The organism is Micromonospora sp. NPDC050276 (assembly GCF_044459545.1).
In the GTDB taxonomy this organism is placed as follows: Bacteria; Actinomycetota; Actinomycetes; order Mycobacteriales; family Micromonosporaceae; genus Micromonospora.
On record NZ_JBITJA010000003.1, the window covers coordinates 56095 to 170301 of the forward strand.

General features: G+C 72.0%; 104 protein-coding genes, 3 tRNA genes and 1 pseudogene (2 of these 108 cut by a window edge). 61 read left to right on the forward strand and 47 right to left on the reverse strand.

Features of this window, described 5'->3' with window-relative positions; genetic code table 11:
• From ACIBF8_RS06330 to ACIBF8_RS06350, 5 genes are all read left to right on the forward strand, one after another.
• Positions 1-766 carry the final stretch of an EAL domain-containing protein gene (locus ACIBF8_RS06330; RefSeq protein ID WP_396781315.1) on the forward strand. The gene continues 2021 nt to the left of window position 1, outside the view, so 766 of the gene's 2787 nt are visible here — the last part of the coding sequence; its start codon lies off the left edge, out of view; its stop codon occupies positions 764-766.
• Between the two features lie 145 nt (positions 767-911).
• Complete coding sequence (gatC, locus tag ACIBF8_RS06335) at positions 912-1217, forward strand: Asp-tRNA(Asn)/Glu-tRNA(Gln) amidotransferase subunit GatC (RefSeq protein WP_030337175.1); 306 nt, start codon at positions 912-914, stop codon at positions 1215-1217.
• Positions 1218-1293: 76 nt separating this feature from the next.
• Positions 1294-2772 (forward strand): Asp-tRNA(Asn)/Glu-tRNA(Gln) amidotransferase subunit GatA, encoded by a 1479-nt coding sequence (gatA, locus tag ACIBF8_RS06340; RefSeq protein ID WP_396781316.1) that lies wholly within the window; start codon positions 1294-1296, stop codon positions 2770-2772.
• Between the two features lie 13 nt (positions 2773-2785).
• On the forward strand, positions 2786-4285 hold the full coding sequence (gatB, locus tag ACIBF8_RS06345; protein ID WP_396781317.1) for an Asp-tRNA(Asn)/Glu-tRNA(Gln) amidotransferase subunit GatB: 1500 nt from the start codon (positions 2786-2788) through the stop codon (positions 4283-4285).
• Positions 4286-4392: 107 nt separating this feature from the next.
• Positions 4393-6750: a transketolase-like TK C-terminal-containing protein gene (locus tag ACIBF8_RS06350; protein ID WP_396781318.1), complete on the forward strand. Its 2358-nt coding sequence runs from the start codon at positions 4393-4395 to the stop codon at positions 6748-6750.
• Positions 6751-6792: 42 nt separating this feature from the next.
• On the opposite strand, the gene ACIBF8_RS06355 is transcribed toward ACIBF8_RS06350, so the two are convergent.
• The 3 genes from ACIBF8_RS06355 to ACIBF8_RS06365 form a co-directional block, all read right to left on the reverse strand.
• Positions 6793-8397 (reverse strand): metallophosphoesterase, encoded by a 1605-nt coding sequence (locus tag ACIBF8_RS06355; RefSeq protein WP_396781319.1) that lies wholly within the window; start codon positions 8395-8397, stop codon positions 6793-6795.
• Positions 8398-8457: 60 nt separating this feature from the next.
• Positions 8458-9630, reverse strand: a complete 1173-nt coding sequence (locus ACIBF8_RS06360) for a PQQ-dependent sugar dehydrogenase (protein ID WP_396781320.1) — start codon at positions 9628-9630, stop codon at positions 8458-8460.
• 92 nt (positions 9631-9722) lie between these two features.
• A complete protein-coding gene (locus tag ACIBF8_RS06365) occupies positions 9723-11540 on the reverse strand; it encodes a SpoIIE family protein phosphatase (protein WP_396781321.1) in 1818 nt (605 codons plus the stop codon).
• Positions 11541-11726: 186 nt separating this feature from the next.
• Between ACIBF8_RS06365 and ACIBF8_RS06370 the strand changes: the two genes are divergently transcribed.
• The gene (locus tag ACIBF8_RS06370) at positions 11727-12653 is read left to right on the forward strand and encodes a 2-hydroxyacid dehydrogenase (protein ID WP_396781322.1); all 927 of its coding nucleotides are present in this window, start codon (positions 11727-11729) and stop codon (positions 12651-12653) included.
• Here ACIBF8_RS06370 and ACIBF8_RS06375 read toward each other — a convergent pair.
• Positions 12647-13039, reverse strand: coding sequence for a PH domain-containing protein (locus tag ACIBF8_RS06375; RefSeq protein ID WP_396781323.1), 393 nt, complete (start codon positions 13037-13039; stop codon positions 12647-12649). The two genes, ACIBF8_RS06370 and ACIBF8_RS06375, sit on opposite strands and share 7 nt — an antisense overlap.
• Before the next feature lie 217 nt (positions 13040-13256).
• Here ACIBF8_RS06375 and ACIBF8_RS06380 point away from each other — a divergent pair, with 217 nt between their 5' ends.
• Positions 13257-15635, forward strand: a complete 2379-nt coding sequence (locus ACIBF8_RS06380; RefSeq protein ID WP_396781324.1) for an EAL domain-containing protein — start codon at positions 13257-13259, stop codon at positions 15633-15635.
• Between the two features lie 6 nt (positions 15636-15641).
• On the opposite strand, the gene ACIBF8_RS06385 is transcribed toward ACIBF8_RS06380, so the two are convergent.
• A complete protein-coding gene (locus tag ACIBF8_RS06385) occupies positions 15642-16661 on the reverse strand; it encodes a LacI family DNA-binding transcriptional regulator (protein ID WP_396781325.1) in 1020 nt (339 codons plus the stop codon).
• A gap of 90 nt (positions 16662-16751) precedes the next feature.
• On the opposite strand from ACIBF8_RS06385, the gene ACIBF8_RS06390 reads away from it, so the two are divergent.
• Positions 16752-19217: a glycoside hydrolase family 2 protein gene (locus ACIBF8_RS06390; RefSeq protein WP_396781326.1), complete on the forward strand. Its 2466-nt coding sequence runs from the start codon at positions 16752-16754 to the stop codon at positions 19215-19217.
• Positions 19218-19339: 122 nt separating this feature from the next.
• Here ACIBF8_RS06390 and ACIBF8_RS06395 read toward each other — a convergent pair whose 3' ends face one another.
• From ACIBF8_RS06395 to ACIBF8_RS06420, 6 genes are read right to left on the reverse strand one after another with little or no spacing between them, the layout of a single operon-like run.
• Entirely contained in the window at positions 19340-20083 is a 744-nt protein-coding gene (locus tag ACIBF8_RS06395) for a copper homeostasis protein CutC (protein ID WP_396781327.1), read from the reverse strand.
• A gap of 55 nt (positions 20084-20138) precedes the next feature.
• Positions 20139-21098: an asparaginase gene (locus tag ACIBF8_RS06400; RefSeq protein ID WP_396781328.1), complete on the reverse strand. Its 960-nt coding sequence runs from the start codon at positions 21096-21098 to the stop codon at positions 20139-20141.
• Complete coding sequence (locus tag ACIBF8_RS06405; protein ID WP_396781329.1) at positions 21095-21964, reverse strand: amino acid ABC transporter permease; 870 nt, start codon at positions 21962-21964, stop codon at positions 21095-21097. The genes ACIBF8_RS06400 and ACIBF8_RS06405 overlap by 4 nt, the downstream gene beginning before the upstream one ends.
• Entirely contained in the window at positions 21961-22605 is a 645-nt protein-coding gene (locus ACIBF8_RS06410) for an amino acid ABC transporter permease (protein WP_396781330.1), read from the reverse strand. The genes ACIBF8_RS06405 and ACIBF8_RS06410 overlap by 4 nt, the downstream gene beginning before the upstream one ends.
• Before the next feature lie 16 nt (positions 22606-22621).
• Positions 22622-23590, reverse strand: coding sequence for a glutamate ABC transporter substrate-binding protein (locus ACIBF8_RS06415; RefSeq protein WP_396781331.1), 969 nt, complete (start codon positions 23588-23590; stop codon positions 22622-22624).
• A 19-nt stretch (positions 23591-23609) separates the two neighbouring features.
• Entirely contained in the window at positions 23610-24338 is a 729-nt protein-coding gene (locus tag ACIBF8_RS06420) for an amino acid ABC transporter ATP-binding protein (protein ID WP_396781752.1), read from the reverse strand.
• Positions 24339-24500: 162 nt separating this feature from the next.
• On the opposite strand from ACIBF8_RS06420, the gene ACIBF8_RS06425 reads away from it, so the two are divergent.
• Positions 24501-25679: an ROK family transcriptional regulator gene (locus tag ACIBF8_RS06425; protein WP_396781333.1), complete on the forward strand. Its 1179-nt coding sequence runs from the start codon at positions 24501-24503 to the stop codon at positions 25677-25679.
• Positions 25680-26032: 353 nt separating this feature from the next.
• Here the strand turns inward: ACIBF8_RS06425 and ACIBF8_RS06430 are convergent, their stop codons facing one another.
• The 7 genes from ACIBF8_RS06430 to ACIBF8_RS06460 form a co-directional block, all read right to left on the reverse strand.
• On the reverse strand, positions 26033-26860 hold the full coding sequence (locus tag ACIBF8_RS06430) for a hypothetical protein (protein WP_396781334.1): 828 nt from the start codon (positions 26858-26860) through the stop codon (positions 26033-26035).
• A gap of 404 nt (positions 26861-27264) precedes the next feature.
• Entirely contained in the window at positions 27265-27528 is a 264-nt protein-coding gene (locus tag ACIBF8_RS06435; RefSeq protein ID WP_396781335.1) for a hypothetical protein, read from the reverse strand.
• Between the two features lie 91 nt (positions 27529-27619).
• Positions 27620-28051 carry a hypothetical protein gene (locus ACIBF8_RS06440; RefSeq protein ID WP_396781336.1) on the reverse strand — a complete coding sequence of 144 codons (432 nt, stop codon included), beginning with the start codon at positions 28049-28051 and terminating at the stop codon, positions 27620-27622.
• Positions 27999-28709 (reverse strand): hypothetical protein, encoded by a 711-nt coding sequence (locus tag ACIBF8_RS06445; RefSeq protein WP_396781337.1) that lies wholly within the window; start codon positions 28707-28709, stop codon positions 27999-28001. Before ACIBF8_RS06445 ends, ACIBF8_RS06440 begins: the two co-directional genes overlap by 53 nt.
• Entirely contained in the window at positions 28706-28966 is a 261-nt protein-coding gene (locus ACIBF8_RS06450) for a hypothetical protein (protein WP_396781338.1), read from the reverse strand. Before ACIBF8_RS06450 ends, ACIBF8_RS06445 begins: the two co-directional genes overlap by 4 nt.
• 89 nt (positions 28967-29055) lie before the next feature.
• Entirely contained in the window at positions 29056-29250 is a 195-nt protein-coding gene (locus ACIBF8_RS06455; RefSeq protein ID WP_396781340.1) for a DUF397 domain-containing protein, read from the reverse strand.
• Positions 29243-30127 carry a helix-turn-helix domain-containing protein gene (locus ACIBF8_RS06460; protein WP_396781341.1) on the reverse strand — a complete coding sequence of 295 codons (885 nt, stop codon included), beginning with the start codon at positions 30125-30127 and terminating at the stop codon, positions 29243-29245. Before ACIBF8_RS06460 ends, ACIBF8_RS06455 begins: the two co-directional genes overlap by 8 nt.
• Positions 30128-30333: 206 nt before the next feature.
• Between ACIBF8_RS06460 and ACIBF8_RS06465 the strand changes: the two genes are divergently transcribed.
• The 3 genes from ACIBF8_RS06465 to ACIBF8_RS06475 are packed head-to-tail and all read left to right on the forward strand — an operon-like array spanning position 30334 to position 32896.
• A complete protein-coding gene (locus ACIBF8_RS06465) occupies positions 30334-30627 on the forward strand; it encodes a DivIVA domain-containing protein (RefSeq protein WP_396781342.1) in 294 nt (97 codons plus the stop codon).
• Positions 30624-30875 (forward strand): hypothetical protein, encoded by a 252-nt coding sequence (locus ACIBF8_RS06470; protein WP_396781343.1) that lies wholly within the window; start codon positions 30624-30626, stop codon positions 30873-30875. The genes ACIBF8_RS06465 and ACIBF8_RS06470 overlap by 4 nt, the downstream gene beginning before the upstream one ends.
• A gap of 38 nt (positions 30876-30913) precedes the next feature.
• Entirely contained in the window at positions 30914-32896 is a 1983-nt protein-coding gene (locus tag ACIBF8_RS06475) for a hypothetical protein (protein WP_396781344.1), read from the forward strand.
• 39 nt (positions 32897-32935) lie between these two features.
• On the opposite strand, the gene ilvD is transcribed toward ACIBF8_RS06475, so the two are convergent.
• On the reverse strand, positions 32936-34783 hold the full coding sequence (gene ilvD, locus ACIBF8_RS06480; RefSeq protein WP_396781345.1) for a dihydroxy-acid dehydratase: 1848 nt from the start codon (positions 34781-34783) through the stop codon (positions 32936-32938).
• 127 nt (positions 34784-34910) lie between these two features.
• Here ilvD and ACIBF8_RS06485 point away from each other — a divergent pair, with 127 nt between their 5' ends.
• The 5 genes from ACIBF8_RS06485 (at position 34911) to serA (ending at position 43013) form a co-directional block, all read left to right on the forward strand.
• Entirely contained in the window at positions 34911-37265 is a 2355-nt protein-coding gene (locus ACIBF8_RS06485) for a putative bifunctional diguanylate cyclase/phosphodiesterase (RefSeq protein ID WP_396781753.1), read from the forward strand.
• A 188-nt stretch (positions 37266-37453) separates the two neighbouring features.
• Positions 37454-39334 carry an acetolactate synthase large subunit gene (locus tag ACIBF8_RS06490; RefSeq protein WP_396781346.1) on the forward strand — a complete coding sequence of 627 codons (1881 nt, stop codon included), beginning with the start codon at positions 37454-37456 and terminating at the stop codon, positions 39332-39334.
• Positions 39335-39392: 58 nt separating this feature from the next.
• On the forward strand, positions 39393-39908 hold the full coding sequence (gene ilvN, locus ACIBF8_RS06495; protein ID WP_088946549.1) for an acetolactate synthase small subunit: 516 nt from the start codon (positions 39393-39395) through the stop codon (positions 39906-39908).
• Positions 39909-40002: 94 nt separating this feature from the next.
• A complete protein-coding gene (gene ilvC / locus ACIBF8_RS06500; protein ID WP_396781347.1) occupies positions 40003-41016 on the forward strand; it encodes a ketol-acid reductoisomerase in 1014 nt (337 codons plus the stop codon).
• Between the two features lie 398 nt (positions 41017-41414).
• Complete coding sequence (gene serA, locus ACIBF8_RS06505) at positions 41415-43013, forward strand: phosphoglycerate dehydrogenase (RefSeq protein WP_396781348.1); 1599 nt, start codon at positions 41415-41417, stop codon at positions 43011-43013.
• A gap of 73 nt (positions 43014-43086) precedes the next feature.
• On the opposite strand, the gene ACIBF8_RS06510 is transcribed toward serA, so the two are convergent.
• Both ACIBF8_RS06510 and ACIBF8_RS06515 read right to left on the reverse strand, forming a co-directional pair.
• Positions 43087-43443 (reverse strand): hypothetical protein, encoded by a 357-nt coding sequence (locus tag ACIBF8_RS06510; RefSeq protein WP_396781349.1) that lies wholly within the window; start codon positions 43441-43443, stop codon positions 43087-43089.
• 410 nt (positions 43444-43853) lie between these two features.
• Positions 43854-44696 (reverse strand): FAD:protein FMN transferase, encoded by an 843-nt coding sequence (locus tag ACIBF8_RS06515; protein WP_396781350.1) that lies wholly within the window; start codon positions 44694-44696, stop codon positions 43854-43856.
• A gap of 229 nt (positions 44697-44925) precedes the next feature.
• Here ACIBF8_RS06515 and ACIBF8_RS06520 point away from each other — a divergent pair, with 229 nt between their 5' ends.
• A complete protein-coding gene (locus tag ACIBF8_RS06520; protein WP_396781351.1) occupies positions 44926-45957 on the forward strand; it encodes a 3-isopropylmalate dehydrogenase in 1032 nt (343 codons plus the stop codon).
• A gap of 162 nt (positions 45958-46119) precedes the next feature.
• The gene (locus ACIBF8_RS06525) at positions 46120-47217 is read left to right on the forward strand and encodes a branched-chain amino acid aminotransferase (protein WP_396781352.1); all 1098 of its coding nucleotides are present in this window, start codon (positions 46120-46122) and stop codon (positions 47215-47217) included.
• Positions 47218-47319: 102 nt separating this feature from the next.
• Here ACIBF8_RS06525 and ACIBF8_RS06530 read toward each other — a convergent pair whose 3' ends face one another.
• From ACIBF8_RS06530 to ACIBF8_RS06545, 4 genes and pseudogenes are all read right to left on the reverse strand, one after another.
• Positions 47320-48090 carry a tyrosine-protein phosphatase gene (locus tag ACIBF8_RS06530; protein WP_396781353.1) on the reverse strand — a complete coding sequence of 257 codons (771 nt, stop codon included), beginning with the start codon at positions 48088-48090 and terminating at the stop codon, positions 47320-47322.
• Between the two features lie 55 nt (positions 48091-48145).
• A complete protein-coding gene (locus ACIBF8_RS06535; RefSeq protein WP_396781354.1) occupies positions 48146-48604 on the reverse strand; it encodes a PRC-barrel domain containing protein in 459 nt (152 codons plus the stop codon).
• 162 nt (positions 48605-48766) lie between these two features.
• Entirely contained in the window at positions 48767-49297 is a 531-nt protein-coding gene (locus ACIBF8_RS06540; protein WP_396781355.1) for a carboxymuconolactone decarboxylase family protein, read from the reverse strand.
• A 26-nt stretch (positions 49298-49323) separates the two neighbouring features.
• Positions 49324-49569 (reverse strand): annotated as a pseudogene (locus ACIBF8_RS06545) (redoxin domain-containing protein); the annotation flags it as partial.
• A gap of 315 nt (positions 49570-49884) precedes the next feature.
• On the opposite strand from ACIBF8_RS06545, the gene cimA reads away from it, so the two are divergent.
• Positions 49885-51468, forward strand: coding sequence for a citramalate synthase (cimA, locus tag ACIBF8_RS06550; RefSeq protein ID WP_396781356.1), 1584 nt, complete (start codon positions 49885-49887; stop codon positions 51466-51468).
• A 179-nt stretch (positions 51469-51647) separates the two neighbouring features.
• On the opposite strand, the gene ACIBF8_RS06555 is transcribed toward cimA, so the two are convergent.
• Complete coding sequence (locus ACIBF8_RS06555) at positions 51648-52631, reverse strand: endonuclease/exonuclease/phosphatase family protein (protein WP_396781755.1); 984 nt, start codon at positions 52629-52631, stop codon at positions 51648-51650.
• A 339-nt stretch (positions 52632-52970) separates the two neighbouring features.
• Between ACIBF8_RS06555 and ACIBF8_RS06560 the strand changes: the two genes are divergently transcribed.
• From ACIBF8_RS06560 to arfB, 7 genes are all read left to right on the forward strand, one after another.
• Positions 52971-53480 carry a hypothetical protein gene (locus tag ACIBF8_RS06560; protein WP_396781357.1) on the forward strand — a complete coding sequence of 170 codons (510 nt, stop codon included), beginning with the start codon at positions 52971-52973 and terminating at the stop codon, positions 53478-53480.
• 406 nt (positions 53481-53886) lie between these two features.
• A complete protein-coding gene (locus ACIBF8_RS06565) occupies positions 53887-54936 on the forward strand; it encodes an AAA family ATPase (RefSeq protein ID WP_396781358.1) in 1050 nt (349 codons plus the stop codon).
• Positions 54933-55955: a DUF58 domain-containing protein gene (locus tag ACIBF8_RS06570; protein ID WP_396781359.1), complete on the forward strand. Its 1023-nt coding sequence runs from the start codon at positions 54933-54935 to the stop codon at positions 55953-55955. Before ACIBF8_RS06565 ends, ACIBF8_RS06570 begins: the two co-directional genes overlap by 4 nt.
• Positions 55952-56911 carry a VWA domain-containing protein gene (locus tag ACIBF8_RS06575; RefSeq protein WP_396781360.1) on the forward strand — a complete coding sequence of 320 codons (960 nt, stop codon included), beginning with the start codon at positions 55952-55954 and terminating at the stop codon, positions 56909-56911. Before ACIBF8_RS06570 ends, ACIBF8_RS06575 begins: the two co-directional genes overlap by 4 nt.
• Before the next feature lie 38 nt (positions 56912-56949).
• Positions 56950-57807, forward strand: coding sequence for a S1C family serine protease (locus ACIBF8_RS06580; RefSeq protein WP_396781361.1), 858 nt, complete (start codon positions 56950-56952; stop codon positions 57805-57807).
• 98 nt (positions 57808-57905) lie between these two features.
• On the forward strand, positions 57906-58202 hold the full coding sequence (locus ACIBF8_RS06585) for a hypothetical protein (protein WP_396781362.1): 297 nt from the start codon (positions 57906-57908) through the stop codon (positions 58200-58202).
• A 34-nt stretch (positions 58203-58236) separates the two neighbouring features.
• The gene (arfB, locus tag ACIBF8_RS06590; RefSeq protein ID WP_396781363.1) at positions 58237-58662 is read left to right on the forward strand and encodes an alternative ribosome rescue aminoacyl-tRNA hydrolase ArfB; all 426 of its coding nucleotides are present in this window, start codon (positions 58237-58239) and stop codon (positions 58660-58662) included.
• Between the two features lie 81 nt (positions 58663-58743).
• Here arfB and ACIBF8_RS06595 read toward each other — a convergent pair whose 3' ends face one another.
• Complete coding sequence (locus tag ACIBF8_RS06595; RefSeq protein WP_396781364.1) at positions 58744-59610, reverse strand: 3-methyladenine DNA glycosylase; 867 nt, start codon at positions 59608-59610, stop codon at positions 58744-58746.
• A gap of 35 nt (positions 59611-59645) precedes the next feature.
• Positions 59646-61088 (reverse strand): hypothetical protein, encoded by a 1443-nt coding sequence (locus ACIBF8_RS06600; RefSeq protein WP_396781365.1) that lies wholly within the window; start codon positions 61086-61088, stop codon positions 59646-59648.
• A 175-nt stretch (positions 61089-61263) separates the two neighbouring features.
• Between ACIBF8_RS06600 and ACIBF8_RS06605 the strand changes: the two genes are divergently transcribed.
• The 4 genes from ACIBF8_RS06605 (at position 61264) to ACIBF8_RS06620 (ending at position 62807) form a co-directional block, all read left to right on the forward strand.
• On the forward strand, positions 61264-62067 hold the full coding sequence (locus ACIBF8_RS06605) for a fumarylacetoacetate hydrolase family protein (protein WP_282262034.1): 804 nt from the start codon (positions 61264-61266) through the stop codon (positions 62065-62067).
• Positions 62068-62175: 108 nt separating this feature from the next.
• A tRNA-Gln gene (locus tag ACIBF8_RS06610) sits at positions 62176-62247 on the forward strand.
• A gap of 133 nt (positions 62248-62380) precedes the next feature.
• Positions 62381-62453: transfer RNA gene (locus ACIBF8_RS06615), tRNA-Glu, on the forward strand.
• Between the two features lie 281 nt (positions 62454-62734).
• A tRNA-Glu gene (locus tag ACIBF8_RS06620) sits at positions 62735-62807 on the forward strand.
• Positions 62808-62983: 176 nt separating this feature from the next.
• Here the strand turns inward: ACIBF8_RS06620 and ACIBF8_RS06625 are convergent.
• Positions 62984-63670, reverse strand: coding sequence for an IclR family transcriptional regulator (locus ACIBF8_RS06625; protein WP_007456408.1), 687 nt, complete (start codon positions 63668-63670; stop codon positions 62984-62986).
• A 49-nt stretch (positions 63671-63719) separates the two neighbouring features.
• On the opposite strand from ACIBF8_RS06625, the gene leuC reads away from it, so the two are divergent.
• The 4 genes from leuC to ACIBF8_RS06645 all read left to right on the forward strand — a co-directional run bounded on the left by leuC (position 63720) and on the right by ACIBF8_RS06645 (position 68687).
• Positions 63720-65165 (forward strand): 3-isopropylmalate dehydratase large subunit, encoded by a 1446-nt coding sequence (gene leuC, locus ACIBF8_RS06630; protein ID WP_396781366.1) that lies wholly within the window; start codon positions 63720-63722, stop codon positions 65163-65165.
• 14 nt (positions 65166-65179) lie between these two features.
• Positions 65180-65767 (forward strand): 3-isopropylmalate dehydratase small subunit, encoded by a 588-nt coding sequence (leuD, locus tag ACIBF8_RS06635; RefSeq protein WP_396781367.1) that lies wholly within the window; start codon positions 65180-65182, stop codon positions 65765-65767.
• 172 nt (positions 65768-65939) lie between these two features.
• Positions 65940-66623, forward strand: a complete 684-nt coding sequence (locus ACIBF8_RS06640) for an HU family DNA-binding protein (RefSeq protein WP_396781368.1) — start codon at positions 65940-65942, stop codon at positions 66621-66623.
• 141 nt (positions 66624-66764) lie between these two features.
• Positions 66765-68687 carry an endonuclease/exonuclease/phosphatase family protein gene (locus ACIBF8_RS06645; protein ID WP_396781369.1) on the forward strand — a complete coding sequence of 641 codons (1923 nt, stop codon included), beginning with the start codon at positions 66765-66767 and terminating at the stop codon, positions 68685-68687.
• A 64-nt stretch (positions 68688-68751) separates the two neighbouring features.
• On the opposite strand, the gene ACIBF8_RS06650 is transcribed toward ACIBF8_RS06645, so the two are convergent.
• From ACIBF8_RS06650 to cofC, 5 genes are all read right to left on the reverse strand, one after another.
• A complete protein-coding gene (locus tag ACIBF8_RS06650; protein ID WP_396781370.1) occupies positions 68752-69630 on the reverse strand; it encodes an NUDIX domain-containing protein in 879 nt (292 codons plus the stop codon).
• Entirely contained in the window at positions 69618-71138 is a 1521-nt protein-coding gene (locus ACIBF8_RS06655) for a CHAD domain-containing protein (protein WP_396781371.1), read from the reverse strand. Before ACIBF8_RS06655 ends, ACIBF8_RS06650 begins: the two co-directional genes overlap by 13 nt.
• Positions 71139-71162: 24 nt before the next feature.
• Positions 71163-73523 carry an RNA degradosome polyphosphate kinase gene (locus ACIBF8_RS06660; RefSeq protein ID WP_396781372.1) on the reverse strand — a complete coding sequence of 787 codons (2361 nt, stop codon included), beginning with the start codon at positions 73521-73523 and terminating at the stop codon, positions 71163-71165.
• A 54-nt stretch (positions 73524-73577) separates the two neighbouring features.
• Complete coding sequence (locus ACIBF8_RS06665; RefSeq protein ID WP_130408074.1) at positions 73578-73775, reverse strand: cold-shock protein; 198 nt, start codon at positions 73773-73775, stop codon at positions 73578-73580.
• A 73-nt stretch (positions 73776-73848) separates the two neighbouring features.
• Entirely contained in the window at positions 73849-74493 is a 645-nt protein-coding gene (gene cofC, locus ACIBF8_RS06670) for a 2-phospho-L-lactate guanylyltransferase (protein WP_396781373.1), read from the reverse strand.
• Between the two features lie 128 nt (positions 74494-74621).
• Between cofC and ACIBF8_RS06675 the strand changes: the two genes are divergently transcribed.
• The 5 genes from ACIBF8_RS06675 (at position 74622) to ACIBF8_RS06695 (ending at position 79501) form a co-directional block, all read left to right on the forward strand.
• On the forward strand, positions 74622-75359 hold the full coding sequence (locus tag ACIBF8_RS06675) for a lysophospholipid acyltransferase family protein (protein ID WP_396781374.1): 738 nt from the start codon (positions 74622-74624) through the stop codon (positions 75357-75359).
• The gene (locus tag ACIBF8_RS06680; RefSeq protein ID WP_396781375.1) at positions 75356-76363 is read left to right on the forward strand and encodes an NAD(P)H-dependent glycerol-3-phosphate dehydrogenase; all 1008 of its coding nucleotides are present in this window, start codon (positions 75356-75358) and stop codon (positions 76361-76363) included. The genes ACIBF8_RS06675 and ACIBF8_RS06680 overlap by 4 nt, the downstream gene beginning before the upstream one ends.
• Before the next feature lie 8 nt (positions 76364-76371).
• Entirely contained in the window at positions 76372-77490 is a 1119-nt protein-coding gene (locus tag ACIBF8_RS06685; protein ID WP_396781376.1) for a cystathionine gamma-lyase, read from the forward strand.
• Complete coding sequence (locus ACIBF8_RS06690; RefSeq protein ID WP_396781756.1) at positions 77487-78284, forward strand: putative protein N(5)-glutamine methyltransferase; 798 nt, start codon at positions 77487-77489, stop codon at positions 78282-78284. The genes ACIBF8_RS06685 and ACIBF8_RS06690 overlap by 4 nt, the downstream gene beginning before the upstream one ends.
• Before the next feature lie 167 nt (positions 78285-78451).
• On the forward strand, positions 78452-79501 hold the full coding sequence (locus ACIBF8_RS06695; RefSeq protein WP_396781377.1) for an ROK family protein: 1050 nt from the start codon (positions 78452-78454) through the stop codon (positions 79499-79501).
• 42 nt (positions 79502-79543) lie between these two features.
• Here ACIBF8_RS06695 and ACIBF8_RS06700 read toward each other — a convergent pair whose 3' ends face one another.
• Together ACIBF8_RS06700 and ACIBF8_RS06705 are read right to left on the reverse strand one after the other, a co-directional pair.
• Positions 79544-79744 carry a DUF397 domain-containing protein gene (locus ACIBF8_RS06700; RefSeq protein ID WP_396781378.1) on the reverse strand — a complete coding sequence of 67 codons (201 nt, stop codon included), beginning with the start codon at positions 79742-79744 and terminating at the stop codon, positions 79544-79546.
• A 5-nt stretch (positions 79745-79749) separates the two neighbouring features.
• Complete coding sequence (locus ACIBF8_RS06705; protein WP_396781379.1) at positions 79750-80595, reverse strand: helix-turn-helix domain-containing protein; 846 nt, start codon at positions 80593-80595, stop codon at positions 79750-79752.
• Positions 80596-80873: 278 nt separating this feature from the next.
• Between ACIBF8_RS06705 and ACIBF8_RS06710 the strand changes: the two genes are divergently transcribed.
• Both ACIBF8_RS06710 and ACIBF8_RS06715 read left to right on the forward strand, forming a co-directional pair.
• A complete protein-coding gene (locus tag ACIBF8_RS06710) occupies positions 80874-81092 on the forward strand; it encodes a hypothetical protein (RefSeq protein WP_396781380.1) in 219 nt (72 codons plus the stop codon).
• A 183-nt stretch (positions 81093-81275) separates the two neighbouring features.
• The gene (locus tag ACIBF8_RS06715) at positions 81276-82376 is read left to right on the forward strand and encodes a D-alanine--D-alanine ligase family protein (protein WP_396781381.1); all 1101 of its coding nucleotides are present in this window, start codon (positions 81276-81278) and stop codon (positions 82374-82376) included.
• Positions 82377-82434: 58 nt separating this feature from the next.
• On the opposite strand, the gene ACIBF8_RS06720 is transcribed toward ACIBF8_RS06715, so the two are convergent.
• Positions 82435-83118 carry a DUF3515 family protein gene (locus ACIBF8_RS06720; protein WP_396781382.1) on the reverse strand — a complete coding sequence of 228 codons (684 nt, stop codon included), beginning with the start codon at positions 83116-83118 and terminating at the stop codon, positions 82435-82437.
• Positions 83119-83127: 9 nt separating this feature from the next.
• The gene (locus ACIBF8_RS06725) at positions 83128-83361 is read right to left on the reverse strand and encodes an Lrp/AsnC ligand binding domain-containing protein (protein WP_030487446.1); all 234 of its coding nucleotides are present in this window, start codon (positions 83359-83361) and stop codon (positions 83128-83130) included.
• A gap of 96 nt (positions 83362-83457) precedes the next feature.
• On the opposite strand from ACIBF8_RS06725, the gene ACIBF8_RS06730 reads away from it, so the two are divergent.
• Complete coding sequence (locus ACIBF8_RS06730) at positions 83458-84447, forward strand: thiamine-phosphate kinase (RefSeq protein WP_396781384.1); 990 nt, start codon at positions 83458-83460, stop codon at positions 84445-84447.
• Between the two features lie 29 nt (positions 84448-84476).
• Positions 84477-84938, forward strand: coding sequence for a GNAT family N-acetyltransferase (locus tag ACIBF8_RS06735; protein WP_396781385.1), 462 nt, complete (start codon positions 84477-84479; stop codon positions 84936-84938).
• Between the two features lie 123 nt (positions 84939-85061).
• Here ACIBF8_RS06735 and rpmB read toward each other — a convergent pair whose 3' ends face one another.
• Positions 85062-85253 carry a 50S ribosomal protein L28 gene (gene rpmB / locus ACIBF8_RS06740; RefSeq protein WP_007456456.1) on the reverse strand — a complete coding sequence of 64 codons (192 nt, stop codon included), beginning with the start codon at positions 85251-85253 and terminating at the stop codon, positions 85062-85064.
• Between the two features lie 287 nt (positions 85254-85540).
• Here rpmB and ACIBF8_RS06745 point away from each other — a divergent pair, with 287 nt between their 5' ends.
• Together ACIBF8_RS06745 and recG are read left to right on the forward strand one after the other, a co-directional pair.
• A complete protein-coding gene (locus tag ACIBF8_RS06745) occupies positions 85541-87154 on the forward strand; it encodes a DAK2 domain-containing protein (protein ID WP_396781386.1) in 1614 nt (537 codons plus the stop codon).
• Positions 87151-89349 (forward strand): ATP-dependent DNA helicase RecG, encoded by a 2199-nt coding sequence (recG, locus tag ACIBF8_RS06750; RefSeq protein WP_396781387.1) that lies wholly within the window; start codon positions 87151-87153, stop codon positions 89347-89349. The genes ACIBF8_RS06745 and recG overlap by 4 nt, the downstream gene beginning before the upstream one ends.
• A gap of 232 nt (positions 89350-89581) precedes the next feature.
• Here recG and ACIBF8_RS06755 read toward each other — a convergent pair whose 3' ends face one another.
• A complete protein-coding gene (locus ACIBF8_RS06755; protein ID WP_396781388.1) occupies positions 89582-90775 on the reverse strand; it encodes an LPXTG cell wall anchor domain-containing protein in 1194 nt (397 codons plus the stop codon).
• 398 nt (positions 90776-91173) lie between these two features.
• Here ACIBF8_RS06755 and rsmD point away from each other — a divergent pair, with 398 nt between their 5' ends.
• The 9 genes from rsmD to ACIBF8_RS06800 all read left to right on the forward strand — a co-directional run bounded on the left by rsmD (position 91174) and on the right by ACIBF8_RS06800 (position 99162).
• Positions 91174-91737: a 16S rRNA (guanine(966)-N(2))-methyltransferase RsmD gene (gene rsmD, locus ACIBF8_RS06760; RefSeq protein WP_396781389.1), complete on the forward strand. Its 564-nt coding sequence runs from the start codon at positions 91174-91176 to the stop codon at positions 91735-91737.
• Positions 91734-92216, forward strand: coding sequence for a pantetheine-phosphate adenylyltransferase (gene coaD / locus ACIBF8_RS06765; RefSeq protein WP_030335289.1), 483 nt, complete (start codon positions 91734-91736; stop codon positions 92214-92216). The genes rsmD and coaD overlap by 4 nt, the downstream gene beginning before the upstream one ends.
• 287 nt (positions 92217-92503) lie before the next feature.
• On the forward strand, positions 92504-93001 hold the full coding sequence (locus ACIBF8_RS06770; protein ID WP_030335287.1) for a hypothetical protein: 498 nt from the start codon (positions 92504-92506) through the stop codon (positions 92999-93001).
• Between the two features lie 109 nt (positions 93002-93110).
• Positions 93111-93674, forward strand: coding sequence for a DUF177 domain-containing protein (locus ACIBF8_RS06775; protein ID WP_110562455.1), 564 nt, complete (start codon positions 93111-93113; stop codon positions 93672-93674).
• A gap of 5 nt (positions 93675-93679) precedes the next feature.
• Positions 93680-93853 (forward strand): 50S ribosomal protein L32, encoded by a 174-nt coding sequence (rpmF, locus tag ACIBF8_RS06780; RefSeq protein ID WP_030335284.1) that lies wholly within the window; start codon positions 93680-93682, stop codon positions 93851-93853.
• A 114-nt stretch (positions 93854-93967) separates the two neighbouring features.
• On the forward strand, positions 93968-94951 hold the full coding sequence (locus ACIBF8_RS06785; protein WP_396781390.1) for a phosphate acyltransferase PlsX: 984 nt from the start codon (positions 93968-93970) through the stop codon (positions 94949-94951).
• Positions 94948-95871, forward strand: a complete 924-nt coding sequence (gene rnc, locus ACIBF8_RS06790) for a ribonuclease III (protein ID WP_396781391.1) — start codon at positions 94948-94950, stop codon at positions 95869-95871. The genes ACIBF8_RS06785 and rnc overlap by 4 nt, the downstream gene beginning before the upstream one ends.
• Positions 95864-96721, forward strand: a complete 858-nt coding sequence (mutM, locus tag ACIBF8_RS06795; protein WP_396781392.1) for a bifunctional DNA-formamidopyrimidine glycosylase/DNA-(apurinic or apyrimidinic site) lyase — start codon at positions 95864-95866, stop codon at positions 96719-96721. The genes rnc and mutM overlap by 8 nt, the downstream gene beginning before the upstream one ends.
• A gap of 221 nt (positions 96722-96942) precedes the next feature.
• A complete protein-coding gene (locus ACIBF8_RS06800) occupies positions 96943-99162 on the forward strand; it encodes an MMPL family transporter (protein WP_396781393.1) in 2220 nt (739 codons plus the stop codon).
• Positions 99163-99214: 52 nt separating this feature from the next.
• Here the strand turns inward: ACIBF8_RS06800 and ACIBF8_RS06805 are convergent, their stop codons facing one another.
• Both ACIBF8_RS06805 and ACIBF8_RS06810 read right to left on the reverse strand, forming a co-directional pair.
• Complete coding sequence (locus tag ACIBF8_RS06805) at positions 99215-100057, reverse strand: endo alpha-1,4 polygalactosaminidase (protein ID WP_396781394.1); 843 nt, start codon at positions 100055-100057, stop codon at positions 99215-99217.
• Between the two features lie 117 nt (positions 100058-100174).
• Positions 100175-101320: a CAP domain-containing protein gene (locus ACIBF8_RS06810; protein WP_396781395.1), complete on the reverse strand. Its 1146-nt coding sequence runs from the start codon at positions 101318-101320 to the stop codon at positions 100175-100177.
• A gap of 393 nt (positions 101321-101713) precedes the next feature.
• Between ACIBF8_RS06810 and ACIBF8_RS06815 the strand changes: the two genes are divergently transcribed.
• The 3 genes from ACIBF8_RS06815 to ACIBF8_RS06825 all read left to right on the forward strand — a co-directional run bounded on the left by ACIBF8_RS06815 (position 101714) and on the right by ACIBF8_RS06825 (position 106491).
• On the forward strand, positions 101714-101908 hold the full coding sequence (locus ACIBF8_RS06815) for a hypothetical protein (RefSeq protein ID WP_007456482.1): 195 nt from the start codon (positions 101714-101716) through the stop codon (positions 101906-101908).
• Positions 101909-102256: 348 nt separating this feature from the next.
• Entirely contained in the window at positions 102257-105871 is a 3615-nt protein-coding gene (smc, locus tag ACIBF8_RS06820) for a chromosome segregation protein SMC (protein WP_396781396.1), read from the forward strand.
• The gene (locus ACIBF8_RS06825; protein ID WP_396781397.1) at positions 105871-106491 is read left to right on the forward strand and encodes an HAD family hydrolase; all 621 of its coding nucleotides are present in this window, start codon (positions 105871-105873) and stop codon (positions 106489-106491) included. The genes smc and ACIBF8_RS06825 overlap by 1 nt, the downstream gene beginning before the upstream one ends.
• A gap of 7 nt (positions 106492-106498) precedes the next feature.
• On the opposite strand, the gene ACIBF8_RS06830 is transcribed toward ACIBF8_RS06825, so the two are convergent.
• The 5 genes from ACIBF8_RS06830 to ACIBF8_RS06850 form a co-directional block, all read right to left on the reverse strand.
• Positions 106499-107029, reverse strand: coding sequence for a DinB family protein (locus tag ACIBF8_RS06830; RefSeq protein ID WP_396781398.1), 531 nt, complete (start codon positions 107027-107029; stop codon positions 106499-106501).
• Between the two features lie 45 nt (positions 107030-107074).
• A complete protein-coding gene (locus ACIBF8_RS06835; RefSeq protein ID WP_396781399.1) occupies positions 107075-107569 on the reverse strand; it encodes a universal stress protein in 495 nt (164 codons plus the stop codon).
• 9 nt (positions 107570-107578) lie between these two features.
• Complete coding sequence (locus ACIBF8_RS06840; RefSeq protein ID WP_396781400.1) at positions 107579-109198, reverse strand: MDR family MFS transporter; 1620 nt, start codon at positions 109196-109198, stop codon at positions 107579-107581.
• A 146-nt stretch (positions 109199-109344) separates the two neighbouring features.
• On the reverse strand, positions 109345-109785 hold the full coding sequence (locus ACIBF8_RS06845) for a MarR family winged helix-turn-helix transcriptional regulator (protein WP_396781401.1): 441 nt from the start codon (positions 109783-109785) through the stop codon (positions 109345-109347).
• Positions 109786-109795: 10 nt separating this feature from the next.
• Positions 109796-111523 (reverse strand): alkaline phosphatase D family protein, encoded by a 1728-nt coding sequence (locus ACIBF8_RS06850; RefSeq protein ID WP_396781402.1) that lies wholly within the window; start codon positions 111521-111523, stop codon positions 109796-109798.
• A 116-nt stretch (positions 111524-111639) separates the two neighbouring features.
• On the opposite strand from ACIBF8_RS06850, the gene ftsY reads away from it, so the two are divergent.
• The 3 genes from ftsY to ACIBF8_RS06865 all read left to right on the forward strand — a co-directional run.
• Positions 111640-112821 carry a signal recognition particle-docking protein FtsY gene (ftsY, locus tag ACIBF8_RS06855; protein WP_396781403.1) on the forward strand — a complete coding sequence of 394 codons (1182 nt, stop codon included), beginning with the start codon at positions 111640-111642 and terminating at the stop codon, positions 112819-112821.
• A gap of 6 nt (positions 112822-112827) precedes the next feature.
• Positions 112828-113691, forward strand: coding sequence for a phosphotransferase (locus tag ACIBF8_RS06860; RefSeq protein WP_396781404.1), 864 nt, complete (start codon positions 112828-112830; stop codon positions 113689-113691).
• Between the two features lie 274 nt (positions 113692-113965).
• On the forward strand, positions 113966-114207 hold the 5' portion of the coding sequence (locus ACIBF8_RS06865) for an ammonium transporter (RefSeq protein WP_396781406.1). Its footprint extends 1171 nt past the window's final position; only the first 242 of its 1413 coding nucleotides appear in the window; its start codon is at positions 113966-113968; its stop codon lies beyond the right edge, outside the window.

Sequence of the window (114207 nt, forward strand, 5' to 3'; positions counted from 1 at the left end):
GTACTACCAGCCGCAGATCGCCATCGCGACCGGCGAGGTGGTCGGTGTCGAGGCCCTGCTGCGATGGCGGCATCCCCGGCGGGGCATGGTCGACCCGGAGGAACTCATCCGGGTCGCCGAGCAGAGCGCGGTGATGCGACTGCTCACCCGCCGGGTCGTCGACGACGTGGTGGAGCAGCTCGCCAAGTGGTCGGCGGCCGGCATCGTCCTGCGCGCGGCACTCAACGTGAGCGTGCGCGACCTGCACACCGGCGAGATCGCCGACCAGATCGCCGACCGGCTGGCCCGTTCCGGGGTGCCGGCCGAGCGGCTACAGGTGGAGATCACCGAAGGCGCGTTGATGGCCGACCCGCGTCGGGTGCTGGCCACCATCTCCCGGCTGCACCGGATCGGGGTGGCCATCGCGCTGGACGACTTCGGCACCGGCTACTCATCTCTCCAGCACCTGCGCCGGTTGCCGCTGTCCGAGGTGAAGGTGGACCGGTCGTTCGTCCTCGGGATGGCCGACGACGCCGACGACGCGGCGATCGTCCGGTCGATGATCGAGCTGGCCGGCGCTCTGGGGTTGCGGGTGGTCGCCGAGGGGGTCGAGGACGAACGCACCTGGCGGATGCTGCACGCGGCCGGCTGCGATGCCGCTCAGGGCTGGTTCTACGCCCGGCCGATGCCGGCCGAGGAGTTGGTCACCTGGCTGGCCCGGTACCGCCCGGTCCGTCCGACCGGCGGGCACCCGCAGCCTGACGTCGCCCGCCGGCCCACCCGCTGACCCCGCACGAGGGCCGGCGGAGGGGGAGTCGGGGACGCGGCACCGAAGCGGAACAATAGACTCGCTCCGGTCACCGCGCGTCACGCTCCACCCGCCGCGCGGCCGGCACATCGCCCGACCAGCAGGAATTCAGAAGGGGGCACGGATGGCCGCCATCTCCCGCGAGGAGGTCGCGCACCTGGCGCGCCTGTCGCGGCTCGCCGTCACCGAGGAGGAGCTGGACATGTTCGCCGGCCAGCTCGACGTGATCCTCCAGGCGGTCGCCCAGGTCGGCGAGGTCGCCGCCGCGGACATCCCGCCGACCTCGCACTCGGTGCCGCTGACCAACATCTTCCGCGAGGACGTCGTCACGCCGTGCCTCACCCCGGAGGAAGCGCTGTCGGGCGCGCCCGACGCCGAGGACCAGCGGTTCCGCGTACCGCGGATCCTGAGCGAGGATGTGGCCTCATGAGCGAGCGGCAGCGAGCGAATCAGCAGTGCAGCGCCGTGGTGCCTCATGGCGTCGCGAAGCGAAGCGGAGTGACGGCATGAGCAGCGATCTCATCAGAATGACCGCGACGGAGATCGCGTCCCTGGTCGCCGGGGGTGAAACCTCGGCCGTCGAGGTGACCCAGGCGCACCTGGACCGGATCGCCGCGGTCGACGACCGGGTGCACGCGTTCCTGCACGTCGACACCGAGGGCGCGCTCGCCGCGGCCCGCGCGGTGGACGAGCGCCGGGCCGCCGGCGAGGAGCTCGGCCCGCTCGCGGGTGTGCCGGTCGCGGTCAAGGACGTGCTCGCCACCCGGGGCGTGCCGACCACCGTGGGGTCGAAGATCCTGGAGGGCTGGCGCCCGCCGTACGACGCGACGATCGTGCAGCGCCTGCGGGACGCCGGCACGGTGATGCTCGGCAAGACCAACATGGACGAGTTCGCGATGGGCTCCTCCACCGAATACTCGGCGTACGGCCCGACGCACAACCCGTGGGACCTCAGCCGGATCCCCGGTGGCTCGGGTGGTGGCAGCGCCGCCGCGCTGGCCGCGTACGAGGCGCCGCTGGCGATCGGCTCGGACACCGGCGGCTCGATCCGCCAGCCCGGCGCGGTCACCGGCACGGTGGGTGCCAAGCCCACCTACGGCGGCACCTCCCGGTACGGGCTGGTGGCCTTCTCCTCGTCGCTCGACACCCCCGGCCCGTGTGCCCGTACGGTGCTCGACGCGGCCCTGCTGCACCAGGTGATCGGTGGGCACGACCCGCGTGACTCCACCTCGATCCCGCAGCCGGTGCCGGACGTGGTGGCGGCGGCGAAGCTCGGTGCGACCGGTGACCTGACCGGTGTGCGGCTCGGCATCGTGAGCGAGTTCGTCGGCGAGGGCGCCGAGCCGGGCGTGATGGCCGCGTTCCGCGAGTCGGTGGACGCCCTCGCGAAGCTGGGTGCGGAGATCGTCGAGGTGTCCTGCCCGACGTTCGCGTACGCGCTGCCGGCGTACTACCTGATCGCCCCGAGCGAGTGCTCCTCCAACCTGGCCCGGTTCGACGGCGTCCGGTTCGGCCTGCGGGTCGGCGACGACGGCAACCGGTCGCTGGAGGAGGTCATGTCGCTGACCCGGGAGGCCGGCTTCGGTCCGGAGGTCAAGCGCCGCATCATGATCGGCACGTACGCGCTGTCGTCGGGTTACTACGACGCGTACTACGGGCAGGCGCAGAAGGTCCGGACGCTGATCACCCGGGACTTCACCGCCGCGTTCGAGCGGGTCGACGCGCTGATCTCGCCGACCACTCCGTCGGTGGCGTTCCCGATGGGCGCGCGGACCGCCGACCCGTACCAGATGTACCTGGCCGACCTGTACACGATCCCGACCAACCTGTACGGCGGGCCGGGCATCTCGGTGCCCTGCGGGCTCTCCGAGGGGCTGCCGGTCGGTCTGCAGGTGATGGCCCCGACGATGGCCGACGACCGGATGTACCGGGTCGCCGCCGCGTTGGAGTCCGCCGTCGGCACGTTCACTCCACCGGCACTGTGAGGCAGGAGCCCCGATGACCACGACACTGCCCGCGTACGACGAGGTCGTTGCGCGCTTCGAACCGGTGATCGGCCTGGAGACCCACGTCGAGCTGGGCACGAACACCAAGATGTTCTGTGGTTGCCCGACCGACTTCGGCGGCGAGCCGAACACCCGGGTGTGCCCGGTGTGCCTGGGTCTGCCCGGTTCGCTGCCGGTGGCCAACAAGGCGGCCATCGAGGCGATCATCCGGATCGGCCTGGCGTTGAACTGCTCGATCGCCGAGTGGTGCCGGTTCGCCCGGAAGAACTACTTCTACCCGGACATGCCGAAGAACTTCCAGATCAGCCAGTACGACGAGCCGATCTGCGTCGACGGGTACCTGGACGTCGAGGTGGGCGGCGAGACGGTACGGATCGAGATCGAGCGGGTGCACCTCGAGGAGGACACCGGCAAGACGCTGCACGTCGGCGGTGCCACCGGCCGCATCCACGGTGCGACGGAGTCGCTGGTCGACTACAACCGGGCCGGCATCCCGCTGGTCGAGATCGTGACGAAGCCGATCACGGGCACCGGCGCGCTCGCCCCCGACGTGGCCCGGGCGTACGTCGCCGAGCTGCGGGACGTGATCCGCACCCTCGGCGTCTCCGACGTGCGGATGGAGGAGGGTTCGCTGCGCTGCGACGTGAACACCTCGCTCAACCTGCCCGGTCAGGAGTGGGGCACCCGCACCGAGACCAAGAACGTCAACTCGCTGCGGTCGGTGGAGCGGGCGGTCCGCTCGGAGATGCTGCGGCAGGCGTCGGTGTTGGACGCGGGGGGCCGGATCACCCAGGAGACCCGGCACTTCCACGAGGACACCGGCGACACCACCCCGGGGCGCTCGAAGGAGACGGCGACCGACTACCGGTACTTCCCGGAGCCGGATCTGGTGCCGATCGCCCCGGACCCGGCCTGGGTCGCCGAGCTGAAGGCCGCCCTGCCGGAGCTGCCCCGGGTGCACCGGCGTCGGCTGCAGCAGCAGTGGGGCCTGTCCGACCTGGACATGCAGTCGGTGCTGAACGCCGGTGCGGTCGAGCTGATCGAGGCCACCGTGGCCGCCGGGACCACCCCGGCCGCAGCCCGTAAGTGGTGGCTGGGTGAGCTGTCCCGCCGGGCCAACGAGAGCGGCGTGGAGCTGGCCGAGATCGGCGCCACCCCCGCCCAGGTCGCCGAGCTGCAGGGGCTGGTCGATGCCGGCAAGCTCAACGACAAGATGGCCCGCACGGTGTTGGAGGGCGTGGTCGACGGCCAGGGTTCGCCCACCGAGATCATGACCAATCGGGGCCTGGAGGTCGTGTCGGACACCGGTGCGCTCACCGCGGCCGTGGACGAGGCGATCGCCGCGAACCCCGGCATCGCCGACAAGATCCGCAGTGGCAAGGTCGCGGCGGTCGGTGCGCTGGTCGGCGCGGTCATGAAGTCCACCCGGGGCCAGGCCGACGCGAAGACCCTGCGGGAGCTGATCCTGGAGCGCCTCGGCGTCCAGGGCTGACCCCGAACGGCAACGGACGGGCCGGCGCACTCTGCTCCGGCCCGTTCGCCGTGTAGACCGCACACCCCTTGCGAGGGCGTCAACGGCGACGCCTGGATGGAGCCACCGTGACCCAGCACGACCTCGATGTCCTCGACGAGATCCAGCGGCGGGTGCTCTGGCTCGCCACCCGGATCGTGGACGCCGCCAACCACGACCGGGCCACCGGCGACGGTGTGAAGGTCGGCGGCCACCAGGCGTCCAGCGCGTCCCTGGTCACGGCGATGACCGCGCTCTGGTTCGCGCACCTCGATGCCGAGGACCGGGTCGCCGTGAAGCCGCACGCGTCCCCGGTCTTCCACGCCATCCAGTACCTGCTCGGCAACCTGGACCGCTCCTACCTGCCCCGGCTGCGGGCCCGGGGCGGTCTCCAGTCGTACCCGTCGCGCACCAAGGACCCGGACGAGGTGGACTTCTCCACCGGTTCGGTCGGCCTGGGCGCGGCGGCGCCGCTGTTCGCCGCCGCCACCCGGCGGTACGTCGACGCGCACTTCGGGGCCCGACCGCACTCCCGGTTCGTGGCGCTGATCGGCGACGCCGAGCTGGACGAGGGCAACATCTGGGAGGCGGTGGCCGACCCGGCGACCACCGGGCTGGGCAACGTCATGTGGCTGGTCGACTTCAACCGCCAGTCGCTCGACCGGGTGGTCCCCGGCATCCGGATCAACCAGTGGCGCGGTCAGTTCGAGGCGGCCGGCTGGCACGTCGTGGAGGTCAAGTACGGTCGGCGGCTCGCCGAGGCGTACGCCCGGCCGGGCGGCGAGGCGTTGCGCGACTGGATCGACGCGATGCCCAACGAGCAGTACCAGTCGCTGTTCGGGCTGGCCGGGCCGGCGCTGCGCAAGCAGTTCCTGGACGGCGCGCCGGCTGCGGTGGGTGCCTTCGTGGACGGCATCGACGACGAGGACCTGGGCCCGCTCGTGACCGACCTGGGTGGGCACGACCTTCAGGCGATGCTGGACGCCTACGCCCAGTGCGACGCGGTCACCGACCGGCCCAGCGTCGTCTTCGCGTACACCGTGAAGGGTTGGGGGTTGCCCATCGCCGGCAATCCGCGCAACCATTCCGCGCTGCTCAGCTCGGAGCAGGTCGACGCGCTGCGGGCCGCGCAGGGGTTGACCACCGAGACCGAGTGGGACCGCCTCGACCCGGCGTCACCCGCCGGGATCCAGGCCGGCGCCCGCCGGGAGGCGCTGTCCCGCGCGCCGCGCGAGCGTGCGCTCGGGGTCACCGTTCCGGAGAGCACGGGAGTACGCGCCAACAAGCCGATCTCCACCCAGGAGGTCTTCGGTCGGGTGCTGGTGGACCTGGCGCGGGACCGGGAGGTGGGCCGCTACCTGGTCACCACCGCCCCGGACGTGGCCACCTCCACCAACCTCGCCGGGTTCATCAACAAGACCGGCGTGTTCGCCCCCACCGAGCAGCGATCCTGGACCGAGGACCGGATGCTGCGCTGGACCGAGAGCCCCGCTGGGCAGCACATCGAGCTGGGCATCTCGGAGATGAACCTGTTCCTGCTGCTCGGCCAGCTCGGGCTCTCCTGGGACCTGTCCGGGCAGCCGCTGCTGCCGGTGGGCACGGTCTACGACCCGTTCGTGCTGCGGGGCCTCGACGCGTTCCTGTACGGCACGTACTCCGGCTCCCGGTTCGTGGTGGCCGGCACCCCGTCCGGCATCACCCTCGCCCCGGAGGGCGGCGCCCACCAGTCCACCATCACCGCGTCGGTCGGCCTGGAACTGCCCGGGGTGACCTTCATCGAGCCGGCGTACGCGGCCACCCTCGACTGGCTGCTCTGCGACGCGCTCGGACAGATCGCCGGTGGGTCGGCCCCGGCCGCGACCGCCGCACCCGCCGAGGACGGCGCGTACTACTTCCGGTTGAGCACCCGCCCGCTGGACCAGGCGCCGTTCGAGGCGGCCCGGGCGCGGCTCGGCGACGCGGTGCTGCGTCGACAGGTGGTCGCCGGGGCGTACCGGCTGATCGACGCGCACCAGGCGTACCCGCACCTGGTCGACGCCCCGGTGGTGCAGCTGGCCGCCTCCGGCGCGGTGCTGCCCGAGGTGCTGACCGCCGCGGCGGAGCTGGCCGACGAGGGCATCGCCGCGCACGTGGTGGACGTGACCTCGCTGGACCGGCTCTACCGGGCCTGGCAGCGCACCCTGCGCCAGGGCGTACGCACGGCCACGGTGCCGAGTGTGCCGGGCGCGCTGCGGTCCGCGTTCGCCGACCGGGTGCCGGTGGTGACCGTGCACGACGCCGCGTCACACGCGATGGCCTGGCTCGGTTCGGCGGTCGGCGCGCCGGCGGTGCCGCTCGGGGTGGACGAGTTCGGCCAGTCCGGCAGCGTCTCCGAGCTGTACGAACTGCACGACCTGCTGCCCGGCAGCATCGTCAACGCCGCCCTGGCCGCCATCGCCCTGCGCTGACCCGTCGACGCCCACCGGTCGCCGCCGGGCGTCGGCCTGGGCTCAACCGGTCGGCGTGGGCGTGGGCGTGGCGGGGACACCGTCGGTCGGCGTGGGTGTGGGTGTGGCGGGGACGCCGGCGGTCGGGTTCTCCACCAGGCGTCGTTCCAGGTTGACCTGGGCCTGCCCGGTCCCACCGACGGTGATGGTGTCGTACGCCTGGAGCATCTTCTGCTGGTCGAAGTAGAGCACGCTCATCGACAGCGGGGTCGGCTTCTCGCCCTCCAGGCCGCGCAGCCCGGCGCCCCCGGTGGAGCCCTCCACCATCAGCGTGGTGGGCTGCTGCCCGGCTGCCTGCGGCAGCTTGGAGACCTGCCGGTCGTGGGTGTGCCCGGCCAGCACCAGCGGGCAGGTGCCGGCGAGCGGCCCGGCCGACGCCGGGTCGTGCACGAGAGCGATGTTGACCGGTCGCGGTGAGCTGCGGACCGTCGCGGCGAGCTGGTTGCCGGCCCCGATCACCTGGTCGGCCACCTGCTGGGTCAACCCGCTGCCGGCGGGGGAGGTGTTCTTGTCCGGGGTGAAACGCGGGTCGCCGATGCCGGCGATGGTCAGCCCGGCGACCGTCGTGGTCGTGTTGTTCAACACGATCGCGTTCGGCTGGCGGGCCACCGCGGCGGCGGTCTTGCCGGAGTCGTGGTTGCCCCGGATGAAGACGTACGGCTTCTTCAGCAGGCCGATCGAGGCGACGAAGGACGCCTCCGGCTCGCTGCCCCAGTCGGTGATGTCCCCGGTGTCGATCACCACGTCGATGCCGAACTGCTCCACGACCGTCCGGATCAACTGCCAGCCGGTCGGGTTGAGGTGCATGTCGGAGACGTGCAGCACCCGGGTGGTGCCCGGGGTCGGCTCCAACAGCGGAAGCGCCGAGACGGTGGTGTAGAGCTGGCTGACGTTGCCGACCAGGCGCTGCAACTGTTCCGCGTACTTGGTGTAGTCGTTGGCGATCCGGCGGGCGTCACCGACGATGGCCGGCGCGTTGACCAGCAGCCCCTCGTAGCGTGGCTCCTCGATGGCCTGCGGCCGGAGGGTCGCCGCCGCCGTGCCGAGGCTGCCGGCGGTGACCAGCAGCGCCAGCCCACCCGCCCAGGCGGTACGCCGGACGTTGCGGAAGATCAGCCCGGCCAGGACCAGGGTGACCAGCACCGACGCGCCGAGGGTACGCAGGCCGAGGCGCATCACCCCGGAGCGGACGTCCTCCACGGCGCTCTGGCTGGCCCGGCTGATGCTGGCCGGGTCGTCGATCAGCGCTTCGGTGCGCCCCTGGTCGAGCGCGCCCAGCCGGACGGTGAGGTGGGTCGGCCCGTCGTGGCTGTCGAGCAGCAGCGCGCCGAGCGGCGGGATGTCGACGGTGGTGCCGCCGTCCCGGGCGGGGGAGATGCTGAGGTTGGCCCGGAACGGGCCGATGTCGGTGCTCACCTGGCCACCGGCCAGCACCCCGAGCACCGCCCCGGCCAGGGCCACGGCGAGGACGGCGATGATCAGCCCGAGGCGGCGCAGCGGACCGGCGGCAGCGCCCCGCCAAGGCGATGGGCGCGGCCGGTCGTCGCCGGTCACCGGGTCGTCCCGGTCATCGGCGTCGTCCGGCCGCTCGTCGTGTTGCCCGTCCATGCTGAAAGTCTGACCTGCCCATCGGAAGATCTTGGCAAACCTGAACTGATGGTGACGAAGTCAGCTGCGCCCGCCGTCACCGCCCGCGAAGACCACCCGCAGCAGCCGGTCGTCGTCGCCGGCCGGGTTGCCCCGCCCGTCGTGGTTGGAGGTGCTCACCCAGAGTGACCCGTCCGGTGCGGCGGCCACCGCGCGCAGCCGGCCGTACCGGTTGGTGAGCAGCTCACTGGGCTGACCGAGCAGCGTACCGGTGTCGGTCAGCTCCATCACCCAGAGGCGCTTGCCGCGCAGGCAGCCGGTGGCCAGCAGCCGGTCCACGGCGGCCAGACCGGAGCAGGACGCGTCCGACGTCCCCCACTGCGTGATCGGGTCGGTGAACCGCTTGTCGTCGGCCTTCCCCTCGACCTCCGGCCAGCCGTAGTTGCCGCCCTTGGTGATCTGGTTGATCTCGTCCCAGGTGTTCTGGCCGAACTCGACGGCGTACATCCGCTTCGCGGCGTCCCAGGCGAAACCCTGCACGTTGCGGTGCCCCACCGACCAGACCGGGGAGTTGGGGTACGGGTTGCCGGCCGCGGGCTTGCCGTCCGGGGTGATCCGGAGGATCTTGCCGCCGAGGCTCTTCACGTCCTGCGAGTTGGGACGCTCGCCGGCGTCGCCCGTGCTGACGTAGAGCTGCCCGTCCGGGCCGAAGCCCAGCCCACCGCCGTTGTGCACATTGGCCTTGGGGATGCCGGTGAGGATCGGGGTGGGCTGCCCGCCGAGTTGCAGCCGGGCGACCCGGTTGTCCTGCTCGGTGGTGTAGTAGACGAACACCGTCCGGTCGCGGGCGTAGGCGGGGGAGACAGCGATGCCGAGCAGCCCGCCCTCGCCGGCCGCGGCCACGTCGGGGATGGTCTGCACCGGGCGGACCCGCAGCCCGTCCGGCCCGGACTCGGGCCCGACCTGCAGGATCCGGCCGTTGTCCCGTTCGGTGACCAGCGCCCCGCCGTCCGGCAGGAAGGCGATGGCCCAGGGCACCCGCAAACCCTTGGCGAGCACGGTCGCCACCGCCTGCTGGCCGGCGCCGCCGGGGCCCGCCGACGCGGACGGGGTGGGCAGGTTGGGTGGCTCGCCGGCCGGGTCGGGCTCCGGCTCGCCGAAGCTGCAACCGGCGGTGAACAGCAGCGCCGCGCAGGACGCCGCGAGGGCCACCCGGAGGCGGCGGATGCGAGGGTACGGGGGACGGGCGCTCACCCGGCCCAGGGTAGCCCGCCGCGCGGCCCGACCGGGCACGTCGACATCCAACGGGTACCGGTGACCCCGCTCGCCGGTCCCCGCAAGGCCGCTCACCGGGCCCGTACGGCCAGCAGTGCGGTGTCGTCCTCGCGGTGCCGGATCGAGGCGAGCAGCAGGTCGCACAGCTCGTCGAGGGGCAGCGTGTCGGTGCCGGCCAACCGACCCATCAGCTCGGCCAACCCTTCGTCGATGGAGCGGTCCCGCCGTTCGATGAGCCCGTCGGTGTAGAGCAACAGGGTGTCGCCGGTGGCCAGGCGGGTCGACTGGCTGCTCCGCGGCGACGGACGGGCCAGGCCGAGCAGCGGCTCCGGCGTCGCCGCGAGGGCCTCGACCGCCCCGCCCACCCGGACCACCAGGGCCGGCGGGTGCCCGGCGTTGGACCAGGTCACCTCGTGCACACCGGCGTGCTGCGGACAGATCCGGACCAGCGTCGCGGTGGCGGCGATCGGCAGCCGCAGGCCACGAATGGCGCCATCCAGGTCGCTCAGCAGTGACCCGACCGCGTCCGGCCGGCCGAAGGCGTTGCCCCGCACCAGGTTGCGCAGCTGACCCATGGTCGCCGCGGCCTCGATGTCGTGCCCGGCCACGTCCCCGATCGCCGCGATCACGTCGCCGTCGGGCTGCACGAAGGCGTCGTACCAGTCACCGCCCACCTCCACCCGGTCGGCCGCCGGCTGGTAACGGGCGGCCAGCTCCAGCTCCGCCACCACCGGCAGTCGGGGCAGCATGCTGTGTTGCAGCACCTCGGCGACGTGCCGCTGCTCGCCGTACATCGAGCTGTTGCCGACGGCCTGGCCGGCCCGGCGGCCGATGTCGACCGCGGTGAGCAGGTCCCGGTCGTCGAACTGCTGACGTTGGCCGCCGTTGACCAGCGTGATCGCCCCCAGCACCGTGCCGCCGACACCCCGTACCGGCACGCTCAGGTAGGAGGCGATGCCCAGCCGACTGGCGATGGAGGCCATCTCGGGGAGGGTGGTGCCTCGCGTCACGTCGGCCAGGGAGGCCACGCTGCCGAGCCGGGGCTGGCCGGTCCGGAGCACCGCCCGGATGATCGACTCGGGGCTCAGCCCGGTGCGCAGCAGCTCACCGAAGCGGTCGACGTCCGCCGCGCGGGCCGGATCCCGGTGCACCGAGACCACCTCGCGGGGCAGCCCGGTCGGCCCGATCAGGGTGAGCAGGCACCAGTCGGCGAGCAGCGGCACCATGGTGGCGGCGAGCCGGCGCAGCGCGGTGCCCACGTCCAGCGTGCCGGCCAGCGTCTCGCTCACCCCGGCCAGCAACTCCAGCCGCTCGTGCGCCTGCACGACCCGCCGCCGTGCCTCCTGCGCGCCGTCCAGCGCGATCCGCAGCCGCAGCTCTGACGAGCAGGCGGCGGCCAGGTCGGCCAGGGTTCGCAGCTGCGCGGCCGTCCAGGCGCGGGGCTTGTTGTCGATGGCGCAGAGCGAGCCGAGCACCCGGCCGGAGAGGTCGGTCAGCGGCATCCCGGCGTACGCGACCACACCCAGGTCGTCGATGGCCAGGTTGTCGCGCACGCGGGGGTAGAGCCGGGCGTCCGGCAGCACCATCGGGACCTCGATGTCCACGACGTGCTGACAGAACGAGTGGCTCAGCGGGGTCTGCCGGCGCTCCGACCAGGGTGCCGGCAATCCGACCGCGCCCGGAAAGAACTGCCGGTCGGCGGAGACCAGCGAGACCAGTGCGACCGGCACGTCCAACAGGTCGCTGACCAGCCGGGCGAACCGGTCGAACGCCTCGTCCGGGGCGGCGTCGAGCCCGGTGTCGGCGAGCGCGCCCAACCGCGCCGGGTCGCCGAGCACCGAAGGTGGCGCGATCGAACGCCGGGCGGAGGCGGGGGAGCCGTTGGTCATCGAGCACCTGTCTGCCGGGGTGGAGGCGGACCGGCCCTCCGACCTTTCGTTATACCTCGTCCAGGCCGGGGTCGAACATTCGCGTGCTGAGTCTCGCCCGCCCCGGTCCCGCGCACCATCCCCCGGGACGCCGGTTCGCCGCCGTGCCCGCACCGATCCCGGTGGCGGGGACTATCGTCGGCGGACGTGAAGGTATGGATTCCGCACCAGGCCGGCCTGAACCTCCTGGGCGAGCTGCCCCCGGACGTGACCGTGGAGGTCTTCGAGCACACCGACCGGATGCCGTCCGAACCGGCCGACGTCCGCGTCTGGGTGCCGCCGTTCCTGGGTGGCTCGGACGCGACGGCGGTGCTGGGTGAGCTGCCCGACCTCGCGGTGGTGCAGTTGCTCTCCGCCGGGGCGGACGCCTGGGCCGGCCGGACACCGCCGACCGTCACGCTCTGCGATGCCCGGGGCGTACACGATCCCGCCACCGCCGAGTGGGTCGTCACCGCGATCCTCACCCAGCTGCGGGCGTTCCCGGCGTTCGTCCGCGCGCAGGCCGAGCGGCGCTGGGCGTACGCGGACCACACCCCGACCGACGAGCTGACCGGCAAGCGGGTGCTCATCGTCGGCGCCGGTTCGATCGGTTCCGCGGTCCGCGACCGGCTCGCCCCCTTCGACGTGAGCTTCACCCTGGTCGCCAGGACGGCCCGCCCCGAGCAGGGGGTGCACGCCGTCGAGGAGCTGCCCCGGCTGCTGCCCCACGCGGACGTGGTGGTGGTGCTGGTGCCGCTCACCGACCAGACCCGTGGCCTGATCGACAAGGCGTTCCTGGCCGCGATGCCGGACGGGGCGCTGCTGGTCAACGCCGCCCGAGGGCCGGTGGCGCACACCGACGCGCTGGTGGCCGAGCTGGGCACCGGTCGGATCTCGGCGGCGTTGGACGTCACCGACCCGGAGCCGCTGCCCGCCGACTCCCCACTCTGGGCGATGCCGAACGTGCTGCTCACCCCGCATGTGGGCGGGTCGGTGCGCGGCCTGCTGCCGCGGGCCTACCGACTGGTCGGCGATCAGGTACGCCGGTTCGCCGCCGGGCAGCCGCTGATCAACACGGTGGTCGACGGCTACTGACCGGGTGCGTCCGCCGCGCCCTGGGGCAACGTCTGGCCGGTGGCCGCGACCAGCCGGGGCAGGTCTGTTCCCCGGACGGCCGGCAGGGCGACCTGCTGGCCGTCGTCGAGCCGGGCGATCGCCCGTCCGCGCTGGTCGGTGGTCAGCTCCAGGATCTGGTCCCAGCCGATCCGGCGCTGCCCGGCCAGCGCCCGAAGGCGCAGCTCCCGCGCGTCGGCTTCGGTGCCGGCCCGCCAGGCCCAGACCGCGACGGCGAGCGGGACGATCAGCACCGGGAGGAGGTAGGCCCGGGCGCTGGCCAGCGGCAGAGCGCCGACGAAGGCGATGGTCGCGGCCACCAGGATGGCTTGGTTGTACCGGAAGCGGACCGTGTCGGGCTTACTCACCCCCCGATGATCCCACTGCCGCCCGGTCCGGTTCGCGGCGGGCGGTGCCAGAAGTCCCTGGTGGGCCGTACAGTGACACGGGTCGTTGTCTTCTCTGAGTGACCGGCAAGTAACCAATCTGGCTGTCCATCGTTGCCAATCGTGGGTAGCGGACCCGCAACGTCCGTTGTCCCGCACCGCCGCACCGCCCCCGTGCCCCCTCACGAAGGCGACCGCCGTGCTCCTCGCGTACCCGTTCCGCGTCCTCGTCCCCCGCCGTGCGGCACCGGAGGCCGCCACGTCCCTGGCGGTGGCGCTGCTCCTCCTCGCCGCCACCGCCGATCTGGCCCCGACCCCGGTGGTGATCGCGCTGTCTGCCGGCGCCGGTGCCACGCTCGCCGGGCTGCGACTCTCCCGACTGGCCACCCGGCACCGCACCGATCCGACCCCGCGCGCGGCGGGCGTGCTGCTCGACGCGGCGGTGGTGCTGGCCGGTCTCACCGCCGTCGTGCTGCCGCTGGCCGACCTCGGGCACACCCTCGCCGTACTGGTCGGGTCGTTGGTCGTGGCGGCCCTCGCGGTGGCCGGTCTGTACCGGCTCCCCGGTCGCGCCCGGCCGGCAGCCGGGCTGCGACTGCGCTGGCTGGTCGAGTCGACCGGTCCGGCCGTCGGGCTGGCCCTCGCCGGTTGGCTGCTGCTGCCCCGGGACGGCCTGCCGGCCCCGGGACGGCTGGTCGCCGCGTTGATGCTCGGCGGGCTGGGCATGGCCGCGCTGGACGCGTTCGCGGGGCCACGGCGGCGCTCGGGTGCGGCGGTCTGCCGGGGCGGCGTCCTGCTCACCCTGGGTGGGCTGGTGCTGCTGGCCACCCTGCCGTCCGCACCGGGCGGGCGGGTGGCCCTGCTGGCCGTCCCCCCGCTGGTGTTCGGAATGCTGCTCGTCGCGGTCGGTGCGGCGGATGCCGCGGCCGACCCGGAGCCAGCGGAGCCGGTCGCTCCGGCCTGGCCCCGGTCGGTGCTTCCCGCGGCGGTGCTGCTGCTGGCGTCCGGTCTGCACCTGGGGGCCGGCCGCGCACCCGACCGGACGAGCGTGCTGCTGGCCCTGGCGGCGGTGCCGCCCCTGGTGCTGCGCGAGCTGCTACGCGGCGGTGACACGTCCACGTCCGTTCGGCGGGCCGCTCATCGCCGGCCGACCGGCAGCGCGGTCCGGCACCGCCGGGCGGCGCCGGCACGCTGGCTGGGCACGCCGCAACCGGCACCGACCGAGCGGGCCTCCCCCGGCGACGGGGAGGGCGCGCCCACCGCGATCGGGGTCGACTCGCCCTGGTCGCCCGATGACAATCCCGCGTGGTCGGCGCTCGGTCGGCGGCCGGGTGCGGGAAGCGGCACCCCCGGCGACCGGGCCGCGCTGCTGGACGCCCTCGCCGCGATCGGCGACGTTCCGGCGCCGGCCGGCGCGCTGCTGCTGGTGGACCTGCACGGCACCGACGGGCTCGGCCCGACGGCCCGGGAGGACGTGCTGGCCGAGGCGGTGCACCGGGCGCGCGCGGTCATCGCCCCCGACGATCTGGTCACCGGCTGCACGGGCACCGGCTTCGCGGTGGTCACCGCCGCCGGCCCCGTGCTGGCGTACGCGCTGGGCACCCGGCTGTTGAACGCGCTCGGTCCGCCCTACCGGCTGGCCGGCGCGTTGCTGCGGGTGCAGACCAGCATCGGGTTGGCCGAGGTGAGCGGCGCCGGGCCGGCGGACGTGCTCCGGCAGGCCGAGTTGGCCCGACGGCGGGCCGTGCAGCTGGGCCGGGACCGGGTGGAGTGGTACGACGCGTTCCTGGAGGAACAGCTGGTGCGCCGGCTCGACCTGGAACGCGAGCTGCCCGGCGCGGTGGCGCGCGGCGAGCTGGATCTCGTCTACCAGCCGGTGGTCGACCTGGCCGACGGGCAGCCGGTGGGCGCGGAGGCGCTGCTGCGCTGGCGCAGCCCAGTGCTCGGCACCGTGCTTCCGGCCGAGCTGCTGCCGGTCGCCGAGGACCTGGACCTGGTCGGCGAGTTGGAGTGGTGGGTGCTGGACCGGGCCTGCCGGCAGTTGTCCGACTGGTCGGTCGGCGTCCGGGAGCTGTGGATGGCGGTCAACGTCACGACCCGGGAGCTGACCACCCCCGACTTCGTCCAGCGGGCCGCCGCCGTGCTGGCGGCGTACGGGGTGCCGCCGGAGCGGCTGGTGGTGGAGGTGAGCGAGCCGAGGGTCGCCGGTGACCTGCCGACCGTGGTGGCTCGGCTGGCCGGGCTCCGGTCGCTGGGCGTACGCACCGCGCTGGACGACTTCCGGGCCGAGCACGCCTCGCTGGCCCAGCTTCGCCGGCTGCCGATCGACCTGCTCAAGGTGGGTCCGGAGTTGGTGGGCGCACGGCCGGACGGGCAACCGTCACTGATCGACGTGGTGGTCAACGTCGGCGAGCGGCTGGGCGTCGAGATCGTCGCCGAGGAGTTGGAGTCGTCGACCCAGGTCGAGGGGGCACGCCGGGGCGGTTGCCGGTACGGGCAGGGGTTCGCGCTGGCCCGCCCGGCGACGGCCGAACGGGTCGAGGCGTACTTCGAGGAGTTCCCTTCAGCGTCCCGCTGAACCGGTTCACCTCGCCCGGGGTGGTGCGGTGCTACCGCGCGGCGTGAGCCGGGGCGTCTCGTCCTGCACCCGGCCGGCGGGCTGCCCGGCGACGACGGCGAGCAGTTGCCGGGCCGCCTGCGCGCCGTACGCCGGGATGTCCCGGCCCAGCGCGGTCAGCGGCGGGTGCACCAGGCGGCACAGTGGTGAGTCGTCCCAGGCCACGATGGACAGATCGCCGGGCACGGTCAGCCCCATCTCCTGGGCGACGGAGAGCCCGGCGACGGCCATCACGTCGTTGTCGTAGATGACCGCGGTGGGCCGGTGGGCGGAACTGAGCAAACGTCGGGTGGCCCGACCGCCCTCCTCGCCGGTGTAGTCCGACCAGACGGTGACCGCGTCGACCAGGCCGAGCCGTTGGCAGACCGCCGCGAAGGCGTCGGTGCGGATCTCGGTGTGCCGCAGGTCGGGCAGGCCACCGACCCGGGCGATCCGTCGGTGCCCGAGCGCGACCAGGTATTCCACCGTCTCGGTCAACGCTGCGGCGTCGTCGGCCCAGAGACTCGCCAGGTCGCCGGTGCCGCCGGGGCCGCCGATCACCACCGCCGGCAGTTGCAGCTGTTCGAGGGCGGGGATGCGCCGATCGTCGGTGTGCAGGTCGCAGACGAGCACCCCGTCCACCCGCCGCTCGCCCCACCAGCGCCGGTAGACCGCGATCTCGGCGTCATGGTCGGCCACCACCTGCAGGGTCAGCGCGTACGAGCGGGCGGAGAGTTCGGCCTCGACGCCGCTGATCAGCGCCATGAAGAACGGCTCGACGCCGAGTGTCCGGGCCGGTCGGCACAGGGCCAGGCCGATCGCCCCGGCGGTGGCGGCGGAGAGGGCGCGGGCGGCGCTGCTCGGGCTGAACCCGATCTCGGTGGCGATGGCCAGGATGCGCTGCCGGGTGGCTTCGGAGACGCCGGGCTGCCCGTTCAGCGCGTACGACACGGCGCCCTTGGACACCCCGGCGCGTCGGGCCACGTCGGCGATGGTCGGCCGCTTCACCGGCGTGCTCCTTCGCTCGCTGGCCGTTGACAGTCTGGAATTCGGAACCGTACGGTGGCTCAGCTTATCCGGTTCAGTTCACGTCTTTCGATGCAGAGGTGCGGTGACATCGTGAGCCGACAGGCACTCTACGACGGTTGGACCCTGCGAGCCGCCCCCGGAGCGCAGGTGCCCGAGGAGATCGCCGGCCGGTCCGTGCCGGCGACCGTGCCCGGCTGCGTGCACACCGACCTGCTCGACGCCGGGCTGATCGAAGATCCCTACCTCGACGACAACGAGCGGGCCCTGGCCTGGATCGGGCGCACCGACTGGGTCTACCAGACGACCTTCGACCACCGGGCCGGCGACGACGAGCGCGTCGACCTGGTCTGCGCCGGCCTGGACACCGTCGCCACGCTCACCCTCAACGGCGTCGAGGTCGGCCGCACGGCGAACATGCACCGCGGCTACCGGTTCGACGTCCGACCGCTGCTGCGCGACGGGAACAACGACCTGGTCGTCACGTTCGAGTCCGCGTACCGCTACGCCGAGGCGCAGCAGGAGCGACTCGGCGACCGGCCCAACGCCTATCCGGAGCCGTTCCACTTCATCCGCAAGATGGCCTGCAACTTCGGCTGGGACTGGGGGCCGACCCTGGTCACCGCCGGTATCTGGCAGGAGATCGGCCTGCACGCCTGGTCGACCGCCCGGCTGGCCACCGTCCGTCCACTTGTCACCATGAACGGCCGCGACGGTCGGGTCGAGCTGCACGTCGAGGTCGAGCGGGTCGCGGACGTCCCGCTGACCGTCCGCGCCATCGTCGCCGGTGCCCGCGCCGACGTGGTCGTCCCGGCCGGGCAGCGCACGGCCGTGCTCACCCTCACCGTCCGCGACCCCGAGCTGTGGTGGCCCCGGGGGTACGGCGACCAGGTGCGCCACCCGATCGAGGTGACCCTGCACGCCCCCGACGGCGTCACCCTGGACAGCTGGTCGCATCGGATCGGCTTCCGCTCGCTGCGACTGGACACCACGCCCGACGAGCACGGCACCCCGTTCTCGCTGTCGGTCAACGACGTCCCCGTCTTCGTCCGCGGGGTCAACTGGATCCCGGACGACGCGTTCCCGACGCGGATCACCCGGGACCGGCTGGCCGAGCGGTTCGACCAGGCCATCGCGGCGAACGTCAACCTGCTCCGGGTCTGGGGCGGTGGCCGGTACGAGTCGGTCGACTTCTACGACCTCGCCGACGAGCGCGGGCTCCTCGTCCAGCAGGACTTCCTCTTCGCCTGCGCCGCCTACCCGGAGGAGGAACCGTTCGCCAGCGAGGTGGCCGCCGAGGCCGCCGAGCAGGTGACCCGACTCGCGCCGTACCCGTCGCTGGTGCTGTGGACCGGCAACAACGAGAACATCTGGGGCTGGCACGACTGGGACTGGCAGCAGGCCCTCGCCGGGCGCACCTGGGGACGCGGCTACTACCTCGACCTGCTGCCCCGGATCGTCGGCGAGCTGGACCCGACCCGCCCGTACTGGCCGGGCAGCCCCTGGTCGGGCAGCGAGGCGATCCACCCCAACGACCCGGCGCACGGCACCACCCACATCTGGGACGTGTGGAACACCGACGACTACACCAAGTACCGGGAGTACGTGCCGCGCTTCGTCGCCGAGTTCGGCTATCAGGCCCCACCGGCGTACGCCACGCTGCGCCGGGCGTTGAGCGACGAACCCCTGGCGCCCGACTCACCGGGCATGGCACACCACCAGAAGGCGGCCGGCGGTGACGCCAAGCTCCAGCGGGGCCTCGACGCGCACCTGCCCGCCCCGGCGGACTTCGACGACTGGCACTACCTGACGCAGCTCAACCAGGCCCGCGCGATCCAACTCGGCGTGGAGCACTTCCGCTCCCACCGGGACGTCTGCGCCGGCACCATCGTCTGGCAGCTCAACGACTGCTGGCCGGTCACCTCCTGGTCGGCCGTCGACGGCGACGGCCGCCGCAAACCCCTGTGGTACGCGCTGCGCCACGCGTACGCCGACCGTCTCCTCACCGTGCAACCCCGCGACGGCGGCTTGGCCCTGGTGGCGGTCAACGACGGTGGCACGCCCTGGCGGGCGTCGGCCTCGGTGACCCGGGTGACCGTCACCGGCGAGCCTCGGGCGAAGACGACGGTGCACCTCGACGTCCCCGCGTACTCCTCGGTGACGCTGGCGCTGCCGGCGGACCTGGCGCGCCCGGACGAGGGCTGCCGGGAGTTGCTGGTCGCGGAGGCCGGCGGCACCGCGGAGCGTGCGCTGTGGTTCTTCGCCGAGGACCGGGAGATGGACTGGCCGGCGGCGGCCTGGGACGCGACGGTCGAACCGGTCGACGGCGGGCGGCGGGTCCGGGTCACGGCCCGCACGGTGTTGCGCGACCTGACGCTCTTCCCGGACCGGCTGGACGCCTCTGCCACTGTGGACACGGCCCTGGTCACCCTGCTGCCCGGTGAGTCGACGACCTTCACCGTGCAGGCCGACGGGTTGCTGGAGCCGGCGGCCCTCACCGCTCGCCCGGTGCTGCGCTGCGTCAACGACATCGCCTGACGTCCCGTGATCGCGCTCGACCCAGGACGTAGTGGCCTCCTTGTCGCGGGAGGCCACTACGTCCATGTTCAAGCACGATCAACGCCCTGCGAGCACGATCATCGCGCCCGGAGCGCGAAAGGTCAGGCGCGGGCGGCGGCGAGCACCTGACCGACCAGGGCGCCGGAGGTGCCCGACCGCTCGTACTCGGGCCGGCTCAGGCTGCCACCCATCAGCGGTGCCGGGTTGCGGTGCACGGCCGGGCTGTCCGAGCTGACCAGGGCCGCGAAGTGGTACTCGTCGGCGCCGGTCGCCTCGACGATCCGGGTGATGTTGCGCGGGGTGATGCCGCCGCCCGGCATGATGACGATCCGCCCGGCGGCCCGGCGTACCAGGTCGGCGATGAGCGGAGCGCCCTCCAGCACGCTGACCTCCTGACCGGAGGTGAGCACCCGGTGTACGCCCAGCTCGATCAGCTGCTCCAACGCCGCGTACGGGTCACGGGTCATGTCGAACGCCCGGTGGAAGGTGATGCTGGCGTCGCCAGCGGCGGCGATCAGCCGGCGGGTGGTCGGCACGTCGACGTCGCCCTCGGCGGTCAACGCGCCGATCACGATGCCGTGCGCGCCGGCCGCCACCGCGGCCCGGATGTCCCGCTCCATCGCCTCGATCTCGTACGGCGAGTAGATGAAGTCACCGGCCCGGGGCCGGACGATGACGTGTACCCGGATCCCGTTGACGGCGCGCAGGGTCGTCTCGATGGTGCCCAGGCTGGGCGTCAACCCGCCGTCGAAGAGCGCCGAGCACAACTCCACCCGGTCGGCGCCGGCCTCCTCGGCGGCGACCGCCCCCTCGACGCTGTCGATGCAGATCTCGAATGTGTTCATGACTCTTCCTTTTCCGTGCGAGACGATGCCGCTTCGATCGAGGCGATGCCGTGGTTTAGTCGATGACGGCCGTGACGGCGCCGACCGGTACGCCGCCGCCGAGCACCGGCACCTGGCGCAGCGCGTCGGCCCCACCCACCGGTACGCCCACGGCGTCGAAGGCGGCGAGGGCGATGGCGGTGGTGGCCCGGGGCGAACCGTCGATCGCCTTCACCGCCACGGCGTGACCGTCCGGTGCGGCCACCGCGAGCACGCCCTCGGCCCCGCCCTTGGCGAGGACGCCCGGCAGCGCCCGCATCAGGTCGGTGTTCGGGTGCCCGTGCCAACCGCCGACGTACTCCGGGTGCTGGCGCATGGCCTGCGCGACCAGCGCCTCGTCGCTCCCGGCGGGCGCGGTGACCAGCGCCTGGAACGTGCGGGCCAGGCCGGTCAGTGGCAGGCCGAACAGTGGCGCACCGCAGCCGTCGACCGCGTGGTGCGCCACCGGCGTGCCGGCCAACCGAGCGACGGTGGCGGCGGTTTCCCGCTGGAGCGGGTGCTCCGGGTCGAGGTAGTCGGGTGTGCTCCAGGACCGGGCCACGCAGGCGACCAGCATCGCGGCGTGCTTGCCGGAGCAGTTCATCCGGATCCGGTCGCGGTGCCCGCCGGCACGGATCAGCCGGTCCCGGGTCGGCTCGTCCTCCGGCCAGTCCACCGGACAGCCGAGCGCGTCCTCGGCCAGGCCGGCCCCGGCCAGCATCGCCCGGACCACCTCGACGTGCCGGTCGTCGCCGGTGTGGCTGCCGGCGGCGAGGGCCAGCGCCGGGCCGGTCAGCGCGTCACCCGCCGCGACCCGGCAGGCCAGTGCCTGCACCGGCTTGAGGGTGGAGCGGGGGAGCACCGGCTCGTCGGGTACGCCCGCGGCCAGGGCGACCTTCCCGTCCGGGGCGAGCACCACGACGCTGCCGTAGTGGCGGCTCTCGACGAAGCCGTTGCGCACGACCCGGGCCAGCTCGGCGTAGCGGAGGTTGGTCACCGCGGGGTGTTCCCTTCGAGGAGCGGCGGGGGCAGGTCGGCGGTCCGCCGTCCGCGCCGGCCGCCAAAGCGGCCGTTGCGGGCCTGGAGCACGCGGGCGACCTTCGACAGCGAGGCGTTGACCACCAGGTAGATCAGCGCCACCACCAGGAACGTCTGGATCAGCAGGTGGGTGTACGACGACAGCACCTGCCCGCTGTAGAGCAGTTCGGTGTAGCTGACCACGAAGCCGAGCGAGGTGTCCTTGAGCAGCCCGACCAGCTGGCTGACCAGGGACGGGGCGAGTTGCAGCAGCGCCTGCGGCAGCACCACCAGCGCCATCACCTGGCCACGGCGCAGCCCGACCGCGAGGCCGGCCTCGGTCTGTCCACGGTCCAGCGCCAGGATGCCGGATCGGAAGATCTCCGCGAACGCCGCCGAGTTGGAGACCACCAGCGGCACCACGAGCTTCCAGAACAGCGGGAAGTTCAGCCCGTACTGCGGCAGGGCGAACAGCGTCACGTAGATCAGCAGCAGGGTGGGTACGGTCCGGAAAACCTCCACGTACGCGCCGGCCAGCCACCGCAGCGGTCGGTGCGTCGACAGCCGACCGAGCGCCAGGAGAAGTCCGAGCGCGGCGCTGAGCACGGCGGTCGCGGCGGCGGCGCGCACGGTGGCCCACAGGCCGGTGAGCAGGTACCGCCAGATCGGCCAGGTGGTGAACGGTTCCCACCGGGCGGCGGCCAGCTCGCCGTGGCTGGCGAACTGGCGCACCGCCACGACCAGGGCACCGGCGACGAGGACGGCGCCGACCACGGTGGCGATCCGGATCCGCCGTCGGGCGCGAGGGCCGGGCTCGTCGAAGAGGATCTGTTGGGCCTTGTTCATCGGACGATCGCCAACCTTCGTTCGAGCAGGCCGGTGACCTGACCGATGATCAACGCGAGCAGCATGTAGGCGAGGCCCGCGCCGGTGAAGACAGCGATCGGCTGAGCCTCGACGAGGTTCACGTTGTTGGCCGCCTGGGTCAGCTCGACCACGCCGACGGCGGCGGCCAGCGAGGTGTTCATCAGCAGCGCGATGCAGATGTTGCCGATCGGCTGGATCACCGCCCGCAGTCCCTGCGGCAGGATCACGTGCCGCAGGGACTGGCCGAAGGTGAGCCCGATGGCACGGGCCGCCTCGGCCTGGCCCACGCCGACCGTGTTGATGCCGGCCCGGATCGCCTCGGCCAGGTACGCGCCCTCGTACACGGCGATGACGATCGCGGCGGAGGTGAACAGCGGGAACGTGATGCCGATGGTGGGCAGCGCGAACACGAAGAGCACCAGGAGGGCCAGCAGCGGCAGGTTCTGGAACACCTCGACGTACGTGGTGCCGATGGCCCGCAGCAGCGGGACGGGGGCGATCCGCAGGGTGGCCACGACGATGCCGAGCAGCATCGCGCCGATAGTGGTCACGACGGTCAGTTCGACCGTCGTGACCAGGCCGTGGCCAAACTCGCTCAGGTGGCCGGTGAGGGCGTCCATCGGTACGAGCGGCTGCTCAGGAGCCGTCGGCGGAACCGAGGGCGGGCGGGGTGGGCGCCCCACCCTCGACCACCGAGCCGAGGGTGCCCTCCCAGACCTTCGCCCAGGTGCCGTCGGCCTGGATCTTCTTCAGCCAGTTGTTGACGAACTCCTTGAACTGCGTGTCCTCCCGGTTGAGGCCGATGCCGTACGCCTCCGTGGTGAACGGCTCGCCGACCACCTTCATCCCCGGGTTCGCCTTGGCGCCCGAGGCGAGCAGCGTGAAGTCCTGCACGTACGCGTCGCCGCGCTTCTGCAGCAGCGCCTGCAACGCCTGCGGGTCGGTGCCGAAGGCGATCTGCTTCGAGCCGGGCGCGGCGGAGGGCAGCGCCGTGACGGCGGGAGTGTTCGCCCCGACGATCACGGTCTTACCGGCGAGGTCCTTCACGCTCTTGATCGAGGTGTCGTCCTTGCGGACACCGACCGCCAGACCGGAGGTGAGGTACGGCCCGGCGAAGGCGACCTGGGTGGCCCGCTGCGGGGTGATCGTGTACGTCTGGAAGACCGCGTCGACCGACTTGGCCTGGAGCATGGCCTCCCGGGTCTGGGTGCCGATGGTCGTCGTCTTCACCTCGGGCTTGCCGATGATGTACTTCGCCAGCAGCTTCGCCATGTCGGCGTCGAAGCCCTCGATGGTGCCGCTGACCGGGTTCTGCTGGGAGAGCAGCGGCGCGTCCAGGGAACCGCCGACGCTCAGGTAACCGCGCTTGCGGATCGCCTCCATGGTGGAACCCGCCGGGATGTCCGCGTCGGTCGCGACCGGGGCGGCGTCGTACACCGACTGGGCGACCACGCCGTCGCCGCCCAGGCCGGGGTTGCCGGGCAGGGTCGGAGCGCCGCCGCCGCTGTCACCGCCGCAGCCGGCTGCGGAGAGGGTCACCGCGATCGCGGTGGCGGTGAGGGCGAGCGACCGCCGCCTGGTGAAGCTCATCGAGAAAATTGACATGACACCCTCCCGTTGGGGGCTAGTGCTGGAGGATCTTGGATAGGAAATCGCGGGCCCGCTCGGTGCGCGGAGCTGCGAAGAAGTCGTCGGGGGCGCCGGATTCGACGATCCGGCCGTCGTCCATGAAGACCACCCGGTCGGCGGCGCGACGGGCGAAGCCCATCTCGTGGGTCACCACGATCATGGTCATCCCCTCGGCGGCGAGGGAGACCATCACGTCGAGCACCTCGTTGACCATTTCCGGGTCGAGGGCCGAGGTCGGCTCGTCGAAGAGCAGCACCTTCGGCTGCATCGCCAGGGCTCGGGCGATCGCGGCCCGCTGCTGTTGCCCGCCGGAGAGCTGGGCCGGGTGGTGGTCCGCCTTGTCGGCGATGCCGACCCGCTCCAGCAGGGCCAACGCCTGCTGCCGCGCCTCTGGTCGGGGGATCCGGCGGACCCGGGTGGGGCCGAGGGTGACGTTGTCCAGCACCGTCTTGTGCCCGAAGAGGTTGAAGGACTGGAAGACCATGCCGACGTCGGCGCGCAGGCGGGCCAGTGCGCGGCCCTCGGCGGGCAGCGGCTCACCGTCGATCTCGATGCTGCCCTGCCCCGCGGTCTCCAGCCGGTTGAGGCAGCGGCACAGGGTCGACTTGCCGGAGCCGGAGGGCCCCACCACGACGACCACCTCGCCAGCGGCCACGGTGAGGTCGATGTCCTTGAGGACGTGCAGCGGACCGAACCACTTGTGCAGGCCGCGTACCGACACCATCGGTCGGTCCGGACCCGTCGTCTCCGGTGCCACCAGGCGCCCCACTTTCTTCGAGTACAAAACTAAGTCAGCTTCATATCGAACCAACAGCGCCATCTAAAGGTAGACAGGAAACGAAGTCAACCGGTTGCTTGAACAAACTGCGGGTGCTAAGAAGCTGACGTGACGATTGACGACGCGCCACGCGATGCCCTCCGGGGCGGCCCCCGGGAGCTGTTGCGCTGGGTGGCCACCGGAGCGGCCGTCAGTCGTGCCGACCTGTCCCGCCTCTCCGGGCTGTCCCCGTCGACGGTCTCCCAGCGGGTCGAGGCGTTGATCAGCCAGGGGTTGCTGGAGGAGACCGGCGCCGGGCGGTCCCGAGGTGGGCGACGGCCCCGCCAACTCGCCGTGCCCACCGGCGGTGCCGTGGTCGGCGCCATCGACCTCGGCGCCCACCACGCCCGCGTCGGCACCCTGGATCTCTCCGGGCGGGTGGTCCAGGCCCGCACCCTGCCGGTCCGCATCGAGGACGGCCCGGAGGCGGTGCTTGGTGCGCTGCTGACCGAGGTCGCCGCGCTGGTGCACCACGATCCGGCCGCGTCGGCCGGCGGCTCGACGGCGGGTGCGCTTCGCGGCATCGGCATCGGCATCCCCGGCCCGGTGCAGCACGCCACCGGACGAGTCGTCAGCCCCTCACGGATGCCTGGCTGGAACGGCTTCGACGTCGCCGCGTTCTGCGCCGGTCGGGTCGACGTGCCGGTCATCGTGGACAACGACGCCAACCTCATGGCGCTCGGTGCGCACCGCACCGCGCACCCCGAGCTCGACCACGCCGTCTATATCAAGGCCGGCACCGGGATCGGCTCCGGTGTGATCTCCAGTGGACGGTTGCACCGAGGTGCCCAGGGATCGGCCGGGGACATCAGCCACTGCCGGGTGGTCGCCGATCCCGCTCCACCCTGCACCTGCGGTAACTCCGGTTGTCTGGAGGCCGTGGCCAGCGGCGCCGCCCTGGTCACCGCGCTCCGTGGCCAGGGCGTACCGGTCTCCGACCTGACCGGTGTGATCCGCCTGATCGACGACGGGGACCGGCAGGCCACCGCCCTCGCCCGGCAGGCCGGCCGTGCCGTCGGCGAGATCCTGGCCGTGGTGGTCAACTTCTTCAACCCGCAGGTGGTGGCCATCGGCGGTCGGCTCGCCGACTGTGAGCCGTTGCTGGCCAGCATGCGGGCCACCCTCTACGAGCGGTGCCTGCCGCTGGCCACCCAGACCCTGCTCATCGAGCGGGTCGCCGCCGGGCAGGACGTCGGCATCACCGGCGCCGCCCACCTGGTGATCGACCACGTCGTAGCCGCCGGCTGAGCTCGCCGAAACGGGCTGTGATGGTTACGCAAGGTGACCCAGTCTGAGGTACGAAGGCGGAAATAACACGCTCTTTCTCGTTTCTTGCCGCAGATGGTCTTGAGAATTCCTTGCCTACAGTCACGTAGCCTCCCGGTGTTCCTTCACTGGTCTGTGATCGTTCCTGGAGGTTTCGACGTGTGGATCAACATCAGTGGACCGTGGGCACCGTCCTGACCTGGCCCCGTACGGGCGTTGATCAACCCGACATCGGCGACCTCGTGGGGATCATTGCTGACCGGACGGGGTCTGGTGGCACGGGAAACGAACGGGCGGGCCCGGCACGATGCCGAGCCCGCCCGAGCACGGAGTGATCAGCTAGCGGTGGTCAGGCCCTCGAGCATCTCGGCGAGGTCGGTGGTCTCCGCCGCCAGCGGCGTCTCGACGGTCACCGCCTTGCCGTAGTCGGTGTAGTCGATCGCCATGTCACCCATCTTGCCCATGACCATGCCCGCCCGACGCGGCCGGTACTGCTCGTCGACCCACAGGTCGATCTTTAACTCCTTGACGCCCTGCGCGGTCAGCGCCTGCTCGGTGGCGTTCCGGTGCATGGCGTCGACCTGCGCGAGGTAGGTCGCCACCGGGGTGGTGACGGTGTAGTGGACGGTTGGCACCCCGTTCACCGTCTCCTGCCCCACTACCGTCGTCCCCTCGATGGCGAGCAGCGTCTTGACCTGCTTGATCGGGTCCATGTCCTCGAACTGCTTGGCGAAGTTCGTGCCCGTCATCTCGCCCAGGCCGGTCATGTCCATCTTCATCCAGCGCTTCCCGCCCGTAGCCTTGCGGCCCTCCGCTGGGATCTCGGCGTAGATCACGGCACCGATCATCCGGACGGTGGTCGTGCCCTTCGCGTTGGTCATCGTCATCTCGGCCTTGAGCGGGTCACCACCCAGGGTCAGGGCGCCCTGCATCGAGATCTTCTCGCCGCCCATGGTGCCCGTCATCGTCAGGGTCACCGAGTCGGTCTTGTCGGTGGTGTCGACCGTCTTCTGCAGCGACCCCTTGAGATCACTGGCCAGCAACTCCAGAACGCTGGGCTGCTTCGGCGCCTCGGAGGAGCCGGACGTCACGCCGCACGCGGAGACAACGAACGCGGTGAACGCCGAGACCGCCACCACAGCGGGCTTCTTCCAAAGTGACACGTACACGCCTTCCCCCGTAGGAATCTGGGGCTATCCCCAGTAGACCGACGACACGCTAGCCCACCCGGTCGATCCGGGGCACCGTCTTTGTAGACCTGCCGTCTGCGCCCGTGCCCACGTTCCGGGCACCTCGATGTCCCACGACGGCTGTCCGGTCCTTCCGGCATCAAATCTCCAAATCTTGGACAGTTTCCGTTATCAGGTAACGGAAACTGTCCAAGATTTCGACATAGTTGACGGGGGCCGCATTCGGCCGCGCTGGACCGAGGACCAGCCGGACCGCACCAGGATCGATGTGGCCGGCTGCTCCACCTGGGGGCGGTCAACCGGCGTACCGTCCACTGCATCCATGGTGGTGCGGAGAGTCGCCTTGGCTTCGCCGACGCTCATCGAGGGTATTGCGCTCAGCCGAGGATGCTGATGTAGCGGCGTGCTGCCTCCGCACTGCCCTGCACAAGGACCATGGCTTCGGCCAGGCGCTGCTTGCTCTGTTCGCCTCGGGCGATGGCTTCGGCGATCGTCGGATGGCCGGTGCCGGCGGCGATAGCGCGCAGCCGGGTCAGCATCTGTTCGGTGTTGTCGGCCGCGGCCCGGATCTGGCTGATCGTGGCGTTGCCTTGCTCGGCCGCCTGCATCAGCGCCGCCTTGACTTCCTCGATGCTGGCCATGCCGCCTCCGTCTGACGATCGCGCAACGAGTTCACGTTTGCGTGGTCGGACGGACACTATCTGAGATGAAGGCGGTACGCAGCCCCGCTGATTACATGTACTCGGCAGCCGTCTGCTCCACGTCGGCGATGAACTCCTCCAACTGCGCCTCGTTGGGATCGCGGTCCTGAAGCAGCTTGCCGAGGATCACGATCTGCATCTGGAGGGCCGTTTCGGGGCTGAGATTGTCGATGAGCCCGACCTCACCGAGGGCCGCGCGGACGAGCCCTTCCATCTCCAGCGTGGGCAGCGACTCCGCGCCGCGGAACTGGTCGCGGGTTTCGGCTACGAACCGGGCGACCTCAGTGGGGGAGTGGCTGGCGGCGAAGCGGTCGTTGACCGCGATGGCGAACGCCGCGCCGATCACCTGGTTACCGCCCTGCCAGCCGGAATTCTCCAACCCATCCAGAATCTGGTCCACCGTGCCCCAGTCACGCCGTGCCATCGCCCGGATCAGGTCGCTGAACTCGGTCCGTACGCTCACGATCTCGTAACCTCGCTATCCCCTTGCGGATGGTCTGGACAGAGCGGTGGAGGGCGACGCTCGCCACCAACCCCACGACGACGAGATGCCCCGCCGCGTCCGGTGCCTCGTTCAGTAGACGCTGACCCACGGTAGAGCCGACCGCTGGCGTTGTGGTGCCGGCTTGCTGAGCCCCTGCCGGACCTTGTGGACCTCGAACAATCTCGAACGCTTCCCTGGCCGCCGCCACGGACTTCTGGGTGTTGTCCTGGAGATCCTCGGCCTTCCTGGTCATCGTACTCAGGAAGGAAGCGACGTTTCTCCGTGCGGATTCGCGTTCCACGGCCTCGGTGAGCAGATCCTCGCCGGACGGCGTGGCCGAATCGATCGGCCGCTGGGTCGGTGCGGAGCCGGGAGCGACCGCGTTGGAGTAGGCGCCGACCTGGTCGGCCGCCTCGCTGATCAGGCGGGCGAGTTTGCCGGCCTTCTCGGCAGCAGTTCTGCTCTCTGTCAGTGCGCCGATGAGCTGCGGATGGTTGCTGCCCCGAGCCGCCTGGCTGTAGTACGCCAGAGCTTCTTCCGCGTCAGCCTGTGCGCGCGTCGCGATAACTGCGGCGCTGCGGAGGGTGTCGATGGCACTGCGCAGTTGAGCGACGACCTCGCCGAGGCTTCCGCTCATCCGATGGCGGCGAGGTAGGCGGCGGCATGTTCCTTGGCGGCCGTGATGCGGCGAAGCACCAGCTCGACCTCGTCCGTAGATTCACGAAGTGCTTCACGGGACCGTTGCGCCTCGCCGCGGTCGCTGTCGTGCAGGGTGGCGAGTGCCAGTGCGGACGCGTCGGCGAGCTTGGCGCTGGCCTTCTCAATGCTCATCCGGGCCTTGTCGAGCGCTTGATCACCCTTCCGGATGGTCACCTTGACATCGCCGATGGTCACTGTCGCACGTTAGCGAACCCTGCTACACAGCGCAGCCCCGAAGGTGGGTGGGTGGGTGTCCGGGCGACTCCCGAGACACCCACCGAAGCTCAGCGGATGGTGGCGGTCGCTTGGACGAACGTGGCCCAGGCGACGGGAGCGAAGGTGAGGGCCGGACCGTGCGGGTCTTTGCTGTCGCGTACGGCGACGACGCCAGGCAGGTTGGCGGCGACTTCGACGCACTCGCCGCCGTTGCCCGCGCTGCGGGTGCTCTTACGCCACTGGGCGGCGGTCAGGTCAACCATTGTGAACCTCTCCGATGATCTTATTGATCAGTTGGAACGATTGTCCCTCATCGAGGGCGAGTGACAGCAAGCTCAACCAGACCTTCTCGTAGGTCGCGAACTCGTGGGGACGGTCGAGGTAGAGGGCACCGGTGATCGCCTCGCTGTAAACCAACGGAGGCTCAGGGGTGGTTCGATTCCCGAGCGGAAATTCAAGAAGCACGAACTCGCCCGCAACGGTGCCGTGATGCGGTCCGGCGACCAAGGGCAACACGCGAATCGAGATGTTCGGCAGGCGAGTCAGCCGTAGCAGGTTGTGGAGTTGATCCGCCATGATCTCGGGGCTGCCGACCGGTCGGAGTAGCACCGACTCGCAGAGCACCACCTGCACCTGCGGTGCTCGCGGCAGGCGGCGGGTCAGCAGGGACTGGCGTTGTAGCCGAAGCTCGACCGCTCGTTCCCGGTCGTCCTCGCCCATGTCGGGCTGGTCGATGCGGTAGATGCCCCGGGCGTAGTCGCTGCTCTGGAGGATGCCGGGCACGAGGCTGTTCTTGTAGAAGCGGAGCTTCGACGCGGCGGATTCCAGGCCCACGTACAGCTCGAACCATTCGGGGACGGCGTCGCCGTACGCGTGCCACCAGCCCTTCGCTTTCGTCTCGCCAGCCAGGGAGATGAGCGCCCGGGTCAGCTCGCCCTTCGCCCCATATAGCTCGCACATCGCTCGGACGTCGACGCCGCGCACCGAGCCGAGCCCGCTCTCGATCCGCCACACCTTCTGGCGGCTGCACTCCAGCGCTTCGGCGACCGCGTCGAGGGTCGCGCCCGCCTCGGTGCGCAGGTCACGTAACGCCCTACCGAGCTGGCGTCGGGGCACCGTCGAGCCCATGTCATCGGCCACCCGGCTCTCCTTCCTGTTGGATTTTGCAACATTCCGCCAGCCGTTCTGCAACAGGGGAAGGTTGCCCAAAAATCGCGGAACAGTGTGAGTCGACATTCATTGCGATGGTGCTTCCGACCTTACAAGATTGGTCCGACAACGCCTATGGGCGCGCAATTCCCGCGTCGGCGAGGGTCGAATAATTCGAGGAAGGATGGTGCTGCTTCGTGCGCGCGTTTCTCCGTCATCTCAGGGCCGAGCCACCCCGGCCGGCGTCCTACCGAGCCGCCAACTACGTCCCCCTGAAGCCCTGGCAGGTCCGCGAGCGTCGGTTCACCCGGCGCGGCCGGCGTGGCGTGGACGCCGCAGAGGTCGCCGAGTTCCTTGGCCAGGTCGCCGACGACCTGGCCGAGGTGTACGCGGCGTTGGGCAGCAGCCGGCGGGAGACCGAGCGGATCAAGGATGCGCTGAGATGCTGGCAGTCCGAGCGGACCCGCGAGGATCTGGCGGCCCGCTGGTGAGCGCCCGCTGGGTGGCGCACCTGCCGTTCACCGCCGCCGACCTGCCGGCCGCCCAGAACTTCGCCGGCACCCTGGCCCGCTCGCTGAGCTTTCTGTCCGAGGTGGACGCGGGCGAGACCACGGTGTCCGCAGAGGACTCGCAGGACGTACGCCATCGGGTGTTCTGCGACCTGCCCCTCGACGGCGGTCGGCGGTGCGTGCGGCGGGTGGAACACGACGGTGACTGCGCGGCCCGGCGGTGTCGGTGACCGCCGTGCCCGTCGTAGTCTGCCCGGACTGCGATGGGATGACGTTCACGCTGGAGCCGTGCCGGTGCACCAGCTACGGCGACCGGTTCCTCGCCGACGCCGACGTGCTCGGGCCGCGCCGGGAGGCGTACCGGAGCTGCGAGCAGTGCCGCGGCACGGGCCGCGTCGCGTACCCCTGTCATCGCTGTGGCCGGCGCGGCCGGCGGCGGGCGCAACTCGTGGTCACCGTCGCCAACCTGGACACCGGCGCGGTCGCGTCCCACCAGGTCGTGCCCGGCGGCCTCGACCCCCACCCCGACCCGGCGGGCCACTGGGTGGTCGACCTTTCTTCTCGGGTACGCGAACTCGCCGCCACTGTCGGCGCGGTCGTCGCTGACACCGACGAGCCGTCGCTGTGGCTGTCGAAGCAGTGGCGGCCTGATCTGCCTGCCGCGCAGCGGCACGAGTTGGAGGCCCAGGCCATCGTGCGGGCCGATCACACCCCGTGGCGGTTGGTGCTGGGCCAGTCCACCGCCGTGCCCTCGGTCGACTCGGCCGCCCGGCTGGCAAGGCTCTGCGCCGTGGCCGACCTGTTGCTGCTCGACCTGGTCGTCGAGGCCCGCAGGCAGGGCGCGGGGTTCGGCTGGACCATCCGATACGAGGTGCCTGGCTCCCCGGTGCCGTCCGGCGCGTCCGGCTGGTGTCTGGACCTGCCGGAGGCGGTGATCCGCACCGACGCCACCGCCGCACTCAACGGTCTCGCCGAGCGGGGCCTGAACGTCCCCGCCCGGCTGATGCGCCCCGACTCGCCGCGCTCACCCGTCACGCCGAGCGTGGACGTCGACCAGCTCGAACGGCGTATCCTCGCCGACTGCGTCGATACGGCCGACGGCGACGAACTGCCCGGCGCGCAGGCCCTGTGGCGCGACGGTCGCTGGTGGCACACGACGCTGCGTGCGGGTGAGCCGGTGGAGATCCTCACCGAGCAGCCCACCGGTCAAGTGGTCCGCCGGGTGCAGGTGCCGGTGACCCGCGGCTACGAGCCGTCCGACCCGCCCTGGCTGGGTGAACCGGTGGACTGGCGGTCCTGCCCGGACTGCCGGCCCGGCAGCCGGCTGCGCGTCTGCGACTGTCGGCTCGGCGGTCGCGCTGCCGACCTGGACTGCCCGCACTGCTCCGGTGCTGGCCTGCGCCCGTCCGCGCTGCACTGCTTCACCTGCGGGGACACCCACCGTCTGCTTCGGACCGTGTCGGTCACCATCACCGACCTGCGCCACCGGGTGGTGCATCTGGCGTGGCAGGCCGGTACGCCGGAAGTCCCCCCGCTGGTCGCCACCCAGCCCAACGGTCGGCCGGTCGTGCAGCTACCAGAGCGTTACCGACTCGGCTCCTGGGCGGCCGTCCTCGGCGCACGGCCGGACGACCTCGCCGACGCCGACGGCGGGCACCCGATCAGCAAGGACCTGCGCGACGGGTACGTCACGCTGCCGTGGGCCGGGGCGGACCCGGTTGGGGAGTACGTACGCGACGCCAGTCGTGGCACGGCCGCCGGTCGGCTGATCGTGGTGGCGGCGCCACCCGCCGCGCCGCCGCTGCCCGAACTGCTGCGGCTCGCCCTCGGCCTCGACCTGGCCCTCGTGGTGGGCGTGTGCGACAGGCGGCACAACGCCGACGACCCGCTGCTCGCCGACGGACTGAGCTGGTCGGTCGAGGTCAAGCCGCGCGACGCGCCCGTCGGTCCCGACGACTTTCCCCACCGGCCGAGTCTGGCCGCCGCGCTCGCCTGGTGCGTCGAGCGCCTGACCGACGCCGTCGCCGGGGCCGCCCCGACCGATCCGACAGCGCCGATACCGGTGCCCTGCTCGGGGTCGCGTGAGGTCGTCGACCCCGAGCAGGACCTGTTGCGCCTGGCGGCCCGGCACGCCGGGCAGGTGGTCACCGTTCGCTTCACCCGCGCTGGCTGCACGGTGCACCGACACGACGACGACGGCGTACGCCTGCTCGCCGATGTTCCCGACCTGCGCGACGTCCCGATGGACTGAAGGTTCGCGGGCCGGCGGTGTGGTCAGAAGAGCGGGTGGCTACTCCGGGACGCGGCGGTAGGCGCCGTCGCTAGCGGAGGTGGCCATCGAGGCGTACGCGCGCAGCGCCGCGGACACCGGGCGCTGCCGGTCGGTCGGGGTGTACGGCTTGTCGCGCTTCTCCTCGGCCACCCGTCGCGCTTCCAACTCCTCGGCGGGCACGTTCAGCTCGATGGACCGGCTCGGGATGTCGATGACGATCTCGTCGCCGTCGCGGACCAGCGCGATCAGCCCACCGGAGGCCGCCTCGGGGGAGACGTGCCCGATGGAGAGCCCGGAGGTGCCGCCGGAGAACCGGCCGTCGGTGAGCAGCGCGCAGGAGCGGCCCAGACCCCGTCCCTTCAGGAACGAGGTGGGGTAGAGCATCTCCTGCATGCCGGGGCCGCCCTTGGGCCCCTCGTACCGGATCACCACCACGTCCCCGGCGACCACCTGCTTGGCGAGGATCGCGGTCACCGCGTCGTCCTGCGACTCGTAGACCTTCGCCGGGCCGCGGAAGGTCAGGCAGTCGTCCGGCACGCCGGCGGTCTTCACCACGCTGCCGTCCGGCGCCAGGTTGCCGTGCAGGATGGCCAACCCGCCGTCGGCGGAGTACGCGTGCTCGCGGTCCCGGATGCAGCCGCCGGCCGCGTCGGTGTCCAGCGTCGACCACCGGTTGGTGGTGGAGAACGGCTCGACGGTACGCACCCCACCGGGCGCCGCGTGGAACAGCTCAACGGCCTTCGGGGTCGGGGAGCCGCCGCGCACGTCCCAGTCGGTGAGCCACTGCGCCAGCGAGGGGGAGTGCACCGCGTGCACGTCCCGGTTGAGCTGCCCGGCCCGGTCCAGTTCGCCGAGGATCGCGGGGATGCCGCCGGCCCGGTGCACGTCTTCCATGTGGTAGTTCGGCGAGTTCGGCGCGACCTTGGCCAGGCACGGCACCCGCCGGGAGATCGCGTCGATGTCGGTGACGCCGAAGTCCATCTCCGCCTCGCGGGCGGCGGCGAGCAGGTGCAGCACCGTGTTGGTGGAGCCGCCCATCGCCACGTCCAGGGCGACCGCGTTCTCGAAGGCGGCCTTGGAGGCGACCGTGCGCGGCAGCACCGAGTCGTCGTCGCCGTCGTACCACCGCTTGGCGATCTCCACGACGGTCCGGCCGGCCTCGACGAAGAGCGACCGGCGCGCGGCGTGGGTGGCCAGCGTCGACCCGTTGCCGGGCAGCGCGAGCCCGATCGCCTCGGTGAGGCAGTTCATCGAGTTGGCGGTGAACATGCCGGAGCAGGAGCCGCAGGTCGGGCAGGCGGAGCGTTCGATCTCACCGAGCTGCTCGTCGGTGACCGCCTCGTTCGAGGAGGCGATCATCGCGTCGATCAGGTCGATCTTGCTGTGCACGACGCCCTCGATCGCCATCGTCTTGCCGGCCTCCATCGGGCCGCCGGAGACGAAGACGGTCGGGATGTTGAGTCGCAGCGCGGCCAGCAGCATCCCGGGCGTGATCTTGTCGCAGTTGGAGATGCAGACCAGGGCGTCCGCACAGTGCGCGTTGACCATGTATTCGACCGCGTCGGCGATCAGCTCACGGCTGGGCAGCGAGTAGAGCATGCCGCCGTGGCCCATCGCGATGCCGTCGTCGACCGCGATGGTGTTGAACTCCCGGCCCACCCCGCCGGCCTCGGCGACCGCGTCGGCGACCAGGCCACCCATGTCCTTGAGGTGTACGTGACCAGGCACGAACTGGGTGAAACTGTTGGCGATGGCGACGATCGGCTTGCCGAAATCGTCGTCGGTCATCCCGGTGGCCCGCCAGAGGGCCCGGGCGCCGGCCATCGTCCGACCGTGTGTGGAGGTCCTCGACCGCAGCTCAGGCATACCTACCAGCATGACACCGTTGCCGCGCCGGCCCACCCGGGTAGGGCCTGTGTCCCAACAGATGCACACTCGACCCCCACGGCGTGCGCGCATCCGGCACTCTTGGAGGGTGCATCTTCCACCGGGCATGGTCGCTGTCGCGGCGCTCAGCGGGCTCGTCGCCGCGGTGGCGGCCGTACTGCTGACCATTGTCGCCCGGCGGCGCACGGGGCCGCGTCGGCCGGCGCACCTGCTGCTCGCGGCGGCCGCCGGGGGTGCCCTGCTCAGCCTCCTGGTCGGGGTGGCCGCCACGATCAGCGCGAACCAGCACTGGGCCCACGAGCAGGGTCAGCGCACCGGTTGGGCGACCGTGGTGGCGATCGGCACGGCGGTGAGCGGGCTGGCCTTCGCCGCTGGTCTGCTCCGGCTGCCCGGGGTGGCCGCCACCGCGGCGGGAACGACCCGGCTCGCCCTGGATGGGTTGGTCATGGCGGCGGCGCTGTGGTTCGTCGGCTGGGTGCTCTTCTCCGAGCCGACCCGGTTGCTCGGTTCCGCCACCCCGATGGCCTGTCCGGCGATCCTGGTGGCCACGGTGAGCGCCGCGCTCAGTGCGGGGGTCGCCGTGATCGTCGTCTTCCGGGCCGCCACCCCACGTCGACGGCTCGCCGCGCTGGGCGCCGGCATCAGCGCGGTGACCTGCGGCGGCCTGGGTCTCAGTGCCGGGCTCTGCCAGGCCGGGCCGACCATGGCGCTGACCGGTGTGACGTTGCTCGCCGCCGGCCTGCTGACCGTCGCGCTCGCGGTGCACCGGGCCGACCGGCCCGGGCACGTCGACCTGGACCTGGTCGGTCGCGACGGCGAGTACGCGATCGCCCCGATGCTGGCGATGGCCGCCTCGGCGATGTACCACCTCGCCCAGGATGGCCGGTTCACCGCGGCGGGCATCGTGGCCGGCAGCGTGGAGGGCTTCGCCCTGGTGGCACGGCAATACCTCACCCTTCGCGACGTCCGGGGGTACGCGGGCCGCCTGGCCGAGCGGGAGGCGCACTTCCGCGAGCTGGCGCACACCGATCCGCTGACGTCGTTGGCCAACCGGCGCGGGCTGCTCCGCGCGCTGCACCGCAACGCCGCGGACCACAACCCGTGCGTGCTGCTCGGTCTCGACCTGGACGGCTTCAAGAACGTCAACGACATGCGTGGCCACGACGTGGGTGACGCCGTACTGGCCGAGGTGGGCCGGCGGCTGCGCGGCAACCTGCGCCCCGGCGACGTGGCCGCCCGGCTGGGCGGCGACGAGTTCGCCGTACTCATGCGAGGCCGGCCGGTCGAGGCGGACCGGGTCGCCGAACGGCTCCTCGGGGTGCTCAACCGGCCGTACGACCAGCCGGAGGGGCCGGTCTTCCTGTCGGTGAGCATCGGCGTGGCCGACTGGGCCGACGAGCCGGACGTGGAGCTGCTGCTGCGCCACGCCGACCTGGCACTGCGCTACGCCAAGCAGCGTGGCAAGAACCGGATCGAGCGGTACGACGCCGCGTACGACAAGCTGCTGCGCCGACGCACGACGGTGGAGCACGAGCTGCGTGGGGCCATCGACCGCGACGAGCTGCGGTTGGCGTTCCAGCCGGTGGCGTCGCTGCCGTCGGTGCGGCCGGTGGGCGCCGAGGCTCTGCTCCGCTGGCACCACCCCGAGCTGGGTAACGTCCGTCCGGACGAGTTCATCCCGCTCGCCGAGGAGTGCGGCATGATCGCCCCGCTCGGCGCCTGGGTGCTGCATCAGGCCTGCTACCAGCTTTCCCGGTGGCTGGCGGACGGGCACGACGTCTGGGTGTCGGTCAACGTGTCCCCGCGTGAGCTGCACGCCCCGGAGTACGTGGTTCAGGTCGCCGAGGCGCTGCGCGCCCACCACGTGCCGCCGCAGCGGCTGGTGTTGGAGGTCACCGAGCACGCGGTCGCCACGGACCTGGACGAGCTGATCCGGCGGCTGACCGCGCTGCGGTTGACCGGTGTCCGGATCGCGTTGGACGACTTCGGGGCCGGCTACTCGTCGCTGGGGCAGTTGCGCCGGCTGCCGATCGACATTCTCAAGATCGACCACAGTCTGGTCGCCGAGCACGAGCCGGTCCGCCCGGTCGGCCAGGACGGTCCGGCGTTCGCGCCGATGGTCGACATCGTCATGCGACTGGGCCACCAGTTGGGGCTGGAGGTGATCGCCGAGGGGGTGACCACCCCGACCGAGCTGGCCGCGGTGGTGGCCGCCGGTTGCCGGTTCGGCCAGGGCGCGCTCTTCGGCTGGGGGGTGCCGGCCGAGCACCTGGAGGCGATGCTGGAGGCGGCCACCTCGCCGGGTGCGCGTCCCGCTCCGGTGCCCGCACCACGTCGGGTCCCCGGCCGGTCCGAGCAGCTCAACCCCGCTGCGGATGGCGCGTCGCCGGCCGACGCGCCGCACTCCGTTAACCAACATGTGGGATCAGTTGACTCATCGCGTGAGATGCGTCAGGCTTAGCCGCATGTCGTCGTACCGGTCGCTGCGAGTACTTACCTGAGCGCACTCTCCCTCACCGAGAGTGCGCTGGCCCCGTGCATCTGCACGAGGGCCGTTTTTATTGCCATCGGAACCTGGCGAGACGGGCCCCGCCCGCATCGCATCGCTTGACTAGCCACCAGCCACTCCAGCCGAAGGCCAGAACCGCCATGACGAGACCCACGCCCGAGACCCTCGCCCACACCGCCCGCCGGGCCCGCGCGGCCGCCGACCCGAGCCTCGACGTCGACCAGGCCGGCACACGCACGGCCACCCCGGCCGTCCCGGCGGTACGGCCCACCGCCGCAGCCCAGGTCTCCGGGGCCGGCTCCCTCGTGCGGTCCCTTGAGGCGCTCGGTGTCGACGTCGTGTTCGGCATTCCGGGTGGCGCGATCCTGCCGGCGTACGACCCGCTCTACGACTCGACGGTCCGGCACATCCTGGTCCGCCACGAGCAGGGCGCGGGGCACGCGGCGACCGGCTACGCGCAGGCCACCGGCAAGGTGGGCGTCTGTATCGCCACCTCCGGCCCGGGTGCCACGAACCTGGTCACCCCGATCGCCGACGCGTACATGGACTCGGTGGCGATGGTGGCGATCACCGGTCAGGTGGCCCGCCCGTCGATCGGCACCGACGCCTTCCAGGAGGCGGACATCCAGGGCATCACCCTGCCGATCACCAAGCACAACTTCCTCGTCCAGAACGCCGAGGAGATCCCACAGGTGCTGGCCGAGGCGTTCCACCTGGCCAGCAGCGGGCGTCCCGGCCCGGTGCTGGTCGACATCCCCAAGGACGTGCTCCAGGCGCCGACCACCTTCAGCTGGCCGCCCACCCTGGACCTGCCCGGCTACCGGCCGACCCTGCACCCGCACGGCAAGCAGATCCGGGAGGCGGCGCGGCTGATGGCCGGCGCCCGTCGGCCGGTCCTCTACGTCGGCGGCGGAGTGCTCAAGGCCGGCGCCACCGACGGGCTGCGCCGGCTGGCCGAGCTGACCGGCATCCCGGTCGTCACCACGTTGATGGCGCTCGGGGCGTTCCCCGACTCGCACCAGCAGCACCTGGGGATGCCCGGCATGCACGGCACGGTCGCCGCGGTCTACGGCCTGCAGAAGGCGGATCTGATCGTCGCGCTGGGTGCCCGCTTCGATGACCGGGTCACCGGCAAACTGGACTCGTTCGCCCCGGACGCGGCCGTGGTGCACGCGGACATCGACCCCGCCGAGATCGGCAAGAACCGGCACGTGGACGTGCCGATCGTCGGCGACGCCAAGCACGTCATCGACGAGCTGATCGCCGCGGTGACCGTCGAGCGTTCAGCGGGCCGCACCGCCGATCTCGGCGACTGGTGGACGCAGCTGGACGACCTGCGTAACCGCTACCCGCTGGGCTACGACGAGCCGGCCGACGGGACGCTGTCCCCGCAGTACGTGATCAAGCGGCTGGGCGAGATCGTCGGCCCCGACGCGATCTTCGTGGCCGGGGTGGGCCAGCACCAGATGTGGGCGTCGCAGTTCATCTCCTACGAGAAGCCGTACACCTGGTTGAACTCCGGCGGCCTCGGCACCATGGGTTACGCGGTGCCGGCGGCGATGGGCGCGAAGGTCGGCAAGCCGGACACGGTGGTCTGGGCGGTGGACGGGGACGGCTGCTTCCAGATGACCAACCAGGAGTTGGCCACCTGCGCGCTGGAGGGCATCCCGGTCAAGATCGCTGTCATCAACAACGGCAATCTCGGGATGGTCCGGCAGTGGCAGACGCTCTTCTACAACGAGCGCTACTCCAACACCGAACTCGGCACCCACAAGCACCGCATCCCCGATTTCGTCAAGCTCGCCGAGGCGCTGGGCTGCGTGGGGCTGCGGTGCGAGAACGCGGCTGACGTGGACAAGACCATCGCCGCCGCCATGGAGATCAACGACGCGCCCGTGGTGATCGACTTCGTGGTCGGCAAGGACGCGATGGTCTGGCCGATGGTCGCCGCCGGCACCAGTAACGACGAGATCATGTTCGCCCGTGGCGTCCGCCCGGTCTTCGACGAGGATGACATCTAGTCATGACCGAATGCACCGAGCGCAGCGAGGGCCATGAGGGCATGACGAAGGAGACGCAGTGACAATGCACACGCTTTCCGTGCTGGTGGAGAACAAGCCGGGCGTGCTCGCCCGGGTCTCCGGCCTGTTCTCCCGGCGCGGGTTCAACATCGACAGCCTCGCCGTCGGCGAGACCGAGAACCCGGACGTCTCCCGGATCACCATCGTGGTCAACGCGGAGTCGTCCCCGCTGGAGCAGGTCACCAAGCAGCTGAACAAGCTGGTCAACGTGCTCAAGATCGTTGAGCTGGATCCGCAGGTCTCGGTCGCCCGGGAGTTGCTGCTGGTGAAGGTCCGCGCCGACCGGTCCGCGCGGTCGCAGGTGCTGGAGACCGTCAACCTGTTCCGCGCCCGGGTGGTCGACGTCGCACCGGACACGTTGACCATCGAGGCCACCGGCACCCCGGACAAACTCGACGCGCTCCTGCGTGACCTTGAGGCCTTCGGCATCAAGGAAATGGTCCAGTCCGGGCTGGTGGCGATCGGGCGCGGCTCGCGGTCGATCACCGCCGGTCCGGCGCTGCGGGCCGCCTGACCCGCCGCCGGCCGGCCCCGGCGGGCCGCTCGGCGAATCCATCCGCACAGACCACGACGGGCCGCCCCGGCCGTCGTACGAAAGGGAAGTTCTCATGAGCGTTGAGGTGTACTACGACGACGATGCCGACCTCGGCCTGATCCAGGCCAAGAAGGTCGCGGTGATCGGCTACGGCAGCCAGGGCCACGCCCACGCGCTGTCGCTGCGTGACTCCGGCGTCGACGTGGTGATCGGGCTGCCGGAGGGCTCCAAGAGCCGTCCCAAGGCCGAGGAGCAGGGCCTGCGGGTGGTCACGCCGGCACAGGCCGCCGCCGAGGCCGACGTGATCATGGTGCTCGCGCCGGACACCGCCCAGCGCGGGCTTTACACGGAGTCGATCGCGCCGCACCTCACCCCGGGCAAGGCGATCTTCTTCGGCCACGGCTTCAACATCCGGTACGGCCTGATCAAGCCGCCGGCCGAGGTCGACGTGGCGATGGTCGCGCCGAAGGGCCCCGGCCACCTGGTCCGCCGCCAGTACAGCGACGGCAAGGGTGTGCCGTGTCTCGTCGCCGTCGAGCAGGACGCCAGCGGCAACGCGCTCGCGCTCGCCCTCGCGTACGCCAAGGGCATCGGCGGCACCCGGGCCGGCGCGATCAAGACCACCTTCACCGAGGAGACCGAGACCGACCTCTTCGGCGAGCAGGCGGTGCTCTGCGGCGGTGCCTCGGCGCTGGTGCAGACCGGTTTCGAGGTGCTCACCGAGGCGGGCTACGCCCCGGAGGTGGCCTACTTCGAGTGCCTGCACGAGCTGAAGCTGATCGTCGACCTCATGTACGAGGGCGGCATCGCGAAGATGCGGTACAGCATCTCCGACACCGCCGAGTACGGCGACCTCTCCCGTGGCCACCGCATCATCGACTCCCGGGTCAAGGACGAGATGCGCAAGATCCTGGGCGAGATCCAGTCCGGCGAATTCGCCCGCGAGTGGGTCGCCGAGGACGAGGCCGGCCGGCCGAACTTCACCAAGTGGCAGGCCGAGGGTGCGGCGCACCCGATCGAGGAGACCGGCAAGAAGCTGCGCGGCATGATGAGCTGGGTCGACCGCCCGATCACCGAGACCGCCTGACCGTCCGGCTGGGCCGGACGACGAACTACCGACAGCCCCGGGGCCGGCGCTCTCCCCAGCGCCGCCCCGGGGCTGCCGGGCATGCTGCCGCCCGTCGATGCGTCGGGCGGCATTTCCGTGCGCCCGGACATCCGCTGCAAGGGCCAGGTGACCGACGCCACCAGGGTCCGGCGTGGTCAGGCAACCATGTCGGTCAGATGAACGGTCGATGTCCGTCGCCCGGCCGGGCGTGTGAGGGCACTCACCCCGAAGACCTGAACACGCCGCCCAGCGGGGCACCTACGATCGCGGGTAGGTGCAGCAGCCGGCACCTGACGGCCACGGCACGGATCAGCGCAGGGCGCAGTGCGGCGCCCCGCCGCCCGGGCCGATCGCATACACGACCTCTACGAGGACCGATGAATCCTGTCGTACTGATCGCCGAAGAACTCGCCCCCGCCGCCATCGAGGTGCTCGCCCACGACTTCGACGTCCGTCACGTCGACGGCACCGACCGTCCGGCCCTGCTCTCGGCGCTCTCCGAGGCCGACGCCGTCATCGTGCGCAGCGCGACCCAGATCGACGCCGAGGCGGTCGCCGCCGCGCCGCGACTCAAGGTGGTCGCCCGGGCCGGCGTCGGGCTGGACAACGTCGAGGTGCCGGCCGCCACCGCGCGGGGCGTCATGGTCGTCAACGCACCCACCTCCAACATCGTCTCCGCCGCCGAGCAGGCCGTTGCGCTGCTGCTCGCCGTCGCTCGCAACACCGCGAGCGCCAGCTCCGCGCTCAAGGCGGGGGAGTGGAAGCGGTCGAAGTACACCGGCGTCGAGGTGCAGGGCAAGACCGTCGGCGTGGTCGGGCTCGGTCGTATCGGGGTGCTGTTCGCGCAGCGCATCGCCGCGTTCGGCACCCGGCTGATCGCGTACGACCCGTACATCCAGCCGGCCCGTGCGGCGCAGCTGGGCGTACGCCTGGTCGGGCTGGAGGAGCTGCTGCGGGAGAGCGACTTCATCTCCATCCACCTGCCCAAGACGCCGGAGACGGTGGGCCTGATCGGCGAGAAGGAGCTGGCGATCGTCAAGCCCGGCGTGCGCATCGTCAACGCCGCCCGGGGTGGGCTGGTCGACGAGCAGGCGCTCGCGGACGCGATCGCCGAGGGTCGGGTCGCCGGCGCGGGCGTCGACGTGTACAGCAAGGAGCCGTGCACCTCGTCGCCGCTGTTCGCCTTCGACAACGTGGTGGCCACCCCGCACCTGGGCGCCTCCACCCACGAGGCGCAGGACAAGGCCGGCCTCGCCGTGGCCAAGAGCGTCAAGCTGGCGTTGCAGGGCGAGTTCGTCCCGGACGCGGTCAACGTGCAGGTTGGCGGTGTGGTCGCCGAGGACGTCCGGCCGCTGCTGCCGTTGGCGGAGAAGCTCGGCCGGGCGTTCACCGCGGTCGCCGGCGGGGTCGCCGCCAGCGTCACGGTCGAGGTTCGCGGCGAGATCGTCGGCCACGACGTGTCGGTGCTCAAGCTCGCCGCCACCAAGGGCCTGTTCAGCTCGGTCGTCGAGGAGCAGGTCACCTACGTCAACGCCCCGCACCTGGCCGCCGAGCGTGGCGTCGAGGTCACCCTGGCCACCCTGACCGAGACGGCCGAACAGCCGACCCTGGTCACGGTGCGCGGCGCGCTGCCCGACGGCCGCACGGTCAGCGTCTCGGGCACCGTCACCCACACCGGCGCTCGGGACGTCCTGAAGCTGACCGAGGTGGATGGCTTCGATGTGGAGATCGGCGCGGAGGGCATCCTGCTCTTCCTGCGCTACGCCGACCGACCCGGTGTGGTCGGCACGGTCGGCACCCTGCTCGGCGAGTCAGGCATCAACATCGCCGCCATGCAGGTGGCCCGTCGTGAGGCGGGCGGCGAGACGCTGATGACGCTCACCGTCGACCAGGCGCTCGGCGCGGACCTGCTCACGTCGGCCGCCGAGTCGATCGGTGCCACGGCGGCCAGCGCCGCCGACCTGCGCGACGAGTAGTAATTGGCAAGCACCATGGGGGGCCTGGCGATTCGCCGGGCCCCTCGTCATTTCCGTCCGTGCCGCTGGCGGGTCAGCCGGGCAGTCGCGCCGGCGGCGGATAGACCGAGCCGTCCTGCGGGTCGAAGAGCATCAGCCCGTGCTCGCCGGCCAGCCGCTCGATGTCCAGCAGCACCTGGTCCGCGCAGGTCGGGTGCAGGTTCAGCTCGACGTGGTCGTGCGCCGCGTGCAGTGGCGCCACCGCCCACGGGCTGTTCGGGCCGGGGTGACGGTCCGGATAGGACGCGGTGATCGCCCGGTAGAAGCTGACCACCCGCGGATCGGGGTAACGGTCCACGTGTCGCCCCTGCCGGCAACCGTCGACCGCTGTCCGCACGTCCTCGGGCGTCGCCCCGTCGTCCAGGGCCCACACGCTCAGATCGAAACTCACGGCGGATAGCGTGCCATCCGCCGTTCACCATGTCGAAACTGCCTCGCCGCCGGTCAACCATCGATTCCCAGAGTCTGCGGTCGCGTCGGTCCGGTGTGGAGACTCTTGCGTCGAGTTGCGTCGATTCGCTAGCGTACGCACTGCGGTCACTGGCCGAGTTCGAGGCGCCGGCCCGTCTTCGGGTGGCGCGGTCGACGTCCGGCCCGACCGGTCCGCACCCCTCGATTGTGCGAGCCACGCGCACTCGTCGCTGACCGGCCCCCACGGTCGTTGCCGAGACCGTGGGGGCCGATCGCGGCCCGACCGGCCGACAATCACCGAGAGCGGCTGGGTTCACCGGCTCACGCGGCCGAGGTGCGAATCGGGCCGGAGCACCGTGGGGAGACGGGCTCGGTGCGACGACGTTCCGTTCAGCGGCGGTGTGCGAAGAGCGCGCGATAGTCGGCGTTGCCCCGGAACCACGCCAGGCCGGTGGGGCCGGCGGCGTAGAGCGCGGTGGCGTAGGCGTCGGCGATCGCCAGGTTGGGGCCCACGACGGTGGCGGCGACGAGGTGGTCGGCCGGCTCGCCGGTGTGCGGGTCCACCACGTGCCCCTGCCGCCCGGTCACCCCGGAAGTGCCGACCGCGCCGGCGGTCATCTCCAACACCAGCGGCGCGCGCTCCGGCTCGGTGGGGTGATGCACCGCGACGCGCCAGGGCCCACCGTGCGGGGCCCGGCCCCGGACGACGAGGTCAGCGCCGGTGAGTACGGCGTAGTCGTGGATGCCGGCGGCCCGCAGCCGCTCGGCGGCGCGTTCCACCGCCCAACCGCCGAGCAGGCCGCCCGGGTCGAAGCCACCGGGAACCGCCCAGGCGTCGAACCATCCATCGGTGGCGGCTCGCATGGCCGCGCAGCGGTCCACCAGGTCGGCGAGCGGTGGGTACGACTCCGGGCTGATCTCGCCCCGCCGCAGCCGGGAGACCAGGCTCTCCGGTCGGTTGGGGCCGTAGGCCAGGTCGATGGCGCGCAGCTCCGCGACGCTGTCCCGCAGTGCCTCGCCCACGCCCCGGCGACCGAGCCACTCGGGGGCGTTGAGCAGCAGGGTGTACTCGGCGGTCGCGGTGCGGATGGTGTGCTGCACCGCGATCCGGCCCTCGGTGGCGGCGGCCGGGTCGATCCGGTGCCGGCGGCTGCCGAGTCGGAGATCCGGCCGGCGGTTGCGGAACGCGGACGGGTCCGGCCAGCGGGTCCGTGGTTGCTCGTCGATGCGCATCGCATCCGCCCCCTCGCACGTGGTGTCGCGCCGTCGCGACCGCCATCGGTCAGCGGGCCCCCGCGACCCACCGACCACTACGGTAGGCAGCGGAGATGACCGCCCCATGAGTCCCAGCTGAGAGGGTGCTGTGCATCCGTCCGTCCCAGATCGTGGACGCAGTGTACCGGGAGGCGGGACGGCGACGTACCGTTGCCGGGACGGAACCGTTGAGCAGAGGAGTGCGGTCGTGGCGCGGATCGCGGTGGTGGCCGGGGACGGCATCGGGCCCGAGGTGGTCGCGCAGGCCCGCAAGGTCCTCGACGCGGTGCTGCCCGACGTGCAGGCCACCGAGTACGACCTGGGTGCCGCCCGCTGGCACCGAACCGGAGAGGTGCTGCCCGACTCGGTGCTGACCGAGCTGGCCGGGCACGACGCGATCCTGCTCGGCGCGGTCGGTGACCCGACCGTTCCGCCGGGTGTGCTCGAGCGGGGGCTGCTGCTCAAGCTCCGGTTCGCCTTCGACCAGTACGTCAACCTGCGCCCGTCCCGGCTCTGGCCCGGGGTCGCCGGTCCGTTGAACACCGTGAAGCCGGGCGAGGTCGATCTCGTGGTGGTGCGGGAGGGCACCGAGGGGCTCTACGCCGGTGCCGGCGGCTCGCTGCACCGGGACACCCCGGCCGAGGTCGCCACCGAGGAGAGCCTGAACACCCGGCACGGCGTGGAGCGGGTGATCCGCGACGCGTTCGCCCGTGCCGGCCGCCGGGAGCGGCGCAAGGTCACCCTCGTGCACAAGACCAACGTGCTCACCCACGCCGGCTCGCTCTGGGCGCGTACGTTCGACGCGGTCGCCGCCGAGCACCCGGATGTCGCCACCGAGTACCAGCACGTCGACGCGGCGGCCATGTTCCTGGTCACCCAGCCGCAGCGCTACGACGTGGTGGTCACCGACAACCTCTTCGGCGACATCCTCACCGACATCGCCGCCGCGGTCACCGGTGGGATCGGGTTGGCCGCCAGCGGCTGCATCAACCCCGAGGGGGCGTACCCCTCGATGTTCGAGCCGGTGCACGGCTCGGCGCCGGACATCGCCGGCCAGGGCATCGCCGACCCGGTCGCCGCGGTGCTCTCCGCCGCGCTGCTGCTGGAGCAGCTCGGGCACAGCGAGTCCGCCGCCCGGGTCAACGCGGCGGTCGCCGCCGAGCTGGCCAGCCGGGTTCCGGGCGTGACGCTGCGTACCGAAGAGGTCGGCGACCGGCTTGCCGCCCACGCCGTAGCCTGACCGTCGACGCCCGAGTGGCGACCGGCCCAGCGTCGGCCTGCCCGGGCAGTCTGTCCCGCCCGACCGGCGCTACCCGCTGAACGACCGTTCGGGGTAAGTTTCTGGCACAGCCATGTCGGTGTGCGGTCCCGCATGCCGTTGTCCCGCAGGGAGGTCAGCGCGATGAGCGGTGGTGACAAGCTCGACTTCGAGATCCGTCCGAATGCCGCGCCGGTATCCGCCGCCGATCGGGCCGCCCTGCTGGCCAACCCCGGGTTCGGCCGCGTCTTCACCGACCACATGGTCACCATCCGCTACGCCGACGGCAAGGGCTGGTACGACGCCCGGGTAGAGGCGCGCGCCCCGATCCCGATGGACCCGGCCAGCGCGGTGCTGCACTACGCGCAGGAGATCTTCGAGGGGCTCAAGGCGTACCGCACCGCCGACGGTGGCGTGACGATGTTCCGGCCGGACGCCAACGCGGCCCGTTTCGTCACGTCCGCGCAGCGGATGGCGATGCCGATGCTGCCACCGGAGGTCTTCGTCGACTCGCTGCACAAGCTCATCGAGATCGACCGCGAGTGGATCCCCACCGGTGAGGACGGCAGCCTCTACCTGCGGCCGTTCATGTTCGCCAGCGAGGTCTTCCTCGGCGTCCGCCCGGCCAACGAATACCTCTACATGGTGATCGCGTCGCCGGTCGGGGCGTACTTCACCGGTGGTGTCAAGCCGGTCACCGTCTGGGTCTCCCCGGACTACACCCGGGCCGCGCCCGGTGGCACCGGCGCGGCCAAGTGCGGCGGCAACTACGCCGCGTCGCTGGCGGCCCAGGCCGAGGCCATCGAGGCCGGTTGCGACCAGGTCGTCTTCCTGGACGCCGTGGAGCGCCGGTTCGTCGACGAGTTGGGCGGCATGAACGTCTTCTTCGTCTACGACGACGACACCGTGGTCACCCCACCGCTGACCGGCACCATCCTGCCGGGCATCACCCGCGACGCCATCCTCGCACTGGCCGGTGCGGCCGGGCACCAGGTCGAGGAGCGGCCGGTCACCTTCGCCGACTGGCAGGCCGACGCCGCCAGCGGTCGCCTCCGGGAGGTGTTCGCCTGCGGCACCGCCGCGGTGGTCACCCCGATCGGTGGGGTCCGCTTCCCGGACGGTGAGTTCCTGATCGGTGGTGGCGAGCCCGGCCGGGTCACCATGGCCCTGCGCCAGCAGTTGGTCGACATCCAGCGTGGCAAGGCCGCCGACCCGCACGGCTGGGTGCAGCGAGTCTTCTGACCTCCGTCGCCGCGCCGGCCCGTCCATTCGGGCGGGCCGGCGCGGTCGGCCTTACGCGTCGGTCGGCCTTACGCGTCGGTCGGCCTTACGCGTCGGTCGGCCTTACGCGTCGGTGGGCTTCACCGTGGTGGGCTCGTCGAGCAGGTGGTCGCGGAGCGCGGCGAGCTGCTCGTCGGTCACCCCGGCGTGGCGCAGGTACCCCTCGACCGAGCCGTACCCCTCGCGCAGCTCGTTCAGGAAGATCTGCATCGCCTCGGCGGGTGAACTCAAGAACGGCGCCGGCACGTCCACACCACCCGGGTTGATGGAGGCCAGCCAGGCGCTGTAGCGGGCCGACGCCTCGGTGCTCAACGCGTAGTCCGCGGTGATGTCCGCGTCGTCCACGCCCAACACGGCGAGGGTCAGCGCGCAGACGATGCCGGTGCGGTCCTTGCCGGCGACGCAGTGCACCACCACCGGGGCGTTGGCGGAGTCGGCGATCAGCCCGACCGCCTCCGCCAGCCCGGCGGTGCCGGTCTGGGCCAGGTCGGCGTACCGGTCCGCGAGGTACCGGGCGAGGTCGACGCCCTCCTCGTGCGGCGTACCCGCCCAGTCGTCGTGCTCCGGGTGGATGTGCCGGTAGGTCAGCCCCTGGTACGCCGGCACCCGGCCGTCCCGCTCCACCTCGGTAGGTCGGCGCAGGTCGATGACGGTACGGATGCCGATCGCGGCGAACGCATCCCGGTCCTGCTCGGTGAGGCGGTGCAGCGAGTCGGAGCGGTAGAGCCGGCCCCGGCGTACGGATCGCTCGTCGTGGCCGAGGTAGCCCCCGACGTCGCGGAAGTTGAAGGTGGCGGGGAGCGAGAGCTGGCGGTTGTCCTCGGTGGCGTCCACGTTCACACGGTAACGGCCGGTGGGAACACGTCCCACCGGCCGTCGGGTCGAACAGTCACCGAGCGGTGCCGGGCGGGAGCGTGCCGTACGTCTCGTCGTAGTAGCCGCCCAGCTGATCCCGGTAGCTCGGGTCGCTGTGGCTGGTCTCGTCGTACTCCGGGGCGGCCTTGATCTGGTCCCGGGTCCGGTCGACGGAGACGGTGCGCTGGTCGTGGTCGACCTGGTTGACGGTGCCGGCCGGCAGCATCACCTTCTTGCCGAAGATCCACGGCCCGGTGTCCACGACCAGGTAGCTGCCGCCCACCTCGTGGCTGGCGCTGTCGATCTTGCCGACGCCGCCGTCGGTGGCCTCGACCTTGTAGCCGACCAGGTCAGCGTCGGCCACCCCGGCCTGGTCCCGGTAGCGCCAGGGGTCGAACGTGCCGGCCGGCGCGCCACCGGGCACCGCGCCCTGGTCGCCGCCGCGCAGCGGGTCCGGCCCGGCGTGGGTGGCGTGCGGATCGATCCTGTCCATGCCGTTCACTCCTGACTGTCACCGATCGTCTCGGCGTAGCTGGGTGCGTCCCCCAAGGAGCTACCCGGCCGTCGGGGGCCGGAAACGGCGAGAGGCCGAGGCCACGTACGGCGACGGGCCGACGCCGCGCGGTGCGGCGGCGGCCCGTTGAGGCGTACGTGTTCAGGCCAGTGCGGCCTCGGCGTCCAGGGTGACCGCCGCGGCGTGCACCACGGCGGAGATCCGCAGAGCCTCGTGCACCTGCTCCCGGCTGAAACCCCTGTCCCGCAGCGCCTTCTCGTGCGACTCCAGGCACACGCCGCAGCCGGAGATGGCCGACACGGCGAGGCACCAGAGCTTGAAGTCGCCCTTGTCCACCCCCGGCCTCGCGACGATCTGCATCCGCAGCCGGGCCGGCATCGAGGCGTACTGCTCGTCGCCGATCAGGTGCGTGGCCCGGTAGTAGATGTTGGTCATCGCCATGATCGCCGCAGCGCCCTTGGCGGCCTCGACCCCCTCCGGCCCGAGGTGCTCGAGCGCCTCGGCCGCGATCTCCCGCAGCACCACCGGGTTGCGGGCGGCCACCGCACAGGCCAGCGCGGTGCCCCAGGTCTGCACCGGGGTCAACGTCGAGGTGCCGATGGTGGAGCCCAGGTTGAGCTTGATGTCCTTGGCGTACTCCGGGAGGGCTGCCGTGATCGCGTCCAGGCCCATGATCAGAACCCGGCGGCGGCGAGGATCGCGTCACCGCTGTTCCAATGGGCCCCGAGGACCTGTGCATCTCCGCCGGCGAATGCGCGGTTGAGTCGACCGAACTCGGCGATCTCCGTCGGGCTGATGGAGGTGAAGTCCATCGGCCCGACGAAGACCACACGCCACTTGCCCTCGTGGGACGTGTGGTTGATCGTCTTGGACGCGTTGTTGGCGCCCAGCGATACGCAGGCGGTGAGTCCGTGCTCAGGTAAGCGGTCACTGACGGTGAGCACAGGTCCTCCTTGCAGACGGCACGTGGCCGTCATTGGATCCGCTCCAGATGCTTCCGCACGACTGTTCCCGCCGGTGAGCGGCCCGGTGGCTTGTGAAGCCGATCACGAGCGGTGGTTCCGACTGAACGAACCCTCAGTAACCGTCCCGCCATGTGGATAGTTCCTCCCAAAATCACGGGCGGAGTGGCAGAGTGGCCATCGTGACCAGCACCGTCCTGATTATTGCGACCTAGCGCGCCGGCTCTCCCCTCCGCCGAGCGCGCAGACCTCCCGCATCCGCGGGAGGTCTTTTTGTTGCTCCGAGAAAGGATCCTGATGACGTTCCAGGTCTACGACACCACGTTGCGCGACGGCGCCCAACGCGAGGGGCTCACCTACTCGGTGGTCGACAAGCTGGCCGTGGCACGGCTGCTCGACGAGTTCGGCGTCGGCTTCATCGAGGGCGGGTGGCCGGGCGCCGTCCCCAAGGACACCGAGTTCTTCCGCCGCGCCCGCACCGAACTGGACCTGCGGCACGCCGTACTCGTCGCGTTCGGCGCCACCCGCAAGGCCGGCGTCGCGGTCGCCGACGACCCGCAGGTGCGCGCCCTGCTGGACGCGCAGACCCCGGCGGTGGCGCTGGTCGCCAAGGCCGACACCCGACACGTCGAGCGCGCGCTGCGCACCACCGGCGCGGAGAACCTGGCGATGATCCACGACACCGTCAGCCACCTCGTCCGCGAAGGCCGACGAGTCTTCGTCGACGGCGAACACTTCTTCGACGGCTACCGGCACGATCCCGCGTACGGTGCGGCGGTGGTGCAGACCGCGCTCGCCGCTGGCGCCGAGCGGATGGTGCTCTGCGACACCAACGGCGGCATGCTGCCGTCCCAGGTGACCGCCGTGATCCACGGCCTGACCGACAAGCTGGGGATCGACGCCGGCCTGCTCGGTATGCACGCGCAGAACGACACCTCCTGCGCCGTAGCCAACACCATCGCCGCCGTCGAGGCCGGCGTCCGCCACGTGCAGGGCACCGCCAACGGGTACGGCGAACGCCCCGGCAACGCCGACATCTTCGCGGTCGTCGCCAACCTCCAACTCAAGCTGGGCATGCCCGTCCTACCGGAAGGCTGCCTGGCGCAGATGGTGCGGGTCTCGCACGCCATCGCCGAGATCGCCAACATCGCCCCCGACACCCACCAGGCGTACGCCGGGGCCGCCGCCTTCGCCCACAAGGCGGGGCTGCACGCGAGCGCGATCAAGGTCGACCCGTTGCTCTACAACCACGTGGACCCGTCGGTGGTGGGCAACGACATGCGGATCCTGGTCACCGAGATGGCCGGTCGGGCCAGCGTCGAGCTCAAGAGTCGCGAGCTCGGCCTGGACCTGGCCGGCAGTCCGGACGCGCTGACCCGGGTCACCAAACGGGTCAAGGAGTTGGAGGCGGGTGGCTGGTCCTTCGAGGCGGCCGATGCCTCCTTCGAGCTGCTGGTCCGCTCCGAGCTGCCGGAAGGTAGCCCGGCCCGACCGTTCACCCTGGAGTCGTACCGCGTGTTGGTCGAGCACCGGGAGGACGGCGCGGTGGTCTCCGAGGCGACCGTGAAGATCCGGGTACGCGGTGAGCGGGTGATCGCCACCGCCGAGGGCAACGGCCCGGTCAACGCCCTCGACGAGGCGCTGCGGGTGGGGCTCGCGCAGCACTATCCCCAGCTGCGCGACTTCGAGTTGGCCGACTACAAGGTGCGCATCCTGGAGGGCAGCCACGGCACCGGCGCGGTCACCCGCGTTCTGCTGGAGACCTCCGACAGTGGCGGCCGCGACTGGACGACGGTCGGCGTCCACCCCAACGTGGTTGAGGCCAGCTGGCACGCCCTGGTAGACGCCCTCACCTACGGCCTAGCCCCCACCCGCGTCTAACGCCCCCACCCCACCCCACCCGCGCCTCCGGCCCCGCTGGGGTCGATCATGGAGTTGTGGTGGTGTGCGTAACGGGCTTCGGTGCCCAAAACGCCCACCAGAAGTCCATGATCGACCGGGGCGGGGCGGGGCGGGGCGGGGCGGGGCGGGGTGCGGGGTGCGGGGTGGGGGGCGGGATGTTAGGGGGTGGGGAGGTGGAGGGTGGCTAGGACGGGGCGGTGGTCGCTGTTGGGGAGGGTCAGCACCCTTGTCGAACGGACCGCTATGCGCCGGTCGACCAGTACGTGGTCGATGGTGACCGGTGGGATGAGGTCACCGTCGTACGGACCCCAGGTGCCGGTCAGGCCCTCTCCGGTGGCGTCGGCGGCGTCGACGTAACCGGTGCGCAGCAGGGCCCGCAGTGGGCTGTGGTCGAGGGTCGCGTTGAAGTCCCCGGCGAGGATGCTCAGTCCACCGTCCGGGGTGGCTGGTGGTTGGGCGGTCAGGTCGCTACGCCAGGCGTCGACCTGGTCCAGCGCGTACGGCGCCGAGGGGTGGGCCGACTCGACGCGGACCGGGGGCCCGCCGGGAACCGTCACCGTCGCGTACGCCTGGGTGAAGCCCCAGCCGTTGAGGTTGCGCCGGAGGCCGACGTCGGTGAGCGGCCACCGTGAGTAGAGCCCGGAGCCGGGCGTGCCGACTTCCGGGTTGAGCTGTCGGTGGGGCAGCAGCTCGGCGAGGCCGAGCTGATCCAGGGCGGCCTGCGCATCCGGCGTGAACTCCTGCACGGCGAGCACGTCCACCTGGTGTCGCCGGACCAGCTCGACAAGCGTCCGCGCGTCGCCGGCGCCGGCGAGCAGGTTGGCGGTGAGCAGGCGTACGGTCGGCCCGCCCGCCGCCGGCTGCGGGCTGGCCAGCGCCCGGGGTGCGACGGCGCCGAGCAGCGCGATCGCCGCCAGGGCCGCGACCGCCGCCGGCCACCAGCGCCGCAGGGCGAGGGTGAGGGCCAGGACCAGCACGCTGACCCCCGCGACGTACGGCGTGAAGGCGAGTGCCTGCACCATCGGCCCCCGGTCCAGGCCGAGCAGTCGGATCGCCGCCCAGAGGGCTGTGGGTGCGGCGGCCAGCCAACAGAACACCGTGCCGAGTCGAGCGTTTCGGTACGCGGGCGGAGCGTCGACGATCACGACGATGATCGTAGTCGGGTCCGACGAAGCCGTTTCATGAATGGTGATGCGCTCACATTTCACAATTATCTGACGGGTGGTAGACACCCCGAAAAAGCGAGATCAACTATTGACTGGCGGCTTTTTCCGGTGCTACGTTCCATCTGGCCTAAACGACGCAACTCTGAGTAGTAACCCCAGCTCAGATGGGATGCAGATCGCTGAGAAATCAACCTCTTCGGGGTAAGTGAATCAGCTTTATCCCACCCCACTGTCGTCGTACGCCTATTTATGGCTGTCATCCGTCCCGCCCCGCGGGTCGGCCGAATTCGCACGGTCACACAAGGGGGACCTGTCATGAGCACATCCTTCCGACGTAAGGCGGCGGCGGTCACATTCGCCGTCCTGGCGCTCAGTCTGGCCGGCGGGGGCATCGCTCTCGCCCAGCCGTCGGCGAAGGCGCCGCAGGAGGCCGCCCAGCCGGCGGCACGCGCCACGAACTCCCAGCCTCCGGTCAGCGCCGAGTCGGCGCGCGTGGCGAAGGCCGCGCTGAAGGCGGGTGCGGCCACCACGCTGGTGGCCACCAACGTCTTCACCGTCGTCAACTCCAACGGCACCAAGGCGCGTGGCGGCGGCACCGTGGTCAAGTACGGCACCGGTCAGTACGAGGTGATCTTCGGTCACAACGTGTCGGCTGGCGCCTTCCTGGCCACCATCTCCCGGTCCGACTCCTGCTGCATCCCGCCGGCCGGCGAGGTCTCGGTCGCCCCGCGGCTGCTGACACCCAACGCGGTCTTCGTGCAGACCCGCAACTCGGCCGGGACCCCGTCCGACCTGGGCTTCACCCTGCTCACCCACACACCCTGACCAAACCGACACCCGGCCCCCGTCGCCTACGGCGCGGGGGCCGGACCCGGTCCGCTTGGCGCGCGGATCCTCCGGCCGCGCCTCGGCCAACCCGTCCGGGCGTTGATCCACTCGACTTTCGGGAAGTCGCGGTGTCCTGAGCGTGTGGACACCCCGACTTCCGTGAACCCGAGATGATCAGCGTCGACGGGCACCCCCGCCGGGCCGGCTGCTCATGAGGGCCGTCCTCGACCGGTTCGTGCCGGTCGGGCGCGTCCTGGCCGGTCGCCTGACGGTTGTGCGCTCCTCAACGGGCTCGCGATGGTCGTCACCCTTCCGCGCGGCTCATCCCCATTCCGGCCACTCCGGGCCGGTCCGGCCCGCACAATCCGACGTTTGCCGGGCGTGTGCCCGGGAAGCAAGCACCGTGACGGACATCTCGGACACCCTGGCCAGCATGCCCAGCCCGGTCGATCCGGAGCCGACCGGCATCGAGCTGGAACAGACCCTCTTCGAGGTCAAACGCGTGATCGTCGGGCAGGATCGCCTCGTCGAACGCCTGCTCACCGCCCTGGTCGCCAACGGACACTGCCTCCTGGAGGGGGTGCCCGGCGTGGCCAAGACACTGGCCGCGCAGACCCTCGCGACCGTGGTCGGCGGCACCTTCTCCCGGATCCAGTTCACCCCGGACCTGGTGCCCTCCGACATCGTCGGCACCCGGATCTACCGGGCGTCGAAGGAAACCTTCGACATCGAGCTGGGCCCGATCATGGCCAACCTGGTGCTGGCCGACGAAATCAACCGGGCCCCGGCCAAGGTCCAGTCGGCGCTGCTGGAGGCGATGGCCGAACGGCAGGTCTCCATCGGCGGGCGCAGCTGGCCGGTACCGGAGCCGTTCCTGGTGCTGGCCACCCAGAACCCGATCGAATCCGAGGGGGTCTACCAACTCCCGGAGGCGCAGCGCGACCGGTTTCTGATGAAGGTGGTGGTCGACTATCCGAGCGACGCCGACGAACTGGCCATCCTCTACCGGATGAGCACTGATCGGCCGAGCCCGCGCCAGGTGCTCGACGCGCAACGGCTGCGGGACCTGCAAACCCACGCCGAGCGGGTCTTCGTCCACCACGCGTTGGCCGAGTACGTGGTGCGGCTGATCCTCGCCACCCGCGACCCGGGCCGGTTCGGGCTGCCGGAGATCGCCCCGCTGCTGGCGTACGGAGCCAGCCCGCGGGCCACCCTGGGCCTTGTCGCGGCCGCCCGGGCGCAGGCCCTGCTGCGAGGGCGGGAGTACGTGCTGCCCGAGGACATCCGCGAGCTGGCCGTCGACGTTCTCGCCCACCGGCTGGTGCTGTCCTTCGACGCCGTGGCCGACGGGGTGTCGGCCGAGAGCGTGGTGCGCCGGCTCGTCGAGGCGGTACCGCCGCCCCGGCTGGCCAGCGGGCATCCGCAGCAGGCGCCGGATCTGGCGGCGGCATGAGACGCGCGACCACCGCGTCGGCCGGCACGTCAGCCGACCCCGGCCTGGCCGAGCTGGCTCCGGACCAGCGCCTGCGCCGGTTGGAGCTGACCGTCACGCGTCGACTGAACGGCCTGCTCCACGGCCAGTACCGCGGGCTGCTGCCCGGTCCGGGCAGTGAACCGTCCGGCAGTCGCGAGTACCGGCCGGGCGAGGACGAGGTCCGTCGGATGGACTGGGCGGTGACGGCCCGGACCGCCGTGCCGCACGTCCGGCAGGTCGACGCCGACCGGGAACTGACCACCTGGCTGCTCGTCGACGGCAGCGCCAGCATGGAGTTCGGCACCGCCGAACTGGACAAACGGGAACTGGCGGTGGCCGCCGTCGCGGCGGTCGGGTTCCTGACCGCGGGTGTCGGCAACCGTCTCGGCGCCCAGGTGCTGCGCGCCGACGGGGTACGCCGCTTCCCGGCCCGCAGCGGGCGTACCCATCTGCTTGCCCTGCTCCGCACGCTGCTCGCCGCCCCGCGTGCCACCGCGCCCACCGGGCGGCCGGGGCGCGGGCCGGCGGACGCACCACCGGATCTCGCGGACGGGCTCGACGCGCTGCACCGGATCGCCAACCGGCGGGGACTGGTCGTGGTGGTCTCCGATTTCCTCGACGGCCTGCCCGACGACCCCGGCCAGCCGGCACCCTGGGAGCGGACCCTGCGCCGGCTGGCCGTCCGGCACCAGGTGCTGGCGATCGAGGTGACCGACCCGCGTGAGTTGGAGCTACCGGACGTCGGCCTGATCACGTTCGTCGACCCGGAGACCGGTCGGCACCGCGAGGTGTGCACATCGGACCGGCGGCTGCGCGAGCGGTACGCCGAGGCCGCCGCCGCCCAGCGCGACCAGGTCCACCAGGCGTTGCGTCGCAGCGGGGCCACCCACCTGCCACTGCGCACCGACGGGGATTGGAGCGCGGACATCGTCCGGCACATCCACGCCCAGCGTCGGTTGGCCGCCGCGCCGGTCGGCCAGCGGGGAGGTGCCGCGTGATCTGGCAGTCGCCGCTGCGACTCTGGCTGCTGCTCGGCGTGCTCGCCCTGGTCGTCGCCTACCTGGTGATGCAGCGGCGACGCAGCCGGTACGCGGTCCGCTTCACCAACCTGCGGCTGCTGGACCGGGTGGCGCCGGAGCGGCCCGCCTGGCGTCGGCACGTACCGGCCGGGCTCTTCTTGGCCATGTTGGCGCTGCTCGTGGTCGGCTTCGCCCGCCCGAGCGCCGAGGTCCGGGTGCCCCGGGAACGGGCCACCGTGATGGTGGCGGTGGACGTCTCCACGTCGATGCTCGCCACCGACGTCGAACCGGACCGGTTGACTGCGGCGAAGCAGGCCGCCCGGCGCTTCGTCGAGGGCCTGCCCGACGAGTTCAACGTGGGTCTGGTCGCCTTCGCCGGCAGCGCCGCCGTGCTGGTGCCGCCGGGCACCGACCGGGAGGCGCTCGACGAGGGGATCGACCGGCTCGCCGAGGGGATCACCGGGGTGCAGGGCACCGCGATCGGTGAGGCCATCAACACCTCGCTCGGCGCGGTCAAGAGTCTGGACAGCGAAGCCGCGAAGGAGCCACCGCCGGCCCGGATCATCCTGCTCTCCGACGGCGCCAACACCTCCGGGATGGACCCGATGGAGGCGGCGGCGGAGGCGGTGACGGCGGAGGTGCCGGTGCACTCGATCTCGTTCGGCACACCGTCGGGGTTCGTCGACCGCGGTGGCCGGCCCATCCAGGTGCCGGTGGACGGGCAGACCCTCAAGGCGGTCGCCGACGAGACCGGCGGGATCTTCCACGAGGCCAGTACCACCGACGAGCTGCGCGCCGTCTACGACGACATCGGCAGCTCGGTCGGCTACCGCACGGAGCGGCAGGACGTCTCGGCCCGATTCATCGGCCTCGGACTGGTGTTCGCCATGGGCGCCGCCGCCGGCTCGATGCGCTGGTTCTCCCGGCTGCCCTGACCGCCGCGCCCAACCGACGTCGACCGTGAGGAGTACGCATGGCAGTGCAGACCGGACTGGGCGAACCGCGCGGTCCCTGGTTCATCTCGCCGGAGCTCGACCCGGACGGGCGCGGGTGGTGGGACGCGCCCGAGCGCGACCCGGGCGGGCGGCGGCCCGGACGGTTGCTCGCCGTGCTGGCCGTGGTGGCGGTCTCCGCGGTCTCCGGTGCTCTCGCCGGTGGCGTGGTGGCCAGTCGGGACGGGGCTGGGGGACCGGCTGCCGCATCCGCCGCCCCGGTGCCGGCGGAGCTGGTCACGGCGGCCGAAAAGACCGTACCCGGGGTGGTGTCGGTGCTGACCGGTGGCGCGACCAGTGGCTCGTCCGCGACCGGCTCCGGCTTCGCCGTGGACGACCAGCAGCACCTGATCACCAACGACCACATCCTGGCCAAGGGGGGTGGCGGACCGGTGACCGTGGAACTGCCCGACGGCCGCCGGTTCGCCGCCGAGGTGATCGGACGTGAGCCGCGCAGCGACCTCGCGGTGCTGAAGGTGCCGGCGTCGGCCGGCCTCACCCCGTTGCCGTTGGCCAAGCCGGGCGCCACCCGGGTCGGTGAGCCGGTGCTCGCGGTGGGTTCGCCGCTCGGCCTGGCGGGGACGGTCACCGCCGGCATCGTCAGCGCGCTCGACCGGGAGGTACGGCTCGGCAACAACCGGCACAGCGCGGTGCAGACCGACGCGTCCATCAACCCCGGCAACTCCGGTGGCCCGCTGGTCAACGCGCGCGGCGAGGTGGTCGGGGTGAACACCGCCATCGCCACCATCGACGGGAACGGGTCGATCGGCATCGGGTTCGCCATCCCGATCGAGCAGGTGCAGCAGACCGCCGACACGATCATCGGCAAGGGTGGCTGAGCTGGCCGAACGCCCCTGCGGGGGCCGCCACTGTCGGATATCCGGCCGGACAGCATCGGGCCATGGAAATATTACTGTCGGTATGGATACTGGCGGAGGTGGAGCGTCCTCTTCTCACGGTCCTCCTGCTGGTGGGCCTGGTCATCGGTTGTGCAGTGGGGTCGGCGTACGCCCGGGCACGACGCGGGTGGAACGATTACCAGACCGTCAAGAAATCAGTGCCGGGCGCCCGTCGGGGCGCCTGGTCGCTGATCCGTGGGGTAGCTGTCAAGGCTGTGGTGATCGGGCTGCTGCTCTTCGGTGCGGTGGCGTACGCGGCGGTCGGCTCCGACGAGGAGACGGCCGGGCCGGCACCCAGTCAATCCCCGACGCAGAGCGAGCCTGCGCACCGATGACTTCCAACGGGTCGTCGCGGGTTAGCCTCAGGGCGTGGACGACGGACTGCGGGTGACCGACCGGTGGGTCATCCCCGCCGGGGAGCTGCGGGAGCGTTTCTCCCGCTCGTCCGGGCCCGGCGGGCAGGGCGTGAACACCGCGGACTCTCGCGTCGAGCTCAGCTACGACCTGGCCAACTCGCCGGGCGTGCCCGACTCGCTGCGGTCGCGGGCGCTGGCCCGGCTGGCCAACCGACTCGTCGACGGGGTGCTGACGATCGCCGCCAGCGAGCACCGGGCCCAGTTGGCCAACCGGGAGGCGGCCCGGGAACGGATGACCGCGCTGCTGCGTGAGGCCGCCGCGCCGCCACCGCCGCCGCGTCGGGCGACCCGCCCGTCCCGTGGGGCCAAGGAACGCCGGCTGGCCGAGAAGAAGCGTCAGTCCCAACGCAAGCGGGACCGCCGCGCCGACGGCGACTAGCCCGACTCAGGCCGGGACGGCGGGACCGAATCAGGCCGGGACGGCGACTAGCCCGACTCAGGCCGGGACGGCGGGACCGAATCAGGCCGGGACGGCGGTGAGCAGTCGGTCGCGCAGCACCGCGGCCCGCTCGGCGAACGCCCGCTGCGCCGCCGCGTACTCCGCCCGGCCTTCCGGAGTTTCCACCCGCACCGGCGGATAGCCCAGCGCCGCCAGGTCGTACGGGCTGGCCCGCATGTCCAGGGTGCGGATGTCCCGGGCCAGGTCGAACGTGTCGGCCACCAGCTCCGAGCAGACCAACGGCGACAACTTGTATGCCCACTTGTACAGATCCATGTTGGCGTGCAGGCAGCCCGGCTGCTCGTTTGCGTGCTGCGTCTCCCGGGTGGGGGTGAGCAGGTTCAACGGACGGGCCGGCGGTGTGAAGAACCGGAACGCGTCGAAGTGGCTGCACCGCACACCCCGCTCCTCGACGACCGCGGCGGTCCGTTCCGGGGTCAGCCGCAGCGGCCATGCGTTGTGCCGCAGCTCGTCCCGGGTCTGCCGGTAGACCATCGCCCACTCGTGCATGCCGAAGCAGCCGAAGTGCGGTGCCCGGTCAGCGGTCGCTGCCAGCAGGGAGCGGACCCAGGCGATCGACTCGCCGCGCCGGCCGCGTACCGCATCGGTGTCGAGGGTGACCCCGGCGGTGGTGGCGCGGTAGTCGCGGCCGAACTCGGCCGGATCGGCGTCGCGCAGCTCGACCCCCGGCCCGGGGTGCCAGCGACGCAGCTGAGCGGGGCGGTGCGAGTAGTAGGTGAACAGGAAGTCGGCCACCGGATGCCGCTCACCGCGTCGTCGCCGGGCCAGGTGCGGGGTCAGCCAGACATCCACCCGCTCCTCGTGGGCCCGCCGGCGGGCCTGCCACTGCGCCACGTCGAGCACGGCGGGGGCGAGAGCGGCGGTCACGCACTCCAGGGTACGACCGCCGCCCTCGACGCCGGTCAGGGCATCTGCACCCGGACCCCGGCGGAGAACACGCCGCTGCGCAGCTCAAGCTGCTGGGGCGGGTCCCGCCCGTCGACGGTGAAGACCAACGGGAGCACCACCCGGGTGCCCGCCGCCATCGGGCCGGCGAAGACATCCCGACCCAGGTTCGCGGCCCGCGTGGCCGACTCGTCGGTGCTCACCCAGCGCCCGCCGGGCAGGTACGCCCGTTGCAGCTCGCTGTGCCAGGGCTGATGGTCGCCGGTGACGTTGCGCACTCCCACCGTGGCCTGGCAGCGCCGACTGTTGGCCGGTGCGGCGCTGCCGCCGGTTGCGATCCCGGCAGTGCCGGGCGCGCCACAGGCCATCCGATAGACGGTGAACTCGAACGCCGACTCGCGCAGCGGCACGCCCACCGGCCCGGTGACCCCGGTGCCCATCCACGCGCCGCTGGTGGGCTGCTTCTGCGTGTCGATCGACGCGACCTGCCGGGTCGCCGTCCACCCCGCGGTGCCGACGACGCCGGCCAGCACCACGACGGCGGCACCCACCAAGGTCCAGACCGGCGGGGTGCGCCGACGCCGCACCGGGCTCGGGGCCGCCGGGCGCGGATAGATCGTTCCGCGGTCGCCGCCCGCCCCGCCGCTGCTGGACAGGGCGGCAGCCGTCACCCGACGCCCACGCCGACGTCGCCAGACCCACACCAGGGCGGCGCTGATCAGCAGCAGGACGGCCAGCCCGGCGAGCAGCACCGGGTAACGGCGCCAGGGCGGCGCCTGGGTCACCTCGGCCGCCGGGGCCGCCGCCGCCTGCCAGGTGGCCGTGGCGCAGTCGTACGGCCGGCTGCCGTCACTGGTGAACGCGCACGTCGGTGCGGTCAGCGGCACCCCTGGTGCGGTCGCGGCGAGCGCGGTACCCAACGTGGTGGTGCTGCGCGCGGGCAGTCGCAACCGCCAGGTCACCTCGGTGGTCGATCCGCCAGCCGGGGTGGACCGGCCGCCGCCGCTGATCGCGGTCGGCGACGATCCGGGCGGCAGTTCCTGACGCACCGTGGTGTCCAGCGGGGCGTTGCTGACGTTGCGCACCTGGATCCGGTACCGCGGCGCCGGACTGCTCTCGGTCGCGACCGCCACGGTGACCTGTTGCGGGGGCGCGGACGCCGGTGCCCGGGAGGGCGGTGCCATCGCCGGTGGCGCCGATGGCGGGGTCGGCTCGGTCACCCGCGCGACCATCGCCACCGGTGGCCGGGTCACCGCTGGGCCGGCTGTCGCCGCTGGTGGTGGCGTGGCGGCCGGTGACAGTGGCGTGTTGCTGGCCGTTGGTCGTGGCGTGGCGGCCGGTGGCCGTGGCGCGGCCGCCGCCTCCGGAGCCGCCGCCGGCAAAGCCGGCACGGCGGCGAGGATGCCGAGGCAGTGCACGAACACTGCGAGGGCTCTGTGGTGTCGTGTCGATGCAGGCATACGAACGAACCTCCGGAGCCGACGCTAGGGGCGAGTCGGTTCCGTGCGGGTACGAAGTCGGGAAGCTCGCCCCGCTCACCTCCCGCTCCGGTAGGGTGCCGCGCCGCTGACGGGTTGGGCACACCCGAAGGCCGGTCCTGGCCGGTTGGGGCGCCGGCGGCGCTAGATTGGCCGGGTGCGTATCGCTCGTTTCGCCCATGCCAAGGGAATGTCGTTCGGTGCCGTCGAAGGCGAACCGGAGGCCGGGCCGCAGGGCCTGACCATCGCCGAGATCGAGGGCCACCCGTTCGGCAAACTCTCCTTCAGTGGGGCCCGGTGGGCCCTCTCCGACGTTCGGCTGCTCTCGCCGATCCTGCCCAGCAAGGTCGTCTGTGTCGGTCGCAACTACGCCGACCACGCCGCCGAACTCGGCAACGACGTGCCGAAGGAGCCGCTGCTCTTCCTGAAGCCGTCCACCTCGGTGATCGGTCCCCGAGATGCCATCCGGCTGCCGATCTTCTCCAAGCAGGTCGAGCACGAGGCGGAGTTGGCGGTCGTGATCGGGGCGCCCGGCGCGCGCCGCGCCGACCGGGCCGCCGCCGAACGCGCCATCTTCGGCTACACCTGCGCCAACGACGTCACCGCTCGGGACCTCCAACGCTCCGACGGGCAGTGGACCCGGGCCAAGGGCTTCGACTCGTTCTGCCCCATCGGCCCGTGGATCACCACCGGCCTGGACGTCTCCGACCTGGAGATCCGGTGTGAGGTGGGCCGCAACCCGGAGGAGATGGAGGTACGCCAACTCGGCCGGACGAAGGACATGGTCTTCGACGTTCCCGGCCTGGTGTCGTACATCTCGCACGTGATGACTCTGTTGCCCGGCGACGTCGTTCTCACCGGCACTCCGGCCGGGGTTAGCCCGCTTGTCGAGGGGGATACGGTCACCGTGCGGATCGACGGCATCGGTGAGCTCACCAACCCGGTGGTTCCCGTCGCCTGATCCGTCAGATGCCCCTGTTTCCGCAGCTCACGGGTGGTTCGGGGGGATCGGATTTGGCCTGCCGGCACCGGGAGGGTAAAGTTCACTCCCGGCGCCGCAAGGGGCCAATGGGGTATGGGGTAATTGGCAGCCCGACTGATTCTGGTTCAGTTAGTCTAGGTTCGAGTCCTGGTACCCCAGCGCTGCTGGAATTCGCAAGAATTTCAGACGCTGGATTCTGACGGAGTTCGACTCCGCCCCTCCGGGGGCGGAGGGTGATCTCTGGTAGAGTGCAGCTCCTCCGCCGCTAAGGTGGGGGAGCGAAAGTTGTTCTGGCCCCGTCGTCTAGCGGCCCAGGACGCCGCCCTCTCAAGGCGGTAGCGCCGGTTCGAATCCGGTCGGGGCTACATCGTGCACAGCCCGTCTCACCTCGTGGGGCGGGCTGTTTCGTGTCCGCCGCCGGCCTGTTCCCGGCCGCTGCCGGGCCTGTCCCGGTCCGCTCCCGGCGTGTTTAGGTCCGCTGCCGGGCCTGTTTCGGTCTGCTGCCAGGCGGGCCGCGGTCCGCTGCCCGGCGTGTTTGGTCCGCCGCCCGGCGCACGCGCGACGCCGCACCCCGCGCTCGCGCCCGGGTACGGTGCCGCTAGACTACCTTCGCACCGCCCGCGAGGGTGGTGAACGTAAAAGTTCTGGCCCCGTCGTCTAGCGGCCCAGGACGCCGCCCTCTCAAGGCGGTAGCGCCGGTTCGAATCCGGTCGGGGCTACAACCAAAGGCTCATCTCGCCCAGCGAGATGAGCCTTTCTCGTACCCCCACCCGTCCCCCAGCGCCCTCCCGCGCCCCGCGTTGATCATGAAGTTATTACCATCGACCTCGGCGTGTCGTGACAATAACTTCATGATCAACGCGGGAAGGGGTGGGGCGGGGGCAGGGGGTGGGAGTTAGAGGCCGGATAGGCGTTGGCCGGCTCTTACTACGGCCATGGCGTGGCGTTCGCCGGGGCGGCGGCCCAGGCGCTCGATCGGGCCGGAGATGCTGACCGAGGCGATCACCCGGCCGGTGCGGTCGCGGATCGGGGCGGAGACGCTCGCCACACCGGCCTCCCGTTCGGCGACGCTCTGCGCCCAGCCGCGACGGCGTACCTCGGCGAGGGTGCGGCCGGTGAACTTGCTGCGCGGCAGCAGCGGCATCACCGCCTCCGGCGGCTCCCAGGCGAGCAGGATCTGCGCTGCGGAGCCGGCCGTCATCGGCAGCACGGAGCCGACCGGAACGGTGTCCCGCAGACCGCTGGCGCGTTCCGCCGCGGCCACGCAGATCCGCTCGTCGGCGCGGCGCAGGTAGAGCTGCGCGCTCTCGCCGGTGGCGTCGCGCAACGCGGCCAGCAGCGGCTCGGCGGCGGTCAGCAGCACGTCCGGTGCGGCGTTGGCCAGCTCGCCCAGTCGGGGGCCCGGTCGCCATCTGCCCTGTGTGTCGCGCACCAGCATCCGGTGGATCTCCAGGGCCTGGGCCAGCCGATGTGCGGTGGCTCGGGGCAGCTTGGTGCGTTCAACGAGTTCGGCCAGGCTGGCGCCGTCGACGCAGGCGGCCAGGATGACCACCGCCTTGTCGAGAACGCCGACACCGCTCATACTGTGTCCCACAAGCCGAAACTTACCTCCCAGAATTTAGGATGTCCAGATGGTGGGAGTCACTCCTGAGCCGAGGACCTTGGCCGAGAAGGTCTGGGACGCGCACGTCGTACGGTCCGCCGCTGGTGAGCCGGACCTGCTCTTCATCGACCTGCACTTGCTGCACGAGGTGACCAGCCCGCAGGCGTTCGACGGGCTGCGGCTCGCCGGGCGCCGGGTGCGTCGTACCGACCTGACCCTCGCGACCGAGGACCACAACACCCCGACCGGGTACGCCGACCCGGCGTTCCGCCTCCGCCGTGGTGACCTGCTCACCATCGCGGACCCCACGTCGCGTACGCAGATCGAGACGTTGCGCCGCAACTGCGCCGAGTTCGGGGTGCGGTTGCACCCGCTCGGCGACGACAACCAGGGCATCGTGCACGTGATCGGCCCGCAGCTCGGCCTCACCCAGCCGGGCCTGACGATCGTCTGCGGCGACTCGCACACCGCCACCCACGGCGCGTTCGGCGCGCTCGCCTTCGGCATCGGCACCAGCGAGGTGGAGCACGTGCTGGCCACCCAGACGCTGCCGCAGAGCCGGCCGAAGACGATGGCCGTGAACGTCACCGGCTGCCTCGCGCCCGGCGTGACCGCCAAGGACCTGGTGCTCGCGCTGATCACCCAGGTCGGCACGGGCGGGGGCCGCGGGCACATCGTCGAGTACCGCGGCGAGGCGATCCGGGCCCTCTCCATGGAGGGCCGGATGACCATCGCCAACATGTCCATCGAGTGGGGCGCCAAGGCCGGCATGATCGCGCCGGACGAGACCACCTTCGCGTACCTCAAGGGTCGACCGAACGCGCCGCAGGGCGCGGACTGGGACGCGGCGGTGGCGTGGTGGCGGACGCTGCCCACCGACGAGGGCGCGCGCTTCGACGCCGAGGTGACCCTGGACGCCAGCCAGATCACCCCGTTCGTCACCTGGGGCACCAACCCCGGCCAGGGGGCGCCGTTGAGCGCGCCGGTGCCGGACCCGGAGGAGTTCACCACCGACTCGGAGCGCACCGCCGCCCGCCGGGCCCTGGAGTACATGGACCTGCGCCCCGGCACCCCGCTGCGGGAGCTGCCGATCGACGTGGTCTTCGTGGGGTCCTGCACCAACGGGCGGCTGGAGGACCTGCGGGCGGCCGCCGACGTGCTGCGTGGCCACAAGGTCGCCGACGGCGTCCGGATGCTCGTGGTGCCCGGTTCCGCCGCCGTGCGTGAGGCCGCCGAGGCCGAGGGGCTGGACAAGGTCTTCGCCGACGCCGGGGCCGAGTGGCGGTTCGCCGGTTGCTCCATGTGTCTGGGCATGAACCCCGACACGCTGAAGCCGGGCGAGCGCTCCGCCTCCACCTCGAACCGCAACTTCGAGGGCCGCCAGGGCCGGGGTGGGCGTACCCACCTGGTCTCCCCGCCGGTGGCCGCCGCCACCGCCGTGGTCGGCCGGCTGGCCGCCCCCGCCGACCTGTAGAAGGGACCGAGGAGATGGACAAGTTCACCACCCACACCGGCACCGCCGTGCCGCTGCGTCGGTCCAACGTGGATACCGATCAGATCATCCCCGCCGTGTACCTCAAGCGGGTGACCCGGACGGGCTTCGCCGACGGGTTGTTCAGCGCCTGGCGGGAAGATCCGGCATTCGTGCTCAACGATGAAAGCTATTCTGGGGCGTCGATCCTCATCGCCGGCCCGGAGTTCGGCACCGGCTCTTCCCGGGAGCACGCGGTCTGGGCGCTACGGGACTGGGGCTTCCGCGCGGTGGTGGCTCCGCGCTTCGGTGACATCTTCCGGGGCAACGCCCTAAAGGAAGGTCTGTTGCCGGTCGAGTTGGAATTGAAAGCCGTCGAAGAGTTGTGGGACCTGGTCGAGTCGGATCCGACTGCCCCGGTGACCGTCGACCTGACCGCCCGTCAGCTCCGGGCGGGGGACGCGAGCTGGTCGTTCCCGCTGGACGACTTCAGCCGTTGGCGCCTGCTGGAGGGCCTCGACGACATTGGACTCACCCTCCGGCACGCCGCCGACATCGACTCCTACGAGGCGCGCCGACTGCCGTTCCTGCCCTCCGTGGCATAGCCGTTAGGCCGCTCGCACAGCGGATTTCACCCCCACCGGCCTGACCGGTGGGGGTGAATCCGTTACGACACAAGGGCTTTTTTCTACCGAATGTTTGTGTCCCGGCAGCACAGGGCATACCGTGCGCGCAGAATGGCTCGCGACGAGTCAGTTGCACAATCGGGAGGAAGTCGTGAACAAGGCCGAGCTCATCGAGGCGCTCGCCGTTCGCCTGGGGGACCGGAAGATGGCGACGGCCGCGCTCGACGCGGTCCTCACCGAGGTCCAGGCGGCGGTCACCAAGGGCGAGAAGGTGGCGATCACCGGATTCGGAGCATTCGAAAAGCGTGTGCGTGGCGCGCGAACAGCGCGCAACCCGCGTACCGGCGAGGCGGTGAAGGTCAAGAAGACGTCAGTCCCGACCTTCCGCCCCGGCGCCGGGTTCAAGGAGATGGTGGCCAGCGGCAAGGTGCCGAAGGCCACGGTGGCGACGAAGAAGACCGCCACCAGCACCGCCACGGCCAAGGCGGCGGGCGCCAAGGCGACCGGCACGAAGGCGGCCAGCGCCAAGGCGACGGGCACCAAGGCGACCACGGCAAAGGCGGCCAGTAAGAAGACCGCCCCGGCCAAGGCGAGCAAGACCGCCACGGCGACCAAGACGGCCGCCAGCAAGAAGACCGCCCCGGCCAAGGCGAGCAAGAGCACCACGGCGACCAAGACGGCCGCCAGCAAGAAGGCCACCGCGGCGAAGAAGACCACCGCGGCGACCCGGTCGACCGCGGCGAAGAAGACCACCGCGGCGGCGAGCAAGAGCACGGCGGCCAAGAAGGCGCCGGCGAAGAAGGCTCCGGCCAAGAAGGCGGCCAGCAAGCGCTGACCGGCCTGCTCCGAAAGGGCGTCCACCTACGGGTGGACGCCCTTTCGGCGTATCGCAGACCGTTGACCCGGTTGGCCCGCTCGCGCAGAATCGCCGTGCCGGCCCCCCTCCGCCGGCCCGTCGACGGGAAATGGGGCGCCGGTGCGCTACCGACAGCTCACCACCGGAACGCTCGCGCTGGGCGTACTCCTCCTCATCGACGTGCTGAGGGTCTGGCTGCCCGGCATCATCACCATCTTCGGTCAGGCGGCGTCCACCCCGGCCGAGCTGATGGGCGCGTTCGCCCTCGGCTGGTTCGTGCTCGCGCTCGGCGCACCCGCGGTGGTCCGCCGGATCGGAGCCCGCCCGGTCACGGTCGCCGCCGCTGCCGCGCTCGCCGTCGCCCGGCTCGTGCTCACCGCCGCTCCCGGTGGGCGTACGCAGCTCTGGGTGGCCACCGCCGGGTTGCTCGCCGGGCTGGTCTGGCTGGTCGGCGTCGCCGCCGACACCGATCGGCCGGTCCCGGGGCTGGCGCTGGGATTCGCGGTCAACGCGGCCCTGCACGCGGTGCTGGACACCGTCGACCTGGTCTGGCGGGGCGACTGGGTGGCCTGGCTGCTCAGTGTCGTGGCGGTGGTGCTGTTCCTGGTCGGTACGGCGCGACCCGGCCGGCGAGACACCGGTGACGTCCCTGCCGGCCCTGCTGGCGGTCGGGCCTGGCTGCTGGCCGGGCCCGCGCTGTTGCTGGCCGGCATGGTGGCGCTCTCCCCGGCGCTGGCCCAGACCGGGATGTCGTACCTGGTGGCCCGGGACGGTGTGGCTCGTTCGCCGTTGTTCGGCCTGGCACCGGTGCCGGTGGCGGTCGCCGGGTTCCTGTGCACCGCGTTGACCAGGCCGCCCCGACGACGGTGGGGGCGGGCCTACGGCCCGGTGGCGCTGCTGGCCGGCGCGGTGCTGTTCGCCCTCGACCGGGGCGACCTGCTCCTGCCGGCCGTCCTCCTCGCCGCGGTGGGCCTCGGCGCCTGCCTCGCCCTGACCGACGACGCCAGCCACCCGGACCGCGACACCGCGAGCCCCAGCACCGCTGGCGGCGCCAGCGCCTCCCGCCGGGGGTACGCGGTCGCCACCGGCCTGCTCGTCTTCGCACTGGGGGCGGTCGGGTACTACTCGGCCTACGACCTCGGCTACCCCAACGCGGCGGTGCCGGTGGTGGTGGCCGTGCTGATCGCCGTGGTGGCGTTCGCCGCGCGTCCCGTCGTCGACCGGCCTCCCGGGCCGGTTCCGCCGCTGCGAGCCGCCGCCGCGGTCACCGCGCTGGCTCTGCTGGCACCGGTGCTCGCCGACGAGGTGCCGGTGGCCAGCAACCGGGACGGCCCGCCGGAGCGGTTGACCGTGGTGGCGTACAACATCCGGATGGGCTTCGGGCTGGACGGCCGGTTCGACCTGGCCGGCCTCGCCGAGGTCGTCGACCGGCAACGGCCCGACGTGGTGCTGCTCAGCGAGGTGGACCGGGCCTGGCTGCTCAACGGCGGGCACGACACCCTGGACCTGCTGGCCGACCGGCTCGGCATGCCGTACGCCTTCGGGCCGGCCGCCGACCCCGTCTGGGGTGACGCGGTGCTCAGCCGCTGGCCGATGCGCGATGCGCGGACGCTGCCGCTGGCCGCCGTCGGTGCGCCCACCGGAGCGCAGGCCCTCGCCGTCACGCTGGACCTCGGCGACGGTGTCGATACCGCCGTGGTCAGCACCCATCTGCAACCGCCGCCCGGCACGGGCCCGGTGGTCCAGGCCCGTGCGGTCGCCGACTTCGCCACCCGATACGCGGCCGGTCGGCCCCTGGTGGTGGCGGGTGACCTGAACACCGAGCCGGGCGACGAGGCGTTCGCGCAGTTCACCACCGCCGGCCTGGTCGACGCGTTGGCCGCCGCCCGGCCGTTGGCGACCAGCCCGGCGGACGACCCGCGCCAGCAGATCGACCACATCTTCGTCTCGCCCGGTCTGACCCCCGGCGACCCGGTCGCGCCGCGCAGCACGGCCAGCGACCACCTGCCGGTAGCGGTGACCCTGACCCTGCCGCCGGGCTGACGGAAGGCCCGGACTCGGACGGCGGCGGTCCCGGCGCGGGCCGGCCAGCACTTCCGAAACACGCCTACAGGCGGTCGGCGGCCAGCAGCCCGTCGGCGGTGAAGGCGAGCAGCCAACCGCCGCCCTTCGGAGTGGTGTAGTCCTCGTCGGTGCGGCCGGTCAACCGTTCCAGGGCGCCCGGCAGCACCTTGCCCTGGCTGCACACCGCCGCCTGCCCGCCGGTGCCGGCCAAGGCCAGCAACCGGGCGGCGGTGGCCAGGATCTGCTCGTCGCTCTGCTGGCCGGGCTGTGGCTCGTCCAGGTCGCCGCAGACCTCGATCGGCAGGTCGAGCAACGTGGCCACCGGGTCGAGTGTCTGCACGCAGCGTCGCGCCGACGCCGAGACCAGTCGGGCCGGGCGGATCAGGGCGATCAGCGCCGCCAACGCGCTCGCCTGGGCCCACCCCTCGGCATCCAGGGGTCGACCGACGTCCGGGCCGGACCAGGTGGCCCGCTTGCCGGCGTGCGCGTGCCGAACCAGCGCGACCGTGGCCGTCACCGGCGGCAGCGCGGCGAACGCCGCCAACACCTCGGCGTCGTGCGGGTAGCTGACCAACCGGATCGCGTCGTCCACCGTGAGCCAGCGGATGTCGTCCACCTCCGTGCCCGGTTGGAAACCGCCGCTGGCCACCGCGAGCATCGACCAGTAGTCGACCAGCTTGGGCTGCCCCTCGCTGCGATACCGCACCGAGGGCAGCCGAACCTGCGGTACGCCCCGCACGTCGGCCTCCTCGGCCACCTCGCGGACCGCCGCGGCCAGCGCATGTTCGCCCGGTTCCAGCTTGCCCTTCGGCAACGTCCAGTCGCCGTAGCGGGGGCGGTGCACCACGCAGACGCGTACGCCCTCGGCGGTCGGCCGCCAGGCCACCCCGCCGGCCGCCCGGATGCCGGTCACGGCAGCCAACTGGTCCGCCGTCGCCGGGTGGCCCGGTGCCAGGCGGCCGGAAAGAGAGCCCGCATCCGGCGTACCGACAGGCGTTCCCGTTCGGCCAGCCGCCCGGCGGTGACCGCCAACTCGTGGTCGTCCGGCCGCTCGGCGGCGATCTCCAGCCAGGTGTCCGCCGCCACCGCCGCATCCTGGTGCTCGCCGAGCACGTCCTGCACCTTGGCGAGGGCGCGGGACAGCCGGCGTGCGCCCTTGCCCACCGTCGGGGCCACCGCGTTGACCGCGTACCGGGCCTGCTTGCCCTCCTTGCGGATGGCGTGCCAACGATCGTCCGGCGACTGCGCGTCGAGCCCGTCCACGCCGTCCGGCCCGGTCAGCCGCCCCCAGGGCCGTGCCACCAATGCGGGCAGCGCCTCCGCCGCCGGGGCGGACGCCCGGCGGGTGAGCCGGGGCGCGCGGGCGGCCAGCATCAGGGCGTCCACCAGGGCCAGGTAGCGCGCGGAACGCAGTGCCTCGTCGATCGCGGTCAGCGCCTGTCGCTGGCGTTTGGCGAGCACCTCGTCCAGCCGGTCCACCGCGCCCTGGTCGAGCGGGCTGAGCGGATCGGCGTCGGCGGTGCGGCGCAGCCGCGCGCGCAGCACCTCGGCGTCGCGGGCCGCGCCGAGGACACCGGCCAACCAACGCAGCTCGGTGCGCAGCGGACCGGCCCAGGTCTTGCGGACCAACGGTTTGAAGGTGCGCAGATCACTGCGCAGGCGTCGACAGGCCACCCGCATCTGGTGCACTGCGGTGTCGCCACCGGCGGCCGGGGCGCGCAGCCGGACCAGCGGGTCGTGCGCCAGCAGCCGGCGGATCTCCTTGCGGACCGCCTCGGTCACCACGTCACCGGCGGTCGGCTCGGCGGTCAGCCCGGCCGGCGCGACCAGGTCAGGATCGGCCTGCGCCGCCGCGCCCAGCGCCCGTACGTGCTTCGGGGTGAACGCCCCGCCCTGGGCGCCAGCCTCGCGCAGCACCGTGCCGACCCGGTCGAGCAGCTCGCGGTCGCCGGCCTTCAGCTCCACCTCCACCTCGCGGAACGTGTCGGTGGTGGTGCCGGCGTCGTCGAGGATGGTCACCCGGTCGTCCACCACCTCGGCGAGGACAGTGCCGGCCCGGTCACACACCTCGTACGCGTGCCGGACCGTCCGGACCACCGTCACCGGGGCCAGCGGCGCCCCCCGGTGCAGGACGGTGACCAACTCCACCAGTTCCGGAGGCGGCTGCCCCTTCGGGCCGGCACGGGAGATCTCGTGCCGGACGCCCGGCGTCCCGGTCGGTAGTTTCACCGTCCAGGGCAGCTCGTCGCCCCGGCGGTGGCGCAGCGAGGCCCCGGCCCGGGCCAGCCGCAGGTCGACCGTGTCGAGGTAGCGGGCGACCAGCGTCACCGGCGGCAGTGCCCGGACCCGACCCCCGGCCGGGGCCGTGCCGGCCAGATCCGGTAGCACGTAGGCATCGTCCACCTCGTACTTCTGCTCCTCCTCGACCATCAGCTCAGCCTATGCGCTGCGCGGTCAGCCGGCCGTGCCACCGACGCGGCGCAGCAACAGTTCCTGCAGATGGGCCCGAGCGGCGTCGTCACCGCTGGTACGCCGGATCCAGGTGCCGTCGCCGGCCAGCTCGAACGCGTCCACGTCCGGGCTCATCGCGGCGGTCAGCACGTGGTCCAGCTCGGCGCGGGCGATCGGGTCGCTCACCTGCACCAGGGCCTCCACCCGACGGTCGAGGTTGCGGTGCATGAGGTCGGCCGAGCCCATCCAGAACTCGGCCTCGCCGTTGTTGCCGAACCGGAAGACCCGGGAGTGCTCCAGGAACCGGCCGAGGATCGAGCGGACCCGAATGTTCTCCGACAAACCGGGGACCCCGGGACGCAGCGTGCACATGCCCCGGATGAGCAGGTCGACGTGTACGCCGGCCTGCGAGGCGCGGTACAGCGCGTCGGTCACCCCCTCGTCGACCAGCGAGTTGACCTTGAACTGGACCAGGCCGGGCATGCCCAGCCGGACGTGCGAGATCTCCCGTTCGATCCGCTCGATGAGGCCGCTGCGGATGCCCTGCGGGGCCACCAGCAACCGCCGGTACGCGGTCTGCCGGCTGTACCCGGTGAGCACGTTGAACAGGTCGGTGAGGTCCGCGCCGATCTCCGGGTCGGCGGTGAGCATCCCGAAGTCCTCGTACAGGCGGGCCGTCTTCGGGTGGTAGTTGCCCGTGCCGATGTGGCAGTAGCGGCGGATCTGGTTGCCCTCCTGCCGGACCACCAGCGCGGTCTTGCAGTGCGTCTTCAGACCGACCAGGCCGTACACCACGTGGCAACCGGCACGTTCCAGCGTGCGCGCCCAGCCGATGTTGGCCACCTCGTCGAAGCGGGCCTTCACCTCCACCAGCACCACCACCTGCTTGCCGGCGGCGGCCGCGTCGACCAGCGCGTCGACGATCGGGGAGTCGCCGCTGGTCCGGTAGAGGGTCTGCTTGATGGCCAGCACGTTCGGGTCGGCGGCGGCCTGCTCGATGAAGCGCTGCACGCTGGTGGCGAACGAGTGGTACGGGTGGTGCACCAGGATGTCGCCGTCGCGCAGGGTGGAGAAGACGCTGCGTGGCACCTCACCCTCGGCGAGCCGGGGATGGGTGGCCGGCACGAACGGCGGGTCCTTGAGGTCCGGTCGGTCGGCCTCGCCGTAGACCTGCCACAGCGCGGACAGGTCGAGCAGGCCCGGCACCCGCAGCACGTCCTGGTCGTCCATGTCCAGCTCGCGGACGAGCAACTCCAGCATGTGGTCGGAGATCGACGCGGCCACCTCCAGCCGGACCGGCGGGCCGAACCGCCGCCGGGCCAGTTCTCGTTCCAGGGCCTGCAGCAGGTCCTCGTCGCGGTCCTCGTCGACCTCCACCTCGGCGTTGCGGGTGACCCGGAACAGGTGGCACTCGACCACCTGCATGCCACTGAACAGCTGCCCCAGGTGCACCGAGATCAGGTCCTCCACCGGCAGCATCCGGACGCCCGGCTGGTCCCGGTCCACCCGGACGAAGCGGGGGACGTTGTTGGGCACCTTCACCCGGGCGAACAGCTCCGAACCGCCGTCGGGGTCACGAACCGCCACCGCCAGGTTCAGCGACCGCCCCGAGATGTACGGGAACGGGTGCGCCGGGTCCACCGCGAGCGGGGTCAGCACCGGGAAGATGTGCTCCCGGAAGTAGGTGCGCAGGCGCTCCCGCTCGGGGTCGCCCAGCTCGCCCCAGCGCAGGATGCGGATGCTCTCTTCGGCGAGCTTGGGCAGCACGTCGTCGACGAAACAGGCGGCGTGCCGGGCGACCAGCGCGGCGGTCCGCTCGGCGATCAGCTCCAACTGCGTCCGCAGGGGCAGCCGATCCCCGCCGCGAACCGGCAGGCCGGCGGAGAGCCGCCGCTTCAGCCCGGCGATGCGCACCATGTAGAACTCGTCGAGATTGCTCGCGAAGATGGCCAGGAACTTGGCCCGCTCCAGCAGCGGGGTGCGCTGGTCCTCGGCCAGGGTGAGCACCCGGGCGTTGAAGTCGAGCCAGGACAGCTCCCGGTTGAGGAACCGGTCCTCCGGCAGCGGTGCGGCCGCCGGGGGCTCGTCGTCCCCGTCTCCGGGACCGGTGGGCAGGTCGTCGGGCAGAACCGGGTGGACGTCACCGGCGGCCGGTCCGTCCGCCTCGATCCTCGGCGCGGGGTCGATCACCTCGTCCAGCCCGGAGGAGGCAGCCCCGGGATCGTCGGCGAGGGTGTCGGCGCGGGAGGCGCCGGCGCGTTCGGCGCGGGACGGGCGGAAGCGCCCGTCGGTGCCGCGCGCGCGGGAGCCGTTGCGGAGGTTGGTGGCGGGCGGATGGGCCGGTTGCTCGCGAGGGGTGCTCACCCGCTCATAATCACCCGATTACGGTAAACGCAAAATGAACTTGGGCTCGCCGGGTCAGATCATCGTCGGCAATGTCACCCGGACGACCTCGCCGTCGGGATCGGTGTCGATGCGAACCCGCTGGCCGAGCCGGAGAAGCCGCAGCCCGGAGGCGTCAAAGGCCCGGGCGGGGAAGCGCATCTCGGTGCCGTCGTCGAGCAGCAGGACACCGCTGCGCGTCGCCGCGTCAAAGCTGGCCACCGTGCCCTGCATGCTGGCACCGTACACCCGGGGCCTCAACCTGCGGAGCGAGCCGGCGACTCAATCCGCGGAGCGGGCGGGGCGCTCAACCCGCGGAGCGGGCGGGGCGACCGGCGGTGACGAGCGCGGCCGTGCGCGGCCCCAGCCCCAGCCGGGCGGCGGCGGCCAGGTCCGCGGCGGTGTCCACGTCCCGGCGCAGGCTGGGCCAGTCGCCGTCGAGCGGCAGCGCCCCGCTCGCCGTGTGCGCGACCGCCGAGCCCACCCCGAAGCGGGGATCCAGCGGTACGCCCGGCGGGGCGGTGAGCAGCACCGTGCCCCCGCCGGGTGCGTCCGGCAGGAACCGGCGTACCGCCGGTCGGCTGTTCTGCGCCAGGAGTAGCGCGCCGGCCAGTTCGGCCGGGCGCAACGCCGGCACATCCGCGGTGATTCCGGCCACCCATCCGGCGGCCTCGGCCGCGCCGTGCCGGAACGCGGCGTTCAGGCCGGCGTCCGGCTCGTCCGGCAGCACCCGCGCGCCAACGGCCCGCGCCTCCGCCGCCACCCGGCCGTCGTTGGTCACCACCAGGGCCTCGGCGACCGCCGGGCAGGCCAGCACCGCGCGGAGCGTGTCGGCCGCCAGTGCCAGTGCCAGCTCCTCGTGCGGTACGCCGGTCAGCGCGCCGCGCAGCCGACTCTTGGCAGCGGCCAGCTGCTTCACCGGCACCACCACGGCCCACCTCGGCTGACTCACGTCCGCAATCCTGCCAGCCGGACGACGGGACCCTCGCTGGCCGTACCGGGGGCGAGCAGGCATGATTTCCGCTGCGGGTGTCGCGGGTGGGATTTCGCGGCGGGGTTGGGGCGCGACGAGGAGGCACAGTGACACGGCGGAGGCTGGGGTTCTGGCAACGGTTCGCCGTGGGGCTGGTGAAGCCGGTGATGACCGTCTGGACCCGGCGTACCTGGCGTGGTCAGGAGCACCTCGGCCGTGACGGCGGCATGATCATTGTGGCGAACCACATCTCCCACGCCGACCCGCTGGTGTCGGCGCACTTCATCTACGACTCCGGGCGCTGGCCGCAGTACCTGGGCAAGGCCAGCGTGTTCCGGGTGCCGGTGGTCGGCTGGATCCTGCACCGGTGCCGGCAGATCCCGGTCGAGCGGGGGACGGTGGAGGCCGTCCGCTCACTGGACGCCCTGGTCGCCGCGCTCAACGAGGGTGGCGCCGTCGTGATCTACCCGGAGGGCACCACCACCCGACAGCCGGAGCTGTGGCCGATGAAGGCCAAGACCGGCGCGGCCCGGCTGGCCCTCGCCACCGGCGCTCCGGTCGTACCGGTGGTGATGTGGGGCCCGGAGCGGATCTTCGACCCGCGGACCGCCCGCGTCAGCCTGCGCCCCCGGATCCCGGTGACCGTTGCCGCCGGGGAGCCGATCGACCTGAGCCGGTGGGCGGATGCCCAGCCGACCCGGGCCACCCTCGAGGAGATGACGGACACCATCATGTTGCGGCTGCGGGACATGCTCGCCGAGATCCGTGGCGGTACCCCGCCGCCGCTGTGGGAGCGACCGGCCCGGTCCTCCGTCGGCGGCGAACAGCAGGACCAAGCGGCATGAGCGGTCACGTCGCGGTACTCGGTGCCGGTTCCTGGGGCACCGCGTTCGCCAAGATCCTCGCGGACGCGGGGCGGGACGTGACGGTGTGGGCCCGCCGCGCGCCGGTCGCCGAGAGCATTCGGACCGAGCGCCGCAATCCGGAGTACCTGCCCGACCTGCTGTTGCCGAGCCGGGTCACCGCCACCGCCGACGCCGCCGAGGCGATCACCGGCGCCGAGGTGGTGGTACTGGCCGTGCCGTCGCAGACCCTGCGCGGCAACCTCGCCGAATGGGCCGGGCACCTGCACCCGGATTCCACCCTGGTGTCGCTGATGAAGGGCATCGAGCTGGGCACCACCAAGCGGATGAGCGAGGTGATCGTGGAGACCGCCGGGGTCGCCGCGGACCGGGTGGTGGTCGTGTCCGGCCCGAACCTGGCCCCGGAGATCGCCGCCGAGCAGCCCGCCGCGACCGTGGTCGCCGGGACGAACAGCGCCCGCGCCACGCTCGTCCAGTCCTCGATCCGGACGCCGTACCTGCGCCCCTACACCAACGACGACGTGATCGGCTGTGAGCTGGGCGGGGCGGTCAAGAACGTGATCGCCCTGTCGTACGGCATCGCTACCGCGATGGGCTTCGGCGACAACACCCGGGCGATGCTGATGACCCGCGGGCTGGCCGAGACGGCCCGACTGGGCGTGGCGCTCGGCGCGGACCCGATCACCTTCGCGGGCCTCGCGGGCATGGGCGACCTGGTTGCCTCCTGCTCGTCCCCGCTGGCCCGCAACCGCACCTTCGGTGAGCACCTGGGCCGGGGGGAGACGCTGGAGCAGGCGCAGGCCGCCACCCGGCAGACCGCCGAGGGCGTGAAGAGCTGCCTGGCGATCCGCGATCTGGCCCGGGCGCACGGCGTGGAGATGCCGATCACCGAGCACGTCGAGCGAATCTGTCACGAGGGGATGGACCCGCGCCTCGCCGTGGAGACCCTGATGAGCCGCACCGCCAAACCCGAGTCGTACGAGTGAGGAACCCGATGAGCGAATGGGGAGACGGCACCCGCTGCGTACGCGCCGGCCTGCCGGAGCCGGCACCGGGGGACCCGTTCCTGCCCGGGCCGGTCTTCGCCGCGCCGTACCACCTCGACCCGTACCAGGGCCAGGGCGCGTCGCCGAACGGCTACGGCCGTCCGGACAACCCGACCCGGCGGCTGCTGGAGGCGGCCGTGGGCGAGTTGGAGGGCGGTGACTGCCGGGTCTTCGCGACCGGTCAGGCGGCCATCACCGGCCTGCTGCTCACCCTGCTCCGCCCGGGGGACACGGTGGTGCTCCCCACCGACGGATACTTCCCGGTCCGGGCGTTCGCCAAAAATGTGCTGGAGGCCATCGGCGTCCGGGTGCTGTTCGCGCCGACCGTCGGACCGTACCCGTCGTTCGAGGGTGTCCGGCTGGTGCTGGTGGAGACCCCGGCCAACCCCGGTCTCGACGTGGTCGACGTGTCGGCCCTGGCCGAGCGGGCGTACGCCGCCGGCGCGCTGCTCGCGGTGGACAACACCACGGCCACCCCGCTGGGTCAGCGCCCGCTGGATCTCGGCGCCGACCTGGTGGTCGCCTCCGGCACGAAGGCGCTGACCGGCCACTCCGACCTGCTGCTGGGCTACCTGGCCAGCCGGTCCGCCGAGCTGATCGACGCGGTGACGACCTGGCGTACCACCACCGGGGCGGTTCCGGGCGCGTTCGACGCCTGGCTGGCGCACCGATCACTGGCCACACTCGACCTGCGGCTGGCGCGGCAGAGCGCGAACGCCGCCGCGGTCGCCGACCTGCTCGCGGGCCGGTCGGACGTGACCGGCCTGCGGTGGCCGGGGCGGCCGGACGATCCCGCGTACGCGGTGGCCTCGGCGCAGATGCGCCGGATCCCGGGGGTGCTCTCGTTCGACCTGGGCGACGCCGAGCGGGTGGGCCGATTCGTCGAGGCCGCCCGGCTGGTGGCGGCGGCGACCTCCTTCGGCGGTCTGCACACCACGGCGGACCGGCGGGCGCAGTGGGGCGACGACACCGCGCCCGGCTTCGTCCGGCTCTCCTGCGGGGCGGAGGACACCGCGGACCTGGTGGCCGACATCGCCGCCGCGTTGGACGCCGCCGCAGCGGTCTGACGTCTCCCGTGGCCGCACCGACCCCCACCGACCGCGCCGCCCTCGTGATCCGGCTGCGGGCCGCCGGTTGCGTCTACGCCGAGGACGAGGCCGAGCTGCTGTTGGCCGCGGCGCACAGCCCGACGGCGCTGGCCGACCTGACCGACCGCCGGGTGGCCGGCGAACCGTTGGAGTACCTGCTCGGCTGGGCGGAGTTCTGCGGCCTGCGGATCGCCGTCGACGAGGGCGTCTTCGTGCCGCGTGCCCGGACCGCCCTGCTGGTCGAGGTAGCGGCCGAGGTGACCGGAGCGGCGCCGGCCGTGGTCGACCTCTGCTGCGGCTCCGGGGCCACCACGGTCGCGCTGGCGCACCGGCTCGCGCCGCGCTGGCTGGCCGCCGCCGACATCGACCCGGCGGCCGTGGCCTGTGCCCGTCGCAACGTCGTCGGGCTGAATGCCGAGGTGTACCAGGGCGACCTGTTCGATCCGCTGCCCCGGCGGTGGCGGGGCCGGCTCGACCTGGTGGTCGCCAACGCCCCGTACGTGCCGACCGACGCGGTCGCGCTGATGCCGCCGGAGGCACGACTGCACGAGGCCCCGGTGGCGCTCGACGGCGGCCCGGACGGGCTCTCCGTGCTGCGCCGGGTGGGCGTCGACGCGGCCCACTGGCTGGTCCCCGGTGGCCACCTGGTGGTCGAAGCCGGCACCACCCAGGTAGACGCCCTCTGCGCGGCGTTCCAGGCAGCCGGCCTAGTGCCGACCGTCCACCATGACGAAGACCTGGACGCCACCGCGGTAACCGCGCGCCGGGCTTGAGGCCCCCACCCCTCGCGATCTTGCAGTTTCGGTAGTCGTAATGAGCCGATTGCGTTTTATGTCGGGACAGTAAGTGCAAGATCGCGGGGAGGGTGGGGCGGGGCGTGGCGGGGGAGAGGGGTTGGCACTAGCCTCGGCTCACACTTACCAGGGCGGGAGGCGGTTCGGTGGGCAGCGCAGGGGTGCCGGTGGTCGTCGGGCTGGACAACGGCGGCACCAGCAACAACGCCACCGTGCTGACGGTGGACGGCCACTTCCTGGTGGACGGGCTGTTGGAGATCCCCAGTGAGGTGCGCTCCGGGCCGGAGGCGGCGATCGAGGCGTTGGCCCGTGCGCTGGACGGCGCGCTGGCGCAGACCGGCGTACCGCGTGAGCTGGTCCGGGCGGTGGGCCTGGACACTCCCGGCCCGGCCAGCGCCGACGGCGTCATCTCGTCGCGGGGCTCCACCAACTTCTCCCAACCGGCCTGGCGCGGCTTCGACGTGCGAGGGGCGCTGGAGCGGCGGCTCGGCCTGCCGGTGATCTACCACAACGACGGCAACGCGGCCGCGCTCTACGCCCACCACGTCTACTTCGGCGCCGAGGCGATGAGCCGCTCGTCGGTGTCGGCGATCGTCGGCACCGGCCTGGGCGGCGGTGTGGTCGAGGGCGGTCGGGTGATCGCCGGTGCGGCCGGGATGGCCGGGGAGCTCGGTCACGTGCACATCCCGCTGAACGGGCTGCTCGGCCCGGGTCAGCCGGAGCCCACCTGTGCCTGTGGCTTCCTCGGGGATGTCGAGAGCGTGGCCTCGCTGACCGGCATCGAACGCAACCTGTTGCCGTACTGGCTGACCCGGTACCCCGACCACCCGCTCGCCGCCGAGCCGGTGGCCCGGGCGGCAAAGCTGGTCCGGGGGTACGGCGAGCGCGCGGACGCCCTCGCTCGGGACCTCTTCACCCAGCAGGCGATGGCGTTGGGGCGGCTGTTCACCGTCGCCGCGAACTTCACCGACCCGCACGCGTACTTCGTCGGTGGCGGGGTGGTGGAGGCGGCACCGGAGTTCCGTGACTGGTTCCTGGCGACGGTCCGCGAGCACACCGTGCTCCGCGAGGAGCAGGCGGCGGTGGCCACCTTCGCGTTGGTGCCGGATCGGGACATGGCCGGTGCCCGGGGGGTCGCGATCGCCGCGCTGGAGGCGCTGCGCGCTGTTGCGGAGCCTCGGCCGCTGGTTGCCTGAGCCGGCGCGGGCCGATGCCCACGCCGGCTCGGAGACGTCGGGTCAGCCCAGGGGTGGTGCCTGGGCGAAGGCGGCCCAGGCGGCCGTCGGAAACAGCAGAGCCGGGCCGGCCGGGTCCTTGGAGTCGCGGACGGCCACGAGCCGCGGTATCGCGGCCACCTCCACGCAGGCGCCCTCGTCGCCGCTGCGACTGCTCTTGCGCCACGCCGCCGCGGCCAAGGCCGCTGTGATCGTCGGTGTCATCGGTCCTACCGTCCCTTCAGGACTCTCAGGAGCATCTCGCGGCTGTCCGCCGGGCTGAGCGCCACGCTTCGGAGATGCTCCATGATCTTGGTGCAGGTACGCGTCTCGCCGGCCCGGTCGAGGATCATCTGACCTGCGACGGTCTCCACCGAGGCGATGATCGGATCCTCCGGGTCGGCGAATTCGAGGATGTGCAGCGAACCCCGGGTGCCCCGGTGGTAGCCGGCGGACAGCGGAATCACCTGCACGCTGATGTTGGGCAACTCGGCCATCTTGACCAGGTGCCGCAGTTGCCCGTTCATCACCGACTGGTCGCCGACCGGGCGTAGCAGGGCACCTTCGTCGATGATCGCGTCGAAGATGGGCGGCTGTTCGCCGGTGAGTCGCTGTTGCCGGTCGAGCCGGACCTTGACCCGCTGCTCCACCAGGTCGTCGCCGAGGGTGTGCGGCCCGCCCCGCATCACGCCCCGGATGTAGTCGGCCGTCTGCAGGAGGCCGGGCACCACCGACGGCTCGAAGTTGGCGATGGCGGTCGCCTCGGCCTCCAGTGCGATGAAGTCGATGGTGCGCCGATCCAGCACGTAGGAGTACGACACCCACCAACCTGGCTTGCGGGCGTCCTTGGCGAGCTGCACGGCCGCGGCCACCTCGTCGGCGCTCACCCCGTACGACGTGAGCAGGGCGCGTACGGTCGCCGGGGTGATCAGGGTCTGGGCGTTCTCGTACCGGGAGAGCGTGCTGCGGGTGCTGTTGATCTCATCCGCCGCGGTCTCCAGCGTCAGCCCGGCGGCTTCCCGGTGGTGGCGCAGGGCGATGCCGAGCCGGCGGGCACGGGCTGTCTTCGGGGCCATGCATCGATGGTCGCATACATTTGCGGGAACGTCTGCATGAGAGAACGTCGATGAGAGTTGCATTCACGGCTGTACACGTGTCAATCTGTCATGGCGTCCTCACCGCCGGTTGTCGTGGCGACGGTGGTGGTGAGCGACCGGAGGGGATGGGGCGCGCGGCGATCGGGTTTCTCCCCCGTACCCGATCGTCGCGTGCCGCCCCGCCATCCCGGCCTGCCGGAAGGAGACGACGTGCGAACCCGTCCGGAGCCCCCCGCCGTGCCCTCGGGCGGCGTGCGATGACCCGCTTCCTCGTGGTGCTGACCGACGTGCGCCCCATCGAGGGCGTCAACCGCAACGAGCGGACCGCCCCGGAGCGGCGTCGCCAGGTCGTCGGCGCCAGCAGCCGGGAGGCCGCCGACCGCATCGCCGGGGCCTTCATGGCGCTGGGCATGGTGCGCGCCGGCCGGCAGCGGGTGAAGGTGATCGCCGTCGGCCGCCGGCACTCCCGGGACTGAGCAGGTCCAGGTCGGCCGCTACCGTCCGATCACGCACCGTATATACTCTGATGACCGATTGCCGTGTCGAGCCGTGGCTCGCCGGGTATCGCCTCGCCCTATCGCCACGCACAGTAAGGTCAACCGGGTGAGCGCCACCGGCGAGCACGACCAGCCGCAGTCGCGTACGAAGAGGTGACCGGAGTGACCACCCCAGGCAAGACCCGCGTGGCGATCGTCTTCGGCGGCCGCAGCCCGGAGCACGGCATCTCCTGCGTCAGTGCCGGCAGCGTGTTCGGCGCACTCGACCCGGACGAGTTCGAGGTCGTGCCCGTGGGCATCACCCGGGCCGGCCAGTGGGTGCTGACCAGCGGAGATCCCGCCCAGCTCGCGATCAACGCCCGTCAGCTGCCGGAGATCACCGCCGACTCCGGCGACGACATCGTGCTGCGCGCCGACCCCACCGGCAACGGGCTGATGGTGCTCGACCCGACCGAGGGCCCCCGGGCGCTGGCCGACGTGGACGTGGTCTTTCCGGTGCTGCACGGCACGTACGGCGAGGACGGCACCATCCAGGGAATGCTGGAGATGGCCGGCATCCCCTATGTCGGGGCGAACGTGTTCGCGTCCGCCGCCGCCATGGACAAGGAGTTCACCAAGAAGCTCTGCGCCGTCGAGGGCATCCCGGTCGTTCCGTACGCCGTGCTGCGCAACGGGATGACGCTCAGCGAAGAGGACAAGGATCGCCTCGGCCTGCCGGTCTTCGTCAAGCCGTCCCGAGCCGGGTCGTCGTTCGGGGTCAGCAAGGTCACCGACTGGGCGAACCTGGACGCGGCGGTCGCCGCCGCCCGGCAGTTCGACCCGAAGGTCATCATCGAGGCCGCGATCATCGGCCGCGAGGTCGAGTGCGGGGTGCTGGAGGGCGAGGCCGGCGGTGCGCCCGAGGCGTCCGTGCTGGCCGAGGTGCGGGTCGTCGCCGACCACGACTTCTACGACTTCGAGGCGAAGTACCTCGACGACTCCTGCGAGTACGACATTCCGGCCGACCTGCCGGAGCGGGTGACCCGCCAGGTGCAGGAGTACGCGGTTCGCGCGTTCACCGCGCTGGACTGCGCCGGCCTGGCCCGGGCCGACTTCTTCGTCACCCCCGAGCTGGACGTCTATCTCAACGAGATCAACACGATGCCCGGATTCACCCCGACGTCGATGTTCCCGCGGATGTGGGCGGCCTCCGGCCTGGAATACCCGAAGCTGGTCAACCGGCTGATCCGTACCGCACAGCGGCGCGGAGTCGGCCTGCACTGAGCCGTCCGGCCCCCGCCCGCATGCGTGAGCCGGAGCGGGCGGGGCCGCTCGCGCTCGGTCAGCGCTGGCAGCCGGACGGGATGGCACCGCCCGAGGGCACGCTCGCCACGATCGTGCTGGAGATCGCCGGCAACCACTGCAACGGCTGCTCGTACGAGCTGGGCACGCGCACGGTGATCATCGTCTCGCGGTCGACCGTGGTGAGCACGGCCGCGTCGGGCTGCTCGGCCAGGTGCCAGCAGACCCGGTTGACCGTCCAGACCTCGTCGGTGCTGGGGAAGGCCGGTTCGGTGCCGCCGCAGGCCACGGTGAGCGCGGGGTCGCCGTACGCCGCGTTCTGCTCGGGGCCGGCGGTGACCGGCCGCTGGGCCAGGTCGCGGATGCTCGCCGGCAGCTGGGAGAGCAGGGCCCGGCAGACCGTGGCCGGGCGGGCGGCCAGGGCCGGGGCGGCCATCTCCACCGGCGCGGTGGACTGCGCTCGGGCGGCGGTCGCGGAGGCTGTCGGCGCGGCGGCCGGCGTGTCCGGGGTGAGCTTGCTGAAGGCCAGCAGGGCCACCAGCAGCGTGATCGGTAGTGCGATCAACGTGGCCAGCAGCGCCGCACCGCGCATGGTCCGGTCGCGGCCGGCCGGCGTGGCGGCGGCCGGATCGATCGGCTCGCGGTTACCGTCAGCCGGCTCGGGCGTCCCGTCGGCCGCGTCGCGCGCCCCGTCGTCGTCCAGAGCAGCGGAGGAGGTCGTCATCTCGTCCACTTACAGCCGTACCACCGAACACGTGAGGGTGCGGGTGATGCCGGGCACCATCTGCACCTTGCTGACGATGAGTTTGCCGAGCTCGTCGACGGTGTTCGCCTCGGTGAGGACGACCACGTCGTACGGCCCGGTGACGGCGTCGACGCGTACCACGCCGGGGATGTCCGCGATGAGACCCGCCACGTCACGTGCGCGGCCGACCTCTGTCTGGATGAGGATGTACGCCTGTACCACGACTCGACCTCCGTCCGTCGCCGCCCGGGAGCGGCCCGAAGGGTGAAAGTACCTTACGGACCAGGTCTGATCCCTATCGGTGGTCAAGGAGCAGCGGTGAGCGAGCACGGCGGAGCCGGGCAGCACGGGCGGGACGCCCGTGGCGGTGTCGGTGTGTCCGGGATCGGGGAGTTCGGGCTGATCGGGAAGATCACCGCTCGGCTGTCGTACGGGCCGACGACCCTGCTCGGCCCGGGCGACGACGCGGCGGTGGTGGCCGCGCCGGACGGCCGGGTGGTGGCCTCCACCGACGTGCTGGTCGACGGCCGACACTTCCGGCGGGACTGGTCCTCCGCCCGCGACGTCGGGCACCGGGCGGCGGCGGCCAACCTGGCGGACATCGCGGCGATGGGTGCCACGCCGACCGCCCTGCTGGTCGCTCTCTGCATGCCGGCCGACCTGGACACCGGCTGGGCGGAGGAGCTGGCCGACGGGCTCGCTGCGGAGGCGGGGACGGTCGGCGCGAGCGTCGTCGGCGGGGACGTGTCGGCCAGCCCCACGCTGACCGTCGCGGTCACCGCGCTGGGCGACCTGGCCGGCCGGCCGCCCGTACTGCGGTCGGGCGCCCGACCCGGGGACGTGCTCGCCCTGGCCGGGCGCACCGGGTACGCGGCGGCCGGGTTGACGGTGCTCACCAGGGGCTTCCGTACCCCCCGGCTGCTGGTCGAGGCGTACCGGCGGCCGGAGGTGCCCTACCAGGCCGGCCCGCAGGCCGCCCAACTCGGGGCCACCGCCATGATCGACGTGTCGGACGGGCTCCTCGCCGACCTCGGGCACGTGTCGACGGCCAGCGGGGTGGCGATCGACGTGCACCGCAACGCGTTCGAGGTGCCTCGGCAGATGGCCGACGCCGCGCAGGCGCTCGGCGTCGACCCGTACACCTGGATCCTCGCCGGTGGCGACGACCACGCGCTGGCCGCGACCTTCCCCCCGGCGGTGGCGCTGCCGCCGGGCTGGCGGCCGATCGGCGTGGTCACCGACGGTGCTGGGGTGACGGTCGACGGCACTGCCTTCGACGGCCCGGCCGGCTGGGACCACTTCCGGTGAGTTCCGAGGGCCGCCGTACCCTGGATACCGTGAGTGAGATCGAGATCCGGGCGGTGCGGTTCGACGCACCGGTGGCGCAGCAGCTGATCCAAGCCGCACTGGCCGACCTCGGCGCCCGCTACGGCGGCTCCGGCGACGACACCCCGGTGGACGCAGCCGAGTTCGAGCCGCCGGATGGCGCGTTCCTCGTGGCGTATCTCGCCGGTAAGCCGGTCGGCTGCGGTGGCTGGCGCAGCCACGGCGCGGACGCCGCGGAGCTGAAGCGGATGTACACCGCCCCGGCGGCGCGGGGGCGGGGGGTGGCTCGCGCGGTGCTGGCGGCCGTCGAGCGCTCGGCCCGCGAGCAGGGCCGCAAGCGGGTGGTGCTGGAGTGCGGCGACAAGCAACCCGAGGCGATCGCCATGTACGCCTCCGCCGGGTACGAGCGAATTCCGAACTTCGGCTTCTACAAGGACGCGGAGGGCTGCGTCTCCTTCGGCCGAACCCTCTGACCGGTGTGCCTGGCCCGGGTGGGCTCGGCCTGGCCCGCGTACGGCGTCGGCCGGAGACACGACAGAGCCGGCGGACCGCAGGGTCCGCCGGCTGAGCCGTACGAGAAGGTGGGTGCTACCGCGTCAGGCGCGGGTGACCTTGCCGGCCTTGATGCACGAGGTGCAGACCTGCAACTTCTTGGTGTTGCCGCCACCGGCCGGGGTACGCACCGACTGGATGTTCGGGTTCCAGCGGCGGTTGGTCCGCCGGTGCGAGTGGGACACGTTGTGGCCGAAGCCCGGTCCCTTGCCACAGACGTCGCACACGCTAGCCACGGGATACTCCTGGGATTGATACGTTCATGAGGTCGCCGGCAGGTGCTGCCCGGGCAACCTGGTCAGGTTACCCGATGACTCGCCGACCCGGCCAACCGGCCCGGTCCGGCGCTCGCCCGTGCCCCGGCTCACGCCTGGTCGTGGGCCCGTCCGCCCGACGGTGGGCCGGCCCGGCGGCAAGGCTACCGGAGGGATCCGCCCGCGCTGCGGCCACCGCCGCCCCGAGGCGTGACGGACACGCCCGACGAGTCCGACGGGTGTCGGTGCGCGCCAGTAGGCTTCTGGCCGTGCTGGACACCCTCGACGCCGCCGCGGTCCGCCGCTGGTGCGCGAGCGGGTTGGCCGCACTGAAGCGCCACCAGGGCGAGATCGACCAGCTCAACGTCTATCCGGTGCCCGACGGCGACACCGGCACCAATTTGGTGCTCACCCTCACCTCGGCCCAGCAGGCCCTCGCGATGGATCTGGACACACTTCCCGACAGCGGGCCGACCGCCCACGGGCACGCGCTGCGGTTGATGGCGCAGGGGGCGCTGCTCGGCGCGCGGGGCAACTCCGGGGTGATCCTCTCGCAGATCCTGCGCGGCTTCGCCGACGAGGTCGCCGGGGTGCCGGCGGTGCGCGGTCGGGAGCTGGCCGCCGCGCTGCGGTCGGGCACCACCGCCGCGTACACCGCCGTCGCCCGGCCGGTCGAGGGCACCCTCCTGACCGTGGTCGCCGCTGCCGCCACCGCGGCCGACCGCGCGGACACCGACGACCTGCCGGCGGTGGCCCGCGCCGCGGCCCGGGCGGCGACCGAGGCGCTCGCCCGCACCCCGGAGCAGCTGCCGGCGCTGGCTCGCGCCGGTGTGGTCGACGCCGGTGGTCGAGGGCTCTGCGTGCTGCTGGACGCCCTGGTCGAGGTGCTGACCGGGGAGAGCACGGCCGGGCCCGCGCCGGCGTCGCGCTCCGCCCGCCCGGCGGCCACCGTCGCCCGCGAGACCGGTTCCGACGAGTACGCGTACGAGGTGCAGTTCCTGCTCGATGCCGGAGCCGAGGCGGTCGCCGGGTTACGGCGGGCACTGGACGCCCTGGGGGATTCGCTCGTCGTCGTCGGCGACGGTCGCGAGCCGGAGGGCACCTGGAACGTGCACGTGCACGTCAACGACGTGGGCGCGGCGATCGAGGCCGGTGTCGCGGTCGGCCGCCCGTACCGGATCTCGGTGACCCGATTCGCCGATCAGCCGGAGTCGCCCTCCGGCCCGGTGGTGGCCGGTCGGGCCGCGGTGGTGGTGGCCACCGGCGGCGGCATCGCCGACCTGTTCACCGCGGAGGGTGCCACCGTGGTGCCGGGCAACCCGTCCACCGGTGAGCTGTTGGACGCCGTCCGCAGCACCGGCGCGGCCCGGGTGGTGGTGCTGCCCAACGACGCCAACACGGAGGCGGTGGCGAGCGCGGCCGCCCGTGAGGCCCATCGGTACGGCATCAAGGTGAGCGTGGTGCCGACCCGCTCGCCCGTGCAGGCGCTGGCCGCTCTCGCGGTCCGCGACGGCGACCGCCGCTTCGAGGACGACGTCATCGCGATGGCCGAGGCGGCGGGCGCCTGCCGTTACGCCGAGGTCTGCCACGCCAGCCGCGAGGCGCTGACCGTGGCCGGCCCGTGCCGTCCCGGTGATGTGCTGGCGCTGGTCGAGGGCGAGGTGCACCTCATCGGCACCGACCTCACCGACACCTGCGCGGCCGTGGTCGACCGGATGCTCGGCGGTGGTGGCGAGATGGTCACCCTGCTGGCCGGGGTGGACGCCCCAGCCGGCCTCACCGATGCCGTCCGCGCGCATGTCGCGCGGCGCTGGCCGTTCGTCGAGGTGCACGCGTACCCGGGCGGCCAGCCGTTTTATCCGCTCCTGGTAGGGATCGAATGAGCGAACCAGCCACGGTGGACACTCCGCTGAAGAAGCTCGTCGGGGACAAGACAGCCAAGGCGCTGGCCTCGCACCTCGACCTGCACACAGCGGGTGACCTGGTCTACCACTTCCCGCGTCGCTACGACGAACGTGGCGAGCACACCGACATCCGCTCGCTGGACGTCGGTGAGCAGGTCACCGTGCTGGCCCAGGTGCAGCGCACCGCGGTGCGCCCGATGCGTCAGCGGCGGGGCAACCTGCTGGAGGTGACCGTCGGCGACGGCTCCGGCGGGGTGCTGACGTTGACCTTCTTCGGCAACCAGGCGTGGCGCGAGCGGGAGCTGCGCCCCGGCCGGTGGGGCCTGTTCGCCGGCAAGGTCACCGAGTTTCGGGGCAAACGGCAGCTCAACGGCCCGGAGTACGTCCTGCTCGGCGAGGGTGGGGACGGCGAGGCTGCGGTCAGCGACGACATCGAGGAGTTCGCCGGTGCGCTGATTCCCGTCTACCCGGCCGCCGCCGCCGTGCCGACCTGGGTGATCGCGCGCTGCGTACGCGTCGTGCTGGACACGTTCACCCCGCCGGACGATCCGCTGCCGGCCGGCGTGCGAGCCAGCCGCAAGTTGGTCGGGCTCGGCACCGCGTTGACGGAGATCCACCGGCCGTCCAGCAAGGATGAGCTGCACCGGGCGCGTCGGCGACTCAAGTGGGACGAGGCATTCGCCGTCCAGCTGACCCTGGTGCAACGCAAGCACCGGGCAGCCGACTGGCCGGCCCGGCCCCGCCCGGCGCGCCCAGGCGGGCTGTTGGAGGCGTTCGATGCCCGACTCCCGTACGAGCTGACGGCCGGTCAGCGTGAGGTGGGCGTGGAGATCGCGGCGGACCTGGCCACCCCGCACCCCATGCACCGGTTGCTACAGGGCGAGGTGGGCTCGGGCAAGACGGTGGTGGCGCTGCGCGCGATGCTCCAGGTCGTCGACGCGGGCGGGCAGGCGGCACTGCTGGCGCCCACCGAGGTGCTCGCCGCCCAGCACCACCGCGGCATGCTCGACCTGCTCGGGCCACTCGGGCGGGCCGGTGAGCTGGGCTCCGCCGAGCACGCCACCCGGGTCGAGCTGGTCACCGGTTCGCTGGGCGCGGCGGCCCGCCGCCGGGCGCTCGGCGAGGTGGCCAGCGGCGCCGCCGGCATCGTGCTGGGCACCCACGCCCTGCTCTACGAGGGGGTCGACTTCGCCGACCTCGGGCTGGTGGTCGTCGACGAGCAGCACCGCTTCGGCGTGGAGCAGCGCGACGCCCTGCGGGCCAAGGCCGACCAGCCGCCGCACGTGCTGGTGATGACGGCCACCCCGATCCCGCGCACGGTGGCGATGACCGTCTACGGCGACCTGGAGGTCTCCACACTCTCCCAACTGCCCCGAGGCCGGTCGCCGATCGCCTCGCACGTGGTGCCGGCCGCCGAGAAGCCGGCCTACCTGGAGCGGGCCTGGCGTCGGCTGCGCGAGGAGGTGGCCGCCGGCCATCAGGCGTACGTGGTCTGCCCGCGGATCGGGGATGGACCGGTGTCGGACGAGGAACCGCCAGCCGAGGATGACAACGGCCGACGTCCGCCGCTGGCGGTGACCGAGGTGGCTCCGCTGCTGGCCGAGGGCCCGCTGCACGGCCTGCGGATCGGGGTGCTGCATGGTCGCCTGCCGGCGGACGAGAAGGACGCGGTGATGCGCTCCTTCGCCGCCGGCGACCTGGACGTACTGGTGGCCACGACGGTAATCGAGGTCGGCGTGGACGTGCCGAACGCGACCGTGATGATCGTGCTGGACGCCGACCGGTTCGGTGTCTCCCAGTTGCACCAGTTGCGCGGCCGGGTCGGCCGGGGTGCCGCCGCCGGGCTGTGCCTGCTGGTCAGCGAGGCGGCTGAGGGTTCGTCGGCGCGGGAGCGGCTGGACGCGGTGGCGTCCACCAGCGACGGTTTCAAGCTCGCCGAACTGGATCTGGAGCAGCGCCGCGAGGGTGACGTGCTCGGTGCCACCCAGTCCGGCCATCGTTCGCACCTGCGATTGCTGTCGCTGAAACGCGACACCGACCTGATCCGCGACGCCCGGGCCGAGGCGATCACCCTGATCGAGGACGACCCGGAGCTGACCCGCAACCCGGCGCTCGCCGCCTCGGTGGCCGCCCTGGTCGACGAGGACCGCGCGGAATACCTCGAAAAGGGCTGATCACCGCCGGCCACCCGGCCTGGTGATCGCGGCCTGGTGATCGCGCGGCCTGGTGATCGCGCGGCCTGGTGATCGCGCGGCCTGGTGATCCACTCCGATTTCAAGAAGCCGGGGTATCCCCGCCGATGGGATACCCCGGTTTCGGTGACGTCGAGTCGATCACGCAGGTCACATGGCTGAGGGCGCGCCGACCGGGTGGTCGGCGCGCCCTCAGGTGTCAGAGCGGGTTGTCTCAGGCGGTGAAGCGCACCCGGCGACGGCGGGCGACCATGAACAGCGCCACACCGGCGGCCAGCAGGACCGCCGCGCCAGCGATGATCCCGCCGGTGGCAGCACCGGTCAGCGGCAGCGCCGGCTCGTCCTTGCCGCCGCCACCCTGACCCGGGGTGCAGTCGGCCGGCTTCTCCCAGGCGATCGGGCTGGTGTCGTCGAGGCCCTCGGCCGCCGGGGTCACGGTCAGACCCTCGAACGCCTGGAACTCGACGACCACGGTCTTGCCCGGCTCGACGGTCCGCTTCTGCGCCTCACCCTTGTTCGGGGTCAGGGTCACCTCAAAAGCCTTGCCGTCCTCTGGGTTGGCGAAGCCGAAGATCAGCTTGTCGCAGGTGGACTCGTAGCCGGCCTGGGGCTCGCCCGGCTTGACGCAGTCTTCGGGGCTCGTCCAGGTGTAGGGCTCGCCCACCGGCTTGTCACCATCGCTTACGGTGATCTCGCCGGCCTTGGCCGGAACAACGATGTCCTTCTTGCTGTCGCCCGGCTTGACGGTGTAGGTCTCCGAGAAGCCCTTGGCCTTGACGGTGAGCTTGGCGTCAGTGGTGGCGTCCGCGCCGTTGGCGAGCGTCACCGTGACGGCGCCCTCGCAGTCGGAGGCGAAGCTGGCGGTGGGGATGGTCACCGCCGGCGGGGTCGTCGGCGGCGTGGCACTCGGCGTCGGCTCCGGCGACGGGCTGGCCGGCGGCTCCGGCGACGGGCTGGCCGGCGGCTCATCCTTCTCGCAGGTGCCCTCGAACGTCACCTTCGCCGTGCGGGCTTTCTTCTCGGGGTAGCCATCGTCCCAGCGGGCCTTCACGGCGAGGGTGGCCTCGGTGGCCGAGCCCGGCACCCGCTGCACGCCGGTGATCGGTGTGTTGACGTCGTACGGGTAGGAGGTCTTCTCCGACGTCGCGACGATGTTGGTAACCGTGGTGTTGGCGGGAGTGAGTTTGACGCTCGACAGCTGGAAGCTCTTCGAGGAGTAGTGGTAGACGCTCTTGACGGTCCAGTTCACCACCCACTCGCCGGTAGTGGTGTCGCAGACCGCTTGGCCGCTCGGCTCGGTGTAGTGGGCGCTCGCGGGGCTCGCGAAGACGCCGACGCCGGCGAGGCCGATCAGCGCGCCAGCGGCGATGGCCGCGACGCGCCGGAACGGAGACTTGGGAGGGTTCACGCCTGCTCCTGGTGAGGGGGTACGGATCGCGTGGCGGGAGGCCGGGAGACATCGTGACCGGGGGGGTCGCCTGCTCACCGGGGCGTCGCGCGACGCGGTGGTGTTCCCGCGGCGAAAGCGGGGACAGGGGGAGACTGTACTGATGGGTGGTGAATGAGGGGAGTGCAGATCATTGCCGTTGGGCAATGTCACCGATTCGTGATCTTTGATATACCCAAGGTGCTGCTTTGATCACTGGGGACGGTTCGCCCTTGATGGCTCCATGGTGGATGTCTGCGCCGTCGGGGCTGCATGCGTGCTCAGCGCCGATGCCGGGTGGCCGGCTGCACGGATCCGCGCCGTCCAGACCGGGCACGTGTCCCATCGCGTAGCGTCGCGGGCATGAGCAGGAGGAAACGGTGACCCGGATCGTGGCCGGCACGCTCGGCGGCCGGCGGATCGCCGCGCCGCCCGGCGCCGGCACCCGACCCACCTCGGACCGGGTCCGGGAGGCGCTGTTCAGTGCCGTCCAGGCCGAGGTCGACCTGGACGGCGCCCGCTTCGCCGACCTGTACGCCGGCTCCGGCGCGGTCGGGCTGGAGGCGCTCTCCCGGGGGGCCCGGCACGTGCTGCTGGTGGAGTCCGACCCACGGGCAGCCCGGGTGATCCGGGAGAACGTGGCGGCCCTCCGCGCCGGCCCGGCGGCTCGCCTGGTCACCGGCAAGGTGGCGACGGTGCTGGCCGCCGGTCCGGACGGCGAGCCGTACGACGTGGTGTTCGCCGACCCGCCGTACGCGGTGCCGGACGCGGAGATCACCGCGCTGTTGACCGCACTGGTCGATGGTGGCTGGCTGGCACCTGACGCGTTGGTGGTGGTGGAGCGGTCCAGCCGTACCAGGGAGTTCGACTGGGTGGACGGGATCACCCCCGAGCGCAGTCGCCGTTACGGCGAGACCACCCTTTGGTACGGTCGCCGATCATGAGACGTGCGGTCTGTCCCGGTTCGTTCGACCCGGTCACCAACGGACACCTTGACATCATCGGTCGGGCCAGTCGGCTCTTCGACGAGGTGATCGTCGGTGTGCTGGTGAACCAGTCGAAGAGTGGCCTGTTCACCGTCGAGGAGCGGATCGAGATGCTCCGCGAGGTGACCTCGTCGTACGGCAACGTGCGGGTCGAGTCGTTCCGGGGGCTGCTGGTGGACTTCTGCCGGGCGCAGCAGGCGAGTGTGCTGATCAAGGGTCTGCGCGCGGTCAGTGACTTCGACTACGAGTTGCAGATGGCCCAGATGAACATCGGGCTGGCCGGCGTCGAGACGTTGTTCATGCCGACCAACCCGCTCTACTCGTTCCTCTCGTCGAGCCTGGTGAAGGACGTGGCCAAGTGGGGCGGCGACATCTCCGCCCACGTCCCCGACCCGGTCCGCGAAGCCCTCCAGGCCCGCCTGGGCCCCCGCCGCTGACCTGCCCCCCGCCCCCGCCCCCGCCCCCTGCCCCCGCCCCCAACTCCCGCGATCTTGCACTTTCGGTTCCCGTTTTGCTCATTTTCGGGGTGATTCGGCGCGACAGAAAGTGCAAGATCGACGAGGAGGGGCGGGGTGCGGGGTGCGGGGGGTGGCAATGTCGCGACTCGCCGGGTTGGGGTGAGTGGGGCGGCGGTGGGGCGGGCACGACATGATTGGTGGCGCGGGGAACGGCCGCAGCCCGCATCATGGAGGTCGGCCGACGAACGACAGGGGTGAGGTAGCCGGTGGACCCGCTCGATCGCATCGACGAACTGATCGCCATCCTGGAGCAGGCCCGCTCCGTCCCGATGTCGCGTAACAACTGTATGGTCGACCGGGGTGAGATGATCGCGGCCCTCGACGAGATGCGCGCCGATCTCCCCGCCGACCTGCGTCGCGCCGCCGCGCTCCTGGAGGAGCGCGACAAGATCATGGAAGCCGGCAAGCGTGAGGCGGACCGGATCATCAGCGAGGGTGAGGCAGAACACGCCCGCCTGGTGTCGGTGAACGAGATCACCGTGTCGGCCGAGCACGAGGGCGCCCGGATCATCGGGGAGGCCCGTGCCGAGGCGCAGCGCCTGCGGGAGGAGGTCGACGACTATGTCGACACCGCGCTGGCCAACTTCGAGCAGTTCCTCACCCGGGCGCTGGCCTCGATAGAGCGCGGCCGGGACAAGATGCACGCATTGCGGGAGATCGGCACCTTCGCTGGGGATGAGGCGGAACGCCCGCTACCCTTCTGAGCGGCACCTCACCAGCCGACTTCTCAGGCGGGCGTCGCCCCCGGTTCGACGGTCCGGCGGTCGCCCAGGTAACCTTTTTTGTCGGCCTCTCACCGGCCGGAGTCTAACTATGCCCAAGCACTCGCCATCGACACTCAACCCCAGGTCGCCGTTGGTCCTCGACACGAGAGACCTGCCGCGTCGCCCTGGCGCGTTGCGTGAGGTCCAGCGGGTCGTGCCGGCACCGGCGGACCTCGGTGTGGAGTTGATCGGCGTGCCGGAGGGCGCAGACCTCGACCTCGATCTGAGGTTGCAGTCGGTGTCCGAGGGCGTGCTCGTCTCCGGGACCATCACCGGTCCCGTCCGGGGCGAGTGCGGCCGTTGCCTGCGCGAGATCAACGACTCGATGGGCGTGACGATCCAGGAGCTGTACGCGTACGAGGACAGCACCACGGACGCCACGACCGACGAGGACGAGGTGGGCCGGATGCAGGGCGATCTGATCGACCTGGAGCCGGCGCTGCGGGACGCGTTGGTGCTCACGCTGCCGACCAACCCGCTCTGCCGGGAGGACTGCCCAGGACTGTGCCCCGAATGCGGGGCGCACTGGGACGATCTGCCGGCCGACCACAGTCACCAGCAGATCGACCCGCGTTGGGCGGGCCTGTCGCAACTGACCGTTACAGAGGAGTAAGAACCGTGGCCGTCCCGAAGCGCAAGATGTCGCGCAGCAACACCCGGTCCCGCCGGGCGAACTGGAAGGCGACCGTGGTCGCGACCGTTGCGTGCCCGCAGTGCAAGTCCCCGAAGCTGCCGCACGCCGCCTGCTCCGTCTGCGGCACCTACAACGGCCGCCAGGTTCTCGAGGTCTGACCTGGACGCCGAGTGACGCCCCCGACACCAGATCGGGCGGCGCGCGCATCCTGGCATTCGCCCGGTGCCCCGGCTCCCTCCGACGTCGGCTGGCCCAATCCGGCCGGCGTTCCGGTGGAGCCGGGCACCGCGCGGATCGCCGTTGACCTCCTCGGCGGGGACGACGCTCCCGCCGTCGTGGTTGACGGCGCTCTGCGGGCCATGCGCGCCGACCCTGACCTGCATCTGCTTCTCGTCGGCCCGACCGAGGTCGCCGACGGGTTGATCGCTGCCCTCGATCCGGCACAACGTGTCCGGATCACGGTGCGGCCCGTCCGTGATGTCGTCGGCATGGCCGACCATCCCAGCGCCGCCCGTGCCGAGAGCACCGTCCGGGCCGCGGTCACCGCCGTCCGGGACGGCACCGCCGACGCCCTGGTCTCCGCCGGCGCCACCGGTGCCACGGTCACCGCGGCCGTGCTCGGTCTCGGTCGCTCGCCGGAGATCCGCCAGCCCGCGCTGGCCGCCACCCTGCCCGCCGTGGCGGGGCCGGTCGTCTTACTCGACGTCGGTGGCTCCCTGGAACCCCGCCCGGCCACGCTCGCCCGGCACGCCGTGCTCGGCGCGGCGTACGCGGCGGTGGCCCACTCGATCGCCGCACCACGGGTCGGGCTGCTCTCGGTCGGCACCGAGGCCGGCAAGGGCGACCGGGTCCGCCGGGCCACCGACCCACTGCTCGCCGTCGAACCGCTGCCCGGCGGGGCGCGCTACGTCGGCCTGGTCGAGGGGTACGACGTGGCCCTCGGCGCGCGCGCCGATGTGGTCGTCACCGATGGCTTCACCGGTAACGTGCTGCTCAAGGCCATTGAGGGCGCGTACGCGATGGCCGGCGGCCCACCCGCCGAGGGCGGTGCCCCCCGCGCGGCGGCCCTGCTGGGCGTCCTGGGGACGGTGGTCGTCTGCCACGGGTCCGCCCGCCCCGACGACGTCGCCTCCGGCATAGCTCTCGCCGCCCACCTGTGGCGGCGGCGCGCCACCGATCTGGTCACCGCGTTGCTGGACGGCGACGCCGCGACGGATCGCACCGACCGCTCCACCGACACCGAGGTACGCACATGAGCAACGACAAGCGGCGGCGGGCGTCCGTCGGCCACCTGGAAGCCGCCTTCGGAGTGAGCCTGGAACCCGAGCTGCTCGAGCGCGCGTTGACCCACCGCTCGTACGCGTACGAGAACGGCGGGCTGCCCACCAACGAGCGGCTGGAGTTCCTGGGCGACTCTGTGCTCGGCGTGGTGATCACCACGGCGCTCTTCCACAACCACCCGGATCTGCCCGAGGGGCAGTTGGCCAAGCTGCGCGCCAGCGTGGTCAACATGCGGGCGCTCGCCGACGTGGCCCGCGGTCTGGGCCCGGACGGGCTCGGCGCGTACCTGCTGCTCGGCAAGGGTGAGGAGACCACCGGTGGCCGGGACAAGGCGAGCATCCTCGCCGACACGCTGGAGGCGCTGCTCGGCGCGATCTACCTCCAGTACGGGCTGGACACCGCGGGGATCGTCATCCACCGGCTCTTCGATCCGTTGATGGCGGAGTCGGCCGGTCGAGGTGCCGCGCTGGACTGGAAGACCAGCCTCCAGGAGCTGACGGCGGCGCTCGGGCTCGGTGTGCCGGAGTACCGGATCGAGGGCACCGGCCCGGACCACCTCAAGACCTTCACCGCCTGGGTGGTGGTGGCCGGCAACCGGTACGGCGGCGCCGAGGGCCGCAGCAAGAAGGAGGCCGAGCAGCGGGCCGCCGAGGCCGCCTGGCGGACGCTCGCCGAGCAGAACGGCCAGAACGGTGACGACGGCCAGGATGGTCGCGCCGACGACGGTGGCCGGGAGCAGCCGATCGACCCGGATGACGCGGCCGACCGGGACGAGCCGTTCGGGCCCCTGGAGCGCGCCGAGCGGGCCGCTCAGGCCGAGCAGGCCGATCACCTGGCGCAGGCGCTGCCGGCCGGGGGCGCCGACGGCCACGAGACCGGGTTGCGGCGTGCCTGAACTGCCCGAGGTGGAGACCGTCCGGCAGGGGTTGGCCCAGTGGGTCGTCGGCCGGCGGATCACCTCGGTCGAGGTTCGTCATCCGCGGGCGGTGCGTCGGCACGTTCCGGGCGACGTGCACTTCGCCGACGTGCTCGCCGGCCGGACGGTGCTGGACGCCCGCCGTCGCGGCAAGTATCTGTGGCTGCCGCTGGACAGCGGCGACGCCATCATCGGGCACCTCGGGATGTCCGGCCAGATGCTGCTCCAGCCACCCGGCACGACGGACGAGACCCACCTGCGGGTCCGGTTCCGGTTCAGCGACGACGGGCCGGAGCTGCGCTTCGTCGACCAGCGTACGTTCGGCGGCCTCTCGGTGAGCGAGGGCGGCGCCGAGCTGCCCGACGAGATCGCGCACATCGCCCGCGACCCGATGGACCCGGAGTTCTCCGATGCGGAGTTCGTCGCCGCGCTGCGCCGCCGGCACACCGAGGTGAAGCGGGCCCTGCTCGACCAGACCCTGATCTCCGGGGTGGGCAACATCTACGCCGACGAGGCGCTCTGGCGCGCCGGGCTGCACGGCGGCCGACCCACCGACGCGCTGACCGGCCCGGCCGCGCAACGCCTGCTCGGCCACGTCCGGGACGTGCTCGGCGAGGCGATCAGGCAGGGCGGCACCAGCTTCGACGCCCTCTACGTCAACGTCAACGGGGAGAGCGGCTACTTCGACCGGGAGCTGAACGCGTACGGCCGCGAGGGAGAGCCCTGCCGGCGGTGCGGCTCGCCGATCCGACGCGAGGCGTTCATGAACCGGTCCTCGTACAGCTGCCCGCGCTGTCAGCCACGGCCCCGGGGTTCCCTTCGGGGATGACCCGGAGTCGGCTCCGGGGCGGTGCCGGCGGGTCGCGGCGGGTCGCTCCGGGGTGGACCCCGGTGTACGTCCGGATCACCGGCCGCTGTCCTTCGAACGGACCCCTGCTCCCGGTGCGGTGATTCCAGGGTGGGCCGGGGCCGATCCCGGATGTCACCGCCTCGTCACGCACCTAGCGTCAGCACCGTTGACAGGGGGTTGACGTGACAGGGGGACCCGAGATGGGGAAGAGACCGGTGACGGTGCGGCTGGCGCGGTGGAGCGCCGAGCACCCGTGGCGCGCGATCGCACTGTGGGCCGTGTTCGTGGCGGTGTGCTTCGTCGGCGGCAACGCCGCCGGCCTCAACGAGGCCACCAGCGGCGACCAGGCGATCGGCGAGACGGGGCGGGCCGGCCTGATCGTGGACGCCGGTGACTTCGACGACCCGGCCGTGGACAACGTCCTCATCACCTCACGGGGCGGCGCGCTGGACCAGAGCGCGGCGAAGGCGGCGGCCGACGACGCGGCGGCCCGGCTGCGGACGGTCACCGGGGTGGCCGGGGTGGGCCAGCCGATCACCGCGCGGGACGGCTCGGCACTGCTGCTGCCGATCACCATGTCGGGCGACCCGGAGACGGCCTCGGAGCGGGTGCAGCCGTTGCGGGACGCCACTGCCGGCGTGCAGGCCGCGCACCCCGAGCTGCGTGTCGAGCAGGTGGGTGGGCCATCGATCGGCCAAGCCCTCGACGACACCCTGGGCAAGGACTTCAAGCGTGCCGAGCTGCTCAGTCTGCCGGTCACCCTGGCCATTCTGATCATCGCGTTCGGCGCGCTGATCGCGGCGAGCGTGCCGGTGCTGCTGGCCCTCTCCTCGGTGGCTGCCGCGATGGGTCTGTCCACCCTGGCCTCGCACCTGGTGCCGGCCACCGACACCACGGCACCGGTGATCCTGCTGATCGGCATGGCCGTCGGGGTCGACTACTCGCTGTTCTACATCCGTCGGGAGCGGGAGGAACGCGCCAAGGGCCGGTCCGGTCTGGACGCGGTGGAGATCGCCGCGGAGACCTCCGGGCACGCCGTGGTGGTCTCCGGCTTCGCCGTGATGATCTCGATGGCCGGGCTGCTGCTCGCCGGCGACGTGGTCTTCTCGTCCCTCGCCATCGGCTCGATCCTCGTGGTCGCCGTCGCGGTGACCGGTTCGCTGACCGTCCTGCCCGCCCTGCTGGCCCGGCTCGGTCGCTGGGTGGACCGGCCCCGGGTGCCGCTGCTCTGGCGCCTGACCGCGCCGCGTACCGGCCGGCACGGCGAGCCCCGCACGCCCCGGCTGTGGCCCGCGGTGCTCCGGCCCGCGCTGCGTGCGCCGGTGGCGACGTTGGTCATCTCGGTCGGGCTGCTGCTCGCGTTGGCCGCCCCGGCGCTCGGCATGAAGCTGAAGTTCCCCGGCATGGAGGACCTGCCCCGTACCACGCCGGCGATGCAGGCGTACGACCGGCTCACCGCCGCCTTCCCGAGCGCCGGCACCAATCACGTGGTGGCCGTCCGGGCGCCCGCCGACCAGGCCGATCGGGTTCACGCCGCGCTGACCGACCTGTCCACCCGGGCCGCCGGTGATCCGCTGTTCGCGCCGGCCGAGGCGGACGGTCCGAAGATCGAGGTGTCGGCCGACCGGCGGGTTTCGGTGCTGGACGTGCCCACCCCGTACGCCAGTCGGGACGACCGTTCGGTGCAGTCGTTGGAGAAGTTGCGCGAGGAGCTGGTCCCGGCCGAGCTGCGGGGCATCCCCGGCATCGAGTACGCGGTCGGCGGGAGCGTGGCCGACAGCGAGGACTACGCCCAGCACGTCCGGGACAAGTTGCCGCTGGTGATGGGCTTCGTGCTGGTGCTGACCTTCCTGGTCATGGCGTTCACCTTCCGGTCGGTGGTGATCGCGGCAAGCTCGATCGCGCTGAACCTGCTCTCCGCCGGTGCCGCGTACGGCCTGCTGGTGCTGGTCTTCCAGGGTGAGTGGGCCGAGGGGCTGCTCGGCTTCACGTCGATGGGCGCGATCGTGTCCTGGCTGCCGCTGTTCCTCTTCGTGGTGCTCTTCGGCCTCTCGATGGACTACCACGTCTTCGTGGTGAGTCGGATCCGTGAGGGGATCCGGTCCGGCATGCCCAACCGCGACGCCGTGTCGTACGGGATCACCTCGTCGGCCGGGGTGGTGACCAGCGCGGCGATCGTGATGGTCGGGGTCTTCTCGATCTTCGCCACGCTGAGCACGATCGACATGAAGCAGCTCGGCATCGGCCTGGCGGCGGCGATCCTGCTGGACGCCACGATCATCCGAGGCGTGGTGTTGCCGGCGTTGATGACCATGCTCGGCGACGCCAACTGGTGGGCCCCGCGTTTCCTGCGCTCTCGCCCGGCGCCCGCTCCCGCCGATCCGCCCGCACCGACCCCGGAGTTGGTGCCGGTGCCCTGACCCTCGAGCCGTGCTGGGCCGAGCCGCGACCGCGGCCCGGCCCAGCCGGGTTTCAGGGCAGTGGGCAGGCTTCCCGGGACGCGTCCAACGCGCGGTCCTTCCGGATCGACGCGAAGCCGTAGCCGACGGTGGTGACGCAGAAGTCGTCGGTCGAGCCGGTGTATTCCACGTGGAAGACCGGCTTGCCGGCGTCGCTGAACGGCAGCAGCTTGGCGCACTGGGTCAGCCGGACGCACTCCTCGTTGACCGCGAAGTCGAAGTCCGGTGCCAGCGCGGCGAGTTGCGGCACGTCGTTGACCAGGCCGGGGGACAGGCTCAGCGAACGGGCCAACTCGGCCAACCGGCGGTTGAACAGCAGCTGGTCGTCGAAGTCGAGCGGAAAGCCGCTGCGGGCCGCGTACCCGTCGGCGTCGAAGAGTGCCACCGCGCCGAAGCCCTTGCCCCGGCACAGCCGGAACCGGTCGGCCAACACCGGTCGGAGCGCGTCCCAACTCCGGACGTCCAGCCATCGGCTGTCGGGGCGACGGCCGGCCGCGCCCCGGACGACCTCCGGGAACCGGCTGGCGTCCGGGTCGGCCGAGCGGAACGACCCCACGTGCACCTGGCAGATCAACCGGCGGTCCCGGGAGCGCAGCTCGGCGGTCTGCGCGGCGGTGGTGGCCACCGGGTCGAGCAGGAAGACGTTCGCGTCGACCGCCGGGTCGAGTGGGCCGGTGAGCTGCCACTGCCACTGCCAGTGCCGGGCCTGTGCGGTTGGCCACGCGGTGGGCGCGCCGGGTGGGGTCAGCGCGGGCCGGCACCCGTACGCCGGCACCACCAGGGCGAGCGCGACGCCGGCCGACAGGACGCGGCGCAGTGGGCGTACGGTGGCGCGTCGCCGCGGCCGGATCCGCATCGGCAGCTCCCGGGTCCCGGACGGCCCGTCGCCGCCCTCACCGGTACGCGGCCCCCACGCTCCGGCCCGACGTACCTCACCGGGTCAAACGAGCGCGGGGGCGGGAACGACGCGCGGTCAGCGCGGCGCCGCGAAGACCTGCGTCCAGTACGGCCCGTTGCTGCTGGCGATACCGACGCCGATCTCGGTGAACGCGCAGTTCAGGATGTTGGCCCGGTGACCGGAGCTGTTCATCCAGGCGTCCATCACCGCGGCCGGGGTCTTCTGGTTCCAGGCCACGTTCTCGCCGTACGTGCGCCAGGCGTAACCGACGCGGTCCAGCCGGACGCCGGCGTTGCTGCCGTCACTACCGGTGTGCGACATGTTCTGGTGGTCGGCCTGATCCTGGCTGTGTCGCTGGGCGGCCGTCATCAGCTTGTCGTCGATGGTCAGCGCCTTGCAGCCGGCCTTGGCCCGCTCGGCGTTGACCAGGTCCACCACCTCGCGGGCCTGGGCGCTGACGGAGCCGCTGGCACCACTGGAACCACTGGACCCGGCGGTGCTGCTCGGCGCGGTGCTGCGCTGAACGCTGCGCCGGGACGCGGCGGTGGTCCGCGATGCCGCTGGCGTGGGCTTGACGACCTTGCTCGGCGACGGGCTCGGAGCCGTCGGGCTGGGTGTGCCGGACGGCGAGGGTGCGGCGAGGGTGTCCAGGGCCGGCTCCTCGGTCGGCGCTGCCGAGGCCGCGTACGTGTCGTCGACGGCCGTCGGCTGCGCGGCCCCGTCGTCACCGCCGGGAAGCGCGAGCGCGCCGACGCCGAAGCTCACCACGAGCGTGGCGGCCGCGGCGGCGCCCCCGATCATCAGCGGCTTGCGCCAGCGGCGTGGGGAGCGGTGCCGCCCCTCGCCGGGCCGGCCGGTCACGCCGGCACCGCGCCAGCCGTCGGTCGCCTCCTGGGCGGCGTCGGTGTCGCTGTGCCAGCCGCCGGTGGTCTCCGGACCGGTGTCGGTGTGCCAGCCCCCGGGGGCGTCCTGGGTCGGGCCGCTGGTGCCCCAGTCGCCGGTCGCACCCGCCGGTCGGTGACCGGGCCAGGTGGTGGCGTACGGGTCGGCCGCCGGCTCCGGCTGCCGGCCGTCGCTGGTCTGCTCCCGGTGCCACTCGTCGCCCGGCTGGCCGGGCTCGTCGCCGAACAGGTATGCCGAGCGGGGCTCCGGGCGGTCGTGCAGCCAGGTTGGCTCGTCGGTCGGCCGCTCGGCGCGCCGAGGGGCGCCGTTCGGATCCATCGGATCGGTCCAGCCGTGCACGCCTATGCCTCCAGGGGTCGGTGATGGGCGCGGGTGACGCTACGGCGCGCCCGCGACCTGCGGCAACGTGGCTAAGAAAGAGTTAAGGGGAAGTCGGACGCCAAGGTGCGGACTTCCGCGGATCCGGGCGTACAGTAAAGGCGTCCGGACAGAGCGTGTCCGTGCCTTGGAGGCAGCCCCCCGACAAGTGGACAGGTCGACGTGGAGATGATCTACGGCCTGCGAGAACTTGACGAAGGAGGGGTTTGCGGCTCAATATATAGGTGTCGCCAGTCGCGCCCGGTCATGCCCAGATACAGCCTGGAATGACAGCCGCGTACAAATGGGCGCGCGTTGGCCGGCCTTTCCGGCAGCGCATATCAAGGAGTCAGCATGGCGAAGGCCCTCTACGGCCACGTAGGTGCAGCGCCCGACCGGCGTCTGCTCGACGAGGTCACCCGACTGCGTGCCAGGGTTCAGGCACTGGAGTTCGAGATCACGCGTCTGCGTGCCGACAACGATCGGCTCGCGGCGGCTGCGGCGGAGGCGGACGATCTGCTCCGTCTGGCCGAGCCGGCGCTGACCTGATCTCCAGGTCGTAAAACTGAATCGCACCACCGCAAAAATGCGCGCCGACACCTTCGTGCCGGCGCGTAACACTGTCCGGCACCTTTCGACGCCGACGATTCATGATCTTGTCGTGGGTCCCGCGCGGTAAGCGCGCCTCGCAGTTTCCGAAAAGCGCGCCGACGGATAAGCCGATCATGAAAGACGCTTGTCTTTCTGGTGGCCGACCGACCAACACCGCGCGCTCGCTGGACGCGACGCGGGGCGGGTCGCGTGCCGGCCCGCTCCCACCGCCGGGTTAGTCTGCGAGTTCACCCAGGTCCCCACAGCCGGCGACGGTACGGCGGCCACCGGACGAGGATCGAGTAGGTGTATCTCAAGAGCCTGACGGTGAAGGGGTTCAAGTCCTTCGCCTCCGCCACGACGTTGAAGCTGGAGCCCGGGATCACCTGTGTGGTGGGCCCGAACGGCTCCGGCAAGTCCAACGTCGTCGACGCCATCGCCTGGGTCCTCGGCGAGCAGGGCGCCAAGGCCCTTCGTGGCGGCAAGATGGAGGACGTCATCTTCGCCGGCACCGCCGGCCGGGCGCCGCTGGGTCGCGCCGAGGTCACCCTCACCATCGACAACACCGACGGCGCGCTGCCGATCGAGTACACCGAGGTCTCCATCACCCGCCGGATGTTCCGCTCCGGCGAGAGTGAGTACGAGATCAACGGCAACTCCTGTCGGTTGCTCGACATCCAGGAGCTGCTGTCCGACTCCGGCATCGGCCGGGAGATGCACATCATCGTGGGGCAGGGCCGGCTCGACGGCATGCTGCACGCCAAGCCGGAGGACCGCCGGGCCTTCATCGAGGAGGCGGCCGGCGTCCTCAAGCACCGCAAGCGCAAGGAAAAGGCGCTGCGCAAGCTCGATGCGATGCAGACCAACCTCAACCGCCTGACCGACCTCACGGCCGAGCTGCGCCGTCAGCTCAAGCCGCTGGGCCGGCAGGCGGAGGTGGCCCGTCGTGCCGCCGCCATCCAGGCCAACCTGCGCGACGCCCGGTTGCGGCTGCTCGCCGACGACCTGGCCACCCTGCGGACCACCCTCGACCGGGAGATCGCCGACGAGACCGCGCTGCGCGAGCGACGCGAACAGATCGAGGGTGAGCACGCCGAGGTGCAGGGCCGGCTCGGGGAGTTGGAGGCCGCGCTGGCCGAGGACGCTCCGCTGCTCGCCGCCGCCCAGGACACCTGGTACAAGCTCTCCGCCCTGCAGGAACGCTTCCGCTCGATCGAGCAGTTGGCCCGGGAACGGCTGCGGCACCTCAGCGCCACCGGCGACGACGAGCGGCCGGGCCGCGACCCGGACCAGCTGGAGGCGGAGGCGGAACGCGTCCGCGAGCAGGAGGAGGAGCTGCGCGGCGCACTCACCGACGACCAGATCCGGCTGGCCGAGGCGGTCGAGCACCGCCAGGAGCTGGAACGTCAGCTCGCCGCCGCCGAACGGGAACTGGTCGCCGCGGCCAAGGCCATCGCCGACCGGCGGGAGGGCATGGCCCGGCTCACCGGTCAGGTGAACTCCGCCCGGGCTCGGACCACCAGCGCCGGCGAGGAGATCGAACGGCTCGCGATCGCGCACGCGGACGCGCTGGGCCGCGCCGAGCAGGCGCAGGCCGACCTGGACGCGGTCGCCGCCCAGTCGACCGAGGCCGACCGGGACAACGCCGACCTGGACGCCCGGCACGCCGAGGCGGTTGCCGTGCAGGAGCGGGCGCAGGCCAGCGTTCGATCGCTTGCCGACGCCGAGCGGGCGGCGGAGAAGGACGCCGCCACCTGGAAGGCCCGCGAGGAGGCGCTCGCCCTGGGGCTGCGGCGCAAGGACGGCGCCGGGGCGCTGCTCGCCCGTGCCGGGGACGTGCCCGGCCTGCTCGGCAGCCTCGCCGGGCTGCTCACCGTCGCGCCGGGCCACGAGGCCGCGCTGGCTGCCGCGCTCGGGGGCCTCGCCGACGCGGTCGCCGTCAGCGGGGTGGACGAGGCCGTCGAGGCGATGCGGCTGCTGAAGATCTCCGACGCCGGCCGGGCCGGCCTGCTGGTCGGCAGCCCGGCGGGGCCCGGCATGACCGGCTCCGCCGACGCGTTGCGCCCGAAACTGCCCGACGACGCCCGGTGGGCCCCCGATCTGGTGGAGTGCGGCGACGAACTGCGTCCGGCGGTACACCGGGCCCTGCGGGACGTGGCACTCGTCGACGATCTCGCCGCCGCGGCCGAGCTGGTCGCCAGCAACCCCGAGCTGCGCGCGGTCACCCCGGACGGTGATGTGGTCGGGGCGTACGCGGCGGCGGGCGGGTCGGCCAAGGCCCCCAGCTACATCGAGGTGCAGGCCGCCGTCGAGGAGGCCCGCGCCAACCGGCTCACCGCCGAACGCGCGGGCGCGGAGCTGCGCGAACAGTTGGTCGAGGCGCGCGCCGAGGTGGCCGCCGCCAAGGAGGCCGTGCAGCGTGCCGCCGCCGAGAAGCGTGAGGCGGAGAGCCACCGCAACGCCGCCGCCCGCCGGCTGGCCGAGCTGGGCGCGGCGGCCCGGTCGGCGAAGGCGGAGACCGACCGGCTCGGCGAGTCCCGCTCCCGCGCTGAGGCCGCCCGGCAGCGGGACCTGGCCGCGCTCGCCGAGTTGGAGGAGCGGCTGCAGCTGGCCGAGGAGACCCCGGTCGACGCCGAGCCGTCCACCGAGGAACGGGATCAACTCGCGGCCATGGTGCCGCAGGCCCGGCAGAACGAGATGGAGGTCCGGCTCGCCGTGCGTACCGCCGAGGAGCGGGTCTCCTCGATCGCCGGTCGGGCCGACTCGCTCGCCCGGCAGGCCACCGCGGAGCGGGCGGCCCGGGAGCGCGCGGCGGCCCGGCGGGCCGCCCGCGCGCGGGGCGCGGGCATCGCCCGGTCCGTGGCCGGCGGCGCCCGCGAGGCGCTCACCCGGCTGACCACCTCGATCGCGACGGCCGAGGAGCACCGCGACGCGGTCGCCCGGGAACGCGCCGCGCGCGAGGCCGAGCTTCAGGAGGTACGCGGGGCGGCCAAGCGGCTCGGCGCGGAGTTGGAGCGGCTGACCAGCCAGGTGCACCGCGACGAGGTGGCCCGGGCCGAGCAACGGCTGCGCATCGAGCAGTTGGAGGCGAAGGCCGCCGAGGACTTCGGACTGGACGTGGAGACGCTGGTCGCCGAGTACGGCCCCGCCCAGCCCGTCCCGCCGACCCAGGTCGACGTCGCGGCCGCCGAACGTGACGGTCTGCCGGTGCCCGAGCCGGTGCGCTACGAGCGGCCGGTGCAGGAGAAGCGGGCCGCGAAGGCGGAACGCGAACTGGCCCTGCTCGGCAAGGTCAACCCGCTCGCGCTGGAGGAGTTCGCCGCGCTGGAGGAGCGCTACAAGTTCCTCTCCGAGCAGTTGGAGGACCTCAAGGCCACCCGTCGGGACCTGCTCACCGTGGTCAAGGACGTGGACGAGCGGATCCTGGAGGTCTTCGCCAGCGCCTTCGAGGACACCGCGCGCGAGTTCGAGCAGGTGTTCACGGTGCTCTTCCCCGGCGGCGAGGGGCGGCTGATCCTCACCGAACCGGAGGACCTGCTGACCACCGGCGTCGAGGTGGAGGCCCGCCCGCCGGGCAAGAAGATCAAGCGGCTGTCGCTGCTCTCCGGTGGCGAGCGGTCACTGACCGCGGTGGCCATGCTGGTGGCGATCTTCCGAGCCCGGCCCAGCCCGTTCTACATCATGGACGAGGTGGAGGCGGCCCTGGACGACGTCAACCTGGGCCGGCTGATCACGCTGCTGGCACAGTTGCGGGAGAAGAGTCAGCTGATCGTCATCACGCACCAGAAGCGGACGATGGAGATCGCCGACGCCCTCTACGGCGTGACCATGCGCAGCGGGGTCACCCAGGTGATCAGCCAACGGCTCAACCGGGCCGACGAGGACGACCAGCGGCACGGCCGCGGCGAGGAGAACGGGTAGTGGCTCGGGAACGCGCGACGGCGCTCCTGCTGGATCTGGATGGCGTACTGCGCCGGTTCGACCCAGCGGTCGCCGCCGGAGTGGAGCGGGAGTACGGCCTCGCCGACGGGGTTCTCCTGGAGATCGCCATGCAGTGGGGCCGGCTTCAGCCGGTGCTCACCGGCCAGGTCAGTCACGCCGAGTGGGTGAACAGCGTGGCCGACGCGCTCGCTGAGCCAGCCGGCGGCCCGGACCGGGCCCGCGCGGCGGTGGAGCAGTGGCAGCGCTACCGCGGCGAGGTGGACGCCGAGGTGCTCGACTTCGTCCGCGAGGTGCGCGCCGCCGGGATCCGGGTCGGCCTGGCCACCAACGCCACCGACCTGCTCGACGCCGACCTGGCCGCCCTCGGGCTGGTCGGCGAGGTGGACGTGGTGGTCAACTCGTCGACGCTCGGGGTGCACAAGCCCGCCCCGGAGTACTTCCAGGCTGCCTGCGTGGCCCTGGCCACCCCGCCGGCCCGGGTCCTCTTCGTCGACGACGAGGACTGGGCCGTGCGGGGCGCCCGGTCCGCCGGGCTGTCCGCGCACCGCTGGGGCGGCCACGCCGACCTGCGGTACCTGCGGGCGGCCCTGGACTACTGAGCGCTCGTCACTCGCCGGTGACGCCGTCGATGCGTTCCCGGATCAGGTCGGCGTGGCCGTTGTGCCGGGCGTACTCCTCGATCATGTGCACGTACACCCAGCGGACGTTCATCTCGTCGGCGCTGCCGTCGCGGCGGCGGCGCAGGAAGGTGTCGTCCAGGGACAGTGTGGCCGCGACGGCGCGGACGGCTGCGACTTCCGACGTGAACGTGGCCAGGTCGGTTTCCGCGTCCGCGTCGGCGATGTCGTCCAGGTCGCCGTCGGGGCTCGCGTCGGTGTTGTAGAGGTCGGCCAGCGGCTCGCCGGCGGCGCGGATGCGGAACCACCAGCGCTCCACCTCCGTCAGGTGCCGTACGAGGCCCAGCAGGGTGAGCCCGGAGGGCTGCACGCTCGGCGTCTTCAGCTGCTCGGCGGTCAGGCCGGCGCACTTGAGCAGTAGTGTCTGCCGGTGGTAGTCGAGCCAGCCTTCGAGCATGGTGCGCTCGTCGCCGACGTACGGTTCAGGGGTCCGGGTGATCTTCGGTGCGGTCCACGTCATGGCGCGCATCCTGCCCGGTGCGCCTGACACGTCGCGACGGGTTATTCAGGGCACGACGACGACGGGCCACCGGCCGGTGCGGACCAGGCGGGTCGCGACCGAGCCGACCAGCCGGTGACCGGCCTGCTCGGACGCGCCCACCACCAGCATGTCGGCCTGGAACTCGTCGGCCGCCGCGCACAGCTCGCCGTACGCGTCGCCGCGCCGGACCAGCAGGGTCACCGGAATGCCCCACTGCTCGGCCCCACGCCGGCACTCGCGGCGCAGTTCGTCGGCCACCTCGTCGTGGGTGCGCTGGACCGCGCCGGCGTCCATGCCGGGCACCAGGGCGGTGAGCCCGCTGGCCGAGCTGACGAAGACCACCACCAGGGCGGCGCCCTGCCGGCGGGCCATCCCGGCGGCGTAGAAGCCGGCCCGCTCGGAGGTGCGGGTGCCGTCCACACCCACCATGATCACCCGGGGCCCGTCCGTGCCGCGCTCGAAGGGCAGCGGTCGGGTTCGGGGGCCGTACTCCTCGCGGTCCGGTGCTCCCACGCCCATGGTTCTACCTCACCTCTGCTCGCCGGTACGGATCACGGCTGCGCCGGCGCCGGCGGCGACTGTCGATTCCCGCTCGACCTCCTCGGAAACCGGGTTGCCGTTGTGCCGGCGCAGCGGCACCTCCTTGATGAAGCTCACCGCGATCAGCGCGATCAGCGCGAAGGGCGCGGCGGCCAGGAAGATGTCGCCGGCGCCGTGGCCGTACGCGCTCTCCACCACGGCCCGCAGCGGGCCGGGCAGGGTGTGTACGTCGGGCAGTGTTCCGCCGCTGCCGGAGCTGGACGCGGGGATGCCGAGCTGAGCCAGCCCGTCGGCGGTGTAGTCCTTGACCTTGTGGGCGAGCACCGCGCCGAGGGCGGAGACGCCGATCGCGCCGCCCAGGCTGCGGAAGAACGCGACCACCGAGCTGGCCGCGCCGAGCTCGTGCGGGCCGACCGTGTTCTGCACGGCGAGGACCAGGTTCTGCATGGTCAGCCCCAGGCCGACGCCGATCAGCACCATGTAGACGCTGAGCAGGGTGAAGCTGGTGTCCGCGCGGAGCGTGCCCATCAGCGCGAAGCCGACGGTGAGCAGCACCGAGCCGGCCACGAGGAAGCGCTTCCAACGGCCGGTCTTGGTGATGATCCGCCCACCCACGGTCGAGGCGACCAGCAGGCCGAGGATCATCGGCAGGGTCATGAGGCCGGACATGGTCGGGGTCTCGCCACGGCTGATCTGGAAGTACTGGCCGAGGAAGATCGACGCGCCGAACATGCCCACACCGACCGCGATGCTGGCGACGACGGCGAGGGTGATGGTGCGGTTGCGGAACAGCCGTGGCGGGATCATCGGCTCGGCGGCCCGGGTCTCGACCCGGATCGCCAGCGCGCCGAGGACCAGGGCGCCGATAACCATGACGGCGGTCTGCCAGGAGGCCCAGGCGAACTGGTCGCCGGCGAGGGAGACCCAGATCAGCAAGACCGACACGGCGGCGGTGATCAGCGTGGCGCCCCACCAGTCGATCTCGGCCTTCCGCTTGACCACCGGCAGGTGCAGGGTCTTCTGCAACACGATCAGGGCGAGGATGGCGAACGGCACGCCGACGTAGAAGCACCAGCGCCAGCCGAGCCAGGAGGTGTCCACGATCACGCCGCCGATCAGCGGGCCGCCGATGGTGCCGACGGCCATCACGGCGCCCAGGTAGCCGCTGTAGCGGCCCCGTTCGCGTGGCGCGATCATCGTGGCCATGATCACCTGAGCCAGTGCGGTGAGGCCGCCGGCACCGACACCCTGCAGGACCCGGCAGGCGATCAGCTCGCCGGTGCCCTGGGCGAGGCCGGCCAGCACCGAGCCCAGCACGTAGATCCCCAAGGCCAACTGGACCAGGGTCTTCTTGCTGGTCAGGTCGGCCAGCTTGCCCCAGATGGGGGTGGTCGCGGTCGTCGCGAGCAGGGCCGAGGTCACCACCCAGGTGTACGCGGACTGGCCGCCGTGCAGTTCGGTGATGATCCGCGGCAGCGCGTTCGAGATGACCGTGGAGGAGAGGATCGCGACGAACAGGCCCAGTAGCAGACCGGATAGCGCCTCCAGGATCTGCCGGTGGGTCATGGTCACGGCGGTCGCCGGGCTGGGCACTGTCGCCTGGCTCATCGTTTGTTGCCTCCGAGCGGAGTCGAGGTGGAACGGCGGCGGGCTGTCGCGCACGGGCCGCCTGAGAGTTGCCTGAAGCAACCGTATGTTTTAGTTGCCTGAAGCAACAACTTGTCCGGACGCCGCGCTATTCCCCGCCGGGGGCGCTACTGCCAGGAATCGTTGAAGCGGCCGAGCAGCCGGGCGAACTCCTCGACGTCCCGCTCCGGCCAGCCATCCAGGGCCCGGAGGAACTCGCCCAGCCGGGCCGCCCGGGCGACGTCGAACCGGCGCTGCCCCTCCTCGGTGAGGCTGATCTGCGCGGCCCGCCGATCACTCGGATCGGGGTCGCGGTGGACCAGACCGATGACCTCCAGCGCGTTGATCTGCCGGCTCAGCGTCCCCTTGCCCACGCCGAGCCGCGCCGCCAACTCGGTCAACCGGATCGACCCACTGCGCCGCAACCAGAGCAACAGGCCGTACGTGTTCGGCTCAAGATTCGGGTGCACCTCCCGGGCGATCTCCCAGGAAACCGCCCGGCCACGACGCAGCAGCGCGGTCAACTCGTGCTCGACCGCCCGGATCGGCTCCGGCAGGTGCTCATCCACGGCGTAGAGACTACGGCGCGGACGGCTCGTTGCCGTCAGAGAGTCGGCGTCGCATCACCGGGCGTAGGTGCCCGTCCTTGGTGGTGCCCTCGATGACCACGTCGGCCCCGCGGCCCCGATGGGTCAGGGTGGCGACCGCGTTACCGAAGTAGGGGCCGGCCAGCTTGCGCCAACGCACCCCCGGCCGCCGTACGCCGGCCGAGCGGGCCAGCGCGCGGGTGGCCCCGGCCGGACCGGGCGACCAGCCCAGCCGCATCAGCGGGCGGATACCCGCCGGCACCTGGTTGTGGATCGGTGAGCAGGTGAGCTGGTGCACCGGAGTGACCACCTCGGGGTCGGCGAACCGGGCCCGCGCCACGTACGAATGGTGCACGTCACCGGAGAGCACGCTGATCGACGCCGGCGAGGCGTACGCCGGACCGGCTCCGACCCGCGCGCCGGACTGCCGCGGGGTGCCGGTGCCGATGCGGGCGAACGTCTCGGCGAGCGCGTCGAAGGAACGCCGGAACGCGGCCCAGTGCTCCAGGTCCAGAGCGCGGCGCAGCTTCTCCGCCCCGCGCGCCACCCACGGCCGGCGCGAGTCCGCCAGTTTCTCGTTCCACGACTCGATGTGATGGATGCCCTGCGGCAACAGCCAGGGCAGTGACGCGCCCACCACCAGGTGGTCGTAGACCCCGTGCGCCTGGTCGAGGAACCAGGACCATTCGCCGGGCGGCAGCATCGCCCGGCTGCCCGACTCGAGCACCCGGCTGCACCGGTTGTCCAGCATGACCAGCCGGGTCCGGCCCAGGTCCAGTGCGTAGCTCCACTGATATTGCACAGCGCGCCAGCGCTCGGTGTCGTGCGCCAGGTCGGACTCCCGGTCCACCCGGTGGCCGAACTCGCGCAGCACACTGGTGGCGTCCTCGGCGGTGGCGACCTTGGCGAAGACCGGGTCGACGGCGATCTCGTCCGGGGAGAGATTGCCCAGGTGCTGGTAGACCCAGTACGAGGCGAGCCCACTGCCGATCCGCTCCGGCCACCACGGCTGTTCGCGGACCTCGGCGCGCCACGCCGCCGAGGTGTTCCAGTCGTCGATGATCTCGTGGTCGTCGAAGATCATCACGCTCGGCACGGTGGAGAGCAGCCAGCGGATCTCCGGGTCACGCCAGGACTCCAGGTAGAGCTTGGTGTACTCGTCGAAGCTGACCACCTGGTCGGCCGGCGCGCCCTTCGGCCGCCGCCGGCGCCGACGCAGCAGCCGGCGTACCGTGGGCGAGGTGACGTCGGCGTAGACCTGGTCACCGAGCAGCACCAGCAGGTCGGGCAGCGGGTTCGACTCCGGATCGGCCATCGTTCGCCGGGCGTACGCGTCCAGCGCGTCCGGTGGCAGCTTGCGGGTGGTGGCGTGCTGGGTGGTCTCCCGGCACGAGCCGAAGATCAGTTTGACCGGCTGGTCCCGATCGTCGACGGCCCGGGTGCGGATCACGCTCGGCGGGAAGCCGCTGCTCGGCACCGGCCAGACGATCTCGTCGTCGACCAGCACCTCGTAGCTGGTCTCGCTGTCCGGAGTGAGCCCCTCCACCACGACGAGGGCGTAGTGGTGGTCGTACGCCGAGAAGGTGGGCGCGGTGCCGGTGGCGCCGCTGGCGGTACGGACGGTGACCACGGCGGGCTCCGCCGTCTCCACCCAGATCGTCGCCCGGGTGTCGACCACTCGCCGCAGGAGTGGGCCGATGAGGAGGTGTGCGGCGGGCATGCGGCCGAGCCTACCGCCGGTTCCGGGCCCCGACCGGGTGCGGTGGTTGAGACTCCAGGCACCGCCCGGGGTGCGGTGGCTGGGACGCCGCCGCCCGCATCTGACAGGATTCCGGCATGGCCGAATATCTCGTCCTCGCTCTGGTCCTGCTCGGCGTGCTGATCGCCGGCACAGTCGGGCTGGTCGTGCCGCGTTTGCGGCGGCGGCCCGAGCCCCCGCTGCCGCGCACCGAGGTCGACACCAGAGCTGAGGAGGATCTCGCCGGCCCGCCGGTCGAGGCACCGGAGTCCGATCTGTCCACCGGTGTCCTGGTCGAGCCGCCACCGGTGCTCGAGCCACAGGTGGAAGTCCCCGAGCCGACGGCCGGGCGGCTGGTCCGGCTCCGTTCGCGGCTATCCCGCTCACAGAACGTGTTCGGCAAGGGCCTGCTCGGCCTGCTCGCCCGTGACCACCTCGACGAGGACGTCTGGGAGGAGATCGAGGACAGCCTGATCACCGCCGACGTCGGCGTCGATGCCACCCGCGACATCGTCGACCGGCTCCGTGAGCGCACCCGGGTGCTCGGCACCCGCTCGGCCGGTGAGCTGCGCGCGCTGCTCGCCGCCGAGCTGGTCAACGCGCTCGACCCGAACCTGGACCGCTCGCTGCGGACCGCCCCCAAGGACGGCGTGCCGGCGGTGGTCCTGGTCGTCGGCGTCAACGGCGCCGGCAAGACCACCACCTGCGGCAAGATCGCCCGGGTGCTGGTGGCCGACGGCCGCAGCGTGCTGCTCGGGGCGGCGGACACCTTCCGGGCCGCCGCCGCCGACCAACTGGAGACCTGGGGCTCGCGCGTCGGTGCCGAGACCGTCCGGGGGCCCGAGGCCGCCGACCCGGCCAGCGTCGCCTTCGACGCCGTCAAGCGCGGCATCGACACCGGCGTGGACACCGTGCTCATCGACACCGCCGGCCGTCTGCAGAACAAGGTCGGCCTGATGGACGAGCTGGGCAAGGTCAAGCGTGTGGTGGAGAAGCAGGGCCCGATCGACGAGACACTGCTCATCCTGGACGCCACCACCGGGCAGAACGGCCTGGAACAGGCCCGGGTCTTCACCGAGGTGGTCAACGTGACCGGCGTGGTGCTGACCAAGCTCGACGGCACCGCCAAGGGCGGCATCGTGATCGCCGTACAGCGCAAGCTCGGCATCCCCGTGAAACTGGTCGGCCTCGGTGAAGGCAAGGACGACCTGGCCCCGTTCGACCCGGCGCAGTTCGTTGACGCGTTGCTGGGGACCGAGGCCACCGGACGGGACGCGTAGTCTCGGGTGACCACTGACGATCGCGCGTACGCGGGCTGGCGGGACCCCGGCCATCCTTCGCAGCGCCTCGGGAGACCGTACGTGACTTCGCAGGAGATCCCGCTGCACGGCGGCAACGTGAGCACCGTTGTCCGGGTGGGTGACACGGTCCGGCGCAACGCCGGGCCGTGGACCCCGTCCGTGCACGCGCTGCTGCGCCACCTGGAGTACGTGGGGTTCACCGGCGCGCCCCGGGCGCTCGGGATGGACGAGCGCAACCGTGAGGTGCTGTCGTACCTGGAGGGGGAGTGCGGGGAATATCCGCTCGCCCCGCACTGGGTGACCGACGAGGCCCTGGTCACCGTCGCCACCATGCTGCGGATGTTCCACGACGCGCAGTACGGCTTCACCCCGCCGCAGACGGCCGTCTGGCGTTCGTTCGGGCCCCCGCCACCGGACACCGAGGTGATCTGCCACCACGACGCCGCGCCGCACAACGTGATCTGGCGTCCGGACGGCACCCTCGGGCTGATCGACTTCGACCTCGCCTCGCCCGGAGCACGGATCTACGACGTGGCGTACGCGGCCTGGACCTGGGTGCCGATCTTCGCGGACCGGGACTCGATCACGCTGGGCTGGAAGCACCCGGACCGGCCGCGCCGACTCCGGCTCTTCGCCGACGCGTACGGGCTGATCCCTCGGGACCGGCACCGGCTGATCCGGACCATCCGCAAACGGATCGTGGACCACGTCGAGGGGATCCGTCGGATGGCCGCCGCCGGTGAGCCAGCGTTCGTCCGGATCGTGCACAAGGGTCACCTGCGGCGACCGATGCGCGATCTGCGGCTGCTCGACTACGAGCGGCACGCCCTGGAGAACGCCCTCCGCTGAGCGTCGCCGGTCGATGTTCGGCGGGTCCCGTGGAACGGATCGGTCGATGTCGCTGGCCGGTCAGCTGTCGAACTCCGCCACCTGGGCGATCCACCACTGTCCATGCCGCCTACTGTGCGGAGTTCGTGACACGTACGAAACAACCTGTCACGAAACGGAAACCCTCCCGGGACCCTGGGTGAAACAGCCGGCCGCGAAGCTTCCGCGCAACCGGCCTACGGGCGACGCTGCCCCGGAAAGCCGCGAAGGAGGACTTCACCTTTAGGAGGCCAGCGTGCCTGAAGCACCGACGATCGACGGCGCCAATACCACTTGGCTGCTGGTTTCGACCGCGCTCGTGCTGCTCATGACCCCCGGACTGGCGCTGTTCTACGGCGGCCTCAACCGGGCCAAGGGCGTACTCAACATGATGATGATGAGCTTCTCCGCTATCGGGCTCATCTCTATTCTGTGGTGGTTCTACGGTTTCAGCGTCGCCTTCGGGGCCGACGTGAACGGCTTCTGGGGCGACCCGGG

Excerpts from the sequence above, each read along its gene's own strand:
- gatC (WP_030337175.1), top strand. The coding sequence starts at position 912 with ATGGCCGCCATCTCCCGCGAGGAGGTCGCGCACCTGGCGCGCCTGTCG.
- gatA (WP_396781316.1), top strand. The coding sequence starts at position 1,294 with ATGAGCAGCGATCTCATCAGAATGACCGCGACGGAGATCGCGTCCCTG.
- gatB (WP_396781317.1), top strand. The coding sequence starts at position 2,786 with ATGACCACGACACTGCCCGCGTACGACGAGGTCGTTGCGCGCTTCGAA.
- ACIBF8_RS06355 (WP_396781319.1), bottom strand. The coding sequence starts at position 8,397 with ATGGACGGGCAACACGACGAGCGGCCGGACGACGCCGATGACCGGGAC.
- ACIBF8_RS06365 (WP_396781321.1), bottom strand. The coding sequence starts at position 11,540 with ATGACCAACGGCTCCCCCGCCTCCGCCCGGCGTTCGATCGCGCCACCT.
- ACIBF8_RS06390 (WP_396781326.1), top strand. The coding sequence starts at position 16,752 with ATGCAGAGGTGCGGTGACATCGTGAGCCGACAGGCACTCTACGACGGT.
- ACIBF8_RS06395 (WP_396781327.1), bottom strand. The coding sequence starts at position 20,083 with ATGAACACATTCGAGATCTGCATCGACAGCGTCGAGGGGGCGGTCGCC.
- ACIBF8_RS06405 (WP_396781329.1), bottom strand. The coding sequence starts at position 21,964 with ATGAACAAGGCCCAACAGATCCTCTTCGACGAGCCCGGCCCTCGCGCC.
- ACIBF8_RS06410 (WP_396781330.1), bottom strand. The coding sequence starts at position 22,605 with ATGGACGCCCTCACCGGCCACCTGAGCGAGTTTGGCCACGGCCTGGTC.
- ACIBF8_RS06415 (WP_396781331.1), bottom strand. The coding sequence starts at position 23,590 with ATGTCAATTTTCTCGATGAGCTTCACCAGGCGGCGGTCGCTCGCCCTC.
- ACIBF8_RS06420 (WP_396781752.1), bottom strand. The coding sequence starts at position 24,338 with ATGGTGTCGGTACGCGGCCTGCACAAGTGGTTCGGTCCGCTGCACGTC.
- ACIBF8_RS06435 (WP_396781335.1), bottom strand. The coding sequence starts at position 27,528 with ATGGCCAGCATCGAGGAAGTCAAGGCGGCGCTGATGCAGGCGGCCGAG.
- ACIBF8_RS06445 (WP_396781337.1), bottom strand. The coding sequence starts at position 28,709 with ATGAGCGGAAGCCTCGGCGAGGTCGTCGCTCAACTGCGCAGTGCCATC.
- ACIBF8_RS06455 (WP_396781340.1), bottom strand. The coding sequence starts at position 29,250 with ATGGTTGACCTGACCGCCGCCCAGTGGCGTAAGAGCACCCGCAGCGCG.
- ACIBF8_RS06475 (WP_396781344.1), top strand. The coding sequence starts at position 30,914 with ATGACGTTCACGCTGGAGCCGTGCCGGTGCACCAGCTACGGCGACCGG.
- ilvD (WP_396781345.1), bottom strand. The coding sequence starts at position 34,783 with ATGCCTGAGCTGCGGTCGAGGACCTCCACACACGGTCGGACGATGGCC.
- ACIBF8_RS06485 (WP_396781753.1), top strand. The coding sequence starts at position 34,911 with ATGGTCGCTGTCGCGGCGCTCAGCGGGCTCGTCGCCGCGGTGGCGGCC.
- ACIBF8_RS06490 (WP_396781346.1), top strand. The coding sequence starts at position 37,454 with ATGACGAGACCCACGCCCGAGACCCTCGCCCACACCGCCCGCCGGGCC.
- ilvC (WP_396781347.1), top strand. The coding sequence starts at position 40,003 with ATGAGCGTTGAGGTGTACTACGACGACGATGCCGACCTCGGCCTGATC.
- serA (WP_396781348.1), top strand. The coding sequence starts at position 41,415 with ATGAATCCTGTCGTACTGATCGCCGAAGAACTCGCCCCCGCCGCCATC.
- ACIBF8_RS06515 (WP_396781350.1), bottom strand. The coding sequence starts at position 44,696 with ATGCGCATCGACGAGCAACCACGGACCCGCTGGCCGGACCCGTCCGCG.
- ACIBF8_RS06525 (WP_396781352.1), top strand. The coding sequence starts at position 46,120 with ATGAGCGGTGGTGACAAGCTCGACTTCGAGATCCGTCCGAATGCCGCG.
- ACIBF8_RS06535 (WP_396781354.1), bottom strand. The coding sequence starts at position 48,604 with ATGGACAGGATCGATCCGCACGCCACCCACGCCGGGCCGGACCCGCTG.
- ACIBF8_RS06540 (WP_396781355.1), bottom strand. The coding sequence starts at position 49,297 with ATGGGCCTGGACGCGATCACGGCAGCCCTCCCGGAGTACGCCAAGGAC.
- cimA (WP_396781356.1), top strand. The coding sequence starts at position 49,885 with ATGACGTTCCAGGTCTACGACACCACGTTGCGCGACGGCGCCCAACGC.
- ACIBF8_RS06560 (WP_396781357.1), top strand. The coding sequence starts at position 52,971 with ATGAGCACATCCTTCCGACGTAAGGCGGCGGCGGTCACATTCGCCGTC.
- ACIBF8_RS06570 (WP_396781359.1), top strand. The coding sequence starts at position 54,933 with ATGAGACGCGCGACCACCGCGTCGGCCGGCACGTCAGCCGACCCCGGC.
- ACIBF8_RS06580 (WP_396781361.1), top strand. The coding sequence starts at position 56,950 with ATGGCAGTGCAGACCGGACTGGGCGAACCGCGCGGTCCCTGGTTCATC.
- ACIBF8_RS06600 (WP_396781365.1), bottom strand. The coding sequence starts at position 61,088 with ATGCCTGCATCGACACGACACCACAGAGCCCTCGCAGTGTTCGTGCAC.
- ACIBF8_RS06625 (WP_007456408.1), bottom strand. The coding sequence starts at position 63,670 with ATGAGCGGTGTCGGCGTTCTCGACAAGGCGGTGGTCATCCTGGCCGCC.
- leuC (WP_396781366.1), top strand. The coding sequence starts at position 63,720 with ATGGTGGGAGTCACTCCTGAGCCGAGGACCTTGGCCGAGAAGGTCTGG.
- leuD (WP_396781367.1), top strand. The coding sequence starts at position 65,180 with ATGGACAAGTTCACCACCCACACCGGCACCGCCGTGCCGCTGCGTCGG.
- ACIBF8_RS06655 (WP_396781371.1), bottom strand. The coding sequence starts at position 71,138 with ATGGTCGAGGAGGAGCAGAAGTACGAGGTGGACGATGCCTACGTGCTA.
- ACIBF8_RS06665 (WP_130408074.1), bottom strand. The coding sequence starts at position 73,775 with ATGCAGGGCACGGTGGCCAGCTTTGACGCGGCGACGCGCAGCGGTGTC.
- ACIBF8_RS06680 (WP_396781375.1), top strand. The coding sequence starts at position 75,356 with ATGAGCGGTCACGTCGCGGTACTCGGTGCCGGTTCCTGGGGCACCGCG.
- ACIBF8_RS06685 (WP_396781376.1), top strand. The coding sequence starts at position 76,372 with ATGAGCGAATGGGGAGACGGCACCCGCTGCGTACGCGCCGGCCTGCCG.
- ACIBF8_RS06700 (WP_396781378.1), bottom strand. The coding sequence starts at position 79,744 with ATGACACCGACGATCACAGCGGCCTTGGCCGCGGCGGCGTGGCGCAAG.
- ACIBF8_RS06705 (WP_396781379.1), bottom strand. The coding sequence starts at position 80,595 with ATGGCCCCGAAGACAGCCCGTGCCCGCCGGCTCGGCATCGCCCTGCGC.
- ACIBF8_RS06710 (WP_396781380.1), top strand. The coding sequence starts at position 80,874 with ATGACCCGCTTCCTCGTGGTGCTGACCGACGTGCGCCCCATCGAGGGC.
- ACIBF8_RS06720 (WP_396781382.1), bottom strand. The coding sequence starts at position 83,118 with ATGACGACCTCCTCCGCTGCTCTGGACGACGACGGGGCGCGCGACGCG.
- recG (WP_396781387.1), top strand. The coding sequence starts at position 87,151 with ATGAGCGAACCAGCCACGGTGGACACTCCGCTGAAGAAGCTCGTCGGG.
- coaD (WP_030335289.1), top strand. The coding sequence starts at position 91,734 with ATGAGACGTGCGGTCTGTCCCGGTTCGTTCGACCCGGTCACCAACGGA.
- ACIBF8_RS06775 (WP_110562455.1), top strand. The coding sequence starts at position 93,111 with ATGCCCAAGCACTCGCCATCGACACTCAACCCCAGGTCGCCGTTGGTC.
- rnc (WP_396781391.1), top strand. The coding sequence starts at position 94,948 with ATGAGCAACGACAAGCGGCGGCGGGCGTCCGTCGGCCACCTGGAAGCC.
- ACIBF8_RS06800 (WP_396781393.1), top strand. The coding sequence starts at position 96,943 with ATGGGGAAGAGACCGGTGACGGTGCGGCTGGCGCGGTGGAGCGCCGAG.
- ACIBF8_RS06805 (WP_396781394.1), bottom strand. The coding sequence starts at position 100,057 with ATGCGGATCCGGCCGCGGCGACGCGCCACCGTACGCCCACTGCGCCGC.
- ACIBF8_RS06810 (WP_396781395.1), bottom strand. The coding sequence starts at position 101,320 with ATGGATCCGAACGGCGCCCCTCGGCGCGCCGAGCGGCCGACCGACGAG.
- ACIBF8_RS06815 (WP_007456482.1), top strand. The coding sequence starts at position 101,714 with ATGGCGAAGGCCCTCTACGGCCACGTAGGTGCAGCGCCCGACCGGCGT.
- ACIBF8_RS06830 (WP_396781398.1), bottom strand. The coding sequence starts at position 107,029 with ATGACGTGGACCGCACCGAAGATCACCCGGACCCCTGAACCGTACGTC.
- ACIBF8_RS06835 (WP_396781399.1), bottom strand. The coding sequence starts at position 107,569 with ATGGGCGTGGGAGCACCGGACCGCGAGGAGTACGGCCCCCGAACCCGA.
- ACIBF8_RS06840 (WP_396781400.1), bottom strand. The coding sequence starts at position 109,198 with ATGAGCCAGGCGACAGTGCCCAGCCCGGCGACCGCCGTGACCATGACC.
- ACIBF8_RS06850 (WP_396781402.1), bottom strand. The coding sequence starts at position 111,523 with ATGCCCGCCGCACACCTCCTCATCGGCCCACTCCTGCGGCGAGTGGTC.
- ftsY (WP_396781403.1), top strand. The coding sequence starts at position 111,640 with ATGGCCGAATATCTCGTCCTCGCTCTGGTCCTGCTCGGCGTGCTGATC.